111 protein-coding genes and 2 pseudogenes (1 of these 113 cut by a window edge) are annotated in these 113907 nt (G+C 68.0%); 46 read left to right on the forward strand and 67 right to left on the reverse strand.

Annotated features, from left to right (window positions below):
- Nucleotides 1-223 carry the 5' portion of a helix-turn-helix domain-containing protein gene (locus AB0F43_RS04365; protein ID WP_360473014.1) on the reverse strand. Its footprint begins 116 nt before the window's first position, so only the first 223 of its 339 coding nucleotides appear in the window; its start codon is at nt 221-223; its stop codon lies off the left edge, out of view.
- A 67-nt stretch (nt 224-290) separates the two neighbouring features.
- On the opposite strand from AB0F43_RS04365, the gene AB0F43_RS04370 reads away from it, so the two are divergent.
- Complete coding sequence (locus AB0F43_RS04370; RefSeq protein ID WP_360470455.1) at nt 291-776, forward strand: nuclear transport factor 2 family protein; 486 nt, start codon at nt 291-293, stop codon at nt 774-776.
- On the opposite strand, the gene AB0F43_RS04375 is transcribed toward AB0F43_RS04370, so the two are convergent.
- A complete protein-coding gene (locus AB0F43_RS04375; RefSeq protein ID WP_360470457.1) occupies nt 766-990 on the reverse strand; it encodes a F0F1 ATP synthase subunit C in 225 nt (74 codons plus the stop codon). The two genes, AB0F43_RS04370 and AB0F43_RS04375, sit on opposite strands and share 11 nt — an antisense overlap.
- A gap of 78 nt (nt 991-1068) precedes the next feature.
- Between AB0F43_RS04375 and AB0F43_RS04380 the strand changes: the two genes are divergently transcribed.
- Nucleotides 1069-1644 carry a TetR/AcrR family transcriptional regulator gene (locus AB0F43_RS04380; RefSeq protein ID WP_360470460.1) on the forward strand — a complete coding sequence of 192 codons (576 nt, stop codon included), beginning with the start codon at nt 1069-1071 and terminating at the stop codon, nt 1642-1644.
- On the opposite strand, the gene AB0F43_RS04385 is transcribed toward AB0F43_RS04380, so the two are convergent.
- From AB0F43_RS04385 to AB0F43_RS04405, 5 genes are all read right to left on the reverse strand, one after another.
- Entirely contained in the window at nt 1612-2328 is a 717-nt protein-coding gene (locus tag AB0F43_RS04385; RefSeq protein WP_360470461.1) for a 16S rRNA (uracil(1498)-N(3))-methyltransferase, read from the reverse strand. The genes AB0F43_RS04380 and AB0F43_RS04385 overlap by 33 nt on opposite strands.
- A gap of 10 nt (nt 2329-2338) precedes the next feature.
- Entirely contained in the window at nt 2339-3478 is a 1140-nt protein-coding gene (dnaJ, locus tag AB0F43_RS04390) for a molecular chaperone DnaJ (RefSeq protein ID WP_360470464.1), read from the reverse strand.
- A gap of 24 nt (nt 3479-3502) precedes the next feature.
- Nucleotides 3503-4525 carry a heat-inducible transcriptional repressor HrcA gene (hrcA, locus tag AB0F43_RS04395; protein ID WP_360470466.1) on the reverse strand — a complete coding sequence of 341 codons (1023 nt, stop codon included), beginning with the start codon at nt 4523-4525 and terminating at the stop codon, nt 3503-3505.
- A 118-nt stretch (nt 4526-4643) separates the two neighbouring features.
- Nucleotides 4644-5735 carry a Gfo/Idh/MocA family oxidoreductase gene (locus AB0F43_RS04400; protein ID WP_360470468.1) on the reverse strand — a complete coding sequence of 364 codons (1092 nt, stop codon included), beginning with the start codon at nt 5733-5735 and terminating at the stop codon, nt 4644-4646.
- Entirely contained in the window at nt 5732-6373 is a 642-nt protein-coding gene (locus tag AB0F43_RS04405; RefSeq protein ID WP_360470471.1) for a ThuA domain-containing protein, read from the reverse strand. Before AB0F43_RS04405 ends, AB0F43_RS04400 begins: the two co-directional genes overlap by 4 nt.
- A 140-nt stretch (nt 6374-6513) precedes the next feature.
- Between AB0F43_RS04405 and AB0F43_RS04410 the strand changes: the two genes are divergently transcribed.
- Together AB0F43_RS04410 and AB0F43_RS04415 are read left to right on the forward strand one after the other, a co-directional pair.
- A complete protein-coding gene (locus AB0F43_RS04410; protein WP_360470474.1) occupies nt 6514-6855 on the forward strand; it encodes an EF-Tu/IF-2/RF-3 family GTPase in 342 nt (113 codons plus the stop codon).
- 90 nt (nt 6856-6945) lie between these two features.
- The gene (locus tag AB0F43_RS04415) at nt 6946-7725 is read left to right on the forward strand and encodes an MBL fold metallo-hydrolase (protein WP_360470476.1); all 780 of its coding nucleotides are present in this window, start codon (nt 6946-6948) and stop codon (nt 7723-7725) included.
- On the opposite strand, the gene AB0F43_RS04420 is transcribed toward AB0F43_RS04415, so the two are convergent.
- Together AB0F43_RS04420 and AB0F43_RS04425 are read right to left on the reverse strand one after the other, a co-directional pair.
- On the reverse strand, nt 7714-8391 hold the full coding sequence (locus AB0F43_RS04420) for a response regulator transcription factor (RefSeq protein ID WP_360470479.1): 678 nt from the start codon (nt 8389-8391) through the stop codon (nt 7714-7716). The genes AB0F43_RS04415 and AB0F43_RS04420 overlap by 12 nt on opposite strands.
- Nucleotides 8388-9524, reverse strand: a complete 1137-nt coding sequence (locus AB0F43_RS04425; RefSeq protein ID WP_360470482.1) for a sensor histidine kinase — start codon at nt 9522-9524, stop codon at nt 8388-8390. Before AB0F43_RS04425 ends, AB0F43_RS04420 begins: the two co-directional genes overlap by 4 nt.
- A gap of 162 nt (nt 9525-9686) precedes the next feature.
- Here AB0F43_RS04425 and AB0F43_RS04430 point away from each other — a divergent pair, with 162 nt between their 5' ends.
- The 4 genes from AB0F43_RS04430 to AB0F43_RS04445 all read left to right on the forward strand — a co-directional run bounded on the left by AB0F43_RS04430 (nt 9687) and on the right by AB0F43_RS04445 (nt 14619).
- Nucleotides 9687-10844: a lipase gene (locus AB0F43_RS04430; RefSeq protein WP_360470485.1), complete on the forward strand. Its 1158-nt coding sequence runs from the start codon at nt 9687-9689 to the stop codon at nt 10842-10844.
- Between the two features lie 146 nt (nt 10845-10990).
- Nucleotides 10991-11905 carry an ABC transporter ATP-binding protein gene (locus AB0F43_RS04435; RefSeq protein WP_360470488.1) on the forward strand — a complete coding sequence of 305 codons (915 nt, stop codon included), beginning with the start codon at nt 10991-10993 and terminating at the stop codon, nt 11903-11905.
- Entirely contained in the window at nt 11902-12948 is a 1047-nt protein-coding gene (locus AB0F43_RS04440) for an ABC transporter permease subunit (RefSeq protein WP_360470491.1), read from the forward strand. The genes AB0F43_RS04435 and AB0F43_RS04440 overlap by 4 nt, the downstream gene beginning before the upstream one ends.
- Before the next feature lie 138 nt (nt 12949-13086).
- A complete protein-coding gene (locus AB0F43_RS04445) occupies nt 13087-14619 on the forward strand; it encodes an NCS1 family nucleobase:cation symporter-1 (RefSeq protein WP_360470493.1) in 1533 nt (510 codons plus the stop codon).
- Here the strand turns inward: AB0F43_RS04445 and AB0F43_RS04450 are convergent.
- From AB0F43_RS04450 to AB0F43_RS04460, 3 genes are read right to left on the reverse strand one after another with little or no spacing between them, the layout of a single operon-like run.
- Nucleotides 14616-15884, reverse strand: coding sequence for a sigma-70 family RNA polymerase sigma factor (locus tag AB0F43_RS04450; protein WP_360470496.1), 1269 nt, complete (start codon nt 15882-15884; stop codon nt 14616-14618). The genes AB0F43_RS04445 and AB0F43_RS04450 overlap by 4 nt on opposite strands.
- Before the next feature lie 16 nt (nt 15885-15900).
- On the reverse strand, nt 15901-16272 hold the full coding sequence (locus tag AB0F43_RS04455; protein WP_360470499.1) for a YciI family protein: 372 nt from the start codon (nt 16270-16272) through the stop codon (nt 15901-15903).
- 41 nt (nt 16273-16313) lie between these two features.
- Nucleotides 16314-16976, reverse strand: coding sequence for a DUF998 domain-containing protein (locus tag AB0F43_RS04460; protein WP_360470501.1), 663 nt, complete (start codon nt 16974-16976; stop codon nt 16314-16316).
- A gap of 195 nt (nt 16977-17171) precedes the next feature.
- Between AB0F43_RS04460 and AB0F43_RS04465 the strand changes: the two genes are divergently transcribed.
- Entirely contained in the window at nt 17172-17654 is a 483-nt protein-coding gene (locus AB0F43_RS04465) for a hypothetical protein (protein WP_360470503.1), read from the forward strand.
- Between the two features lie 104 nt (nt 17655-17758).
- On the forward strand, nt 17759-18583 hold the full coding sequence (locus tag AB0F43_RS04470; protein ID WP_360470506.1) for a DUF3097 domain-containing protein: 825 nt from the start codon (nt 17759-17761) through the stop codon (nt 18581-18583).
- On the opposite strand, the gene AB0F43_RS04475 is transcribed toward AB0F43_RS04470, so the two are convergent.
- Nucleotides 18558-21137 carry a DUF3376 domain-containing protein gene (locus tag AB0F43_RS04475; RefSeq protein WP_360470509.1) on the reverse strand — a complete coding sequence of 860 codons (2580 nt, stop codon included), beginning with the start codon at nt 21135-21137 and terminating at the stop codon, nt 18558-18560. The genes AB0F43_RS04470 and AB0F43_RS04475 overlap by 26 nt on opposite strands.
- A gap of 138 nt (nt 21138-21275) precedes the next feature.
- On the opposite strand from AB0F43_RS04475, the gene AB0F43_RS04480 reads away from it, so the two are divergent.
- Nucleotides 21276-21890 (forward strand): hypothetical protein, encoded by a 615-nt coding sequence (locus AB0F43_RS04480; RefSeq protein ID WP_360470512.1) that lies wholly within the window; start codon nt 21276-21278, stop codon nt 21888-21890.
- A 3-nt stretch (nt 21891-21893) separates the two neighbouring features.
- Nucleotides 21894-22730, forward strand: a complete 837-nt coding sequence (locus AB0F43_RS04485; RefSeq protein ID WP_360470514.1) for a hypothetical protein — start codon at nt 21894-21896, stop codon at nt 22728-22730.
- Nucleotides 22731-22748: 18 nt separating this feature from the next.
- On the opposite strand, the gene AB0F43_RS04490 is transcribed toward AB0F43_RS04485, so the two are convergent.
- From AB0F43_RS04490 to hemW, 3 genes are all read right to left on the reverse strand, one after another.
- On the reverse strand, nt 22749-23756 hold the full coding sequence (locus AB0F43_RS04490) for a LacI family DNA-binding transcriptional regulator (protein WP_360470517.1): 1008 nt from the start codon (nt 23754-23756) through the stop codon (nt 22749-22751).
- 59 nt (nt 23757-23815) lie between these two features.
- Nucleotides 23816-25135, reverse strand: a complete 1320-nt coding sequence (locus tag AB0F43_RS04495) for an extracellular solute-binding protein (RefSeq protein WP_360470519.1) — start codon at nt 25133-25135, stop codon at nt 23816-23818.
- A 478-nt stretch (nt 25136-25613) separates the two neighbouring features.
- Nucleotides 25614-26819 carry a radical SAM family heme chaperone HemW gene (gene hemW / locus AB0F43_RS04500; RefSeq protein WP_360470522.1) on the reverse strand — a complete coding sequence of 402 codons (1206 nt, stop codon included), beginning with the start codon at nt 26817-26819 and terminating at the stop codon, nt 25614-25616.
- Nucleotides 26820-26948: 129 nt separating this feature from the next.
- Here hemW and AB0F43_RS04505 point away from each other — a divergent pair, with 129 nt between their 5' ends.
- Nucleotides 26949-27851 (forward strand): DUF929 family protein, encoded by a 903-nt coding sequence (locus AB0F43_RS04505; protein WP_360470524.1) that lies wholly within the window; start codon nt 26949-26951, stop codon nt 27849-27851.
- Nucleotides 27852-27854: 3 nt separating this feature from the next.
- The gene (locus tag AB0F43_RS04510; RefSeq protein WP_360470527.1) at nt 27855-28361 is read left to right on the forward strand and encodes a vitamin K epoxide reductase family protein; all 507 of its coding nucleotides are present in this window, start codon (nt 27855-27857) and stop codon (nt 28359-28361) included.
- A gap of 22 nt (nt 28362-28383) precedes the next feature.
- Here AB0F43_RS04510 and AB0F43_RS04515 read toward each other — a convergent pair whose 3' ends face one another.
- From AB0F43_RS04515 to AB0F43_RS04525, 3 genes are read right to left on the reverse strand one after another with little or no spacing between them, the layout of a single operon-like run.
- Nucleotides 28384-29169: an ABC-2 family transporter protein gene (locus AB0F43_RS04515; protein WP_360470530.1), complete on the reverse strand. Its 786-nt coding sequence runs from the start codon at nt 29167-29169 to the stop codon at nt 28384-28386.
- Entirely contained in the window at nt 29166-29981 is an 816-nt protein-coding gene (locus tag AB0F43_RS04520) for an ABC-2 family transporter protein (RefSeq protein WP_360470533.1), read from the reverse strand. Before AB0F43_RS04520 ends, AB0F43_RS04515 begins: the two co-directional genes overlap by 4 nt.
- Nucleotides 29981-30958, reverse strand: coding sequence for an ATP-binding cassette domain-containing protein (locus tag AB0F43_RS04525; protein WP_360470535.1), 978 nt, complete (start codon nt 30956-30958; stop codon nt 29981-29983). The genes AB0F43_RS04520 and AB0F43_RS04525 overlap by 1 nt, the downstream gene beginning before the upstream one ends.
- A gap of 97 nt (nt 30959-31055) precedes the next feature.
- Between AB0F43_RS04525 and AB0F43_RS04530 the strand changes: the two genes are divergently transcribed.
- The gene (locus tag AB0F43_RS04530; RefSeq protein WP_360470537.1) at nt 31056-31994 is read left to right on the forward strand and encodes a YafY family protein; all 939 of its coding nucleotides are present in this window, start codon (nt 31056-31058) and stop codon (nt 31992-31994) included.
- Here AB0F43_RS04530 and AB0F43_RS04535 read toward each other — a convergent pair.
- Together AB0F43_RS04535 and AB0F43_RS04540 are read right to left on the reverse strand one after the other, a co-directional pair.
- Nucleotides 31969-32871, reverse strand: a complete 903-nt coding sequence (locus AB0F43_RS04535; protein ID WP_360470540.1) for an LD-carboxypeptidase — start codon at nt 32869-32871, stop codon at nt 31969-31971. The two genes, AB0F43_RS04530 and AB0F43_RS04535, sit on opposite strands and share 26 nt — an antisense overlap.
- A gap of 120 nt (nt 32872-32991) precedes the next feature.
- The gene (locus AB0F43_RS04540) at nt 32992-33216 is read right to left on the reverse strand and encodes a helix-turn-helix domain-containing protein (RefSeq protein ID WP_360470543.1); all 225 of its coding nucleotides are present in this window, start codon (nt 33214-33216) and stop codon (nt 32992-32994) included.
- 27 nt (nt 33217-33243) lie between these two features.
- On the opposite strand from AB0F43_RS04540, the gene AB0F43_RS04545 reads away from it, so the two are divergent.
- Nucleotides 33244-33522, forward strand: a complete 279-nt coding sequence (locus AB0F43_RS04545; RefSeq protein ID WP_360470546.1) for a nuclear transport factor 2 family protein — start codon at nt 33244-33246, stop codon at nt 33520-33522.
- 78 nt (nt 33523-33600) lie between these two features.
- Entirely contained in the window at nt 33601-33864 is a 264-nt protein-coding gene (locus AB0F43_RS04550) for a SelT/SelW/SelH family protein (RefSeq protein WP_360470548.1), read from the forward strand.
- A 19-nt stretch (nt 33865-33883) separates the two neighbouring features.
- On the opposite strand, the gene AB0F43_RS04555 is transcribed toward AB0F43_RS04550, so the two are convergent.
- The 9 genes from AB0F43_RS04555 to AB0F43_RS04595 all read right to left on the reverse strand — a co-directional run bounded on the left by AB0F43_RS04555 (nt 33884) and on the right by AB0F43_RS04595 (nt 43508).
- Nucleotides 33884-34483, reverse strand: a complete 600-nt coding sequence (locus tag AB0F43_RS04555; protein WP_360470551.1) for a helix-turn-helix domain-containing protein — start codon at nt 34481-34483, stop codon at nt 33884-33886.
- Nucleotides 34480-35430 (reverse strand): GTP-binding protein LepA, encoded by a 951-nt coding sequence (locus AB0F43_RS04560; RefSeq protein ID WP_360470553.1) that lies wholly within the window; start codon nt 35428-35430, stop codon nt 34480-34482. The genes AB0F43_RS04555 and AB0F43_RS04560 overlap by 4 nt, the downstream gene beginning before the upstream one ends.
- A 220-nt stretch (nt 35431-35650) precedes the next feature.
- A complete protein-coding gene (locus AB0F43_RS04565; RefSeq protein WP_360470556.1) occupies nt 35651-38194 on the reverse strand; it encodes a DUF4153 domain-containing protein in 2544 nt (847 codons plus the stop codon).
- Complete coding sequence (locus AB0F43_RS04570) at nt 38191-38889, reverse strand: response regulator transcription factor (RefSeq protein WP_360470559.1); 699 nt, start codon at nt 38887-38889, stop codon at nt 38191-38193. Before AB0F43_RS04570 ends, AB0F43_RS04565 begins: the two co-directional genes overlap by 4 nt.
- A gap of 357 nt (nt 38890-39246) precedes the next feature.
- Nucleotides 39247-41082 (reverse strand): long-chain fatty acid--CoA ligase, encoded by a 1836-nt coding sequence (locus AB0F43_RS04575; RefSeq protein ID WP_360470562.1) that lies wholly within the window; start codon nt 41080-41082, stop codon nt 39247-39249.
- Between the two features lie 261 nt (nt 41083-41343).
- Complete coding sequence (locus AB0F43_RS04580; protein WP_360470565.1) at nt 41344-41931, reverse strand: class I SAM-dependent methyltransferase; 588 nt, start codon at nt 41929-41931, stop codon at nt 41344-41346.
- Between the two features lie 57 nt (nt 41932-41988).
- Nucleotides 41989-43023: an aspartate-semialdehyde dehydrogenase gene (locus AB0F43_RS04585; protein WP_360470567.1), complete on the reverse strand. Its 1035-nt coding sequence runs from the start codon at nt 43021-43023 to the stop codon at nt 41989-41991.
- A 95-nt stretch (nt 43024-43118) separates the two neighbouring features.
- The gene (locus tag AB0F43_RS04590) at nt 43119-43304 is read right to left on the reverse strand and encodes a tautomerase family protein (protein ID WP_360470570.1); all 186 of its coding nucleotides are present in this window, start codon (nt 43302-43304) and stop codon (nt 43119-43121) included.
- Between the two features lie 51 nt (nt 43305-43355).
- Nucleotides 43356-43508 carry a hypothetical protein gene (locus tag AB0F43_RS04595; RefSeq protein ID WP_360470572.1) on the reverse strand — a complete coding sequence of 51 codons (153 nt, stop codon included), beginning with the start codon at nt 43506-43508 and terminating at the stop codon, nt 43356-43358.
- A gap of 37 nt (nt 43509-43545) precedes the next feature.
- On the opposite strand from AB0F43_RS04595, the pseudogene AB0F43_RS04600 reads away from it, so the two are divergent.
- The 3 genes and pseudogenes from AB0F43_RS04600 to AB0F43_RS04610 form a co-directional block, all read left to right on the forward strand.
- A pseudogene (locus AB0F43_RS04600) lies at nt 43546-43710 on the forward strand (5-dehydro-4-deoxy-D-glucuronate isomerase); the annotation flags it as partial.
- A pseudogene (locus AB0F43_RS04605) lies at nt 43707-44463 on the forward strand (SDR family oxidoreductase). The pseudogenes AB0F43_RS04600 and AB0F43_RS04605, both read left to right, overlap by 4 nt.
- 19 nt (nt 44464-44482) lie before the next feature.
- Nucleotides 44483-45238: an IclR family transcriptional regulator gene (locus AB0F43_RS04610; RefSeq protein ID WP_360470573.1), complete on the forward strand. Its 756-nt coding sequence runs from the start codon at nt 44483-44485 to the stop codon at nt 45236-45238.
- Here the strand turns inward: AB0F43_RS04610 and AB0F43_RS04615 are convergent.
- Genes AB0F43_RS04615 through lepA form a run of 4 tightly spaced genes read right to left on the reverse strand, consistent with a single transcriptional unit; the run spans nt 45217 to nt 49922 of the window.
- The gene (locus tag AB0F43_RS04615) at nt 45217-46440 is read right to left on the reverse strand and encodes an MFS transporter (protein WP_360470576.1); all 1224 of its coding nucleotides are present in this window, start codon (nt 46438-46440) and stop codon (nt 45217-45219) included. The two genes, AB0F43_RS04610 and AB0F43_RS04615, sit on opposite strands and share 22 nt — an antisense overlap.
- On the reverse strand, nt 46437-47063 hold the full coding sequence (locus AB0F43_RS04620; protein ID WP_360470578.1) for an MOSC domain-containing protein: 627 nt from the start codon (nt 47061-47063) through the stop codon (nt 46437-46439). The genes AB0F43_RS04615 and AB0F43_RS04620 overlap by 4 nt, the downstream gene beginning before the upstream one ends.
- Nucleotides 47064-47107: 44 nt before the next feature.
- The gene (locus tag AB0F43_RS04625) at nt 47108-48019 is read right to left on the reverse strand and encodes an aminoglycoside phosphotransferase family protein (protein WP_360470581.1); all 912 of its coding nucleotides are present in this window, start codon (nt 48017-48019) and stop codon (nt 47108-47110) included.
- A 16-nt stretch (nt 48020-48035) separates the two neighbouring features.
- Nucleotides 48036-49922 carry a translation elongation factor 4 gene (gene lepA, locus AB0F43_RS04630; RefSeq protein ID WP_360470584.1) on the reverse strand — a complete coding sequence of 629 codons (1887 nt, stop codon included), beginning with the start codon at nt 49920-49922 and terminating at the stop codon, nt 48036-48038.
- A gap of 126 nt (nt 49923-50048) precedes the next feature.
- On the opposite strand from lepA, the gene AB0F43_RS04635 reads away from it, so the two are divergent.
- From AB0F43_RS04635 to AB0F43_RS04645, 3 genes are all read left to right on the forward strand, one after another.
- The gene (locus AB0F43_RS04635; protein ID WP_360470587.1) at nt 50049-50948 is read left to right on the forward strand and encodes a hypothetical protein; all 900 of its coding nucleotides are present in this window, start codon (nt 50049-50051) and stop codon (nt 50946-50948) included.
- A gap of 209 nt (nt 50949-51157) precedes the next feature.
- Nucleotides 51158-51685: a SigE family RNA polymerase sigma factor gene (locus tag AB0F43_RS04640; protein ID WP_360470590.1), complete on the forward strand. Its 528-nt coding sequence runs from the start codon at nt 51158-51160 to the stop codon at nt 51683-51685.
- Nucleotides 51682-52815, forward strand: coding sequence for a hypothetical protein (locus tag AB0F43_RS04645; RefSeq protein WP_360470591.1), 1134 nt, complete (start codon nt 51682-51684; stop codon nt 52813-52815). The genes AB0F43_RS04640 and AB0F43_RS04645 overlap by 4 nt, the downstream gene beginning before the upstream one ends.
- Before the next feature lie 51 nt (nt 52816-52866).
- On the opposite strand, the gene AB0F43_RS04650 is transcribed toward AB0F43_RS04645, so the two are convergent.
- The gene (locus AB0F43_RS04650; protein WP_360470594.1) at nt 52867-55863 is read right to left on the reverse strand and encodes a S8 family serine peptidase; all 2997 of its coding nucleotides are present in this window, start codon (nt 55861-55863) and stop codon (nt 52867-52869) included.
- A 178-nt stretch (nt 55864-56041) separates the two neighbouring features.
- Here AB0F43_RS04650 and AB0F43_RS04655 point away from each other — a divergent pair, with 178 nt between their 5' ends.
- Entirely contained in the window at nt 56042-56494 is a 453-nt protein-coding gene (locus AB0F43_RS04655; protein WP_360470597.1) for an SRPBCC family protein, read from the forward strand.
- 147 nt (nt 56495-56641) lie between these two features.
- Nucleotides 56642-56902 (forward strand): 30S ribosomal protein S20, encoded by a 261-nt coding sequence (gene rpsT / locus AB0F43_RS04660; RefSeq protein ID WP_360470599.1) that lies wholly within the window; start codon nt 56642-56644, stop codon nt 56900-56902.
- A gap of 172 nt (nt 56903-57074) precedes the next feature.
- Here rpsT and holA read toward each other — a convergent pair whose 3' ends face one another.
- The 4 genes from holA to AB0F43_RS04680 form a co-directional block, all read right to left on the reverse strand.
- Nucleotides 57075-58058, reverse strand: coding sequence for a DNA polymerase III subunit delta (holA, locus tag AB0F43_RS04665; RefSeq protein ID WP_360470602.1), 984 nt, complete (start codon nt 58056-58058; stop codon nt 57075-57077).
- A 112-nt stretch (nt 58059-58170) separates the two neighbouring features.
- On the reverse strand, nt 58171-60576 hold the full coding sequence (locus tag AB0F43_RS04670; protein WP_360470605.1) for a ComEC/Rec2 family competence protein: 2406 nt from the start codon (nt 60574-60576) through the stop codon (nt 58171-58173).
- On the reverse strand, nt 60563-61426 hold the full coding sequence (locus AB0F43_RS04675; protein WP_360470609.1) for a ComEA family DNA-binding protein: 864 nt from the start codon (nt 61424-61426) through the stop codon (nt 60563-60565). The genes AB0F43_RS04670 and AB0F43_RS04675 overlap by 14 nt, the downstream gene beginning before the upstream one ends.
- Before the next feature lie 75 nt (nt 61427-61501).
- Nucleotides 61502-62344 carry a DegV family protein gene (locus tag AB0F43_RS04680; protein ID WP_360470611.1) on the reverse strand — a complete coding sequence of 281 codons (843 nt, stop codon included), beginning with the start codon at nt 62342-62344 and terminating at the stop codon, nt 61502-61504.
- Nucleotides 62345-62397: 53 nt separating this feature from the next.
- Between AB0F43_RS04680 and AB0F43_RS04685 the strand changes: the two genes are divergently transcribed.
- Complete coding sequence (locus AB0F43_RS04685) at nt 62398-62949, forward strand: pyridoxamine 5'-phosphate oxidase family protein (protein WP_360470613.1); 552 nt, start codon at nt 62398-62400, stop codon at nt 62947-62949.
- A gap of 779 nt (nt 62950-63728) precedes the next feature.
- Here AB0F43_RS04685 and AB0F43_RS04690 read toward each other — a convergent pair.
- The 9 genes from AB0F43_RS04690 to AB0F43_RS04730 all read right to left on the reverse strand — a co-directional run bounded on the left by AB0F43_RS04690 (nt 63729) and on the right by AB0F43_RS04730 (nt 74863).
- Complete coding sequence (locus tag AB0F43_RS04690; protein ID WP_360470616.1) at nt 63729-66293, reverse strand: helix-turn-helix domain-containing protein; 2565 nt, start codon at nt 66291-66293, stop codon at nt 63729-63731.
- Nucleotides 66294-66426: 133 nt separating this feature from the next.
- On the reverse strand, nt 66427-66669 hold the full coding sequence (locus AB0F43_RS04695; RefSeq protein ID WP_360470618.1) for a hypothetical protein: 243 nt from the start codon (nt 66667-66669) through the stop codon (nt 66427-66429).
- Between the two features lie 101 nt (nt 66670-66770).
- The gene (locus AB0F43_RS04700) at nt 66771-67190 is read right to left on the reverse strand and encodes a YjbQ family protein (protein WP_360470621.1); all 420 of its coding nucleotides are present in this window, start codon (nt 67188-67190) and stop codon (nt 66771-66773) included.
- Between the two features lie 72 nt (nt 67191-67262).
- A complete protein-coding gene (gene leuS / locus AB0F43_RS04705) occupies nt 67263-69755 on the reverse strand; it encodes a leucine--tRNA ligase (RefSeq protein ID WP_360470623.1) in 2493 nt (830 codons plus the stop codon).
- A gap of 220 nt (nt 69756-69975) precedes the next feature.
- Entirely contained in the window at nt 69976-70836 is an 861-nt protein-coding gene (locus AB0F43_RS04710) for a trypsin-like serine protease (protein ID WP_360470626.1), read from the reverse strand.
- 157 nt (nt 70837-70993) lie between these two features.
- A complete protein-coding gene (locus tag AB0F43_RS04715) occupies nt 70994-71911 on the reverse strand; it encodes an AraC family transcriptional regulator (protein WP_360470629.1) in 918 nt (305 codons plus the stop codon).
- Nucleotides 71908-72687: a phytanoyl-CoA dioxygenase family protein gene (locus AB0F43_RS04720; RefSeq protein WP_360470631.1), complete on the reverse strand. Its 780-nt coding sequence runs from the start codon at nt 72685-72687 to the stop codon at nt 71908-71910. Before AB0F43_RS04720 ends, AB0F43_RS04715 begins: the two co-directional genes overlap by 4 nt.
- Nucleotides 72688-72900: 213 nt before the next feature.
- A complete protein-coding gene (locus AB0F43_RS04725) occupies nt 72901-73164 on the reverse strand; it encodes a hypothetical protein (RefSeq protein ID WP_360470634.1) in 264 nt (87 codons plus the stop codon).
- Between the two features lie 19 nt (nt 73165-73183).
- Entirely contained in the window at nt 73184-74863 is a 1680-nt protein-coding gene (locus AB0F43_RS04730) for a sodium:solute symporter family protein (protein ID WP_360470636.1), read from the reverse strand.
- A gap of 157 nt (nt 74864-75020) precedes the next feature.
- Here AB0F43_RS04730 and AB0F43_RS04735 point away from each other — a divergent pair, with 157 nt between their 5' ends.
- A complete protein-coding gene (locus tag AB0F43_RS04735; protein ID WP_360470639.1) occupies nt 75021-76148 on the forward strand; it encodes a histidine kinase in 1128 nt (375 codons plus the stop codon).
- A complete protein-coding gene (locus AB0F43_RS04740) occupies nt 76141-76779 on the forward strand; it encodes a response regulator transcription factor (RefSeq protein ID WP_360470641.1) in 639 nt (212 codons plus the stop codon). The genes AB0F43_RS04735 and AB0F43_RS04740 overlap by 8 nt, the downstream gene beginning before the upstream one ends.
- A gap of 54 nt (nt 76780-76833) precedes the next feature.
- On the opposite strand, the gene AB0F43_RS04745 is transcribed toward AB0F43_RS04740, so the two are convergent.
- On the reverse strand, nt 76834-77829 hold the full coding sequence (locus AB0F43_RS04745; protein ID WP_360470644.1) for an endonuclease/exonuclease/phosphatase family protein: 996 nt from the start codon (nt 77827-77829) through the stop codon (nt 76834-76836).
- 107 nt (nt 77830-77936) lie between these two features.
- Between AB0F43_RS04745 and AB0F43_RS04750 the strand changes: the two genes are divergently transcribed.
- Nucleotides 77937-78593 carry a hypothetical protein gene (locus AB0F43_RS04750; RefSeq protein ID WP_360470646.1) on the forward strand — a complete coding sequence of 219 codons (657 nt, stop codon included), beginning with the start codon at nt 77937-77939 and terminating at the stop codon, nt 78591-78593.
- A 155-nt stretch (nt 78594-78748) separates the two neighbouring features.
- Here the strand turns inward: AB0F43_RS04750 and AB0F43_RS04755 are convergent, their stop codons facing one another.
- The 6 genes from AB0F43_RS04755 to AB0F43_RS04780 form a co-directional block, all read right to left on the reverse strand.
- Nucleotides 78749-79762 carry an iron-siderophore ABC transporter substrate-binding protein gene (locus tag AB0F43_RS04755; RefSeq protein ID WP_360470649.1) on the reverse strand — a complete coding sequence of 338 codons (1014 nt, stop codon included), beginning with the start codon at nt 79760-79762 and terminating at the stop codon, nt 78749-78751.
- 125 nt (nt 79763-79887) lie between these two features.
- Entirely contained in the window at nt 79888-82167 is a 2280-nt protein-coding gene (locus AB0F43_RS04760; RefSeq protein ID WP_360470651.1) for a glycoside hydrolase family 95 protein, read from the reverse strand.
- Nucleotides 82168-82171: 4 nt separating this feature from the next.
- Complete coding sequence (locus AB0F43_RS04765; RefSeq protein ID WP_360470654.1) at nt 82172-83833, reverse strand: ABC transporter substrate-binding protein; 1662 nt, start codon at nt 83831-83833, stop codon at nt 82172-82174.
- A 20-nt stretch (nt 83834-83853) separates the two neighbouring features.
- Complete coding sequence (locus AB0F43_RS04770) at nt 83854-84777, reverse strand: carbohydrate ABC transporter permease (protein WP_360470656.1); 924 nt, start codon at nt 84775-84777, stop codon at nt 83854-83856.
- A complete protein-coding gene (locus AB0F43_RS04775; protein WP_360470659.1) occupies nt 84774-85769 on the reverse strand; it encodes an ABC transporter permease subunit in 996 nt (331 codons plus the stop codon). The genes AB0F43_RS04770 and AB0F43_RS04775 overlap by 4 nt, the downstream gene beginning before the upstream one ends.
- Before the next feature lie 489 nt (nt 85770-86258).
- A complete protein-coding gene (locus AB0F43_RS04780) occupies nt 86259-86996 on the reverse strand; it encodes an SDR family oxidoreductase (RefSeq protein WP_360470661.1) in 738 nt (245 codons plus the stop codon).
- Nucleotides 86997-87327: 331 nt separating this feature from the next.
- Between AB0F43_RS04780 and AB0F43_RS04785 the strand changes: the two genes are divergently transcribed.
- A complete protein-coding gene (locus AB0F43_RS04785) occupies nt 87328-88590 on the forward strand; it encodes an MFS transporter (RefSeq protein ID WP_360470663.1) in 1263 nt (420 codons plus the stop codon).
- A gap of 17 nt (nt 88591-88607) precedes the next feature.
- On the opposite strand, the gene AB0F43_RS04790 is transcribed toward AB0F43_RS04785, so the two are convergent.
- On the reverse strand, nt 88608-89705 hold the full coding sequence (locus AB0F43_RS04790; protein ID WP_360470665.1) for a TerC/Alx family metal homeostasis membrane protein: 1098 nt from the start codon (nt 89703-89705) through the stop codon (nt 88608-88610).
- A 447-nt stretch (nt 89706-90152) separates the two neighbouring features.
- On the opposite strand from AB0F43_RS04790, the gene AB0F43_RS04795 reads away from it, so the two are divergent.
- The 5 genes from AB0F43_RS04795 to AB0F43_RS04815 all read left to right on the forward strand — a co-directional run bounded on the left by AB0F43_RS04795 (nt 90153) and on the right by AB0F43_RS04815 (nt 92881).
- Complete coding sequence (locus AB0F43_RS04795) at nt 90153-90386, forward strand: hypothetical protein (protein ID WP_360470667.1); 234 nt, start codon at nt 90153-90155, stop codon at nt 90384-90386.
- Nucleotides 90387-90399: 13 nt separating this feature from the next.
- On the forward strand, nt 90400-91002 hold the full coding sequence (locus AB0F43_RS04800) for a cell wall protein (protein ID WP_360470669.1): 603 nt from the start codon (nt 90400-90402) through the stop codon (nt 91000-91002).
- 13 nt (nt 91003-91015) lie between these two features.
- Nucleotides 91016-91849: a MauE/DoxX family redox-associated membrane protein gene (locus AB0F43_RS04805; protein WP_360470672.1), complete on the forward strand. Its 834-nt coding sequence runs from the start codon at nt 91016-91018 to the stop codon at nt 91847-91849.
- A gap of 82 nt (nt 91850-91931) precedes the next feature.
- The gene (locus AB0F43_RS04810) at nt 91932-92279 is read left to right on the forward strand and encodes a helix-turn-helix domain-containing protein (RefSeq protein ID WP_360470675.1); all 348 of its coding nucleotides are present in this window, start codon (nt 91932-91934) and stop codon (nt 92277-92279) included.
- Nucleotides 92279-92881 (forward strand): mobile mystery protein B, encoded by a 603-nt coding sequence (locus AB0F43_RS04815; protein WP_360470677.1) that lies wholly within the window; start codon nt 92279-92281, stop codon nt 92879-92881. Before AB0F43_RS04810 ends, AB0F43_RS04815 begins: the two co-directional genes overlap by 1 nt.
- A 6-nt stretch (nt 92882-92887) precedes the next feature.
- Here AB0F43_RS04815 and AB0F43_RS04820 read toward each other — a convergent pair whose 3' ends face one another.
- Nucleotides 92888-93409 (reverse strand): NUDIX hydrolase, encoded by a 522-nt coding sequence (locus AB0F43_RS04820; RefSeq protein ID WP_360470680.1) that lies wholly within the window; start codon nt 93407-93409, stop codon nt 92888-92890.
- A gap of 79 nt (nt 93410-93488) precedes the next feature.
- Between AB0F43_RS04820 and AB0F43_RS04825 the strand changes: the two genes are divergently transcribed.
- The 4 genes from AB0F43_RS04825 to AB0F43_RS04840 all read left to right on the forward strand — a co-directional run bounded on the left by AB0F43_RS04825 (nt 93489) and on the right by AB0F43_RS04840 (nt 96784).
- Complete coding sequence (locus AB0F43_RS04825) at nt 93489-94394, forward strand: metal ABC transporter substrate-binding protein (RefSeq protein WP_360470683.1); 906 nt, start codon at nt 93489-93491, stop codon at nt 94392-94394.
- Between the two features lie 118 nt (nt 94395-94512).
- The gene (locus AB0F43_RS04830) at nt 94513-95253 is read left to right on the forward strand and encodes a metal ABC transporter ATP-binding protein (protein WP_360470685.1); all 741 of its coding nucleotides are present in this window, start codon (nt 94513-94515) and stop codon (nt 95251-95253) included.
- Nucleotides 95250-96119, forward strand: a complete 870-nt coding sequence (locus AB0F43_RS04835) for a metal ABC transporter permease (protein WP_360470688.1) — start codon at nt 95250-95252, stop codon at nt 96117-96119. Before AB0F43_RS04830 ends, AB0F43_RS04835 begins: the two co-directional genes overlap by 4 nt.
- Nucleotides 96116-96784, forward strand: coding sequence for a metal-dependent transcriptional regulator (locus AB0F43_RS04840; RefSeq protein ID WP_360470690.1), 669 nt, complete (start codon nt 96116-96118; stop codon nt 96782-96784). The genes AB0F43_RS04835 and AB0F43_RS04840 overlap by 4 nt, the downstream gene beginning before the upstream one ends.
- A 17-nt stretch (nt 96785-96801) precedes the next feature.
- Here the strand turns inward: AB0F43_RS04840 and AB0F43_RS04845 are convergent, their stop codons facing one another.
- Nucleotides 96802-96999: a hypothetical protein gene (locus AB0F43_RS04845; protein WP_360470693.1), complete on the reverse strand. Its 198-nt coding sequence runs from the start codon at nt 96997-96999 to the stop codon at nt 96802-96804.
- On the reverse strand, nt 96992-97537 hold the full coding sequence (locus AB0F43_RS04850; RefSeq protein WP_360470695.1) for a GNAT family N-acetyltransferase: 546 nt from the start codon (nt 97535-97537) through the stop codon (nt 96992-96994). The genes AB0F43_RS04845 and AB0F43_RS04850 overlap by 8 nt, the downstream gene beginning before the upstream one ends.
- 216 nt (nt 97538-97753) lie before the next feature.
- Between AB0F43_RS04850 and AB0F43_RS04855 the strand changes: the two genes are divergently transcribed.
- The 4 genes from AB0F43_RS04855 (at nt 97754) to AB0F43_RS04870 (ending at nt 103344) form a co-directional block, all read left to right on the forward strand.
- Nucleotides 97754-100015: a PQQ-dependent sugar dehydrogenase gene (locus AB0F43_RS04855; RefSeq protein ID WP_360470698.1), complete on the forward strand. Its 2262-nt coding sequence runs from the start codon at nt 97754-97756 to the stop codon at nt 100013-100015.
- 87 nt (nt 100016-100102) lie between these two features.
- Nucleotides 100103-100558: a DUF1801 domain-containing protein gene (locus AB0F43_RS04860; RefSeq protein WP_360470701.1), complete on the forward strand. Its 456-nt coding sequence runs from the start codon at nt 100103-100105 to the stop codon at nt 100556-100558.
- A 248-nt stretch (nt 100559-100806) separates the two neighbouring features.
- Nucleotides 100807-101613 (forward strand): class I SAM-dependent methyltransferase, encoded by an 807-nt coding sequence (locus tag AB0F43_RS04865; RefSeq protein WP_360473016.1) that lies wholly within the window; start codon nt 100807-100809, stop codon nt 101611-101613.
- Nucleotides 101614-102372: 759 nt separating this feature from the next.
- Nucleotides 102373-103344, forward strand: a complete 972-nt coding sequence (locus tag AB0F43_RS04870) for a glycoside hydrolase family 43 protein (RefSeq protein WP_360470704.1) — start codon at nt 102373-102375, stop codon at nt 103342-103344.
- Nucleotides 103345-103706: 362 nt separating this feature from the next.
- Here the strand turns inward: AB0F43_RS04870 and AB0F43_RS04875 are convergent, their stop codons facing one another.
- The 5 genes from AB0F43_RS04875 to AB0F43_RS04895 form a co-directional block, all read right to left on the reverse strand.
- Entirely contained in the window at nt 103707-104063 is a 357-nt protein-coding gene (locus AB0F43_RS04875) for a YciI family protein (protein WP_360470706.1), read from the reverse strand.
- Between the two features lie 413 nt (nt 104064-104476).
- Nucleotides 104477-105259, reverse strand: coding sequence for a GNAT family N-acetyltransferase (locus AB0F43_RS04880; protein WP_360470709.1), 783 nt, complete (start codon nt 105257-105259; stop codon nt 104477-104479).
- A gap of 465 nt (nt 105260-105724) precedes the next feature.
- A complete protein-coding gene (locus AB0F43_RS04885; RefSeq protein WP_360470712.1) occupies nt 105725-106498 on the reverse strand; it encodes an SDR family NAD(P)-dependent oxidoreductase in 774 nt (257 codons plus the stop codon).
- 68 nt (nt 106499-106566) lie between these two features.
- Nucleotides 106567-106911, reverse strand: coding sequence for a hypothetical protein (locus AB0F43_RS04890; RefSeq protein WP_360470714.1), 345 nt, complete (start codon nt 106909-106911; stop codon nt 106567-106569).
- 425 nt (nt 106912-107336) lie between these two features.
- Complete coding sequence (locus tag AB0F43_RS04895) at nt 107337-107915, reverse strand: dihydrofolate reductase family protein (protein WP_360470717.1); 579 nt, start codon at nt 107913-107915, stop codon at nt 107337-107339.
- Nucleotides 107916-108189: 274 nt separating this feature from the next.
- Between AB0F43_RS04895 and AB0F43_RS04900 the strand changes: the two genes are divergently transcribed.
- Nucleotides 108190-108411, forward strand: a complete 222-nt coding sequence (locus AB0F43_RS04900; RefSeq protein WP_360470720.1) for a tyrosine-type recombinase/integrase — start codon at nt 108190-108192, stop codon at nt 108409-108411.
- Here the strand turns inward: AB0F43_RS04900 and AB0F43_RS04905 are convergent.
- Nucleotides 108369-109127, reverse strand: coding sequence for an MBL fold metallo-hydrolase (locus tag AB0F43_RS04905; RefSeq protein WP_360470723.1), 759 nt, complete (start codon nt 109125-109127; stop codon nt 108369-108371). The genes AB0F43_RS04900 and AB0F43_RS04905 overlap by 43 nt on opposite strands.
- Before the next feature lie 372 nt (nt 109128-109499).
- On the opposite strand from AB0F43_RS04905, the gene AB0F43_RS04910 reads away from it, so the two are divergent.
- Together AB0F43_RS04910 and AB0F43_RS04915 are read left to right on the forward strand one after the other, a co-directional pair.
- Nucleotides 109500-110786: an alpha/beta hydrolase gene (locus AB0F43_RS04910; protein ID WP_360470726.1), complete on the forward strand. Its 1287-nt coding sequence runs from the start codon at nt 109500-109502 to the stop codon at nt 110784-110786.
- 378 nt (nt 110787-111164) lie between these two features.
- Complete coding sequence (locus AB0F43_RS04915; protein WP_360470729.1) at nt 111165-111419, forward strand: BBE domain-containing protein; 255 nt, start codon at nt 111165-111167, stop codon at nt 111417-111419.
- A 25-nt stretch (nt 111420-111444) separates the two neighbouring features.
- Here the strand turns inward: AB0F43_RS04915 and AB0F43_RS04920 are convergent, their stop codons facing one another.
- Nucleotides 111445-112002 carry a hypothetical protein gene (locus tag AB0F43_RS04920; RefSeq protein WP_360470732.1) on the reverse strand — a complete coding sequence of 186 codons (558 nt, stop codon included), beginning with the start codon at nt 112000-112002 and terminating at the stop codon, nt 111445-111447.
- 981 nt (nt 112003-112983) lie between these two features.
- A complete protein-coding gene (locus AB0F43_RS04925; RefSeq protein WP_360470734.1) occupies nt 112984-113739 on the reverse strand; it encodes a class I SAM-dependent methyltransferase in 756 nt (251 codons plus the stop codon).
- Nucleotides 113740-113907 lie beyond the last annotated feature (168 nt).

The following is a 113907-nucleotide window of genomic DNA, read 5'->3' on the forward strand; positions in this document are numbered from 1 at the left end:
CCGCTCGCAGCACGGCGAAGTGGTGGCTCCGGGTCGCCTTGGTCACCGGGAGGTCGAAGGTGCCGCAGGCCCGGCTCCAGTCGTCGTGCGTGGCGAGATCGCGCAGGATGGTCCGCCGCACTGGGTCGGCCAGCGCCTCCAGTGCCGTCTGCAGCGGCACGTCGGCAGGGGCGACGTGGCTGAGTGAGCGAGCCCGGGCGCTCCCCTCACCGGCTGACACCATCACTGTTCGATCCTCGTCGTACACTAGTGTTCGGTTGTCATCGAACAGTCTAGCGAAGGGCACGACCATGATCGAACTGGTCGACTACAGCTTCGGGCCGGGTGCGCGCAACCGGCTGACCGAGTCGAAGGAGCCGGGCAGGGCAGGCGCACTGGCGGCGTTGGAGACGTTCTACTACGCGCTGAACAACGGCGATCTCGACGCACTGACCGCGGTGTGGGCCGATCACGGACTCGTGCAGCTGAACAACCCGATCGGCGGGATCCTCCGGTCCCGCGATGCCGTGCGCGGGTTGTATCAACGGGTGTTCGCCGGCACCTTGAACGTCCAGGTCACCTTCGGCGACGCGGCGACTTACTGGCAGACCGACTCCGTCACGTTCGCCGGCCGGGAAACCGGGAGCTACCGGCACCCGCGGCTCGGTGAGCAGCCGCTGCACATCCGGACCACCCGGATCCTCGCGTACGACGGCGCATGGTCGCAGGTGCATCACCACGGCAGCATCGACGACCCGGAAGCCTTGGCCGCCTATCAGGGGGCGATCAGGTCCTGAACACGAAGGACAGGGCGATCCCGATGACGGCGAGAACCTCGACCACGCCGAAGCCGATCCAGGCGATGGACATCAACGACTCGCGCGCCTCGGGCTGCCGGGCGGTGCCGTTGATGACGGCCATGAACATCAGGCCGACGCCGACACCGGAGCCGATCGCGGCCAGTCCGTAGGCGAGCACGGCCAGGTTGCCGGCGGTCTGCAGAGCGAGCATCGGTGGATCCTTTCGATCGATGTATACGCTTGTATATGACAATCGTATACGACGAACGTCTACGCTAGGATCCGGGGCGTGGGCAACCGGGACAAGCTGCTGGCGAGCGCGAAACAGCTGATCGCCGAGAAGGGGTACGGCGAGATCACCGCGCGCGATCTGGTCACTGCCTCGCAGACGAACCTGGCGTCGATCGGGTATCACTTCGGCTCGAAGGACGCGCTGCTGACCGAGGCGGTGCTGGACTCGTTCGGCGACTGGGGTGACGACGTCACCAGCACGATCGGGACGATCACCGCGACGGATCCGGTCGAGCGGCTGGCCGCCGTACTGGATGCGCTGGCGACGGCGTTCGAGCGGGATCGGTCGACGACGATCGCGAGTGTCGAGGCGTTCGCGCGGTCGCCGCGGTCACCCGAGGTACGGGAGCGGCTGGCCGCGCTCTACGCCGAGTTCCGCAGTCAGGTGGCCGCGGTCATCCTGGGCGCCGAGCAGAACGGCGACGAGCGGCATGTCGGCTCGCTCGGCCTCGCGTTGATCGACGGGGTGGCGCTGCAGTGGCTGGTCGACCCGGAGCAGGCGCCGTCCGGCGCGGACATCGCGACTGCGCTGCGGGCGCTGTCAGCTCCAGCGGGAGCGGGCGAGGAGGGCTGACGCGGCGGCGACGCCGGCGGTGGAGGTGCGCAGGACGGTGTCGCCGAGGCGGACCGGATCGACGGCGAAGGTGGTCAGCTCGGCCGGCGAGATGCCGCCTTCGGGGCCGATCACGATCACGATGTCGCCCTCGGCGGGCACCTCCAGACCCGCGAGCGGCGTCTTGGCTTCTTCGTGCAGCACGACGGGGAGCGCAGCGTCGGCCACCAGTTCGGCGACCTCGGCGGTGGTCGCGATCGGGGCGACCTCGGCGAACCAGCTCCGGCGGGACTGCTTGCTGGCCTCGAAGGCCCACGCCTGCCATTTCGCCAGCGTCTTCGCGGACCGCTCCGGGTTGCTGCGGAACTGACTCCGCTCCGCGTTCCAGGGCACGATCACGTCGGCGCCGACCTCGGTCAGCATCTCCACCGCCAGCTCGGCCCGCTCCCCCTTCGGCAACGCCTGGACGGCGACCAGCCGCGGATTACTCGCCGCCACCGTCCCCCGGTTGTCGACAGCAACAGTCACGCCGGTCTTCGACGCAGCCGTCACCGCGCCCTCGGCCCACGAACCCCGCCCGTCGGTCAGCCGGATCCGCTCGCCGGGCGTAATCCGCCGTACGACCGCCGCATGCCGGCCCTCGGCGCCATCAAGCACCAGCTCCGAACCGCCGAGCTCAGGCAGGTAGAAGACCGCGAGTCCCATCGCCGCGCAGTCAGTGCGCGCCGAAGGCGTCTCGGAGGCGGCCGAAGACGCTCTTGTGGGTGGCTTGGACCTGGCCCTGGGGGCGTTCCTCGCCTCGGATGCCGGCCAGCTGCCTGAGCAGGTCGGCCTGCGTGTCGTCCAGCTTGGTCGGGGTCTCGACGATCACCTGGACGATCAGGTCACCACGCCCCGCGTGCCGCAGCCGCGGGACACCACGCGCCGTCAGCGTCATCGCCGCACCGGACTGCGTGCCCGGCCGGATCTCCAGCGGCATGGTCTCGCCCTCGAGCGTCGGCAGGTCGATCGTCGTACCGAGCGCCGCCGCCGTCATCGGCAGGGTGACCGTGCAGTGCAGGTCGTCGCCGTTGCGGGTGAAGATGTCGTGCGGCTCGACCTCGATCTCGACGTACAGGTCGCCGGCCGGGCCACCGCCGGGGCCGACCTCACCCTGGCCGGACAGCTGGACCCGGGTGCCGGTGTCGACGCCGCCGGGGATCTTCACGGTGACGGTACGGCGGGAGCGGACCCGGCCGTCGCCGGAGCACTCGACGCACGGGTTCGGGATGATCGTGCCGAAGCCGCGGCAGTTCGGGCACGGCCGCATCGTCCGCACCTCGCCGAGGAACGAACGCTGGGTGTGGGTGACCTCGCCGCGGCCATGGCAGATGTCGCAGGTGACCGGCTCCGAGCCGGCCGCCGCACCGGAACCCGAACAGGTCGGACACAGTACGGCGGTGTCGACCTTCAGCTCCCGGGTCGTCCCGAAGGCCGCCTCGGCCAGGTCGATCCGCAACGGGATCAGCGCGTCCTGCCCGCGTCTGGTCCGCGGCCGCGGCCCGCGGGTGGCCCCGCCGGTCTGGCCGAAGAAGGCGTCCATGATGTCGGTGAAGGTGAAGGCCTGCCCGAACCCGCCAGGCCCGGCTCCCGCGCCGGTGGCGAACGGGTCACCGCCGAGATCGTGCAGCTGCCGCTTCTGCGGGTCGCTCAGCACCTGGAAGGCGCGGCCGATCTCCTGGAACTTGTGGTGCGCGTCCTCGGAGTCGTTCACGTCCGGGTGGTACTGACGGGCCAGCTTCCGGTACGCCTTCTTGATCTCGTCCGGTGTCGCGTCACGGCTGACGCCCAGGACGGCGTAGTAATCGGTGCTCATACTCCAGACCAGGGGTTGGTGGTGTCAGGAATCAGCCAGGATCTGGCTGACGTAGCGCGCGACGGCCCGTACGGCGCCCATCGTGCTCGGATAGTCCATATGGGTCGGGCCGACGATGCCGAGCGTGGCCAGCGCCTCCGACTTGGACCCGTACCCGGTCGCGACCACCGAGGTGGTGGCCAGTTCCTCGTACGGGTTCTCGTGCCCGATGCGGACCGTCAGGGTCTGCGGGTTGGTCGCTTCGCCGAGCAGCTTGAGCAGGATGACGTGCTCCTCGAGCGCCTCCAGCACCGGCTTCACGTTGCGCTCGAAGTCGTCGCCGTACCGGGTCAGGTTGGCCGCGCCGCCGACCGCGATCCGCTGCTCGCCGACCTCGTCGGTGAACGCCTCCAGCAACGTCGTCACGATCGCCGCCACCAGCTGGCGGTCGGCGGGCGCGAACGTCTCGGGGACGGCGGCCAGCGACGTGGCCGCCTCGGTCAGCCGCTGCCCGGCCAGCGCGGTGTTCAGCCGGGACCGCAGGTCGGCGATCAGTTGCTCATCGACGTCGTGCGGCGGCTCCACGATCCGCTGCTCGACCCGACCGGCGCTGGTGATCAGCACGAGCAGCAGTCGCCGCGGGGTCATCGTGACCACCTCGACGTGCCGCACGTGCGACCGGTTCAGCGACGGGTACTGCACGATCGCGACCTGGCGGGTGATCTGGGCGAGCAGCCGGACAGTACGGCGGACGACGTCGTCCAGGTCGACCGCGCCGGCCAGGAAGGAGGTGATCGCCTTCTTCTCGGCCGGGGACAGCGTCTTGACCGTGCTGAGTTTGTCCACGAACAGCCGGTACCCCGCATCGGTCGGGATCCGGCCGGCGCTGGTGTGCGGCTGGGTGATGTACCCCTCCTCCTCCAGCGCGGCCATGTCGTTGCGGACGGTCGCCGGCGACACCCCGAGGTTGTGCCGGTCCACCAGCGTCTTGGAACCGACCGGCTCGTGAGTCGCCACGTAGTCCTCGACGATGGCGCGGAGAACATCCAGCTTGCGTTCGTCCAGCACGCGCACCACCCTCTCTCCGGCGTCGACCACTTGGCACTCAGCTCATTCGAGTGCCAGTCTACCGAGCCGTAGTAGCCGCCAGTGCCAGATCACGGCGTGGGACGGATCTCACGCGGTCTCAGGCGAGGTCGGGAGACGCCCCCAACGGTACGGCGGCGGGCCGGTCGACCGTACTCGCCACGTCCACCGGCTGGTCCTGGGCGGCCGCCTCCAGCACGGACTCGAGTACGTCGAGCACGTGGTAAGCGAGCGCGCCGTCGGCCCGGTGCGGCTCGCCCGACCGGATCGCGCGGGCCATGTCCGCAACGCCGACACCTCGGCCGGCTCCGGCGTACCCGCCGGCTACGGGGAGTTCGATCCAGTCACGGTTCGTGGCCGTCGCGATCTCGACCTTGCCGTCGAAGCCGTTCGGGTCCGGCACCGACAGGCTGCCCTCGGTCCCGTGCACCTCGATCCGCGGCAGCCGGGCGGCCCACACGTCGAACGACATCAGCAGTGTGGTCAGCGCACCCGACTCGTGCTCCAGTACGCCGGTCACATGCGTCGGCACCACGACCGGGAAGGTCTCACCGGCTCGTGGACCCGTGTGGATCTTCCGCTGCTGCTGCGACTGACCTGCGCGTGCGGTGACTCGCCGTACCGGACCAAGAAGGGTGACCAGGCTCGTCACGTAGTACGGGCCCATGTCGAGGACCGGACCGCCGCCGGGCTGGTAGTAGAACTCAGGCGCCGGGTGCCACAGCTCGTGGCCGGGCGTCACGAAGGACGCGGTCGCTGCGGTCGGTACGCCGATGTCGCCGCGGTCGATGGCGGCACGGGCGGTCTGGGTGCCGGTGCCGAGCACGGTGTCGGGCGCGCAGCCGATGCGCAGGTTGTTGGCGGCTGCGTACTTCAGCAGTGGCTCGGCCTCGGCGCGGTCCACGGCCAGCGGCTTCTCGCCGTACACATGCTTGCCCGCCTCCATCGCCGCCTGATGCACCGCCGCGTGCGCGGCCGGGATGGTCAGGTTGAGCACGATGTCGACGTCGTCCGCGGCATAGAGGTCGTCCGACGACAGGGCGCGGATGCCTGGGTTCTTGTCGGCGATCGCCTGGGCTCGGGTGACGTCGAGGTCGGCGACCGCGGCCACCTCGACACCGGGCAGCTTGGCCAGGTGGTCGAGGTAGGTGCCGGAGATGACCCCGGTGCCGACAATCCCGACTCGCGTCACTTGCTCGCCCACAGCAGCCCCCGCTCGATGATGGTCCGGACCTCCGGTACTTCCAGGTCGTCCAGTTTGTGACCGACGGTGCAGACGAAGACCTTGCCCTCACCCCAGGTGCGGGTCCAGACGGCCGGCATCACGGCGCCCTCGATCCACGGGTAGTCCGGGTGCGAGCGGAACGTCGTGGTGGCGAGCACGGTGTTCGTCGGGTCGTAGTGGACGTAGTACTGCTCGGTGTGCACGTCGAAGTGGGTGATGCCCTCGACGATCGGATGCTCGGCGACGACGTCGACCCGGTAGTCGGTGAAGCCGTGCGGGTGCGAGATGAACTGGCCGCCGACGATGAAGTTGTAGTCGGCACTGTTGCGGAACGCGTCGGCGATGCCGCCGTGCCAACCGGCCAGGCCGGTGCCCCGCCGGATCGCCGCGTCCAGGCCCTTGAGGTGCTCGTCGGGGATCTCGCTCATGGTGACGCATTGCAGCACCAGGTCGGTGCCGTCCAGGTCGAGGTAGCTCTCGGTCGTGTCGGAGACGGTGACCTCGTAGCCGTTCTCGCGCAGGAACGGGATGAACATGTCGGTCGCCTCGACCGGCGAGTGGCCTTCCCAACCGCCGCGGACCACCAGTGCACGTCGTGTCGTCAAAACGTCCGCCCTTCGAAAGTTTTCGGTGCCGAGCCGGAAAGCTTGCGGAACCGCCAACGCGACACTAAGCGTCCCCCGACCGGCCTTCAAGTGCGATTCCGTCCCGTGGATAGGGCTTCCCTGTCGCTAGGGTCGGATGTATGGGCTGGAAGTTCTGGAAGCGGGAGAGCGAGCCGCCGGTGCCGGGGCGGCGGCCGCAGGACAACGTGCCGCCGGGTGCGTTCGAGCTGACCGTCGAGGACGTGTTCTCGATCACCGGGCGCGGCACGATCGTCACCGGCCGGGTGATCGCGGGCACCATCGCGGTCGGCGACCAGGTGCTGCTCAGCCGCGCCGGTACGCCGCTGCTGCAGACCGAGGTGACCGGTATCGAGATGTTCCGCAAGACCGTCAAGATCGCGAACGCCGGCGACAACGTCGGCCTGCTGCTCCGCGACGTCGAGCGGGACCAGGTCGTCAGGGGCGACGTACTCAGCAAGTAGTGTCGCGGTCATGAACGAGCGGAGCGAGTTCATCATCAAGCACAGTGCCTTTTGTGTCTCATCCGCGCCCGGAGCGAAGCGAGGACGTGGATGAGCACGTGGACCGAGATCGGGGATCGGTGCTGGGTTCGCCGGTACGACGAATGGGACCTCAACGTCGGCCTGGTCGCCGGTAGTGACGGTGCGGTCGTGATCGACACTCGCGCGACGGCCGAGCAGGGTTCCGAGTTGCTCACCCACATCCGCGAGCTGACCGACGTACCCGTCCGGTGGGTGGTGAACACGCACGCCCACTTCGACCATGTGGTCGGCAACAGCGTCTTCACCGACGCCACGATCTACCTGCACGAGAACGCCGCCGCCGAGGAAGACCTGGCCGGTACGACGTTCTCGGTCGCGAAGGTGATCGATCTGGGCGACCGCCGGGTCGAGCTGCTGCACCTCGGCAACGCACACACCTCCGGCGACACGGTGGTCGTCGTACCGGATGCGGACGTGTTCTTCGTCGGCGACCTGGTCGAGGAGTCCGCTCCCCCGTCGTACGGCGAGGACTCGTTCCCGCTCGAATGGCCGGACACGATCGACCGCGTGATCGGCATGCTGTCGGACACCGCCAAGGTCGTCCCGGGGCACGGCGCCGTCGTCGACGCGGAGTTCGTCCGCGACCAGGCCGGCGACATCGGCACGGTCGCCAACACCATCTCCGGCCTGCACCACGCCGGCACGTCCTTGGCCGACGCCCTGCAACACACCGAAGACTGGCCCTGGCCACTCGAACAGCTGCAGGACGCCATCAAACGCGGTTACGGAGCGCTTGGCGCTCCCCGCAGACCCACCCTGCCGCTGCTCGGGCCAGGCTCATCCGCCTGAGGGCTTGACGACGCGGTTTTCCCACGCCCAGGCGGCGATCGCGACTCGGTTGCGTACCCCGAGCTTCGTCTGGATCCCGGACACGTGACTCTTGACCGTGCTCAGCGAGATGAACAGCTCGGCAGCGATCTCCTGGTTGGTGAGGCCTCTGGCGATGGTCCGGACGACCTCGAGCTCCCGTTCGGACAGCGGCCGCGCTGGCATACCGACGGTCGGCGCCTGCTGGGCCTCGGTCAGCTGGCGCAGCAGCCGCAGCGTGACCGACGGTGAGACCAGGGCATCTCCGACACTCGCGGCACGGACGGCTTCGGCGAGCAGGGTCGGGCCGGCGTCCTTCAGAATGAAGCCGACCGCGCCACCGCGCAGCGCGCCGTAGACGTACTCGTCGAGGTCGAAGGTGGTGACCACGACGACCCGAAGCGGGTCGGCGACACCGGGACCGGCGAGGGCGCGGGTGACTTCGATGCCGTCGAGGCGGGGCATTCGGATGTCGACCAGGCACACGTCCGGGCGTAGCCGGCGGGCCAGCTCGATTGCTTCGACGCCGTCCGCGGCCTCCGCGACCACGTCGATGTCGGGCTGGTCGGACAGGACGAGCCGCAGGCCGCTGCGGACCATCGCTTGGTCGTCGGCCAGGAGGACGCTGATCGTCTTCGGGATGGTCATCGCATCTCCCGGTCAGGAAGGGGCAAGGTGGCGTGCACTGCCCACCCGGCGCCGGAGCGAGGGCTGGCGCGCAGTGTGCCACCAAGGGCCTCGACGCGTTCACGCATGCCGACCAGGCCGTACCCACCGCGGCGATGGTGCCGGGCCGGTGCCGGCGGGGCGTCGTCGACCACCTCGACCGTGATGGCGCGCCGGTCCTGGCTGACGTCGACGGTGACCGAACTGGCGTGGGCGGCGTGCCGGGCGACGTTGGTCAGCGACTCCTGGACGATCCGGTAGACCGTGCTCGTCACCTCGGGCGGCCAGACGGGTTCGCCGTCGGGCAACCGCAGGCGCACCGGAGGCCCGGTGAAGCGTGACACCAGCTCGCTGAGTTGTTCGGGGCCGGGTGTTGCGGGGGCGCCATCGTCGGTGTCGCGCAGCAGGCCGACGACCCGGCGCATCGCCGCCAGCGCGCCGGAGCTGGCTGTCTCGATGCCGATCAGGGATTCGTCCAATTGATCCGGGTCCTTGCGCTGGACGATCCGGGCGGCCTGGGCGTGGAGCACGATGCCGGTGATGTGGTGGGCAACGATGTCGTGCAGTTCTCTTGCCAGTTCAAGGCGCTCGTCGCGGCGTACCTGCTCGGCGACAGTACGGCGGCGCACGTCGAGCGACCGCAGCCACAGCCCGAGCGCGACGGCAGTGAGCCATCCCGCGCTGTTCATCCCCGCGGCAGTGACCCCGGCAACGAACCACGCGCCGACGGCCACGGCGAGTCCGCCGGTCGCGATGCCGATGGCCCATCGGACCGAGAGTGTTCTGATCGCGGAACCGACGAGGACGGCCAGTGCCAGGGCCATCGCAGGGCTGGGCTCGGAGGGAAGATCGGCGACCCAGGCGATCGGGATCGCGCCCGCCGCAACGGCCAGGCCCACGACCGCAGCCCACGCACGATGCCGACACGTCAACGCCAGCACGCACACAGCCGCTCCGACAGCACAGCCGAACACCCAATAGGTGCCGCCCCACGTGCCCCCGATCGCAAACGCAGTAGTCGCAAGCGCCGCAGCGAACACCACGCCAAGACCGGCGTCGACCGCGCCGCTGGTCAATCGGTCGCCGATGTTCACGCCGCGGCTCATGCTGTGCATGCGGATCAGGCTAGGTGTCGCGGTCAACACGGCGTACCGGTCAAAAGTACGGTTGCGCACGGCAAGGACCCTTCTTCAGTCCGATGCTCGGCACCGGGCAGGGCTCACAGGCTTGGCGTCATGCCATCTCAAGATGCTCAACCGACCATGCACCAACGTAGGGTGCGAGTCCTGCGTCGCTGCCTGGCTGCGGTCGCCGGACTGCTCGCCGTCGCGGTCGCCGTCCCCAGCGGATCCGCGACCGCGGCGGATGTCGCCGTACCGCCGGACGCGCCGAGCGGTACGCCGTACCTGCCCGAACCGACCGGTCCACATCCGGTCGGCACCCAATCCCTTTACCTGAAAGACGTTTCCCGCCCCGATCCCTGGGTCCCCTCGGCGAAGGCGAGAGAGCTGATGGTCTCGCTGTGGTATCCGGCGAGATCACCGGGTGCACGGCGTGCGCAGTACATGACGCCCAAGGAGTCGGAACTGCTCCTGACCAGCGCGGGGATCACCGACGTACCGCCCGACGTACTCAGCCGGACCCGGACCAGCGCCTACACCGACGTAGCACCGGCGGGTCGCAGGCACTCGCTGCCACTCGTGGTGCTGTCCCCCGGCTTCACCTGGCCCCGCAGCTCGCTCACCGCCCTCGCCGAGGAACTGGCGAGCCGTGGATACCTTGTGGCGGGGATCGACCACACCTATGAGAACTTCGCCACGACCTTTCCCGACGGACGCGTCGTCACCTGCGCCGCGTGCGAGCTGGAGGATGTGGACGACTTCGGCAAGGTCGCTGTGGAGAGCCGGGCACGCGACGTCTCCTTCGTGCTCGACGAGCTGACCGCTGCACGTCCGCGGTGGAAGGGCGGCGCGTTGATCGATCCGACCCGGATCGCGATGGCAGGCATGTCCCTCGGCGGCGCGAGCGTCGGCGAGACCATGCTGACCGACCCGAGGGTGCGGGCCGGGATCAACCTCGACGGCAGTCTGTTCAAGGACTTGTCCGGGAGCGGACTGTCGCGCCCGTACCTGATCCTCGGCACCGAAGCTCCCGACGAGACCTGGGACCGCAACTGGCCGCTCCTGACCGGGTGGAAGCGGTGGCTCGCAGTGGCCGGGTCGGTACATCCGTCCTTCACCGACTACGACACGCTGACCCAACAGCTCGGCCTGGACTTCGGCAGCAAGCTCCCCGGAACTCGCTCTGTCGAGATCGCTCGGGCGTACGTCGATGCCTTCTTCGACCTGCATCTGCGCGGCAAACAGCAACCCCTGCTGAACAAACCGTCAGCGCGATACCCCGAGGTCATGTTCTGCCCACCGGCCTGCCAGTAAGACCTTGATCGCTGCGGCCCGCCTCCTCGAACCCCGAGGAGGCGGGCCGTCCGGCTTCGGCGAACCGGCCGGAAGTACGACGGAACCCGCAGGAACCGGGCATCGGACCGATGCCCGGGCACTCGACCAGCTCGAAGGATTGGCCCATGCCACACGAACACTCCCATCCGGTGCTGAAAGCCGAGAACCTGACCAAGCGGTACGGCAAGCGCACAGCCCTGACTGACTGCTCTCTGAACGTTCCGCGCGGCCGGGTCATCGGTCTGGTCGGTCCGAACGGGGCCGGCAAGTCCACCCTGCTGCAGCTGGCCTGCGGCTTGATCGCGCCGACGTCAGGCACGCTCAGCGTGCTCGGGTCCAGTCCTGCCGCGGACGCGGACCATCTGGCCAGGGTCGGCTTCGTCGCCCAGGACACGCCGGTGTACGCAACGCTGACCGTCGCCGATCACCTCCGCATGGGCGCCCGGCTCAATCCGTCATGGGACGCGGGCCTGGCGAACCGGCGGATCACGCAGGTCGGTCTCGACCCCGCTCAGAAGGCCGGCCGGCTCTCCGGCGGCCAGCGCGCCCAGCTCGCCCTGACCATCGCGGCCGCCAAACGGCCGGAGCTGCTGATCTTCGACGAGCCGGCCGCCGCGCTCGATCCGCTGGCTCGCAAGGGGTTCATGGAGAACCTGATGACCTTCGTCGCCGAGCTCGGTGCCAGTGCCGTGCTGTCCTCCCACATCCTCGCCGACGTCGAACGCGTCTGCGACTACCTGATCGTGCTGTGCAGCTCCCGCATCCAGGTCGCCGGCGACGTCGACCACCTGCTCGCCACACACCACCGCGTGGTGACACGCGGCGGGCTCGACCGGCTTCCGCCGGGAGTCGAGGTCATCTCGGTGGAGCACACCAATCTGCACAGCAGCATGGTGGTGCGGGCGAATGGTCCGCTTCCCCAGGCCCCCTGGACGGTCGAGGGCCTCCAGCTCGAGGAACTGGTTCTGGCCTACCTGACCCGCGCGGCCGGTGAATCCGCCGCCCGCGCCGCGACGACGGACGGGGAGGTTGTCCGATGATCTGGCTGAGTTGGCGGCAGTTCCGTGCTCAGGCGGTGACCGGCACGGCGGGCCTGGTCGTGATCGGGACCTTCCTGGTCATCCTCGGCATGAGAATCCGGGACGCGTACGACGGTTACCTCGCGCGGTGTCAGACCCAGGGCAACTGCGCGGACGCGATGGGCCAGTTCGTCGCCGAGTACAGCAATCTGCTGCTCTTCCTCGACGCGGCCTTCATTCTCGTCCCCGGACTGCTCGGCATGTTCTGGGGCGCGCCTCTGATCGCTCGGGAACTCGAGGCCGGCACCCACCGGCTGGTGTGGAACCAGAGCGTCCCCCGGCGCCGGTGGCTGGTGGTCAAGCTCCTGTTCGTCGGACTGGCCGGCATGACCGCAGCCGGGATCGTCAGCCTGCTGCTGACCTGGGCAGCCGGTCCGGTCGACCGGGTGGCGGGCGACCGGTTCACCGCCCTGGCATTCGGCGCGCGCGACGTCGTACCTGTTGCCTATGCGGCCTTCGCCGTCGTGGCCGGAGCGGTTACCGGCTTACTGGTCCGCCGTACGCTGCCGGCCGCAGCCCTCACCCTTTTCGTTTTCATCGCGATCCAGATCGCGGTGCCGAACCTGGTCCGCCCGCACCTGATGCCGCAGGAGACCACGTCGAGAGCAATGACCGCCGAGGCGATCAACGAGCTGCGCAGCCTGGGCGGCCTGCGGGACCGCCCCAGTATCGGAGGGTTCACCGTCCCCAACGCCTGGGTCACCGGCACCAGCGAGCTGCTCACCGCCGACGGCCGGCCACTCGACATCAAGAAGTTCAACGCCTGCATCGGGATCGGGGCCCCCACGAAGTCCGCCCCATCCAGCGATCCGCAGGGGGAAGGCACCGGGAGGTTCGGCGCGGCCGCGCAGTGCCTGGGCAAGCTCGATCTCCACGTCACGGCGTCCTACCAGCCGAACCACCGTTACTGGCCGTTCCAATGGATCGAGTCGGCCGTCTACCTGGCGCTGAGCGCTCTACTCGGGTTGCTCGGCCTGTGGCGAATCCACCGCCGTCTCACCTAGAGGTGAACGACGCGGAGAGGCCGGCCACGAGACGCAGGCCTCTCCGGTCGTTTGGTAATTGTCCGTTGACATGACGTCACCCCAGAGCGCAACTTGTTCCGAAGCGTTCGTCCTCGACCGGATGGGGTGATGGGACCGATGGCCATTGAGCAGACCGTGCATCCCGACGGGCGGGTCGAGCTGACCGATCCGGCGGCGGTCGCGAACAGCCCGTACGGGAACGCCGAACTCGCGCCGACCCGGCTGCCCGAGCGGCACTGGACGACGTACAACTACGCGGCGCTGTGGATGGGGATGGCGCACAACATCCCCAGCTACCTGCTCGCGGCGGGCCTGGTCGCGCTCGGGATGAACTGGCTGCAGGCGTTCATCACCATCACCCTCGGGAACCTGATCGTCCTCGTCCCGCTGCTGCTGAACAGCCACGCGGGAACGAAGTACGGCATCCCGTTCCCGGTCTTCGCGCGGGCCTTCTACGGCGTCCGCGGCGCGAACTTCCCGGCGTTGCTGCGGGCCTTCATCGCCTGCGGCTGGTTCGGAATCCAGACCTGGATCGGCGGCCAGGCGATCTACGTCATCGTCGGCGAGCTGGCCGGGGACAGCTGGACGAACGCGTCCGCGATCGGCGGGCACGCGTGGACGCTGTGGCTCAGCTTCGCGTTCTTCTGGGCGATCCAGATGGTCCTGATCTGGCGCGGTATCGAAGGACTGCGCCGGTTCGAGAACTGGGCGGCGCCGCTGGTCACGGTCGCGTTCCTGGCGCTGATGATCGCGATCCTGGTCAAGGCCGGCGGCCTCGGCCCGATCCTGGACCAGCCGTCGAAACTCGGCTGGGACGCCGACTTCTGGAAGATCTTCGCGCCGTCCCTGATGGGGATGATCGCGTTCTGGGCGACCCTGTCGCTGAACATGCCGGACTTCACCCGGTTCGGGAAGGGCCAGCGCCAGCAGGTCTGGGGCCAGATCATCGGCCTGCCGACCACGATGTCGTTCATCGCGCTGGTCTCGATCATCACCACGTCCGGCACCGTGCTGCTGTACGGCGAGGCGATCTGGGACCCGGTCGAGCTCACCCGCCGGTTCGAGAACCCGGTGGTCGTGACGATCGGCCTGGTGATGGCGATCCTGGCGACGATGTCGTGCAACGTGGCCGCGAACGTGGTCAGTCCGTCGTACGACTTCGCCAACGCTGTCCCCCGCTGGCTGAACTTCCGCACCGCGGGCCTGCTCACCGGTGTGGTCGGCATCGTCATCCAGCCGTGGCGGCTGATCTCCGACCCGTCGATCTACATCTTCGTCTGGCTGTCCTTCTACGGCGGTCTGCTCGCGTCGGTGGCGGGTGTGCTGATCGCGGGCTACTGGCTGATCGACCGCACCCACCTGTTCCTGGCCGACCTCTACCTGCCGGGCGGCCGGTACTGGTACGCCGCCGGCTGGAACTGGCGCGCCGTCGTCGCCACCCTGTTCGGCTCCGTGCTCGCGGTCGGCGGCGCCTACTCCAACCCCGGCGCCGGCCCGTTCCCCGCGGACGGCCTGATCCCCGTCCTCAAACCCCTCTACGACTACTCCTGGGCAGTCGGCCTGGCCGCGGGCCTACTCGCCTACCTCGCCCTGACCATCACCGCACCGTCCCGCCAGTCGACCGCCAGCCGCGCCGCCCCGACGTTCTAGCTCCCGTCGGTGGCAGCGGAGTCGTCGAGTCGGGCGCGGCGGAGAAGGTAGGTTTTCTCGACCTCGTTGTCCGTGAGGGCCGCGGCCGACAGGTAGGCGGCCCGGGCCGCGGCGAGATCACCAAGTGATTCCAGCAGGTGGGCCCGGACCGCTTGTTCGCGGTGTCTGGTGAGCGCGTTCTCGGAGAACTTGTGGGTTCGTTCCAGCTCGTCGAGGAGCGCGAGACCGCGTCGTGGTCCGCAGGCCTTCGCGACCGCCACGACCCTGCTGAGGCTGATGGGGGCCGTAGGCAACAGTCGTTCGAGCCAGAGGTAGAGGGCGGCGATCTGCGGCCAGTCCGTTTCGTCCGCCGCCCGCGCCTGGGCGTGCACCGCGGCGATCGCGGCCTGCAACTGGTAAGGGCCGACCGGCCCGGTCTGCCAGACGGACTCGATCAGGGCGACGCCTTCGTCGATCAGTCGACGGTCCCACCGGGACCGGTCCTGCTCCTCGAGCGGAACGAGCTCATGTCCGTCCTGGGCCCGGGCCGTACGCCGGGAATGGGTGAGGAGCATCAGCGACAGCAGGCCGGCGATCTCGGCATCGCCGGACCGCAGGTGGTGCAGCATCCGGGTGAGCCGGATCGCCTCCTCGGTCAGCTCCACCCGTTCGAGCCGATCGCCGCTGCTGGCCGTGTAACCCTCGTTGAAGATGAGGTAGAGGATCTTCATGACCGCGTCGACGCGATCCGGAAGGTCTTCCGGGCTGGGTGGCTCGAACCGGGCGCCCGACTGTTTGAGGCGTTGTTTGGCCCGGCTGATCCGGGTACCCATGGCCGCTTCGGACGCCCCGTACGCATGAGCGATCTCGGCTGTCGTCAGTCCCCCGACCGCGCGCAGCGTGAGGGCGACCTGAGAGGTTGGGCTCAGGGCTGGGTGACAGCAGAGCAGGAGCAGCAGGAGGCTGTCGTCGTGGTCGACGACGTCCGGCGCCGGGGCCGACGCATCCAGTACGGCGGGGTCCGCCAGCCCGGCCTCCTGCTCGCGGCGCCGGGCGGCCTGCTCCGAGCGGACCATGTCGATCATCCGGCGATAGGCGACCCGGATCAGCCAACTGCGCGGCTCCACCGGGATCCCTTCGGCCGGCCAGCGCCGGCTGGCCACCAGCAGCGCCTCCTGGACCGCGTCCTCGGCGATGTCGAAGCGGCTGAACTTCCGCACCAGCGCACCGAGAACCTGCGGCGCCTCGGCGCGCAGCAGGTCCTCGATGGTGTCGGTCGTTCCCATGATCCTGGTCCGGCGGTCAGGCGGCGAAGTCGTCACCCATGATGGGCCGGATCTCCACCGGCTCACCGAGAATCTCCACGATCCGGCTGACGATGTCCACGGCCCGGTCCAGGCTGACGCAGTCGATGATGGCGAAACTGGCCAGCACCTCCTTCAGCTCGGCGAACGGGCCGTCGGTCGCCACCACGCCGGCATCCGTCTTCCGCACGGTCGTGGTCATCACCGGATGCCCGAGGCCCTCGCTGGTGACAAACTCCCCGGTCTCGCGGAGCTCGGCCTCGAACTGCTGGTACGTCGCGAACGCGGCCAGCGCCTCCTCCGACGCGGAATCGGCGGTCTCCGCATCCCAGCTGTCGGCGGGGGTGTAACCCAGCAGGATGAACTTCATGATCGCTCCTTCGAACTCAGTGGCAACGGTGTGGGATCGAGTCAGGCCAGGCGGCGGAGCCGGAGTGCGTGCACGGTGGTCCAGGTGAAGGCGACGACGCCGTTGAACGCGATCTGAAGACTCGCTTCGGTGGATGACATAGGCAGCAGGAGAATGATTGCGACCACGAGGTTGCCGACGGCAGGGACGATAGCGCGGCGGCGGACCGATCGGACCACCAGAACGATGCAGGCCCCCGCGAGAGCGGTGAAGGCCGTCGCCGCCGCGGCCGAGTGAACGATGCTGTGCCAAGACATCCCGACGGCGGGGCCCTCCGGCGTTCCGGCCGGGAAGCCGTACTCCGGATCCATCACGAAGAGTCCCGCCAGGACCAGGCCGGCACCGAAAATCCCGGTGAACAGCGGGACCAGGCGGCGTCCGGTGCCGTCGCGGACCAGGCGGCGGCGCGCAACGGCCAAGGCGATCACCCCGGCGCCGGCCACGACGAAGGTCGCCATCTGGATCCACCCGAGGTCGCCCGTGGACAGTTGGCTGATCGGATGCACCCGCAGTTCGAAGCCGTCCCGAGTGAGCATCTGAGCGATCACGGAAGTGAAGAAGAAGGGACCGGCCAGTGCGGCGGCCGTCAGGAGCCGGCGGGTCGACGGGCGTTCGACGTACGACGTGCCGGCCGAACGGTGAGCGGGAGTGGCGAGTGAAGTCATCTTGTCCTCCTCAGGACGATTGGGCGTGAACACCGCTACCTCGGTCACCGGGTCGCGGCTTTGACACCACAGCCGTGTGATGTAGATCACAGGTATTCGGTGTGCGCGATCCTGTGGAAATCCGCACCGCGGCTCCGAGGTGTCGGTGATCGCGGCCCAGCGCGGGCCGCACCATCACCGAGAAGGAGCACTGAGATGAACCACGAGACGGACACCACGCAGGCGACCGAGAACGAGGCCAACGGCTACGACCTGGCCGAGCGGCCGGAGCCGAGCCCTGCGCTCCGCGCCCTCGATCCGCTCGTCGGCACCTGGACGGTGACCGGAGGGGCGGAGGGAACCGTCCGCTACGAATGGATGGAGGGCGGCTACTTCCTCTTGCAGCATGTCGAGCTCAGCCAGTTCGGGCAGCAGATCAAAGGCCTGGAGGTCATCGGCAACCTCCGCCCGTTCGGCGAACCCGTCGGTGCGGACGTCGTCTCCCGCTTCTACGACACCACGGGCAACACCTTCGACTACGTGTACGAACTCGACGGCGGCACGCTGACGATCTGGGCCGGCGCGAAGGGCAGTCCTGCCTACTACCGCGGCACCTTCAGCGCCGACAACCGAACGGTCACCGGCGAGTGGACCTACCCCGGCGGGGGCGGCTACGCATCGACGATGACCCGTTGCTGACGCGATCCGAGCCGGGGCGGCCTGCCCGCCCCGGCCGGTCACGGCCTCGACTGTCGGGTGTGTGGTTGAGCGGTCAGAGGCCGGTGACGACATACGGTTGTGCGGTGGCTGATCGGTATGGGAACGACGTGCTGGCCGGGGACTGGCGGAAGCCCAAGAACGGGCGGACCGTCGAGGTCGAACTGGAGAAGGGGATGGTCGTCGAGGAGCCGAGTTCGGGCTTCGTCGGCGCGGTGGTCCGGTGGGAGCACGGTGTGGTCGACCTCGAGGACCGGTTCGGCAAGATCAAGACCTATCCACTCGGGCCTGGGTTCTGGCTGGATGGCAAGCCGGTCAGCCTGAAGGCGCCGAAGAAGGCGGGGCCGGCCAAGAAGACGCGTACGGCGTCCGGCTCGGTGGCGGTGGACAACGTCCGGGCGAAGGTGGCCCGGGCCAGCCGGATCTACGTCGAAGGACGGCACGACGCCGAACTGGTGGAGAAGGTGTGGGGTGACGACCTGCGCATCGAGGGCGTCGTGGTCGAGTATCTCGAAGGTGTCGACGACCTGCCCGGGATCGTCAACCGGTTCCAGCCCGGTCCGGGCCGCCGGCTCGGCGTACTCGTGGACCACCTGGTCGAAGGCTCCAAGGAGTCCAAGATCGCCGCGCAGGTGACGAACAAGCACGTGCTGGTGGTCGGTCACCCGTTCATCGACATCTGGGCGGCGGTCAAGCCGTCCTCGGTCGGGATAAAGGCCTGGCCGAAGATCCCGCACGGACAGGACTGGAAGAAGGGTGTGCTGCAGACCTTCGGCTGGCCCGCGACCGACCAGGCCGACGTGGCCGCGGCCTGGAAGCACATCCTGTCGAAGGTGACCAGCTTCGCCGACCTCGAACCGGCACTGCTGGGCCGGGTCGAGGAGCTCATCGATTTCGTGACTCTCGACTGATCTCCGGGATGCGCTTCGCGATCCAGGCCTGGATGTGGTCGCGGACGCGTCCGGCGTACCAACTGACCACTCCGAGCGCCGTACCGGCGGCCAGGATCAGACCGGCGAGCAAGGCCGCGATGATCCGTACGGCGGCCACGTCGACGACACCGGCGACGACGAGCAGGACGACGCTCAGCCCGATGGCCGCCAACGGCAACCACTGCTGGAAGATCAGCGGCTGCTTGGCCGGCGTCAGCTTCGGGCTCCGGATCAGCCGCTCCCACAGGGCGGTCCGGGCCGGCTCGGTGAACCATCGCGCGGCGCGCAGCAGCCAGGATTCCGGCTGATGCTTCCGGTCGGCCACGGCCTTGATCCACTCGCCCGGCTGCTTGCCGAGCGCAACCGAGATCTGGACCATCCGATCGGCCAGGCCCTTCGTCGTGGCCCGCCCCTCGGCCGACTGGTTCAGCTCGTCGCGCATCGTGGTCAGCGCGGACAGCACGTTCGCGTCGTTGAAGTCGTCGGCCAGCCGCTGCACCCGCTCGGCGACCTTCTCGACCTTCCAGTCCTCCGCCAGCAGCACCTGCCGCTGCGTCTCGCGGATCCAGTCCGGATCGGCGCCGAGCATGGCGCCGAGGTGCGCGACACAGTGCAGCCGGCCCATCAGCCAGTCCCACCGCCGCCAGTCCGCCGCGCCGAACGCACCGAAGTGCCCGACCTGCGTCCCGTAGAGGATCCGGTCCTTGAGCGCGTTGGCGATCGACCCTTCCTGCAGATCGTCCAGCAGCGTCAGCGGGATGTCCGGCCCGAGCCGGAGGAACCGGAACGGCGCACTGCGCTGCTGCGGCGTCCGCGCCGACGTGCACCGCGACACGATCTCCACCTCGAGCGCGGTCTCGACCAGCTCGTGGCCGACGGCCGCGATCAGCTCGGCGAACGCGTCCCCGAGCGCACGCTGCACCTGCAGGTCCTCGAACATCTCGCTCAGGGCAACCGCGACCGTCTCGGCGCCACCAGACACGCCCAGCTCCAGCTCGGCCTTGGCCAGCCGGCCCGACAAGGCATCCCGCACCGCCTGCGTCTTCTGCAGGCAGTCGCTGGACGCCTGCAGCCGACGCTCCAACTCCTCTCGCTGTGGCAGTGCGGCGCTGGCGAGCTTCGTCCGCAGCGAGCGGAGCACCAGTCGTACGACGCGTTCCGCCGCGCCGGTCCCCCACGGCCAGCTCGGGTTGCCCTCGGCATCGTTGCACAAGGGAGCCATCGAGCCGTCCGGATCCGGGACCCAGGGATGCTCCGTCGCGAGGATCTCGTCGACATCCGCCTCCGACAGGGCGGTCGCGGCGTCGAGCACGGTGGTCTGTTCCTGGCTCGCGATCGTCACCGCCTCCCACACCTCACCGGCGGCCCGGCCGCGCGAGTACGTCGGCTGCAACGCCTTGGCCGCGTCCCGCAGCCGGTCCCGCTCGACTGGTTGTTCGATGCAACGATCGAACAGCCGCTGGGTGTCGGACCAGGACGCGTCCGCCTCCAGCAGCAGCCGCTCGAGTTGCTCGACGTCGGACCGGAAGTCCACCTCGCGCGGGAACTGCACGGCCGACAACGCGGCCTTTCGCCAGCTCGGCGCGTCGGTTCCGGCCACTTCGGTCGACGCATGGCCGACTCCCGCGGACGGGACGACGTACAGCACGTAGCGGCTCGCGCGACCCGCCACCGGCCGACGGGCGACCACGTCGAGCACCGGCCCGAACGGCGCGTTGTCGAGGACGCCGCCGTCCACCAGCCAGGCGCCGGGGTCGGCGATCGTCGGCTGCAGCCGGGGCGGTGAACCGGCCAGCTTGGGCGTCTCCTGAACCGGTGCGAACGCGGCCGGGAACGACGCGGACGCGCGGGCGGCGAGGGCGAGCAGCTTGGTGTTCGCCAGCTCGTTGTTCTCCGCAACCGAGAAGGTCCGGGTGCGGCCGTCGTACGTCGCGGTCTCCTCGCTGGTGAAGCGGAACAGATAGCGGTGGTCCGGCACCACGAAGCACTGACCGGCCGCGTCCGTCGCCTCGAACTGCTGGATGCCCAGCCCGGAGGCGGTGACGAACAGCGTGACCGGTTCCTGGGCGGTCGAATCGCCGGCTTCCGCGACCCCCTTGATCAGCGTGTCGAGCTCCTTCAGGAAGTAGTCGCCGTCCAGCACCGAGCTCGGTTTGTCGACCGAGGGCACCAGCTTCCCGACCTCGAGCGAGCCGAGCCCGACCCACTTCTGCCGCAGCCACGGCCCGTCCTCGCCGTCCGGGTCGAGGGTCGAGCCGTTCGAGATCGCTGTCGCCAGCAACGATCCGTTCAGCCCGCCGGCACTCGTCCCGGCGATCACGTCGACCACCACCCGGCGCCGTTCCTGGCCGCGATGGCACAGGTCGCGCCAACGCTCGGCGAGCACCTCGTCGTACGGCTGCGACGGCGGTGTCCCCGCCGGGCCGGACGCCCGCCGGATCAGATCCAGCTCGTGCGTCACCCCACCCATCCACACTGCCAGACTGACCCCGCCGTTCAGCACCAGCGCGATCCGCACTTCATGATCGGTCATCCATCCCCCTCTTTGTGTCAGGGATACCAAATGGTGACGAGCAATGACAGTGGTCGCAGCAGAGAGTGAACGAAAGGGTTCCACTAACCGTTGTGGCGGGCACCACCCAGCGTCATTCTGTAGCTGGGGGTGGTCGTCATGCTTCGGAGACTCGTGACGGTCGTAGCGATCGCCGCACTGCTGGCGGGCTGCGACGACACGCCCGACGGCGGGGGTACGCCGTCACTCGCGCCGACGACAGCATCCGAGACGACCGGGGAGCCGTCGCCGGAGCCGACCACACAGGAGACGACCCAGACCGAGGTGGACAAGCCGTCGATCTCGATCGCCAACGCACCGATCGGCGGCGACGTCGAGGAGGACGGCGTCGAGCAGTGCGCCGAGGTCAACTGGCTGGGCAAGAGCCCGATCCCCGACGGTACGACGATCAGCCTCGGCCCGGCCGAGCTGAGTCGCAGCGGGGTCTTCGAGTTCTACCAAGGCGCCTGTCCGGGCGATGTCCGGGCCTGCACGGACGTCAAGTGGCACAGCGGCGACTTCAAGCCGTGCTACGTCGGCGTCCGGCAAGTGGCCCACAGCACCGAAAGCGTCTCCCTCGTCATCCCGGTCGAGGCGACGTGCGAGACCGAAGCGGACTGCCAAAACCTGGCCAAGGGCTTCGGCGACAGCCAGATCGACTTCGACCCGATCCCCCTCGAGACGCCCACGACCGAACCGCCCACCGAGCCCACCGAGACGCCGTCGGACGGCTGACGGATGGCCGACGAACAGTCCCAGATCGAGCGCTGGGGGAGCTTCGCGACGAAGTTCCTCCCGCCGATCACGCTGATCAGCGCTCTGCTGTTCTACTTCGGCTACGTCTCCGCGCGTTCGCAGTACGAGTACTTCGGTATCGACGTCGACACGATCGGCCTCAGCACGCAGGAGTACGTGATGCGCAGTCCGCAGCCGCTGCTCGTCCCGCTGCTGGTCATCACCTTGCTCGCGGTCGCGGGTCTGCTCCTGCACAACGCCCTCCATCCGACCGACACCGGCGTACGGCGAGCCACCCGGGCGACCGTCGTACTCCTGCTGATCGGTGTGGTCGGCCTGCTCGCCTTTCCGCTGATCGGGCAAGTGCCGTACTACGCCCTGCTCGTACCCGCCGTGATCGGCCTGGCCGCGGCCACGCTCGCGTACCTCACCTACCTGCGGAGCAAGCTGAATCCGCAGCTCGGCGGGCAGCGGACCCTGATCGCGCTGCTCGCGGCCGTCACCGTCACCTGTGCCTTCTGGGCGACCGCGACGACGGCGCAGTACTCCGGTCGCGGTCTGGCCAAGTCAGATGCGGAGAACCTGGACAAGTTCCCGGTCGTCATCCTCGACACCAAGGAGAAACTGGCGCTGCGGTCGCCCGGACTCGAGGAGACCGCCTTGCGGCCGGGCCAGGGCCAGACCTTCAACTACCGCTACCGCGGCCTCCGGCTGCTCGTCGTCGGCGAGAACCGCCTCTTCCTGGTCCCCCAGCAGTGGAATGCCTCGAACACGACCGTCGTCGTACCGCTGGACAGCTCGATCCGGGTCCAGTTCCAGTTCCAGAACGATCCACCGTGAGTCCCGCGGGCCGAGGCGTCAGGCGCTGTCGCGGATGATCAGTTCGGTGCCGTAGATCTCGGGGCTGGTGAGGGTGGCTCCGCCGATCTTGGCGAGCAGGATCTCGGCCAGGCGAGCGCCGAGTTTCTCGACCGGCTGGCGGATCGTGGTCAGTTTCGGAGTCGTAGTCGTCGCCATCACCGAGTCGTCGAAACCGACCACCGCGACGTCCTCCGGGACCCGGCGGCCGCGCTGGGACAGGACGCGCAGCGCCGTCGTCGCCATCAGGTCGTTCGCCACGAACAACGCGTCCAGGTCGGGGAACTCGTCGAGCAGCCGCAGCGCGGCCTGCTCACCGCCGTCGGCCGTGAAGTCGCCGAAGGCAACGGCTTCGGTCAGCCCGGCCTCCTTCATCACGTCCTGGTAACCGGTCAGCCGGTCCAGCCCGGCGGTCATGTCCAGCGGTCCGGCGATCGTCCCGATCTTGCGACGTCCGATCGACAGCAGGTACTCCACCGCCGTACGCGCGCCGGCGACGTTGTCGACGTCCACACTCGCCACCGGTACGTCGACGCCGAGCGGCCGGGCGCTGAACACGATCGGCAACGGCAACTGCGCCAGCTCCTGGAGCACGTTGCCGCGGCCGTGGTGGCTGACGACGATCGCGCCGTCGACGTGACCGCCGCGCAGGTACCGCAGCAGGCGCTGGTCGTCACCTTCGGCGGGCTCGATCAGCAGCACGAGCTGCGACGAGGTCGGCGCGAGCGTCAGGCTCACACCACGCAGGATGCCGGCGAAGAACGGATCGGAGAACACCCGGCTGTCCGGCTCCGGTACGACGATCGCCACCGAGTCGGTCCGTCGCGTCACCAGCGCTCGCGCGGCCCGGTTGGGTACATAACCGAGCTGGCCGATCGCACGCTCGACCGCGGCCACCGTGTCCGGCAGCACCTTGGGCGATCCGTTCACGACCCGCGACACCGTGGCCCGGGAGACTCCCGCGAGGGCGGCGACCTGCTCCAATGTCGGAGAACCATAGTCCTTCATCGGTCCTCCTCTGGACGACTGAATGACCTTCACACCGTAGTACGTTCCCGGCCGATCGCTCAGCCCTTCTTTCTTGTGTTGGCTGCTTTGTCGGCCAGGTCGAGCGCTTGCTTCCAGGCCGCGTCCGGTGCCTGCTTGCCCTCGTCGACCCGGGCCAGCGCGGCGCTGAAGACCTGGTTGATCTCGCCCTCGCGTGGGCCCTTGTGCTGCTTGAGGAAGACGTTCTTGGCCCGGTTGATGAAGATCTCCCCGACCGGCGCGTTGTTGAAGTACGCGTTCACCTGGTTCTTCACCTGCTCGTCGTCGTACGCGTCGAGGGTGGACGGGAACGAGCCGACCTTCTTGAACACCTTGACCTGCTGCTCGGGCGCGGTCAGCCAGGCGGCCAGCCGGGCCGCTTCCTCCGGCTGCGGCGACTGCTTCGGCACGGTGAGGTACGAGCCGCCCCAGTTGCCACCGCCACCGGGGAACACGTCGGCGACGTCCCACTTCCCCTTGCCGTAGCCGCCCGCGTTGTCCTGGATGACGCCGAGCATCCAGCCGGGGCACGCCATCGTCGCGAACGCGTCGGTACGGAACGCCTTGTTCCAGGCCTCGCTCCAGGCCGGCAGCTTGGCGGACAGGCCGTCCGCGCTGCCCTGGGCGATCTGGTTCCAGGTCCGCTTCAGCAGTGGGTTCTCCGCGCCGAGATAGCGGTCCTGGTTGGAGTAGTACGCCTGGATCAACTGGTTGCGCATCGCCTCCCAGGTGAGCACCGCGGAGTCGTACCAGGCCGAGCCCGGCACCTTCTGCTTGAACTTCCGCCCGGTGGCGAAGTACGACGGCCAGTCCGGGAACAGCTTGGCGACCTGAGCCCGGTCGGTCGGCAGCCCGGCCTTGGCGAACAGGTCACGGCGGTAGCAGATCGCCTCCGGCCCGATGTCGGTGCCGTAGCCGATGATCTTGCCGTCCGGGGTGGTCGCGCCGGACACCTTCCAGTCCAGCCAGCGGTCCTTCAGGTCGTCGGCGCCGTACTCACGCAGGTCGACGAACTGGTCCGCCTTGGCCAGGTAGTTGTAGATCCAGGTGACCTCCATCGCCTCGATGTCGGCCAGCCCGGAGCCGGCGGCCAGGTTGGTGTCCAGGTTCTTCACGTGGGCGTCGACGGTGGGGGACTTGCGGGCGACGATCTTGATGTTCGGGTGCAGCGCCTCGTACTCGCGGTACAGGTCGTCGTACCCGAACTCGTTGAAGGTGGCGATGGTCAGCTCGATCCTCGGCTTGTCCTGTTCGTTGCCGGAGGCATCGGATTCGCCGGGGGCAGCGCAGGCGGAGGCGAGCAGGAGCGCACCACAGACGAGGAGGGCCGCGAGAGGGCGGCAGCCGGCACTGGGCCGCATGGAAAAGCTCCCTGGAACTGGACGGAGTTGAGAGCGCTTTCGGATCGCGAAAGTGTGCTGAGTGTCGAGCGTCCCAACCTGTTATGTCAAGCACCACATCGTCACGCTGAGACACGAGGACGACCAGGTCAGTACATAACAGCCGCTGTGCTCACGGAACGAACCACGCCGATCACCCATTGCAGTAATACCTGCGAGTTTGCTGTGTTCACCGCCTGCTGAAGGTCGCGCCGCGGGACCCGCCGACGGTGATGTCGAGGACGATGCGCTTACCCAGCGCAACCACCGTCACCGTCTCGTCCGCGCTCAGCAGGCGGTCTACCCAACGTCGACAATCAAACGCAGGGTCTGGACAGTCCGGGGGTGTTCGCGAGCACGGTCATGCCGGGTCCGCGGCCCGCCGCGCCGTCCGCCAAGTGCTTGCCCCAGGCAACGGGAAGTTCGTCCGTGATCACTTTTGGTCACGACTTGTCCTGACTTACGGCAGCAGATCACGGACCACAGCGTCGGCGAGGAGCCGACCGCGATCGGTGAGGACGAGGCGATCCTGCTGCCGGGTGACGAGGTCACGCATGCCGGCGGCCGCGGCTCGGCCTTCGTCGTCGAGGACGTCGAGCGGGAGACCGGCCGCCAGGCGGATCTCGAGCAGGACGCGTTCGACCCGGCGGGTCTCGGCGTCGAGGGTCTCGCGCGCGTGCGCCGGACTCACGCCGGCGTCGAGGCGTTCGGCGTACGCGCTGGGATGCTTGACGTTCCACCAGCGGACGCCGCCGACGTGACTGTGCGCGCCCGGGCCGATCCCCCACCACGTGTCGCCGCGCCAGTAGAGCTCGTTGTGCCGGCACCGCGCATCCTCGTTGCGGGCCCAGTTGGACACCTCGTACCAGGTCAGCCCCTGCGCGGAGAGCATCTCGTCCGCCAGCAGGTACTTGTCCGCGAGGTCGTCGTCGTCCGGCATCGGCAGCTCACCGCGGCGGATCCGGCGGGCGAGCTGGGTGCCGTCCTCGACGATCAACGCGTACGCGCTGACGTGATCGGGATCGGCCGACAGCGCCGACTCCAGCGAAGCCCGCCAGTCGTCGAGCGACTCCCCCGGCGTGCCGTAGATCAGGTCCAGGTTCACGTGCTCGAACCCGGCGGCCGTGGCCTCCTTCACCGCCTGCAACGCCCGCCCCGGCGTGTGCTGCCGATCGAGGATCTTCAGCACCTGCGACGACGCGCTCTGCATCCCGAAGCTGACCCGCGTGAACCCTACCTCGAGCAGCTGCTCGAGGTAGCGCGGATCCACCGACTCCGGATTGGCTTCGGTGGTCACCTCCGCATCGGCCGCCAGGCCGAACTCGTCCCGTACGGCGGCCAGCATCCGGCCAAGGTCCTTCGCCGGCAGCAAAGTCGGCGTACCGCCCCCGAAGAAGACCGTGTCGACCGGCCGATCCAGCCCGGCGAGCGCCCGCCGGGCCAGGTGCACCTCCCGGATCGCCGTCTCCGCGTACGACGCCTGCGACGCACCGCCGCCGAGCTCCTTCGCGGTGTAGGTGTTGAAGTCGCAATACCCGCACCGCGACGCGCAGAACGGGACGTGCAGGTAGAACCCGAGCGGCCTCGTCCCCGCTTCCCGCACGGCGGACTCCGGCAGCGCCCCATCCCGGGGCGCAACCTCCCCCTCGGGCAGTGTCGACGGCACCCACCCATCCTACGGACCCCACCCCATTGGCCGGGTCGATCGCCTCAGGTGATCCATTGGCGGCCAATGGAACTTGCGGCTGGGGTTGGGAGTTGAGGTTCTGGGGGTGTTTTCGGAGAGGACCTCGAGATGAGCAGGCGGGTCGAGGAGAAGGCTCAGGCGCGGCAGAAGGTGGCGGAGCTTCGGGCCGCGCGGTTGCGGGCTGAACGGCGCAAGCGCCTCCTGATCGCACTAGGCGCCGTCGCGATCGTCGTCGTCGTGGTCGGCGGGCTCATCGTCGTACGGCTCACCGGCGGCGGCAAGCAAACCACCGCCACCCCCTCCGGCACCGCCGATACCGCGATCGTCTCCGCGCTCGCCGCCGTACCGGCAACGACGTTCGACCAGGTCGGATCCGACGGCGTCCAGGGTGGACCCGCGGCGATCACCGCTCCGGCACTGACCGCGAACGGCAAGCCGAAGGTGCTCTACATCGGCGCGGAGTACTGCCCGTTCTGCGCGGCGGAGCGCTGGCCGGTCGCCGTGGCGCTGTCACGGTTCGGATCCTTCAGCAACCTTGGTACGACGCACTCCGCGAGCGACGACGTGTACCCGAACACACCCACGCTGTCCTTCCACGGAGCGACGTACACCAGCCAGTACCTCGCGTTCACGGGCGTAGAGACGACCACCAACCAGAAGGTCAACGGCCAGTACGCTCCACTAGACACCCCGACCGCGGCCGATCAGCAGACCTTCGACACGTACAACCAGCCGCCGTACGTGCAGAGCGGTGGGTCGATCCCGTTCATCGACCTCGGCGGCAAGTTCGTCTCGTCCGGTGCAACGTACAGCCCCGCGATCCTGGCCGGGAGAACCCAGGCCGACATCGCGAACGCCCTGAAGGACCCGTCCAGCCCGATCTCGCGTGCCGTCGATGCCTCCGCCAACGGCTACACGGCCGCGCTGTGCCAGGTCACCGGCAACCAACCCGGCAACGTCTGCACAAGCCCTGCAGTCACCGCGGCGGCCGGCAAGCTCGGTAGGAGCTGAACCGTGAGAGTTCCCGCCGCCCCGAGACCGCTGGGCTGGATCCCGTGGACCACGCTAGTGCTGTCGATCGCCGGCCTCGCGGTCGCGACGTATCTCACCTACGAACACTTCACCACCTCGACCACCCTCGCCTGCCCCGACACCGGCGTCGTCAACTGCGTCAAAGTCACCACCAGCGAGTACTCCCACCTCCTAGGCATCCCCGTCGCCCTCCTCGGCCTGGCCTTCTTCGCCGCGATGACGGTTCTCTCCATCCCTCCGCTCTGGCGCACCCCCTCCCCCTGGCCCGCCCGGCTCCGCCTGACCGCCGTCACAGTCGGCGTCGCCTTCATCAGCTACCTGATCTGGGCCGAACTCTTCCGCATCAACGCCCTCTGCCTCTGGTGCACAGTCATCCACGCCCTGACCCTCGTCCTCTTCACCCTCGTTGTACTCCACCAGGCCCTGTACGACGCGAAGGCGACAGCACGCGCCCTTCGGGTGGGGGACGCGACGGAGGAGCGGGCGTAGCGGTGTGTGGGTAGACATCACCTCATGAGGTGGCGCCGGTGTAGCGGCGTAGGCCGAGTCGCCAGCAGGCGACGGCGAGAAGGCAGGCGACCGCGGCGCCGGCCATGGTCGACGTCAGAACCACCAGGCTTGGCCCATGGAGGAGCGTGGTGGTCGGGATGGTGGCGATGAGTGTGAGTGGGAAAACGTAGGTGACCACCAGGCGGAGGGGGCGGCGGTAGATATCCGTGGGGTAGCGAGCTAGTTGCCATGCCGAGCCGTAGAAGACGTCGAGTTGCAGGCGGGGCGCCCAGAAGGCGAGGCATGCGAGCAGTACTCCCATCGCCCAGGTCACTGCGAGCGCGGCTGCGAGTGTCAGGATCCAGGCCAGGATCGCGGCCGGCGCTGGTGTTTGCTCGTGGTCGCTCACTCCGAGTGCGATGACGACGAGTCCGAGGACGAACTGGATGAGGGCCAACGGAGTAGACCTTGCCAGGCTGGCGAGGTAGAGGGTTGGCGCCGGCTGCAGCAGAAAGGTGTCGAGCCTGCCTTTGCGGATGCCGTTGTCCGGGAACCAGGAGAGGTTGGGGTCGATGAAGGCGTTCTTCAGGCTGCTGAGCAGCTGAAAGGTGCCGATCAGGACGTAGGTCTCGGCCTCGGTCCAGCCCGCCAGCGAGTCGGTCCGCGCGTACACGACGAACACGGTGGCCAGGCTCGCGAAGAGACCGATGACCGACAGCAGGATGTCGAACAGCAGGTTGATCCGGAAGGTCAGTGTGGCTTGCGCCGACCGGCTGAATCCGGCCGCGAAGAGTCGGAGAAGTTTCATGCTCCGACCACCGTGTACCGGCGCATTCCGGCGCGCCACAGCAGGACGGCGGCCGTGATGAAGGCTGTGATCCACGCGGCCTGGTAAGCGAGTCCGGTGAGTACGGGGGCCGGACCGTGCACGCGGCCCGCGGCGACGTCGGCCGGGAGCCCAAGCATCCCGTAGAACGGCAGGATCTGACCGATGTCGCGTACCGGTCCGGGGAGGAACGCGAGGGGTGCGACGGTCCCGCCGAGGAGGGAGTTCAGGGTCCATCCGAACCCCACGATCGAATGCACCCGTTCAGTCCAGAAGGCGGTCAGGGACAGCATGAAGACCCAGCAGAAGCTGAGCGTGGCACCCAGCACGAAGACCGGAAGCGCCGACAGGACCGCGGTCCAGCTCAACGAAACTCCGAAGGCGACCCCGGTCAGCAACGCGATGGGGAGCCCCATCACCGTCAGCCACATCCGGATGGCGATGTTTGTCCCGATCGTGGTGACGACCACCGGGTGCGGCCGCAGCAGGTCGTGGCTGATCGTTCCGTCGTAGATCTTTTCGGAGAAGGTGAACTGCTCGAACGATTCCGTCATCACCGTGACCAGCAGCAGTGCCACGTAGTACGTCGCGACGTAGGAGTCAGCCGGATACACCGCCGACCAGACGAACATGCCGATGAGCGGCCCGAGTACCGCCTGGACGACGAGCGTGAGGAGGAACCACCAACTGCCGGACCACTCGAGCACCTCCATCCGGATCCGCAGTGCGATCAACAGCAGCAGGCGTCCGGGGCGGAACGCGGGAGGGTCGTACGGCACGGCGGGAGCGGTCATCAGACACCCTCCCGGTACGCGCGGTCGATGACGACCTCGAGCGGAGCCTCTTCGACGGAGAGATCCGCGACCTCGAGTTCGGTGAGCAGCCTGGCGGTGGTCCGGGCGACGTCCTCGCGAGGCACCCGCAGGACCCAGGTTCCGTTCGAGTTCTCGATGACCTCGCCTGCCTGGCGGAGTCGTTCCTCGTCGGCGTTCGGCGCGGTCAGGCGGAGGAGCTTGTACGGCGAGAGCCTCGCCGCGAGCTGGTCGAGTTGTCCGTCGTACTGCACCTTGCCCTTGTCGATCAGGACGAGCCGCGGGCAGAGCGAGGCGACATCGGCCATGTAGTGACTGGTCAGCAGCACGGTGGCGCCGGTCTGCTCGGCGTACTCGGCGACGAAACGACGCATCGTGGCCGCGCCCGAGACATCCAGGCCGAGTGTCGGTTCGTCGAGGAACAACACCTCCGGCCGGTACAGCATTGACAGAGCCAGGCCGGCGCGCATCTTTTCGCCCAGGCTCAAGGCCCTCAACTGACGCTGCAGCAGCTCCTCGAGCTCGAGCAGGCCGGTGAGCTCATCGAGGTTCCGCCGGTACTCGGCCGTCGGAACCTCGTAGAGCAACTGCTGGTACCGCAGGGTGTCGAGCACGGTGAGCTCCTGGGATCCGCCCACCGGCTGGCTGCCGCGAATGAACGCGATCCGGCGGAGGAAGTCGGATCGGCGCTGCCACGGGGAGTAGCCCAGCACCCGAACGTGGCCCGAGCCCGCGTGCAGCAGCCCGGAGAGGATCTTCATCGTCGTCGTCTTGCCCGCCCCGTTGGGACCGATGAAGCCGACAACCTCACCGGCGTCGAGGGTGAAGGAGGCGTTCTGTACGGCGGGAACCTCCCGGTAACGCCGGTTGAAGACCGAGCTCAGCGTTTCCTTCCACCCGGAACCCCGGATCGGCGCCCGGTAGGTCATACACAGGTCTTCCACCACAACTGCGGTCACCAGAACTTCTCCCACCAAGTCGATTGAGCAGACAACGGGTTGACCGTAGGAAGAAAAGACGCCAGGTGATGGCTTATTTTTCTGACATAGTCGAACTGTGCGTGCTGAACGGCTTCTCCGGCTTCTGCTGCGGCTGCAGACCCGCGGGCAGTCGACCGTCCACGAGCTCGCGCAGTACTTGGAGGTCTCACCGCGCACGGTCCAGCGTGATCTCGACGCGCTCAGCCTGGCCGGCGTGCCCGTGTACTCGGTTCGCGGCCGGGGCGGCGGGTGGGCGCTGCTGCCCGGCTACCGGACCCGGCTCACCGGGCTCGCGCCGGCCGAGGTGATGTCGGTGTTCGTCGGCGCGACTGCGCACGTGCTCGCCGATCTCGGCATGGATGCCTCGAGCGACCAGGCGATGACGAAGCTGATCGCGGCGCTGCCCGAGAGTGCGCGCCGCGATGCGGAGTACGCCCGCCAGCGGCTGCTGATCGATCACGCCGGCTGGGACGACCGCCGGGAGGCGCCGCGCTGGCTGGACCTCTGCCGGCAGGCGATCTGGGAGGAGCGGCGAATCTCGATCACCTATCGGGATCCGGGCGAGCCGTTCGACGTCGAACCCCTCGGTCTGGTCGCCAAGAGCCGGACCTGGTACTTGATCGCCCGCCGACCGGATGGAGCGTTCCGCACCTATCGCCTGAGCCGGGTGACGTCGGCGGCCGTGACCGACCAGCCCTTTTCGCGGCCGGCCCGTTTCGACTTGTCCGCGTACTGGGCCGAGGCGCAGCAGCAGTTCCGGGCGACGCGGCCGTCGTACCCGATCGTGCTTCGCGTGCGCGACCGCGCCGTACTCCGCTTCCGGCCGACCGCGCCGCCGGTGCCCGACACGGACGGCTGGTTCATCGTGCACACCGACCTCGAGAACCCCAACGAGGCGTGCGCCGCCGTCCTCGCCCAAGCCGGCGACGCGAACGTCCTCGCCCCGCAGGAACTCGCGGACATGGTCGAGCGCGCGGCCGGGGAGATCCTCAGGTCACAGCGGGCGCGACGGTGAGGATGCCTGTGGCGGGGTCGATGGTCGCGACGGTGCCTAGTGGGACGGTCGCCGACTGAGGGCCGTGGCCGATCGGGAGACCACCCAGGACGGGTACGGCGAGTAGGTCGAGGCGGTCGCGCAGCACGTCCAGCACGGACCAGCCGTTCACGCGCGCATCCTCGAAACCGTTGAACCGGCCGACCGCAACCCCGCGCAGGTCGTCCAGCAAGCCGGACTTGACCAGTTGGGTCAGTTGACGATCGATCATCCCGAGCCCGGTACCGATGGTGTCCTCGATCAGCAGGATGCCGCCGTCGAGGCTGGACAGCTCGCCGCCGACCGCGTGCGCGATCGTGTTGAGATTGCCGCCCATCAGGAAGCCGGTCGCCGGACCGCCGGCGGTCAGCGCCGCGGTCGGTTCCTTCGGGTCCTGGCGTACGACGACCTCCTCAGCCGTCATCAACGCCGCCCGGAGGCCGCCACCCGCCTCGTCGTTGAACGGCCCGTGGATCCCGGCCAGCCGGCATTCCTTCCACAACGACAGGTGTACGGCGGTGATGTCACTGAACCCGACCAGCGGCTTCGGATCCCGGCGTACGGCGTCGAAGTCGAGCTGATCGCTGATCCGGTACGCACCCTTGCCACCCCTGGTCGCGAAGACGGCCCGAACCCCGGGGTCGCGGAAGGCGTCATTCAGATCGGCGAGACGATCCTCGTCTGTCCCGGCCAGATACCCCACGCTGTCGAACACGTGCCGGCCGAGCTCCACCCGCAGGCCCCACCCGGCGAGCAGCTCGACTCCCCGCGCCACGAACTCCCGCTCGGGAGTACTGGCCGGAGACACGACACGAACCCGATCACCAGGCTGCAGCCGGGGCGGAATCAACACAGTCATGGCGAAACTCTGGCATCCCCCACAGACAATCCCCGCCCGCCCGGCCAGCGAACCAAACACCCGACCGCCTACCGGGGCGGGCGCGGTTCAGAGCGGGTGCGGTTCACGGGCCGCTGTGGTTCAGGGGCGGCTGTCGTAGGCCTCGCGGGCCGCGAGGACTTCTTCGATGTGTTGTTCGGCCCAGGTGCCGAGGGCTTGGAGTGGGGCATGCAGGGTGCGGCCCAGGGCGGTGAGCTCGTACTCGACCCTGGGCGGCATCTCGGCGTACACGTGCCGCTCGACCAGCCCGTCCCGCTCCAGATCACGCAGCGTCTCGGTGAGCACCTTGCCGCTGATCCCTTCCACCGCACCCCGCCGAAGCGTACTGGGCCGGTGTCGGCGAAGGACTTCGGGACGGTGGCCGGTCTGATGGCCGACGACATCGTGTGGCATCAGCCGGGGGCGAATCGCTTCTCGGGCACGCATCAGGGCCGCGCCGCTGTCGATCAGTTGCTCGGGGCAATGATGACGGTCAGTGCGGGCACGCGTCGACGTACTGCTGAGCCACTGAAATCGCCGAGTCCATTGCCATCTCCTTCAGATGTTGTGTTCAGGGCTCAATGCTCACCATTGGTAACCATGCACCTCAACGTAACTAACGATCCCGAGTGACCCACTTCACACAACTGCTCGGGCGAAGCGGGCTACCCAGCCGGCGGCGATACTTGTCTGCGTGACGAGAGAGCCGCGTTGGAAGTCGAGCACTGCACCCAGTGCCGGTGGTTGTTGCGGGCGGCATGGACCGCGCAGGAACTGCTGACCACCTTCACCACCGAGCTCGGCGAGGTCGCGCTCATCCCCGGGACCGGAGGGATCTTCGAGGTCCGCCTGGACGGCGAAACCCTCTGGTCCCGCAAAGCCCACAACGGCTTCCCCGACATCGCCCCCCTCAAGCAACTGGTCCGCGACCGCATAGCCCCCGACCGCAACTTCGGCCACTCCGACCACCGCTGACCGAACTCGGTCTGACAGCTCAGGCCGAGTTTCGTGCTGTCCGGGGCCCGGGTGAGGTGAGCATGTCCGCGACCAGGTCGATCATCGCCGCGTGCCGCTTCGCCGCGGACTCGGTCTGTCCGAGCACCACGATGTCGAGGAACACCCGGCTGACGACGAGCTCCGCGGCGGTCCGCACCCGGGCCGGATCGGCGAGGTCGTCGGCGCCACTCAGTACGTCGGCAACCGTCGCGGCCGCCTCGGCGAACAGCTCGGCGGCCCGGGTGGCGATCTCGGGACATGCCTGCGCTTCCCGGAAGACGATGATCCGGGCCGCGCGGTTGTGTTCCAGTTCGCCGGCCATGGCGCTGACGACGGCGCGCAGCCGCCCCCGCACCGATCGGCCCCGCGAGGCCGACCGCAGCACCGCACTCGGCGTCGGTCGCTCGTTCACGATCGCGAGCAGCAGATCCAGCTTGGTGGCGAAGTGGTAGAACACCAGGCCGGACGGTACGCCGGCCTCGTGGGCGATCCGCGCTGTCGACGTCGCGTCGTACCCGTGCTCGGCGAACAGCCGCTCGGCGGTCTCGATGATGTGCTGACGCTTCGTGCTGCGCGCCGTGTCAGCGTGCGCGGTCATGGTTCGCTCCGTTCGGCAGGCCGGTGATCCCCCTTCAGGTCCGCGGCTGCCTCGGCGGCACGCCGTAAGGCCTTGAAGACATAGTCTGGCACTCGTAGACCTCGCCGGTGGGCCCACAGCAGTTCATGCTCGACCCGTCCGACCTGGCGGGCGTAGTGCTGCAGGTGCGCCTCGTCGCCGGTGCTTGTGACCAGCGCGCGCATCACCTCCCCGAACTCCACCAACTGCTGGTCACTGCTGACCCCGACCGGGCCGAAGGTCCGCTTCCGCAACGTGCGAACCAGCCACCGCTGCCAGGAGCCCAACTGCGTCCAGAGCTGACGAGCGGCGATCTGGTAGTAGGCGAAATGGCCCGGCTCCTGCCGTTTGATCGGCGCGACCAGGGTGGCGGCGACGGCCCGTTCGCCCAGCTCGACGAGCCCGGCGTGAAGCTTGTTGTAGGCAAGCACCGCCGACCGTTCGGTGGCCACGCCGGTCAGGTAGTAGAGCATCCGGCTCACGTCCTGTACGCCGCGCACCCGGCCGAGGGCACCGAGCAACTTGAGCTTGAAGGACACGTCGCTCAGGTTGGGTTCGGCAGGTTCGAGACCGGCCAGCACCTGTAGCCGGTCCAGGATCAGCCCGTGATGCGTCTCCTGCGGGAGCCAGACGTCGGCGTAGAACCGCCGGTCGACCTCTGGCGGATCGGGCAGCAGGATGTTGAGCTCGAGCACATTCCGCTCGACCTCCAGCTCGACCCGCGACATGTACGACAGCACCGACCCGAACCGCTCCACGAGCCGGCCTGGATCGTTCATCGTGTAGTCGACACTGTCGAGCGGGATCGGCGGATGCTCCTCCCCCAGCCGATCGACATGGTCGGCCAGCCTCGACTCCTCCCGCCGGCGTCGTACCCGACGAGACCCCTGCACACCCGCCAGCGCCATCACGGCACCTCGCTCCCCCATCGAAAGGGATGTCCTGTTGATCCCGCAACGATCGTAACAAAGTGACTGACTGATCAGTCAGTCAATCTCTGTGACGTCGCCAACACACAGTCCCGGCCGATGATGCGGGCACCGGGCACGTGGCTCAATGCCCCGACGTCGGGTCGCGCCTGGTGAGTGGTCGACGAGGTTGCGCGGGCTCGGAGCGGTGGCGGTCAGTTGCTGTGGGCAACTGTTGGGGCTAGCGGGTCGGGTTGCTTGGGCAGGTGGTGGGCGGGGTGGTGGGGTGGGACCGGATCAGGGGGTTTGCGTTGTGGCGGCCTAGGTTCCATTCGAGCCAGTCGTCGGTGGTGGGCTTCCGTCCGGTGAGTGCGCAGCCGACCACGTCGTCCGGCAGGGTGGCCAGCACTGGTACGGCGTCGTCGGAGAGGCCTTGGAGGTGGACCCAGTCGACCTTGCCGGTCTCGGTGTAGCGGTCGATGTTGTGCTGGGCGATCCAGGCGTCCGGATTGATCGCCGCGAGCCCGAGCAGGAGGCTGGCGCCGCTGAGCAGCGCGGCCCGCGGCAACCAGCCTGCTCTCATCGTCACGCCGGCCACCATCACTCCGATCACGAGCAGCCCCAGCCAGCCCTCGAAGACGTCCACGAGTAGGCGAAGCTCGGTGAACCCATATGCCTCCTGGTAGACGTGCATCCGGTAGAGAGCGGACGCGACCACGACCAAGGTCAGCAGACAGAGCAGGCCGAGCGACGCGCGCAACCAGGTCAGGTCCGCGGCCGTGGAACGCGGCGCCTTGCGTGCGGCGACCCACACCACCAGCAGGGTGAGCGCGGTCGCCACCGTGAGCTGACCGAAGCCCTGGTGGACGTACTCCGCGTACGTCAGGCCGGTAATGCGCTCGAGGTACTGGTGCCCACCGAAGTTCGCAGTGGCCTGCGCTGCCAGGAAGACCAGAAAGACAGCATCCACAAGCAGCACCGGCACAAGCCACTCATACCGACGAGCGACCGGCCGCACCGGGCCACCACCGGTCTCGACCTTCGGCGGATTCAGCCCGAGGTACGTCGCCGCAAGCACGACACCACCAACGGCCACGGTGACGAATGCACGCAGTACGAACGAGTCAAGCTCCAGATCAGGAACGACCGCGCCCGCCCACTCAGCGAAGACCGCATCGGCCGAAGCGAACAACAGTCCGAAGACAAGGACCGCCAACAACGACCACAGGACCGTCCGCAGCGCTGCCGCGCTCGTCCGCAGACCTCTGACGCCCTGCGCGGAGCGACCCAGCCACGGAAGTCCGCGCAACCCGGCAAGGGGCCAAGCCATGCCAGCCAGCACGAAGGCAGGCAGTGTACGGCCGTTCACCAGCCCGGCCATACACACAGCACCACCCGCCAGCAGGCACAACACCACGATCCACTCCGCATCCCGGACCACGGATGTCGCGGCCAGCAACACACACAGGGCAGCACAGGCCAGGGTGAAGCGGGACCGGCGGTTGACGCTGAAGCCGAGGATCACTCCCCCGGCGGCCAGCAGTACGACGAACGTGCCGAGACCGAGATCGCGAAACGGCAGGACGATGCCGGCCAACACGCCGACCCCCAAGCAGTACAGGACCGCACGTACGTTGCCGGGCACGCCGGCCTCAGGCCAGAACCTGCCGAACAGCATGTCCATCCCCGACTCCGGCGCACGCGCGACAGCGGGTGCGGGAGTGTCGACCGGCTTCGTCATGACTGGCTCCTGTGCCTTCCTGGTGACATGGGTGTGTTGCCTCGGTTCACGCGGTAGGTCGACGCGGACCCGGGCACCGGTGCTGCCCGGCGCGGGATCGACGAAGTGGATGCTGCCGCCGTGGAGATCGGTCACCCAGCGAGCGATCGCGAGCCCGAGACCGGTGCCGCCACCACCGTCCGCCTCCGTCAATGTCCCGAACCGTTCGAAGACGCGGTCCCGATCGGCGAGAGGAACGCCTGGCCCCTCATCGGCGACCTCCAGCCGCCACCCCGCTTCCGTCACCTGGACGGTGATCCGTACGACGCCACCGACAGGACTGTGCCGGGCGGCGTTGTCGAGCAGGTTGGCGATCAACTGATGGAGCCGCGCCGGGTCCGCCGGGACAGTCAACTCGGGCGGCGTGACACGTACGTCGTACCGGACCTGACGACCGACCACCTGCGCTTCGGCCACGGCGCGCTCCAGCAACTCCGCGACCGCTACCTCCTTGGTCGACAACCGGACCTCGCCGGCATCCACGCGGGCCAGATCGAGCAGGTCGTTGGCGAGGGTCGAGAGTCGCTCTGCCTGGTCGAGCGCCGTCCGGAGGGCCACGGGGTCCGGCTCGGCGACTCCGTCGACCAAGTTCTCGAGTACGGCGCACAAGGCCGCGAGCGGCGTACGAAGCTCATGACTCACGTTCGCCACCAGTTCACGGCGCTGGCGGTCGACGGCAGCCAAGTCCTCGGCCATCCGGTTGAAGGCCCGGGCCAGCTCTCCCACCTCGTCACTCGAACTCGCGGTGACTCGACCGGAGTAGTCGCCGCGCGCCATCTTGCGGGCCGCAGCGGTCATCTCGCGCAGGGGCGAGGTCATGCCCACCGCCAGCAACTGGGTCACGCCGAGCGCCAGAGCCACGGTGACCGGGATGCTGAGCCAGGCAGGCACGTTGGCGACCGCGCCGACGGCCGCGACGATCGAGGCCAGGGTGACGCTGACCGCGACGAGCAGCCCGAGCTTGACCTTGACCGACGTGACCTGGTCCAGCAGCGGGCTGCTCATGTGGCACCGCCGGACTCGAGGGCGTAGCCGACGCCGTGCACCGTTCGCACCCGGTCCGCGCCGATCTTGGCTCGCAGCGCCTTCACGTGACTGTCGACCGTACGGGTCCCCGACGCACCCGGCCAGCCCCAGACTTCGGCGTACAGGTTCTCCCGGGTCAAGACCTTGCCCGGCTTGGCGGCCAGACAGAGCAGCAGGTCGAACTCGGTCGGCGTCAGATGGACCTCGGCGCCGGCGACCCAGGCCCGGCGCGCGGCCGCGTCGATCCGCAGGTCACCCACCTCGGTGGCCGGCCGATTCGCCAGCTCGGCGGCCCGGTCGACCCGCCGAAGCAGGGCTGCCACCCGAGCCACCAGCTCCCGCATCCGGAACGGCTTGGTGAGGTAGTCGTCGGCGCCGACGCCGAGCCCGACCAGGATGTCCGCCTCGTCGTCACGGGCGGTCAGCATCAGCACCGGAACCGGCCGCTCGGCCTGGATCCGCCGACACACCTCGTGGCCGTCGTACCCGGGAAGCATCACGTCCAGCAGGACCAGGTCTGGCGCGGTCGCGGCGAACTGCGCCACCGCACTCGGTCCGTCCCAGGCCTGGACGACGTCGTACCCCGACCCGCGCAACCGGTCGGTCACCGCCTGGTTGATCACCGGCTCGTCCTCGACCACGAGGATCCTGCGGGCTGCTCCATCGACTGCCACGGTTCGAGCGTAGGAGCCGAGCTGGTCAGGAGTACGGGACGACTCGTGAAGGTTTTGTGCAGGTCTGTCAACCACCCCGGCCCCCGGCGGCGCGCCTGCGCGTGGAGACGAGGGGCGGAGGTGTACGCCGCCTGGGGAGCGACCGGTCAACCGGGCCTGAACCAAGCATCGGGGGCCGTGAACAGGAAATAACGTGTTCACGGCCGCGAGGGCGTGTCCATGGCCCCGACGGTTGGCGGAGAAGTCGGGAATTGGGAAGCCGACCGTCGGCGGGAAACCGACGGTCGGCGCTCCGTGGCAACGATGGACCGGCAGAGCACGGCGGCGGAGGAGCCGCGCGTGGACGGGTAGAAGCTGTTAGTCGTACATCTTGTCGAGCAGGTCGGCGTACTGGGTTTCTACGTGTTTGCGTTTGAGTTTGAGGCTGGGGGTCATCTCGCCGGATTCGACGGTGAGGTCGCGGTCGAGGATGGTGAACTTCTTGATGGTTTCCCAGCGGTTCAGGCCGGCGTTGAGCTCGTCGATGTACCCCTGGACCATCGCGCGGGCCGGGTCGGAGCTGACGATCTCGGCGTACGACTTGCCGGCCAGGCCGTTCGCGGCGGCCCAGCCCTGGATCGCTTCCGGGTCCAGGGTGACCAGCGCGCTGACGAAGTTGCGCTTGTTGCCGTGCACAACGAATTGGCCGACGTACGGGCAGATCATCTTGAACCGGCCCTCGATCACCTGCGGGGCGACGTACTTGCCGCCGGAGGTCTTGAAGAGGTCCTTCTTCCGGTCGGTGATGAAGAGGAACTCGTCCTGGAAGTGGCCGATGTCGCCGGTGTGGAACCAGCCGTCGGCGTCGATCACCTCGGCGGTCTGCTCGGGCTGGTTGTGGTAGCCACTCATCACGCCCGGGCCCTTGATGAGGATCTCGCCGTCCTCGGCGATCTTCGCCTCGGTGCCGGGGAAGATCGGGCCGACGCTGCCGAGCCGGTACTGCCCGGGGCGGTTCAGTGACGAGCCGGCCGCGGTCTCGGACAGGCCGTAGCCCTCCAGGATCAGCAGGCCGGCCGCGTGGAACCACTCGGCCAGCTTCTTGTCGAGGGCCGCGGAGCCGGAGACGAAGAACCGGATCCGCCCGCCGAACCTGGCCCGGATCTTGGACAGGACCAGCTTGTCGGCGAGCGCGTACTGGGCGCCCAGCGCACCACCCGGCTCACGACCCTGCTGACGCAGGGCGGAGACCTTGGCGCCAACCCCGAAGGCCCAGTGGAACAGCTTGGCCTTGATCCCGCCCTCGGCCTCCATCATGGTGACGATCCGGGCGTGCGCCTTCTCGAAGATCCGCGGCGCCGCGGCCATGAAGGTGGGCTGGACGACGGCCGCGTTCTCGACGATCTTGTCGATCCGGCCGTCGATCGCGGTGGCGAACCCGATCTGGAACTGTACGGCGAGCAGCACCTGACCGAAGACATGTGACAGCGGCAGCCAGAGGAACTGCAGGTCGTCCGGGCTGAGCACCCGGATCTCCTCCACGGCGGCGCCCTCGTACGTCCAGACCGAGTGTGGCAGCCGGACGCCCTTCGGCCGGCCGGTGGTGCCGGAGGTGTAGATCAGCGTGCACAGGTGATCAGGCTGGATCTGGGCAAGCCGCTCGTCCACGCACGACGGGTGCTCTTTCAGGTACGACGCGCCGAGCTCGTCCAACGCTGACAACGACAGGACCCACGAGGCGTCCTCCGCCGAGGGTTCGCCGTCGATCAGGACGACCTTCTGCAGCGAGGGCGTCTCGGACCGGTGCTCACGCAGCTTGTCCAGCTGGGTCGCGTCCTCGGCGAACACAACCTGTACGTCGGCGTCCGCCACGATGAACGCGACGTCGGTGGCCATCGTGGTCGGGTAGATCGTGGTCGTCGCGGCGGCCGCGAGTACGGCGGCCAAATAGCACTCGACCCACTCCATCCGGGTGCTCGACGCGACCGCGACGCGCTGCTCGGGCTGAACGCCGAGGGCGACCAGGCCGGCAGCCCGGCGGCGCGCCAGTTCGTCGAGCTCCCGCCAGCTGGCGGATTTCCACTCGTCCCCTGACGGGTAGCGGAAGGCCTCGCGCGACGGGGTCGCGGCGACCCGGTCGAGGAACATCATGGCCATGTTCTCTTTGCGATTGCTGAGCAGCGCGAGCTGGCCCTCATCGGCGACTGGCTTCATCTCTGGCCTCCATCGGGGGTCAAGTAACCGGAGGGTAATGGCAAGTGGGCACGGCTGACTATGCCCCTCGCTCGCAGGCCCCCACCTTCTCCATCACGTTTCCGCAACGCGCACCTACGGCCAGTGGTCTCTGTCTCACTGTCAGTTCTACCCCTCGGCCCGGGCGCGCCGTCAACCGCCGCGCCGAAGCTACTCCAGCGTACGTCGGACCACGTCCGCGTCGGGGGTCCATCGCCTGGAGGATGTCCAGTGCCTCGGGACTCAGAAAGGTTTCCGCACCACGAGGCGCTGGATGGTCTTTCCCGAGCTTGCGCTGGTGACTTCCTCGTCGAGAAGACACTCGGCATCACCGAGCGCGTCCTTGACCACCGCGGCATCGACCGCCGCATAGAGCCGGCCGGCGTCGTCACGCTGATCCGTTGCTGACACGCGCCAGGTCAGGTAGAGCACACCGCCCGGCGTCAGGATGTCGACCAGACGTCGTACGGCGGCCGGGACCGTCGCGGGCTCGAGATGCATGAGGACCGTCTCGCACAGCACGTTGACGAAGCTTCCCGCTGCGACATCGTCGAGCGAAGGCAACGCCGCCGGACGGAACTCGACCTCCGGATGCCGGCGTTCAGCCTCCGCGCGCAGACCATCGGACGGCTCGAATCCGACCGTCGGGAAACCGTTCGCGGTCAGCCAGGCCGCGTCGCGTCCGCTGCCGCAGCCCACGTCCGCGGTCGGCCCGGAGGTGAAGTACCTGCGGACGAGCTCCTGGAGGTCCGTGCCGGCGGGCTGGGTCTCCCAGTCCTCGGCGTACTCGACGGCGCCGCTGTCATAGGCCTGCATGGTCCCGGTATCCATGCAGGCATCGTGCTGCACCTACTCTCTCGATGTCAACCTTCTTGACATCGAGATAAGTCAGCGCTGGGCGAGGAGTTCTGCGATCTGCACCGCGTTGAGGGCGGCGCCCTTGCGGAGGTTGTCGTTGGAGATGAAGAGGGCGAGGCCGCGGTTGTCCGGGACCGACTGGTCCTGGCGGATGCGACCGACGTACGACGGGTCCTGACCGGCTGCGAGCAGCGGCGTCGGGAGGTCGGCCAAGGCGACACCCGGAGCGTCGGCGAGCAGCTCGGTCGCGCGCTCCGGCGTGATCGGCGCGGCGAACTCGGCGTGGATGCTCAACGAGTGACCGGTGAAGACCGGGACCCGGACACAGGTACCGGCGACGGGCAGGTCCGGGAGGTGCAGGATCTTGCGGCTCTCGTTCCGCAGCTTCTGCTCCTCGTCGGTCTCACCGGTGCCGTCGGCAACGATCGAGCCGGCCAGCGGGAGCACGTTGAACGCGATCGGCCCGGCGTACACCTTCGGCTCGGGCAGCGCGACACCGTCAGTACCGCGGGCCAGCCGGCCACCGGTCTCGACCAGGGCGCGAGCCTGATCCTCGAGCTCGCTGACACCCGCGCCGCCGGACCCTGACACGGCCTGGTACGTCGCGGCGATCAACCGGGTGAGGGTCGCCTCGCGGTGCAGCGGAGCGAGTACCGGCATCGCGGCCATGGTGGTGCAGTTCGGGTTGGCGACGATGCCCTTCGGCAGATTCTCGAGGTCGCCGGGGTTCACCTCGGAGACGACCAAGGGTACGTCGGGATCCATCCGCCAGGCCGACGAGTTGTCGACCACCACGGCCCCCGCGGCGGCCACCTTCGGCGCGAACTCCCTGGACGCCGTCTTCCCGTTCGAGAACAGGGCCAGGTCGAGCCCGGTGAAGTCAGCGGTGGCGGAGTCCTCGACGACGATCTCGGTGTCGCCGAACGGGAGCTTCGTCCCGGCCGAGCGCGCGGACGCGAAGTACCGGATCTCGCCCACCGGGAACTTCCGCTCGACGAGCAGCTCCCGCATGACGCTACCGACCTGACCTGTGGCTCCGAACACTCCTACTCGCATGCTGTGCACCCTAATAGCTCAGCCCTCGCGGAGCCGCCGAGTTTCAGCATGCGGCGGCCTGGCCTCGCTGGGGCGGAAGAGAGGCCAGGCCGCGGTCCAGCCCGTCAGGCGTCGGCAACCAGGACGCCGCCGTTGGCCACGTCGGTGGTCTCGATCTCGGTGAAGACGATGCGGACGGACTCGCGTTTGGCGTTCAGGATCGAGATCGCGGACTCGGTCACGGCGGCGACGAACTCGCGGCGCTGGTCGAGGGTGCGGCCGGACAGGAGCTCGACGGTGATGTTCGGCATAGAAGTCACTCCAGGTCAGTAGTTCTGTGTCACGGGACAGTGTTCCAGGAATCAGCCGACCGCGGCCGCCCGTCTCGCCGCGACCTCGTCGGTCTCGTCGGGGTCGCTGTTCAGCGAGTTGACCAGCTCGTCGACCTCCGGGCGGCGTTCCGGCAGGAGCAGGCCGAGACCGACGTACACCAGCAAGGAAGTTGCCAAGGGCAACGCGACGACCAGGGTGGTGTCGGTGGACTCGACACCCCACTTGACGATCGCCCAGACCACCGACCGGCAGGCCGTGATCTCGCCGAGCTGGTCGATCCACTCCGGCGCGGGCACCTCGTCGTACAGCTTCGTCTGGGCGATGGCCGGCGAGAACCAGGCGTTCACCGACATGGACGGCGTCGACGTACGGGACCTGCGGTGACGGCTGACCAGTTCAGCCTGCGCGGACGTACGGCGCTCGTCACCGGAGCCCGGCGGGGTATCGGCGCGGCGATCGCGGCCGGGTACGCCGCAGCCGGCGCCGAACTGATCCTGATGGCCCGGGACGCCGCACTCGAAGACACCCTCGAGGCGATCAAGCAGAGCGGCGGCGAGGCAACCATGGTCGTCGCCGACTTCGCCGACCCGGCCGCGGTCGAGGCGACGGCCATCGAACTGGCCCGGTCGAGACGAATCGACATCCTGGTCAACAACGCCGGCACGATCCGGCGCGCGCCGGCGGCCGAGACCACGACCGCCGACTGGCAGCACGTGATCGACGTGAACCTCAACTCCACCTGGGCGGTCACCCGGCCGATCGGCGCGGCGATGGTCGAGCGGGGCTCCGGTGCGGTCGTCACGATCGCCTCGCTGCTGAGTTTCCAGGGCGGGATCAATTCCGGCCTACACTGCGAGCAAGCACGCGGTCGCGGGGCTGACCCGGGCGCTGGCCAACGAATGGGGTCCGGCCGGAGTCCGGGTGAACGCGATCGCGCCCGGATACATCAGCACCGACAACACCACCGACCTGCGCGCGGACCCCCGTCGCGAAGCGGCCATCCGGGAACGCATCCCGGCCGGCTGCTGGGGGCGGCCGGCCGACGTGGTCGGCGCCGCGGTCTTCCTGGCCTCGGCGGCGGCCGGGTACGTGAACGGTCACGTGCTTGCGGTCGACGGTGGCTGGCTGGCCAGATAGAAGTGGCAGGATGACCGACATGAGTTCGCCCTCGGCCATCGACAAGACGCTGATGGTGCTGGACGCCGTCCTGGAACACTCGCGGTTCACCGACGTCGTCAACGCGACCGGTCTGGCCAAGTCGACCGTGCACCGGATCATGGCGTCCCTGGTCGAGCACGAGTTCGTCGCGCAGGCCGAGGACGGTTCGTACCACCCGGGCCCGAAGGCGCTGCGGCTGGCCGGTCACGCACTCACCAATGTCGACCTCGTCACGGTCGCTCGCCCGGTGCTCGCCGACCTGGTCGCTCAGACCAGGTGCACTGTGCATGTCGGTCTGCTGAACGGCGACGAGGCGATCTACGTCGCCCGACTCGACGGCCCGAAGCCGTACCGGATGCCATCACGCGTGGGCAAGGCCTTCTGGCTGCACTGCACCGGCATCGGCAAGGCACTGCTCGCGGAGAAGGACGACGAGGCGCTCGACGCTCACATCACCCGAACGGGTCTGCCGGCTCGCACGCCGCTGACGCATACAACCGCGGCCGCGTTGAAGGCCGATCTGGCCCAGGTACGGGCCCGCGGGTACGCGCTGGACGACGAGGAGAACGAGCCGGGCATCCGCTGCGTCGCCGCCGTCATCCACGACCACACCGGCGCCGCGATCGCCGCTGTCAGCATCTCCACGCTGTCCCTGGAGCAGTCGATCGCACAGGTCGCCCTGATGGCACCCGCCGCGATCGAGGCCGCCCGCAAGATCTCCGCGGCATTGGGCTACCGCGAACCCACCAACTGACCGAGTTGGGTACGACGGGCCGCGGCCCAGCGGACGACGGGGACGAACAGCGCCCCGATCACCGCGAACCAGACGCCGAGGATGATCCAGCCCGGGACGCCGAGGCCCAGTGGGAGGAGGGCGAGGACGGTCGGCGCGACCATCGTGCTGACGGACATGCTGGTGTTCCAGACGCCTTGGTACTGGCCCTGCGCGTGGTCGGCGGCGAGGTCGAAGCCGAGGAGGAACGAGCCCGACGACTGCAGCAACTCCCCCAACACCTGTACCAGAGCGCCGACCGCCAGCAACGCGACCGCGACTATCGCATCACCAGCCGATGCGGACGCGAACAACACCATCGATGCCATCAGCAACAGCCCGGCGGTCCTGGTCGCCCGTGCCGCCGTCGTCGGATCGGCCACACCTCGGGATGAGCGCACCTGGAAGAGCGCGACGACCATGGTGTTGATGATCATCACCAACGCGACCGTCCAGCGCGGCGCATCGGTGTGATCGACCACCCACAGCGGGATCGCGACGTCCAGTACGGCGTAGTGGATCGACATCCCCGCGTTGAGTGCGGCCACCGCGAGGTACCCGCGATCGCGCAGCGCGACCCACACCGGTCCCTCGTCGGTCCTCGGCTGCGGCGCGACCCGTGGGATGGCCAGTACGACGCATGCAGCGACGACACTCAGTACGGCGTCCAGCACGAACATCGCGCGGTACGCCGTACTGGTGTCGAAGTGCAAGGCGAACGCACCGATCCCGGCGCCGGCCATGATGCCGATGTTGGTGACCGCCCGCAGATAGGCACGAGCCGCGACCCGATCCGCCCCTTGGGTGATCGCGGCGATCAACGCTGCCCGCACGGCGCCCGCGCCCCGGTCGATCACGGTGAGCACGATGGAGACGACGAGGAACTGCCAGAACGTCTGCACGAGCAGGTAAAGCAGACTCACGCCGCAGATCATGAGGCTGAGTACGACGAACAACGTGCGCGGACCACGTCGGTCGGCCAGATGTCCCATCGGCACCGCCGACAACAGACCGAACAGCCCTGCGACAGTGAGCCCAAGGCCGACCTGCGCGATGCTGAGCCCGATGATCCGGTTGAAGTACAGCACGCTGACCGTCATCAGCAGCCCGCTGCCAACCCGGCTCAGCAGGGTGGCGAGAGCGAGCGGCCGCAGTGGACCAGGTGCCGGCAGCAGGCCCCTCACGAGCGGGCGGCGACGCGGTGAGCCAGGGCGGTCATCTCGTCAGCGAGATCGACGCCGGAGTTGAGCATCTGGCGCATCCGGGCCGGGTCCGGGGCGCCGAAGATCTCGCCGACGGTGACCTCGTGGGCGGGGCGATGGACGATCTCGATCGGGTCGCCGGCGGCGACTGCGCCGGTCTTGAGCACCTTCAGGTAGGCGCCCGGCCGGCCCTCGCGGTGGAAGCGCTTGATCCAGCCGTCGAGCTGCATCCGGTGCTGGAACGTGACACACGGCGTCCGCGGATACCGGACGATCACCTCGACCTCCGGACCGATCCGCCAGACCTCACCGATCAGCGCACCGGTGATGTCGAGCCCCTCGGTGCGCAGGTTCTCACCGAACAACCCAGCCGGGATATCCCGATCGAGGTCGGCCGCCCACCACCGTGCGTCCTCCTCGGCGTACGCGTAGAGCGCCTTGTCCGGACCCCCGTGGTTCTTGGTGTCACACACCGAGTCGCCGGCCAGCCCCAACTCGCCGACCCCCACCCGCCCCGGCTGTGGACGCTTGTCGATGGCGGTGAGTCCGGTCTCCTTGGGACCCGGGATCAGATCTTCCACCACATTCACCGTCAGCAGCCGCATGTCCCTATCATCGGTTGATTCGGGCCACGGCACTACTGAGTTTTTCAGTCCTGGATGGCCTTCACGATCGCGATGTTTCGGGTCAGCCAGTCCTGCGGCAGGGACTCGTCGGTGCCGGCGTCGTCCAGCGTCCACAAGACGTTCAGCATCTGCCGGACGATCACCCAGTCGCGGGCGCGCTCCTCGTCCAGCCCGGCGGCGTCGATCGCGGCGTAGAACCGCTGCCGGACCGCGAACCGAAGGTCGCCGGAGGCAACGACCTCGTCCCAGCGGTTCCAGATCAGCGGCGCGACCTCGTAGTGCGGGTCGCCGGACAGCGGCTTGGGATCGATCACCAGCCAGGGTTCGCGGACGCCGGCGAGCACGTTGAAGTAGTGCAGGTCGGTGTGGATCAGCCTGCCGTCACACGCCGGGTCGGTGCTGAAGTCCTCGGCGAGCGCGATCGCCTGCTCGACGTAGCGATGCGGGACCGGTGCCGACGCGGGCAGCTGCCGGAACCGCTCGACCCATCGCTTCAGCTCGCCGGACAGTGTTCGGTACTGCGGACCGGCCGGGACGTGCAGTCGTTTGTAGGCTGCGCCGACGATCTCGCACGCCTCGATCGCGTCGATCGTGGTCAGGTCGCGCGGCTCCAACCGCTCCAGCAGCAAGGCGAACCGGCGCGGATCCGCGCGCAGCAGCTGGACCGCGCCGTTCCCACCCCAGTCGCGGAGCGCGAGGTGCTCGGTCTCCGCCTCCCAGTGCGGGAACTGCACCTTGAGCACGGCCGGCTGCCCGTCCGCCGTCGTCACCGGCACGACCAAGGCGCAGTTGCCGTACGACGTCGTACCGTCGACCGTCAGACTCCACTCGTCGACGAGTTCCCGGGTCAGCCGCGGCAACCGGTCCAGCCAGTCCGCCCAGTCCTGACCCCGCGACGCGACGACCAGGAAGTCCGCTGGGATCTCGACCGGCACTACTCCTCGGCCCTCACTACTTCTTGGCTTTTTCCGACGTTTCCGTCGTACGGAGCGCGGCGATGAAGGCTTCCTGCGGGACCTCGACCCGGCCGACCATCTTCATCCGCTTCTTGCCTTCCTTCTGCTTCTCCAGCAGCTTGCGCTTGCGGGTGATGTCACCGCCGTAGCACTTGGCCAGCACGTCCTTGCGGATCGCGCGAATCGACTCGCGGGCGATGATGCGGGACCCGATCGCGGCCTGGATCGGCACCTCGAACTGCTGCCTGGGGATCAGCTCCTTCAGCTTGCCGGCCAGCGCGACGCCGTACGAGTAGGCGTTGTCGCGGTGCACGATCGCCGAGAACGCGTCGACCTGCTCGCCCTGCAGCAGGATGTCCACCTTGACCAGCGCCGCGGCCTGCTCACCGGTCGGCTCGTAGTCGAGCGAGGCGTAGCCCTTCGTCTTGGACTTCAGCTGATCGAAGAAGTCGAAGACGATCTCGGCCAGCGGCAGCGTGTAGCGGAGCTCGACCCGGTCCTCGGACAGGTACTCCATGCCCTGCAGGTTGCCCCGCTTGGCCTGGCACAGCTCCATGATCACGCCGATGAAGTCCTTCGGGCTCAGGATCGTCGCCTTCACCACCGGCTCGTAGATCTCGGCGATCTTGCCTTCCGGGAACTCACTCGGGTTGGTGACGACATACTCCTTGCCGTCCTCCATCTCGACCCGGTAGACGACGTTCGGCGCGGTCGAGATCAGGTCAAGGTCGAACTCACGCTCGAGCCGCTCCCGGACGATCTCCATGTGCAGCAGGCCGAGGAAGCCGCAGCGGAACCCGAACCCGAGCGCACCCGAGGTCTCCGGCTCGTACTGCAGGGCCGCGTCGTTCAGCTGCAGCCTCTCCAGCGCGTCACGAAGCGTCGGGTAGTCGTCACCGTCGATCGGGAACAACCCGGAGTACACCATCGGCTGAGGATGCTTGTAGCCGCCGAGCGGCTCGGTCGCGCCGCGCACGGCCGCGGTGACGGTGTCGCCGACCCGGGACTGGCGGACGTCCTTCACCCCGGTGATCAGGTAGCCGACCTCGCCGACCCCGATACTCGGCGACTTCATCGGCTCCGGCGAGATCACTCCGACCTCGAGCATCTCGTGCACCGCGCCGGTCGACATCATCTTGATCCGGTCCCGATGGGTCAGCTCGCCGTCGACCACCCGGACGTAGGTGACCACGCCGCGGTAGGTGTCGTAGACCGAGTCGAAGATCAGCGCCCGCGGCGGTGCGTCCTTGACACCCTTCGGCGGCTCGACCTGCGCGACGATCTCGCTCAGCAGCTCCTCGACGCCTTCACCCGTCTTCGCCGACACCTTCAGTACGTCGGACGCGTCGCAGCCGATGATGTGCGCGAGCTCGGCGGCGTACTTCTCCGGCTGGGCGCTGGGCAGGTCGATCTTGTTCAGCACCGGGATGATGTGCAGGTCCGCGTTCAGCGCCAGGTAGAGGTTCGCCAGCGTCTGCGCCTCGATCCCCTGCGCCGCGTCGACCAGCAGCACCGCACCCTCACACGCCTCCAGCGACCGCGACACCTCGTAGGTGAAGTCGACGTGACCGGGCGTGTCGATCATGTTCAGGATGTACGTCGTACCGTCCGGGGCGAGCAGACCGCCCGGGGAGTCGGGCTTCGGCGCGAACGGCAGCCGGACCGCCTGCGACTTGATCGTGATGCCGCGTTCCCGCTCGATGTCCATCCGGTCGAGGTACTGGGCCCGCATCGAGCGGTCGTCGACCACCCCGGTGATCTGCAGCATCCGGTCGGCCAGCGTCGACTTGCCGTGGTCGATGTGGGCGATGATGCAGAAGTTCCGGATCAGCGACGGGTCGGTACGACCCGGCTGCGGCACGGTCGTGGGGCCAACGGGCACGGAGGGGATCCAGTTCGTCTCGGTCTTTGCGGTTCTTGCTGGTCAACCGGTCAATCATCCCATGCGGGGCCAACGGAACTGAAAATCCCGGGCGGCCCGGGCGCTGGGGACCTACCGTTGGGACGCATGGCGCATGCTGCTGGGGTCCGGTTGCCCTTCGAGGAGGTGCCCGCTCGGGTGCGGGCGTGGGCGGAACGTGCGCTGGGGTCGGTGATCGTCTCCGCCGCGACCCAGCAGGGCGGCTTCTCCCCCGGCGTCGCCGCCCGCGTGGTGACCGCCTCCGGCCGCCGCGCCTTCGTCAAGGCCGTCGGTACGTCGCTCAACCCGGACACTCCCACGTTGTTCCGCAACGAGATCGCCGCCATGCGGGGCGGCGGGCAACTCCCCCAGACCCCTGTCTTGTACGACGTCTACGACGACGGCGACTGGGTCGTCCTCCTCCTCGAGGACATCGAAGGGCGGTTGCCGCCCCACCCGTGGCTCCACGAGGAGGCCGTACGCGTGCTGGACGCTCTTGCCGAGCTGACCGCCGCGCTCGACCCGTCGCCGTGGCCGACCGCGCCGGTCGCCGCAGTCCGGAGTCAGTCCTTTCTGAGCCGGTGGGACAACGTGATCGCCGACGGGCTCGACGTACCGGAGTGGGTGGCGGGCCGTGAGGAGGAGATGGCTCAGCTGGCCCGGACCGGGCTGGACGCGTTGGCCGCGGGTAAGGCTCTGGCGCACTGGGATCTGCGCGCCGACAACGTCATCCTGACCGAGGACCGCGTGGTGTTCATCGACTGGGCGCACGCGGCGCTGGCGCCGGCTTGGGCGGACAGGGTGATCCTGCAGGCGGACATGCGCGAGTCGGTGACGCTGCCCGAGCTGCCGGACGATGTGGGCATCACCGGCTTCCTGGCCGCCATCGCGGGCGGTCTGTGGTGGGGCGCGGCTCAGCCCGACCCACCCGGCCTACCGACGATCCGCGCCTGGCAGCGCCGGCACGCACTCATCCACCTCGATTGGGTGCGCGAACGGCTGACATAGCCGCCGGGCAACCCGGGGTGCCGACGTACCGGGCAACCGGGTTTCTGTGCGTGGCTCGGGGGCGGTGTGTCATCCACCCCAGCCGGGCTACACCTCCCGCGGAGCCACACCGACTCTTCCCCCAAAAACCATCCAGACGCGACGAACCCAATCCCACCGGGATGCAGCGTTCTGGGAGGATACGCGTCTCTGGGGGTGTGACGAATCCAATGGTGAGCATCAGCGGCCCGCACCGGGCTCTGGCGCCGGACGACGCGCGGACAGCCGTGTCGGAGCTATACCAGCGGCACTGGGCCGGACTGGTCCGCCTGGCCGTGCTGGTGATGGACGACCGGCAAGCGGCGGAAGACGTCGTACAGGAGGCCTTCGCCGACCTGTACCGGCACTGGCCGCTGCGGGACTCCGGCAAGGCGCTGGGGTATCTGCGCACAGCCGTCCTCAACCGCAGCCGCTCGGTCCTGCGCCGCCGCAAGGTCGCCCGGCTCCACACCCCACCCCACGAGGCGCCGAACGTGTCCGCCGAGAGCTCGGCCGTACTCGGCGAAGACCGCTTGCAGGTTCGGCAGGCGCTGCGTGCCCTTCCCACCCGGACCCGTGCGGTCCTCGTACTGCGCTACTACTTCGACCTCCCGTTCGCCGAGATCGCCGAGAACCTCGGGATCAGCGAATCCACCGCCCGGTCCACCTCCTCGCGCGGGATCGCGACCCTGACCGACAGGCTGAAGGAACTCCGATGAACGACACCGAGACCCGCCTGCGCGACTACCTGCAGGCCACCGCCGCCACCGTCCCCGACAACGCCCCTGGCCTCGACCTCGAGACGGACGGCCCCGCCCACCGCCGTCGCTGGCCCGTGATCCTCGCCGCCGCGGCCATCGCCGCAGTCCTCGTGCTCGCAGCGTCGTTCCTGACCCGCCTCTCACCCACCCAGCCCGACCCCGCCGGCCCACCTGGACCGGTGTCGGGCGAGGCTCCGCGGATTCCGTACACGGTGACGGAGAACCGCGTGACCACGCTGCACGACGGCGAGCAGCAGGTCCGCGTCAAATTCCGGTCGGATGGCTACTTCCGCGGCCGGGTAGGCGGTGGCTGGCTGGCGCTCGAGATGCCGGAAAACCGGATCACGCAGGCCGGCATTCTCCTGCCGAACGGCTCCTTCCGGCCGATCGGCCCGCCTCGCGGGACGGGGCCGGTGCCATCACCTGACGGCAGCAAGGTCGTGCTGGTGGCTCGCCGGGCCGACCAGAAGGGCCGTCTCGTGGTCATCGACGTGCGGACCGGCCGGGAGCTTGCGAGCACCCCGGTGCAGGCGAGAGTGCCGCTCGTGATGGGCTGGAACAAGGCCGGCATCTGGATGAGGCACGACGAGACGAACAAACCCCAACTGCTCGTCTGGCAGCCAGGATCGGGCCAGCCGCAGCCCGTCTCCGCGCCCGCCTTCGACGGTGCGTTGGCGGTCCCTGGCGCCGCCGACAACGTCGTCCTGTCGACCAGGGCCGGTCAGAACCGCTGTCTGAAGGCCGGGATGCTGCGTGGAACGAACGTCGAGGTCCAGCGGGAGTACTGCGACCAGGGCGTAGCGCAGCTGTACCCGGTGCTGTCGCCCGACGGTCGGACCATGATCCACAGCCTGCAGAAGGTCGCGATCGACGTCGGCACCGGGAAGGTGACCAAGCTCCAACTGCCGGATCAGATGCTGGACTGGCCGGAGCCGGTCTTCGAGGACGCGACGCACCTGCTGGCGCTCACCCAACCCGAGGACGGCATAGGACAAATCCCCCGGGAGCTCTACCGCTGTGACGTCGCCACGGGTGCGTGCACGCTGCTGGTGAAGGACGCAGCCAACATCACCTTGCAGCAGCCCTGACATGGTGCGAGGGCGGCCGCCCGACTGGCGGCCGCCCTCGGTTGTGTGTTGCTACGCGTCCACTCGGACGACGGTCGAGCCGGAGCCGTCGGCGCCGTCGGTGTACTGCAGGCGACCCAGGTACCGGGTGCCGGCGGTCAGGCCGGTCCACGAGGCTGTCACGTTCGTCTGACCAGCTGCCTGGACCGACTGGGTCGCCGGGGTGACAGTGAGGTTGCCCTCGGCGTTGAGCAGCTCCCAGTGGTTGAGCTTCACCGCCTGGCCGTTGGCTCCGGCGAACAGGTCGACGTACACGTCGTACGACCCTCCAGCCGGTGCCGGGAGGTTGACCTCCTCCTCGGCGGATCCACCCGCGCTGCTGCCCAGCAGAGTCGTCGTACCGCTCCGGTAGACGAAGACGTCGAGATCCGTGCCCGCTGGGTAGTCCGCGTCGAACGTCGAGAACCGGGCGTGCTTCGTGCCGGCCGGGACGTTCACGGTGAACTTCGCGACGTGGTCGTTGGCCGCCGGGTTCGTGGTCGGGAACGAGACGCCACCCGGGCTCTTCAGCGCGGCCTCAGCCACCGTCGCAGCCGTCAGACCGACCGCGCTGGTGTTGAGTGTGCCGGAGTACCCGGCCGTGATCGGCACCTGTACGGATCCCGCGGTGCCGGTCCCCTTGACCTCCACCGGTGCCTTGACCGTCAGCGGCTTGATGGCCACCGTGCTGGTCACCGCGTGCTCGCTGGACTTCCAGGTCAGCTTGCCGAACGAGTACTGCTCCAGCGGCGCGCCGGTGTTCTCGATGGTGACCTTGTACGTCGCCGTACGGCCGGGCAGCGTGATCAGGATCCGCGGCGAGACGGTCACCTTGAAGCCCTTCAGCCCCTCGACCGTCGGGAAGTAGATCTCCGGCAGCTTGCCGACGTTGCGGACGGTCCGGGTGACGGTCTGCTTACCGGCCAGGTCGCCGACCGCGATCGTCGGGTAGTTCAGGTCGCTCGGGTCGATCTTGCCGTTCGCGCACAGCTCGTGGGTCGCGGGGACCTGACCGGAGCCGCAGACGAACTTGGTCCAGTCCTCGTACGACGAGTCGTAGACCAGGCCCGGGTCCATCGCGTTCTTGGGCTGCACCAGGCCGGCGCCGTACCCGAACGGGGTGGCCGGCGAGCCGGAGTCGTTCTGGATCGGCTTGCCACTGGTGTCCTTGTCGGTACCGGTGGTGAGCAGCGCGGACTTGATCGCCATCGGGGACCAGTTCGGGTACTTGCTCTTCAGCACGGCGGCGGCACCGGCGATGTGCGGCGCGGCCATCGACGTACCACTCATGAACGCGTACTCGCCACCAGCCGCGCTGAACGCGGTCGTCGCGGCCAGGACATTGGTGCCCGGGGCCATCACGTCGGGCTTCAGCAGGTCGCCGTTACCGGCCAGGGACGGACCGCGGCTGGACGAACTGGCGACCTTCGGCGCGGTCACGCGGACCGGCGTACCGGCGCTGATCGCGGCGGTCGGGTTCGCGGTGCCGCCGACGTAGGCCTTGATCGCGGGCGCGGCGACGTGGTCGAGGTGCACGCTCGGGACCGAGTGCAGGTCCGAGTCCAGGGTGCCCGGGGTGATGTTGACCAGGATCATGCCGACACCGCCGGCGTTCTTGACCTGCAGGCTCTTGTCGACCCGGGCGTTCCCGCCGCGGTCGCAGACCACGATCTTGCCGGTGACCTTGGCCGGGTCGAGGGTGCCCGGCATACACAGAACGAGGTTGGCCGGGTTCGCGCCGGCGAGACCGGCGTCCTTGGCCAGGACGACCGGAGAGCTCGGGACGCCGGAACCGATACCGGCGCCGGTGTAGGACGTGCCGTCGCCGAGCGTCACCGTCGTCTGCACGTCACGGTCATGGGTGCCGTTGGCAACCGTCGTCACCCACGGGTAGTTCTTGCCGACCGTGCTGACACCTGGACCGGTGTTGCCGGCACTGGTGGCGACGAACACGCCCGCCCGGGCCGCCCGCAGGAAGGCGAGGCCGGTGGCGTTCACGAAGGTCGAGCCGGAGCCGGAGATCGAGTAGTTCAGTACGTCAACGCCGTCGGCGACCGCGGCGTCGATACCGGCCACGATGTCCGCGTCGGTACCGCTGCCGCCACCGCTCTGGTCGACGGCCCACAGCACCTTGTAGATCGCCAGCCGGGCGTGCGGGGCGATACCGGAGCCCTTGCCGTAGTCGCGGCCCATGACGCTCATCTCGACGCCGTGGTTGCCGCCCGCCGTGCTGGCCGTGTGGGTGCCGTGGCCGCCGTAGTCACGCGGCGACTTGAACTCCTCCGGGATCGGCCGGGTGCCGATGCCCTTGTCGAAGTACCGGGCGCCGATCACCTTGTTGTTGCAGGCAACGGGCGCCTCCTCGCCGGTCTGGCAGGTGCCCTTCCACTTCTTCGCGACCAGCGCGTCCGACTGCTTCGTGGTCTTGATCGGCGCGAAGCTGGCCCGCTCCGGGACGTAGCCGGAGTCGAGTACGCCGATGATGACGCCGTCGCCGGCCTTGTCGATACCGCCGGCCTGCTGCCAGGCGCCACCCTTGCCGGACAGCCCGAGGAACCGCGGCGTGTCGACGGTGTCCGCGTGCGCCAGCTCGCTCGGCTCGACGCTCTTCACACCGGACGACTTGGCCAGCTTGACGGCTTCGTCGTACGACATCTGCGCGGAGAAACCGGCGTACGTGTAGCTGTAGTCGTACAGCTTCTTCACGCCGGGCGCCTGGGCGAGGACGTCCTGGCGCTCGCGTGCGAGGTGCTGGACGTAGCCGACGACCTGGCTGGCGGTCTTGACCAGCTTGGCTCCGGGCACGACGCGGGTGGCCGGCAGGCCGGCGATGTCGCCGCCGTACTCGGCCACCGGGGCGTCGTCGAGCTGGACGATGTAGGCGCCGGTCGACGACTCCTTGACCTCCGGCGTCCGCTGCGCTTGCGGCTCCTCGGCCTGCAGTGCGTCGGCGGCACGCGCCGCGAACGGAAGACCCGCCAGCGACGCGACAAGCGCGGTGGCGACAATGATCGGGGTACGGCGGGGCACGGAGTTCCTCCAGGGCTTGGACGGCGCGATGGTGGAGCTTGGTCTCGCAGCTTGAACCGGTGACAACCACCCGCACACACCCCCTGCGGTCTTGTCACGCGGGCCCGAGTATGCCGGTGCCGACGACCGATGTCACGCTCAGCAGACCCCGTGTCAGCCCACATCAAGGGAAACCCCTATGCCCCACCTGAGTGAGTCCGTCACCGTGTCAGCCCCGGCCCTGGCGGTCTACGACCTGGTCAGCAACCTGCCCCGGATGGGTGAGTGGAGCCCGGAGTGCACCCGGGTGACCTGGTCCTCGCGTACGCCGGGTCCCGCGACCGGAGCACGCTTCGTGGGGCACAACCGGGTGGGGGCGGTCCGCTGGTTCACGTTCGGCCGGGTGGTGGACGCCGTACCGGGGCAGGTCTTCGCGTTCGAGATCCGCTTCGGCCCGATCCCGGTCTCCCTCTGGTCGTACACCTTCAAGCCGGTTGACTCCGGGTGCGAGGTCACCGAATCCTGGATCGATCACCGGCCGTCGGTTCTCCGGCTGTTGTTCCGCCCTCTCTTCGGCGACCGGACCCGGCGGAACGTGGACGGGATCCACACCACGCTCAGGCGGCTGAAATCCGCCGCCGAGGCTGGTTGACCTGGGTGCCTGGCCGCACGGCGTCGGTTTGGAGATGGGTGCGGCTTGTTGGTAATCTGACTGTTCGCGCCCCCACGGGTGGTAATCAGCCGTGTGCGCGACACCTTTCCTGTACTGACCGCATACACCTGATCGAGGCTCTGCTCCGTGGCGAACATCAAGTCCCAGATCAAGCGCAACCGCCAGAACGAGGCTGCGCGACTTCGCAACAAGTCGGTGAAGTCGACCCTCAAGACGGCTGTTCGCCGCTTCCGCGAGGCCGCCGAGGCCGGCGACGTCGCGAAGGCGCAGGAGAACGCCCGCGTGGCCGGCCGCCTGCTCGACAAGGCCGCCAGCAAGGGCGTCATCCACGCCAACCAGGCCGCCAACCGGAAGTCGTCCATCTTCAAGAAGGCTGCTTCCCTCTAAGACAACGCCAAACGATCGGCCGCCCTCGGGCAGGCCGATCGTTTTTGCGTACCCAAACCCAGCTGGCCGCCCCCGCCCAGCTGGGTTTTCGTCTGCCTCGGGCCGGATCTTCTGACGTCGGCCTGCGGCCGGGGGGTTGAGGCGTACGGCGTACTTGCTCGGCGGCGCTTGCTCAGCGGCGGCCGTGGGCTCGGCTGACGGTGATGACCATCCGTTCGAGGGCGTAGCCGGCGTCGCCGGAGGCGCCCTTCACGTCGGCGTCGGCCTGGGCGACTGCCTTGATCGCGGTTGCCAGGCCCCCGGGCGTCCAGCCGCGGGACTGCTGCTTCAGCTGCTTCAGCTTCCACGGCGGTACGCCGACCTCGCGAGCCAGATCGGCCTCCCGCAGGCCGCTCGGCGCGCTCGAGTACTTCGCGAGCCCGCGCAGCCCACCTGCCATCGCGCTGGTCACGAGTACGGGCGCCACTCCGCAGTCCAGCGCCCAGCGCAACTGCTCCAGGGCCGGCTCCGTCCGTCCCGCGATCGCCGCGTCCGCGACCGCGAAACTCGTCACCTCCGCGCGTCCGCCGAAGTACCGACCGATCAACTCGGCCGTGACCGGCTGGCCCCCCGAGTCCGACACCAGCTGCGAACACGCCCCCGACAGCGCGCGCAGGTCATGCCCAACCGCGTCGACCAGCGCCGACGCCGCCCGCTCGTCCACGCTCCCGCCGTGCAACCGGATCTCGCCCGCCACGAACTGCGGCAACTCCCACGTCTTGGGCGCGGTCGCGACGACCTCGTTGACGGATGCCTTCCGCAACTTGTCGAGAACGGCCTTGCCCTTCTGCCCGCCCGAATGCACCAGCACGGCCAGTACGTCCTCCGACGGCGCGCCGGCGTACTCGATCAAGTGCGGTGCCATCTCGGACGGCAGGTTCTCCAGCGCGCGCAGCACGAGCACCCGCTCACTCGCGAACAACGAAGGTCCGGTCAACTCCGCGAAATCCCCGACATCCAGCGTCGCCGCGTCGACCTCGGTCACCTCGACCTCGGCACTCCCCTTCGACACCGCCGCGATCGCCGACCGCACCGCCCGATCCGCCAAGAACGACTCGGCCCCGGTCACCAGCAGCACATCGCCCAACTTCGGCGCAGAACCCCTACGAGCAGCCACCCCGCCACCCTCCCACACCCCACCGACAACCCACCCCCAACCCCGGCGCACGGCTCCCGGCGGCCAAGCCGAGAGCACCGTCCCAGCCGAGGCCGTCATCTTCACGGTCGCTTCAACGTGACGATGCTTGGTGGGTGGTCGTGAGGGTCAACTGATTGTCGGGGTTGGTGATGGTGAGCGAGCCGTTAATGAGGGTCGTGACGGTCCGGGTGGATTGGTGTGAGAGCAGGGTGAGGGTTCTGGGGGCGGGGTGGCCGTAGTCGTTGTCGCGGCCGGCGGAGATGAGGGCCAACCGGGGGTTGGTGGCGGCGATGAAGGCGGGATCTTGTTGGGCCGAGCCGTGATGCGGGACCTTGAGGATGTCGGCACGGAGGTCCACGCCGGTGGCGAGGATCGCGCGTTGGGATTCAGGTTCCAGGTCACCGGTGAGGAGGATCCGCAGGCCGGAGAGCTCGACCATCATGGTGATGCTCGCGTTGTTCTCCGGGGATCCCTCGTCGGTGGATGTTGCGGAGGACGTGCCGGGCGGCGGCAACCCGGGAACGCGGGCCGGCCACAGCGTGGTCCAACTGAGCGACCCGACCACGCGCTTCTCCTGGTACGTCACCGTGCGCACGCTGGTGCCGTGATGCGACGCGAGGTCGACGACCCGCTCGTGCTCGGCGCGCGGCGAGAAGTACGGCGTCACCTCGATCTCGTCCACCCGCCGACCCTTGAGTACGCCGGCCAGTCCGCCGACATGATCAGCGTGGAAGTGGCTGAGCACGAGGACGGGGATGTACTCGACCCCAAGATCCCGCAGACACCGATCCATCGCGGCCGGATCAGGACCCGTGTCGACGACAACGGCCGCATCGTCGCCTGCTCGCAGTACCAAGCCATCTCCTTGCCCTACATCACACATCACGAAGAGCCAGTCGTCGGGCGGCCAGCCGATTCGACCAACGGGACGCAGTACGACGACTGCCAGCACAACCACCGCGAGCACCATCGCGATCGGGCGAGCCAAGATGCGATGCAGCCCGAACACGAGCACGACGCAGAGCACGGTCAGTACGGCGACCCCGACCGCGGTCGCCGGCCAAGCGTTCGCGGCGCCGGGAAGATCCGCACCTTCGCGAGCGATCAGGATGATCCAGCGAGCCGGCCAACCCGCAGCCCAGCCGACCAGCTGCGCCACCTCCGTGCTCACCAGGGCCACACCGGCCGCGGTGAACCCGAGGATCGTCGCGGGACCGACCGCCGGTCCCGCGAGCAGATTGGCGCCGACGGCAACCAACGACACCTCACCGGACAGCCACGCCACGACCGGAGTACACGCGAGCTGAGCGGCCAGCGGACAGGAGATCGCGTCGGCGAGCCACCTCGGCAACCACTTGGCGAGGGCGTCCCGCCACCCAGGGGCGAGCAGCACGATGCCTGCGGTCGCGAGCACGGACAACGCGAACCCGGCGGACCTCGCGAGCGACGTGTCGAGGAGAAGCAAGCCGATGACCGCGAACGACAGACTGCGTACGGCGCGGCGGCTCCCTCCACCGCTCGTCATCGCCGCCAGCGCGATCAGCCCCATCGCGGCCGCACGCAGGACGCTCGGCTGAGGTCTGGCCAGGATCACGAACACGACAACCGTCATCAGACCGATGGCCGTCAGACCCCGAGCGCGTACGCCGACCAGCCGCGCCACCGGGAGTACGAACGCCAGCAACAGAGTCAGGTTGGTACCAGACACCGCGGACAGGTGAGTCAGACCGGTCGTCTGAAAGTCCTCGGTGAGATCGGCGGGCAGCCCGGATTCGTCACCCATGACCAGCGCGGGCACGAGGCCACGTACGTCGTCGGATTGGTCGGCGACCGATTCACGGAGACCGGCGCGCACCTGCTCGGCCGCGCGCAACCACCACGGTGGTTCGTCAACGATTCGGGGAGCCGAGCGGATCGAGAGCATCGCGGCGACATCGGATCCGCGTTCGACCGCCTCGAGCCGACCGCTCGCGTCGACCCGCTGCCCGTACCGGACCTGTTGCCACTGCGTCGGCCCGATCACGAACACCGGCGTACGCACCCGGGTCACTGTCCCCCGCGCACGCACCTCCTCGATCGTCGCTTTCACCACCACGTACGGCGGCCGCCGGGTGCCCGGACTTCGTCGGACCGACGGATCGCCGTCGACTTTCAGCCTCACGCCGACAGTCGCGCTCTCGGCTGCCAGCCCGGTCACCGGCCCGGCGCGCAGACTCTCCGCCTGTAGCCCCGCCGCCACGCCCATCCCGGCGACCACGACCAATACCCCGACCGCAGCCCACCCGACCTGCGCTCGAGCGGAGCCGCGCACAAATAGAGCAAGCGCGCAGGCGAGGGCGAGCGCGACGGCTCCCGTGAGGATGCCGACGACCGGGCGGTGAGCGACCAGGAGAACCGCGGCCAGCCAACCCGCGGCAGCCGGTACCAGCAGTCGTGCGTCGAGTGGCTCGCGGTTCTCCGGGGTCTGCTCGCTGGTGGCTGAGTCAGACGCGGACATGGGGTTTGAGGGAGTCGAACTTCTTGGGACCTACGCCGGGGACCTCCTGGAGTTGATCGATGGTGGTGAAGGGACCGTTCTGGGTCCGATAGTCGAGGATGCGCTGGGCCAGGACCGGACCGACGCCGGGGAGCGCGTCGAGTTGGCCGAGCGTTGCCGTGTTGAGGTTGACGGGCGACCCGGCGGGTGCGGTGGATGGGTTGGGCGTGGTGCCTGGTGCTGTAGGTGTCGTGCCGGGTGGCGCGGGTTGGCCGACGAGGATCTGCTCGCCGTCGGTGACCTGGCGGGCGAGGTTGAGGGTGGTGAGGTCGACGCCCGGGAGCGGACCACCGGCGAGGGTGAGTACGTCGGCGACGCGGGATCCGGCGGGCGCGCGGACCAGGCCGGGACGGCGTACCTTGCCCGCGACGTGGACGACCACGGTCCCCGTCGCCGGACCTGGGGTGCCCGGTGATGGTTGACCTCCTGCGCCAGGCGAAGGTGGGACGCCGCTCGAAGGGCAGGGCTGGCCGCTGGGGCACGGCTGGGTGACGGGCGCGCCGGACGTGAGGGTGGTAGGTGGGCGCGCGTCGGGGAGGGTCTCGGGACGGGCTCGGAAAACCGACCACGCAGCCCAAGCCAGGCCGATGGCCAGTACGGCGGCCAGGACCACGACGTGGCGTGGTGACAGGGTCCAGCGGGCACCACGTAGTCGCTCGGTTTCGGGGATCCATCCACCTCGCACCTCCTCATCACGCTCCTCCAGTTCTCCGTCGGTTCCGTCGTGCCGAGCCGCGCCGGCGGCAAGACGTGCCAGCGCACGCTCCCGCGCACCCGGGTCGGGCGCGGCGGCACGGCGGAAGACCTTCACGCCAGAGAACGTACGAGTCTGCCGACCCGTCGGAGAGAGAAGTTCGGAGGCTGTGGAAAACCCGGGGGCTGGATGTCAGCGGGGGGCTATGACGACGGCGAGGAGGCCGGGGCCTACGTGGGCGCCTATGACGGCGCCTACTTCGCGGAGGACGATGTCGTTCGCCTGGGGTAGGCGGTCGGCCAGACCGTCGGCGAGGGTCTGAGCTTTTTCGAGGTTGTCGAGGTGGTGGACGGCGACCTCGACGGGGCCGGAGCCGGCGCGCTGGACGGCGATGTCGGCCAGGCGGGCGATGGCGCGGCTCGACGTGCGGACCTTCTCCAAGGGAACGATCCGTCCGCTGCTGATCGTCAGCAGCGGTTTGACGGCGAGCGCCGTACCGAGGAGGGCCTGGGCGGCGCCGATGCGGCCGCCGCGGCGGAGGTACTCGAGCGTGTCGACGTAGAAGTACGCCGAGATCGACGCCATCCGGACGCGGGCGGCGGCCTCGACGGCGGCCTGGTCCTCCCCCGCGGCGGCAGCTGCAGCCGCGGCCAGGACCGGGAAGCCGAGGCCCATCGCGATGGAGCGGGAGTCGATCACCCGGACCGGGATCGGCGACTCCTTCGCCCCGATCATGGCGGCCTCGACCGTGCCCGACATGTCGCCGGACAGGTGGATCGACACGATCGACTCGGCTCCGGCCGCGGCGCAGGCGGCGTACGTGTCGGCGAAGGTCTGTGGCGCCGGGCGGCTGGTCGAGACCGGCGTGAACGTCTTGAGCGCCTCCGCGACCGTGTCGGCCGAGGTGGCGCCGTCGTCGTACGACGTGCCGCCGATGACGACCTGCACGGGTACGACGGTCAGCGGGAGGCGCAGGACCTCGTGCGTGGACAGACCGGCCGTCGAGTCGGTGACGACGTGCACGCGGGCTGACATGAAGCGAGGTTACCGGACGGTTTTTGTCGGCGCGCGGTGTCAGACTCCGAAAGATGAGGGAGACAGCAGCGGAAGTCACCGAACTGCAGCAGCTCCTCGACGCCGCGTACCAGCGCTCGACGGAGCACCTGCGCAGCATCATCACGGGTCCTCGCCGGCTGGACGCCGAGGCGCTGGTGCGGGTTCTGACCGGCATGCGCACGATCAACCTGGCCACCGTGACCGCGCGGGGCGAGCCGCGGATCAGCGCGGTCGACGGGCACTTCCTGCATGCGCGGTGGGTGTTCAGCACGGCCGGTTCGGCGGCGAAGGCGCGGCATCTGAGGGCCCGGCCCGCGGCCAGCATCTCGTACGTCGACGGCGAACGGATCGGCGTGTTCAGCCACGGCAACGTGGAGTTCCTGACGCCGGAGCACCCGGATTTCGCGGAGATCGAGGCACACCTGACGAAGCACTACGGAAGCTCGCCGTCCAGCTGGGGTGAAGACATCGTGTACTTCCGGCTCCAGCCGTCCTGGATGGTCGGGTACGGCGACCGGGCGGCGCTGCTGGCCGAGGTGGAGAAGGCGGAAGCGGCGAAGAAGGCGAAGCACCGGAGGAAGTAGACCCGGAAAGCCAGCGAGGTGAAGGCCACCCCTCCGGAGCCTTCACCTCGCCCAGCTGACTTCCCCTGTGAGTCAGCTCTTCACTTCACCGCGCCGGCTTCCCCTGTGAGCCGGCGCGTCACCTCACTGCACCGGCTTCCCTGAGCCGACGCTTCACCTCATCGCACCGGCTTCCCCTGTGCGCCGGTGCTTCACCCCATCGCACCGGCTTCCCCTGTGCGCCGGTGCTTCCTGCCGTGCTGACTCCCCCTGGTTGTCAGCCGAGTTCAGTCCTCGCCGAGCTACTCCCCGTGCCGGTCCCGCGAAAGACCGGTCTGACCGCGAGCTCGTCGAGGTCCCGGGAGGCCCCAGCAGCTGACCTCGCCGGCGGATGACCAAACCCACCGGCTTCCCCGTGTCAGCCGGGCCGGCACTCGTCCCCTGTGTCGTGTGCCCGGTCCAGTGCTGGGACCCCTCCCCGGGTGTGGTGCCCTGACGGCGCACGGCACCCGGTTCAGGCAGGACAGATCCACACGAGGCAGCACTCCGGAGCTCTCGACAGCCGATCGGCGCCCCCACCGTCCGACCGCCGGATGCCCTCCGCGTCGCCTCCCCAAGCTGGTCGGCAATCCAGCGCAGCACCATGGCCTCATCACGGTTCACCGCCCATTCCCTGCCTGTACCTGGCGTCGGTCTCTGCTTCGTGGAACCTGTCCTACGGCTGTCATTCTTTGGCCGGCAGGCATGTCAGGACGAGGCAGAACGACCGGCAGTTCACCGGCAGCTTCGGCGGATGTGCGTCAGGAAAGGTCGGACAGTACGTCGTTCGCCAGCCGCAGTACGGCGGCCGCGGGGTCGGGCTCGGGCCACCCGTCGGCCATCGACGCGCTCTCGCACGACTCCTGCAGCACCGCCCACGCGGTTGGCAGCATTGGCGGGTCCATGGACCGCTGCCACGCCAGCAACTGACCACACAGGGCATCACCGGCAGCGGACTTCCCCAGCCGGTGCAGCACGGCCACAGCCTCAGGGAGCACTTCGAGCAGGTAGACGACCCGTCCCTCAGCCAGGAGCCGGCTGACCGCGTCCCGGATACAGAGCCTGGCTTGCTCCACGTCACCGGCGTGGCGGGCGAGCCGCGACCGGTAGAGCATTACCAGGTAGTCGAAGTACCCCCGGTGCCCCCGGATGTCGGCGTCCGCCTCGTCGAGCAGCGCTTGGGCCTCGTCGTACCGGCCCTCGTGGTACTCGACCATCGCCATGCAGCCGGCCACCTTGGTGCGCTCCGGGTCGTCGGAGGCTTGACTGTCCCGGGCAAGCGAAGCCCAGCGCCGCGCCTCGGAGAGGTTGCCCAGCTCGAGCTCCACCCGGCTGAGTGCCATGTAGGCGATCTCGTCCGGGTAGACGCCCGGATTGACCAGCGCGGCCTCCCAGGCGAGCAGTAACTCCTTGGCTTCGGGCAGACGGCCCCAACGCAGCAGAGCGAGGCCACAGGTGGCCTGGACGGTTGCGGACCGCTGCACGTCGCCGTGCTTGCGTGCGTCCTCCACCAGCCGTGGAATCTCCGCCAGGCTCTGTGTGTCGAGCAGGTGCGAGCCGGACGACACCCAGCCGCCTCGCGCGACCAGACCCATCTCCGTCTCACCCGGAATGAGCTGACGCGCCTGACCGTAGTACCGGCGGGCTCCACGGACGTCACCGGTCAGGCTGGACAACCGCCCGGCGATCGCGAGCAACCTGCCGCTGACTTCCTCGTCCGGGACGTTCTCCGCGCACACCGTCGCCCACCGGATGCCACTCTCGGCCACACTCGCCTGGTACTGCCACGCGATCCGGAAGCCCAGCACGATCCGCGCGGCCACGTCCCACTGCCCCAGCTCGGCAGCACGTTCCAGAGCCACCTCGAACACCGCTGAGTTCGCATGTGCCGCCCGATAGCGCCGATCCCGGTCCGGCGACGACCATGCACCTTCGAGGCCTTGCACGTACGTCGAGCACCACGCAACCGTCCGGTCCCGGAACTCGGTCAGGTCCTCACCCTGCGAGGACAGACCGGCGTACGCGTGCTCCCGGATCGTCTCCAGCAGCTTGTAGCGAGCGCCGTACAACTGCTCGAACTCGTGCACCGGCTGCAGCAGCGACTTGTCCACCAGCTCGGCCAGCAGCATCGATACGTCGGCCGCGTCGATCGGCTCGCCCGTGCACACGCCCGCCACCGCGTCCAGCGTGAACGGCGAACCGAGCACCGACGCCCGGTAGAGCAGCTGCCGCGCCGCGTCCGAGAGTGCGTCGACACTCCACGCGATCGTGTCGGCCAGCGTGCGCTGATGCGGCGCGCCGAACCGCCGCGGCCCTGACAGCAGCCGGAACCGGTCGTCCAGCGCGGCCAGGATCATCTCCACCGAGAGCGAGCCGGCCCGCGCGGCCGCGAGCTCCAGAGCGAGCGGCAACCCGTCCAGCCGACGGCACAGCCGGGCCACGGTCGGCGCGTTCTCCTCGGTCAGGACGAAGCCCGGCCGGACCCGGGCCACGCGCCGGCAGAACATCTCCACCGCCGGGCTGGCGGCGATCTCGGCGAAGTCCTTGTCGTTCGCCGGTACGCCGAGCACCGCCACCCGCCGGACCACCTCGTCGGGCAGGCCCAGCGGGATCCGCGACGTCACCAGTACGCCGATGCCCGGGAAGTTGCGGACCATCCGGTTCGCGACCGTCGCCACTCCGTCGAGCACGTGCTCGGCATTGTCCTCGACGATGACCAGGTCCCCCGGCCGGCGACCGGACAGTACGTCGTCCAGGTCCGACGTACCGGGTGCTGTGCCGAAGGCGTCCAGGATGGCCGACGGTACGGCGGCGTCGCGCTGAACGGTCGTGAGGTCGACGACCACCACGGTGGTGTCCGCACCGGAGAACCGGTCGGCCGCGGCCAGTGCGAGCTCGGTCTTGCCGACACCACCCGGGCCTACGAGCGTGACAAGCCTGTTCTGCCGGAGCAGTGACTCCAGCTCGAGCAGCTCCTGCTCGCGGCCGACCAAGCCGTCGGGAATGGGCCTGGTGCCGCGCCAGCGCAGCCCGGTCGGTGCGGGAGCGGCCACCGAGATGACTGGCCGCACGGCCGTCCCATGCCCAGCGGCGGCGAGGAAGCTGCTGGCTTCGCTGTCCTGCAGGCCGAGTGCCTTGCCGAGGAGCCGAACGGAGTCCTTCCGGGGGCGAGCCACCCGGCCGGCTTCCAACTCGCGGATGGTGCGCACGCTGAGCCCGGCCCGGTCAGCCAGCTCCTCCTGCGAGAGCCCCGCGTGGACCCTCAGGTCGAGCAAGAGGTCGGCGAAACCCCGCCGTCCGTCAGCTCGGCCATCCGTGTCCGACAAGCCCGTCACCCCTCTTAGGCCTCGCGTTCCCGTCACAACATAGCGTGACTCGCGCGTCCGCGGCGGACCTGCCCGGCGGGGGTGAGCTCCGGTTCAGGTCACCCAAACGGTTGACGAAGGCAACGAATTTGATTCAGGCTGAAATCACCGAAGGCGCAGAAATGCTGGTTTCAAGCCCCCGCCGAACCGAAACCGATTCATTTTCACCGGTGTAGAGAGAAAGCACGGCGGCCCAGTCCTCCAGGCGCGCGCTCGTGTCGGCGCGGCCGGTGTCCGCGTTCAGCAGGCTCCCGTCACAAATACCGCGGGTGGCGCGGATCAGGAGTTCGGCGCCAAGCTCCGCCCACTGGGCCCGAAGTGCGTCAAGCGCTGCCATGCGGGCAATTCAAGCGGAATTGTGTTTCGCATGCGTAACGCAACTCGCAACATCACGATAAGTCACAAGAATTCCGGAACGCCTTGTTACCGGGTGGTCCGTTAACCGGGCAGCCAGGAAAGCCGGACCTGCCGGCGCGGATTGTCGACGTTGGTGTCGACCAGGCAGATCGACTGCCAGGTGCCGAGCATCATCCGGCCGTCGAGCACCGGAATGGACGCGTACGGCGGGATGAGCGCGGGCAGCACGTGGTCGCGGCCATGCCCCGGTGTTCCGTGCCGGTGGCGCCAGCCGAAGTCACGCGGCAGGAACTCCTCCAGCACCGCCAGGAGGTCCGTGTCACTGCCGGCGCCGGTCTCCAGGATCGCGATCCCGGCCGTGGCGTGTGGCACGAACACGTGCAGCAGTCCGTCACCCTGGGCCTGGTGGGCCTCGGTGTCGACGAACTGCTCGCACCTGCTCGTCAGGTCGAAGACGACCTCGCTACCGCCGGTCTCGACATCGATCAGCTCAGAACGCATCCGAGCAGCCTAGCCCGTGTCTGGTAGTCCCGCGCCGTCGCGCACCAGGCAGGGGACTACCAGACTCGCGTTCTAGGCCGGGACGATGTTGACCAGCTTCGGCGCCCGGACGATGACCTTGCGGACACCGCGCCCGTCCAGGGCCTTCTGAACGGTCTCGGAGGCCAGCGCCAGTTGCTCCAGGTCGGCGTCGCTGATGTCCGGGGACACCTCCAGCCGGTCCTTCACCTTGCCGGCGATCTGGACCACGCAGGTGACCGAGTCCTGAACCAGCAGCGCCGGGTCGACCTTCGGCCAGCCGGCCTTGGCGACGGTCGGCTCGTGGCCCAGCGTCTCCCACATGTCCTCGGCCGTGTACGGCGCGACCAGGCTCAGCAGGACCGCCACCGTCTCGGCCGCCTCACGCACGGCCGGGTCAGCCGCACCCGGGCCGGCGTCGATCGCCTTGCGGGTCGCGTTCACCAGCTCCATGATCCGGGCGACCATCACGTTGAACCGGAACGAGTCGATCAGCTCGGCCGCTTCCGCCACCGTCCGGTGGGTGACCTTGCGCAGCTCGACGTCACCGGTCGAGGGGTCCGAGCCCAGCGGGGCCTCGACCGATCCCGCCAGCCGCCAGGCCCGTTGCAGGAACTTCAGCGAGCCACCCGGCGACATGTCGGCCCAGTCGATGTCCTCCGCCGGCGGGCCGGCGAACACCATGGTCAGCCGGACCGCGTCGACGCCGTACTCGTCGAGCTGCTCGCCCAGGTTGACGCCGTTGCCCAGCGACTTGCTCATCGACTTGCCCTGGTTGATGACCTGACCCTGGTTCAGCAGCCGGGTGAACGGCTCGACCGCGGTCAGCAGGCCCATGTCGTGCAGCGCCTTGACGAAGAAGCGCGCGTACAGCAGGTGCAGTACGGCGTGCTCCTTGCCGCCGACGTACTGGTACACGGGCATCCAGCGCTCGGCCGCCTGCGGGTCGAACGGGCCCTCGGTGTAGTCCGGCGACAGGTAGCGCAGGAAGTACCAGGACGAGTCGACGAAGGTGTCCATCGTGTCGGTGTCCCGCTCGGCTTTGCCGCCGCACTTCGGGCAGTCGACCTCGACCCACTCGCGGGCGGCCGCCAGCGGCGACACACCCTTCGGCGCCAGGTCGGCACCGCGCAGGTCGGGCAGCTCCATCGGCAGCTGCTCGTCCGGGACCGGCACCTCACCACAGGTCGGGCAGTGGATGATCGGGATCGGGCAGCCCCAGTACCGCTGCCGGCTCAGCAGCCAGTCGCGCAGCCGATAGTTGATCGTCCGCTCGCCCAGGCCCTTGCTCTCCAGCCAGTCGCTGATCCGCGCCTTGGCCTCGTCGACACCCAGCCCGTTCAGGCTGATCTCGTCGTTCGCGCTGTTGATGGCCGGGCCCTCGCCCGTGTACGCCTTGCCCTCGAAGTCGTCGGCCGGCTGCACGGTCCGCACGATCGGCAGGCCGAACTTCTCCGCGAACTCCCAGTCGCGGGTGTCCTGACCGGGCACCGCCATGATCGCGCCGGTGCCGTAGTCGGCCAGCACGTAGTCGGCCGCCCAGATCGGGATCCGCTCACCGGTCACCGGGTTGATCGCGTACGAGCCCAGGAAGACACCGGTCTTCTCCCGCTCGGTGCTCAGCCGCTCGATCTCGGTGGTGGCCTTGACCGCGGCCAGGTACTCGTCGAAGGCGGACTGCTGCTCCGCAGTGACCAGCTCGGCAGCCAGCTTCGAGTCCGGCGCGACCACCATGAAGGTGGCGCCGAACAGCGTGTCCGGCCGGGTGGTGAAGACCCGGATGGGCTCGTCGCGACCCTCCACCTGGAAGTCCGCGAACGCGCCCTCGGACCGGCCGATCCAGTTGCGCTGCATCAGCAGGATCTCTTCCGGCCACTGCAGCAGTTCCATGTCGTCCAGCAGCCGTTGCGCGTACTCGGTGGTCTTGAAGTACCACTGGGTCAGCTCGCGCTTGGTGACCTCGAACCCGCACCGCTCACACCGGCCCTGCACCACCTGCTCGTTGGCCAGCACGGTCTGGTCGTTCGGGCACCAGTTCACGTACGACGCCTTGCGGTAGGCCAGCCCGCGCTCGTAGAACCGCAGGAACAGCCACTGCGTCCACCGGTAGTACTCCGGGTCGGACGTGTGCAGCCGGCGGGACCAGTCGAAGCTCAGGCCGTAGCGCCGGATCGACTCCGCCTGGGTCTCGATGTTGCCGTAGGTGTACGTCGCGGGGTGCTCGTTGCGCTTGATCGCGGCGTTCTCGGCCGGCAGCCCGAACGAGTCCCAGCCGACCGGGTTCAGCACGTCGTACCCCTGCTGGAACCAGTAGCGGGCCAGCAGGTCGTGCAGTGCGAACACCTCGGCGTGACCCATGTGCAGGTCGCCGGACGGGTAGGAGAACATCGTGAGCGCGTAGCGACGCTCCGCCGAGCCGTCGTCACGCGTCTTGAACGGGTCCAGCTTCTCCCACACCGGCCGCCACTTGGCCTGCATGGCGTTGAAGTCGTAGCCACCCCGGTCGATCGGGCCATCAACCGACACGGTGTCCACCTGCTCGCTCACGGTCCTACTCCTGCTTCGTGGTTGTTGAGCCTAAATCTGCCAGACGGCGTACCTGGAAATGAAAAAGCCCCTCACACAGGAGGGGATGCCGCACTGACCGGCGCTCAAGCGCCTGGATGCCAGTACGGCTAACTAAGGAGCAGGCTCACTCGCATGGAGTCAGGATAGCACCGGTGCCGCGGCCTACTGAGACGGTCGCGGCACCGGTTGCTGTCAGCCGTCAGCCGATCGGTACGCCGAACGTCTTCAGCCAGTCCTGGACGACCTTGATGTCGATCCGCTGCAGGCCGTCGAGGTAGCGGCAGTTCTGCGTGTAGCCGTAGCTGGTCACGGTCACCACGTAGCCGCCGTGGTACGTCGGACCGCCGGAGTCACCGAAGCAGGTGCCACCGGTGCCGCGGTTGTCGTGCTCGTTGCCGTTCACCTGCAGGATCTGCGGGGTGAGCTTCTGCCCCGGCTCCTGGGCCACGCGACGCAGCAGCGGGTACGACATCGGGGTCGGCTTCTGCGGGCCGGAGTCCGCCTTGCGGACCTCGGTGCCGTAGCCGACCGAGGTGAACAGCGTGCTGTTCAGCTTCGGCTGCTGGTACGCGTTCAGGTAGTTGACCGGCGCGATCTTGGCCGGTGCGATGTTCGTGACCGGCCGGTCGAGCACGATCACGCCGACGTCGTTCCAGTTGTCGAGGTCGGTGAAGTCCGAGTACTGCGGGTGCGAGGCTGCCACCCCCGACTTGTAGCCGGCCTTCTCCAGCTCGGCCTGGGTGTAGCCCTTCGACGGGTCGGCTGCGACCGGGAACGGCGACGGGGGCTGCTCGGCGATCACCGAGTCGAAGGTCACCAGCGTCTTGCCGAGGGTGCCCTTGGTGCAGTGCGCCGCGGTCACCAGCACTGTCGGCGAGACCAGGGTCGCCGTGCAGCGGAAGCGCCCGTCCGGCATGTAGAAGAGGATCACGCCAACGTTCGGGTGACCGTTTCCATCCGGCTCACCGCCGGTGATCGCAGACGCAGGGACCAGGGACGTAGCCGCGAGGCCGAGCGCCAGTGCGATGACGCCGGCGATGCGGCCGAGTCGACTCCTCATATATCTCCTCCAGGGGTACGGCGGAATGCCTGGGTGCATTTGAACAGTGACGGACTGCGCTGTCCAGGTGTCACTTCACTACGCTGAGTGATCGGTCGATCGGCCAAGGCTACTTCGCGAGGCGGGCAGAGAGTCACCGGGGCAGACCGGTGCGTGGCTAGTGTGCGGGCAAAGCCGTGCCGTTCTCAATGAACTCGGTGCCGCCGGTGCGGCGGTGTTGGCCTGGGGTTCGGCCGTAGTGGCGGCGAAAGGCGGTGGAGAAGGGGCGTACGTCGGAGTAGCCGCAGGCGCGAGCCACCTCGGTGACGGTCAGGGAGGGGTCCAGGAGGCGTTGTGCGGCTAGCTCGAGGCGTAGGCGGCGCAGGGTGGACATGATCGACGCACCGGTCTGTTGGTGGAACAGGCGCTCGGCGTGGCGCTCGGAGAGGTGTGCGACGGCGGCGACGTCCCGGACCGTGATCGGGCGGGACAGGTTGTCCCGGAGGTGCCGCTGCATGGCTTCGACCACCAGCGGGCCGCGGTCACGTCGTACGGGCTCCACTGCCAGGTCCTCGTCGAGTGCGAAGGCTCGGGCGGTTTCCATGACCAGGGTGGAGCCGAGAGCCGACAAAGCGGCGCTGTAACCGGACACCGGTGCTGCTGCTTCAGCGGCCAGCGCTGTGATGAGGGCAGGGAGTGAGCCTGTCCGGTGCGACATCACTGGTCCATCGGCTCTGGTGAGACCTGACCACCAGCCGGATCCATCTGATCCCGGGCGGAAGGTAAAGCCCCAGAAGGCGATGCCCAGCGGCTCCGACCGGCTTGACTCGATCTCGTGGACGTCACCCGGCCGGGCGATGAACACCGAGCCGGGCACAACGTCGTACTGCACAGAGCCCGAGTTGAAGCGACCACAGCCGGAGTACGCCAGGCAGACCTCGTGGAACGAGTGGCTGTGCCAGTAGTTGCGCCAGTACTCCGGCTGGTAGTGCCCCCAGCTCAGGAAGTCCGCACGGAATCCGTCGACCTCGCAATACTCCAGCAGCCCTGCGAGATCGACGAAACGGTCCGCCGATGCAACGGACTCCAACGTCAAGAAGCACTCCTGCCGGTCGGGTCGACTCCGCGCAGCATCATGCCCTGCCCGAGCGAGTGGTCGTGGGTCTTCACCGTTGGCGGGTCCGCCGGGTCGCGGTACTGGATCAGCCAGGTGGTCCGGGCCTCGTCACTCACGTTCACCCCGGACCCGTGCACGGTCAGGTACGTGAAGAACAGTACGTCGCCCGCCTCGGCCGGCTGCGGTGTCGCCGACTCGAACGGTACGTCGGGCAAGTGGAACGAGCCCTCCGGGTCGTGCTCGCGCGGCCCGTCCTTGTGGCTGCCAGGAATCACCCGCACACACCCCTTCTCCACAGGTGCGTCGTCGAAGTGGAAGATGGCCGCGCCGACCCGGTGGTACTTGTGCGGGAAGAACGGGTAATCCTGGTGCAGCGGGAACGGCGACCCGTTCTCCGGCGGCTTCACGAACAGCTTGGTGTGGTGCAGCTGCACGCCCTCCACCCCCATCACCGCGGCGGCCACGTCAGTGAACCGCGGGTCCACCATGAGCCGGGAGAAGGCGGCGTCGTAGAACTGCGCGTCGTGCAGATGCTGCAGCTTCGTCGGTGCGTCGGTCATGTCGCGGGCGGCCGCCCAGGTGGGGTCGTCGGCCCGGTGCAGCAACGCCAGCAGATCGTGGCTGCGCTGCCGGTAGTAGGCCGCTTCCTCCTTGCTGAGCAGGCCTTTCACCAGCACGAAACCGTCCTCGGTGTACTGCCGGGCCAGCGTCGACAGGTCCGCGCCGCTCGACGTGCCGCCCGAAGTGATCGTCATCTCGAAGTCCTCCTGATCGGGTACTCCGAGAGTAGGAAAATCGGCGCCCGGGCGGCAGGACCACTCCGGACGCCGATGTTCGCCAAACGGACATGATCACAGGCCGAGCTGCCCGAGGCGGACGCTGATCCGCGGACTTGAGCACGGATCATGCGTCCTCCGTGGTGGGACCAGTTTGGTTACTGGTCTCACAACGAGCCGCACGGGCCGCGGTTACTCCTGCGTATCGTCTGCCACCGGTACGACGATCGGCCGCAGCCGGGCCCAGAGCACGAACAGGGCGCCGAACACCAGCATCGCGAGACCGCCCCACAGGTTGATGTTGATACCGGCCGCCTTGTCCACCTCCTGCGGGTCCGCGATGATGCCGAGGATCGTCAGCACCACGCCGTAGATCGCGAGCAGCGTCGCGATCACCACCCGGATGTCGAACGCCCCGGCCTTCTTCTTCTGCCGGCCCGCGGTCTGGTCTGCCATGTCGAAAGCTCCTTCCGGCTCAGCCGAAGACGATGTTGAGGACGGCGACAAGCCCCAGCGAGATGCCGGCCAGCAGCACCGGCTTGCGATACCAGCCGCCGTCACCGTGCTGCACCGACTCGGTCAGGTGTTCCTTCGGCGTCAGCGAGTAGACCAGGCCGACCAGCTCGGTGTCCCGCTTGGGTGTCGTCACCAGACTGACGATCACGCTGACCAGGATGTCCACCACGAAGGCGGCGCCGGCGCCGACGAAGCTGGCGCCCTGACCGGGCAGGTCGATGACGCCGTTCTCGGACAGGATGAACACCAGTACGGCGGTCGCCGTACCGGTGACCAGGCCGACCCAGCCGGCCGTCGCGGTCATCCGCTTCCAGAACATACCGAGGATGAAGGTGGCGAACAGCGGCGCGTTGAAGAACGAGAACAGCTGCTGCAGGTAGTCCATCAGGTTGCTGTAGCCGGACGCGATCGCCGCGGTGCCGACGGCGATCAGCGTGCCGAGGACGGTGACCCAGCGGCCGGTGCGCAGGTAGAACTCGTCCGGCCGGTCCTTGATCACGTACCGCTCGATCAGGTCGTACGACATCACCGTGTTGAAGGAGCTGAGATTGGCCGCCATACCGGCCATGAACGAGGCGAGCAGACCGGTGATGGCCAGGCCGAGCATGCCGTTCGGCAGCAGGTCGCGCATCAGGATCAGCAGCGCGTCGTTGTAGTCCACGTCGCCGCTGCCGGTGGCCTTGAACTGGGCCAGCTCGGGCGCGACCACGGCCGCGATCATGCCCGGGATGATGACGATGAACGGGACGAACATCTTCGGGAACGACCCGATGATCGGCGTCCGCCGGGCCGCCGACATGTTCTTCGACGCCATCGCCCGCTGCACCTCGACGAAGTTCGTCGTCCAGTAGCCGAAGGACAGCACGAACCCGAGACCGAAGACCAGGCCGATGACGGACAGGAAGTTGTCGGTGAAGCCACTGAGCGCGTTGCCCGGCCAGGCGCTCAACTGCTCGCTGCCGCCGGGCGAGGCGCTCACCTTGTCGACCAGGCCCTGCCAGCCGCCGACCTTGTGCAGGCCGACGATGGTCAGCGGCAGCAGCGCGGCGACGATCACGAAGAACTGCAGCACCTCGTTGTAGATCGCCGCGGACAGGCCGCCGAGGGTGATGTAGCTGAGCACGATCAGCGCGGCGACGATCACCGACACCCAGATCGGCCAGCCGAGCAGGACGTTGACGATGGTGGCCAGCAGGAACAGGTTCACCCCGGCGATCAGCACCTGGGCGACGGCGAAGCTGATCGCGTTCACCAGGTGCGCGGGTTTGCCGAACCGGCGCAGCATGAACTCGGGCACGCTGCGGACCTTGGAGCCGTAGTAGAACGGCATCATCACGACGCCGAGGAACAGCATCGCCGGGATCGCACCGATCCAGAAGTAGTGCACGGTCGGCATGCCGTACTCCGCGCCGTTCGCGGACATGCCCATGATCTCGATCGCGCCCAGGTTCGCCGAGATGAACGCCAGGCCGGTCACCCAGGCCGGCAGCGACCGGCCGGACAGGAAGAAGTCCAGGCTGCTGGAGACCGCGCGTTTGGCCAGGTACCCGATGCCGAGCACGAAGGCGAAGTACAAGGCGATGATGAGATAGTCGACCGCTGTGGCGTCGAGCCTCAGGATGGAGTCTTGCGCAAGCATCGGCCCTCCGAATCGTCCGTATGACGCATCGTGGTGTTACCGGTGAGGAACGTTACTCCTGACCGTCGGCACCATCACGCCGACCCGCGTCTCCACCCGGATCTCCACCCCTGGACGGTCCGCGGCCGCGCCGGCCGCTGCGTAGGGTGCCGGTGTGATGGCGCGAAAGTCGGCCCTGCACGGGGAGAGCGGCTGGCTCGGCCGTGCGCTGACCTCGGGTGTCGCGATCGCCGTGCTCACGACCGCCCGCCCGGCCGAGTCCTGGGCCTGGTTGGTCCTCGGTGGCGGCCTGGCCGTGTTCCTGGTCGGCACCGCCCTGATGACGGCCCGCCCGTACGTCGCTCTCGCCCTGCTGACGGCCGTCGCGATGAGCAACGCCCTCATCGCCGGGTTGCCGGACTCGAATGCCCTCGTGCTGGTCCTGGTCGCGCTCGCCGACATCGCCGTGATGCCGTTCGCCCGGACCGGCTTCGTCCGCGGCAACCGGCCGATCCTTGCCGCCGGCATCGGTGTGGCGACGGCGTTCGCGGCGTCGGCCTGGTGGTTCGACCGACCGGAGAGCTGGTATTTCAGCCAGCTGCTCTGGGCTGCGGTCCTGACCGCGTTCGGGCTGAACCGACGGCAGTACGAGGTCCAGGTCCGGCAGACCGAGCAACTCCTGGAACAGACCCGCCGAGCGCAGAGCGAGCACGCCAGAGCGGCAGCGCTCGAGGAACGCGGGCGGATCGCACGGGATCTGCACGACGTGCTCGCGCACTCGCTCGGCGCGCTCAGCGTGCAGCTCGAACTGGCTGAGGCACTGCTGGACGAGCGTGGTGACAAAGCCGCCGCTTTGCAGCACATCCGGCGTTCGCGGCGGCTCGCCGTACAAGGGCTGAGTGAGGCGCGGAATGCGGTGGTGGCACTGCGGGCCGACGAGGTGCCCGACCTGCCGGAGGCGCTCGCGGCGCTCGCCGGACAGCACGAAGCGGATCACGGTGTCGCGGTCCGGCTGAGGGTGGAGGGTACGGCGGCCCCGCTCGACTCGGGAGTGACGGTCGCGCTACTCAATGCCGCCCGGGAGGCCTTGACAAACGCGGCCCGGCACGCTCCCGGTCAGCGCATCAGGGTCGAGCTGTCGTATCAGAACGGCGTACGGCTGGCGGTACGGAACAAAGGTGTGACGGCCGGGGAAGGGTTCGGGCTGGCGGGGATGCGGGAGCGGCTGGCCCTGGTGGGTGGGACGTCGACAGCAGGTCCGGACGGGGACGATTGGCTCGTGGTCGCGGACGTGCCGGATGAGTGACGTGATCCGGGTCGTGGTGGCCGACGACCAGCAGGTGGTGCGCGAGGGACTGGTCGCACTCCTGGGCCTGCTCGACGGTATCGAGGTGACCGGCGCGGCCGGTAACGGCGTCGAAGCGGTCGATCTAGTTGCTCAGGGCAACGTCGACGTGGTGCTGATGGATCTCAAGATGCCGGTCCTGGACGGGGTCCAGGCGACGGCCCGGATCACCGCCGACTTCCCGGGTGTCGCCGTACTGGTGCTCACCACGTACGCCGACGACGACTCGATCGCGAGCGCGTTGCGGGCCGGGGCGCGGGGTTATCTCACCAAGGATGCGGGCCGGGCCGAGATCGGTGCCGCACTCCGGTCGACGGCGGCCGGCCAGTCCACCTTCGACCCCGAGGTGTCCCGCCGGCTGATCGCCGGGCTGCGGCCGCGCCGGGGCAAGGACACCGACGGGTTGACCGCGCGGGAGACCGAGGTCCTGCGGTTGATCGCGCGCGGACTGAGCAATCCGGAGATCGCCGAGCAGCTCTACATCAGCGAGGCGACGGTGAAGACGCACATCAACAACGCCTTCGCCAAGATCGGCGCCCGGCACCGCGCCGAGGCCGTCCGCTACGCGTATCGCCAAGGGATCGCGGACTGACCCGTTACGTCCGAAGAACTGGCGAGACCTCCCGCCAGTTCTTCGGTCGTAACGTCAGATTCGTAGCTCGGCCACGACCGGGCGGTGGTCGCTGCCGGTCGAGCTCATCACCCACGCCTTCGTCGGGGTGACGCCGCGCACCATGATGTGATCGATCCGCGCCATCGGGAACTCGGCCGGCCAGGTGAACCCGAACCCGTACCCCGCCGCGCCCTGGGCCGAGCGCAGTCCGGCGGTCAGCGGGGCCAGGCTGCGGTCGTTCGCCGTACCGTTGAAGTCGCCCATCACGATCACCCCCGCCCGCTTCTCGTTCGCGATCTGACGGCCGAGGGCCTTGATCGTGTCGTTGCGCTGATCGGAGGTGAAGCCGCTGGCGCCGATCCGGACGGAGGCCAGGTGTGCGACGTACACCGCCACCTTGCCCTGCGGCGTACTGACCTCCGCACGCAGTGCCCGGGTCCACTTGAAGCCGACGTCGACCGACTCGCTCTGCGCCACCGGGAACTTCGACCACAGCGCCACCGTGTCGCGGGAGACGACGTACGGATACTCCGCGGCGAAGGCGGACTTGTAGATCTTCAGGTCCGCGGCGGTGATCTCCTCGAGCGCCATCACGTCGGCGTTCGCCGCGAGCAGATCCTGCGCCGTCCGCCGCGGATCGGGGTTGGCCGCGTCGACGTTGTGCGACAGGACCCGCAGGTCGTAGGCGCCGCCGCCCTTGCCCGGGACCAGGAGGTTCCCGAACATCAGGCCCCACACCACCGCGGGGAGCAGCAATGCGACTCCGGCCGTGGCGGAACGCCGTACGACCGCCGCCAGGGCGAGGACCGGTACGGCGAGACCGACCCAGGGCAGGAAGGTGTCGAGCAGGCTGCCCAGGTTGCCGATCGAGTTGGGCACCCAGCGGTGGAAGAGCAGTGGCAGGGCGGACAACACCGCAAGGACGGCGATCACCCAGCCGCGGCGCCACATGCTGCTCTTCCGGCGCCGCCGGTCTGCGGGGCGCGTCGGCGGCTTCCGGTTGGCGACGGCGGTCTGGCGGTCCGGCATGATGCGATTGTTGCGGACACACGGGCTGGACCAAAGTCCGTGTCCGCGAAGGCAGCGCCATTTCATCCCTACGGACGACCGGTTCGGACCGAAATGATTAGCGCTGCGTGAGGGTGCTGGTGCGTACGGCGGATGCGCCGGACAATGCCGGTATGCCGCCCGAGCAGGCCGCCGAGCCGTTCGTCGTCAAGCGCCGGGGTCTGGGCACGACCAAGACGGCGCTGTACTTCGGCACACTGCTGTTCGGACTGATGGTCCTGCTCACCGTGGTGATGGTGGTGGTCCAGCTGCTCAAGGGCGGGTCCGTGCGGGAGCCGCTCGAAACCGTCTGGCTGTCCTGGGGTGGGATGCCGCTGATCTTCGCGGTCGGGCTGCCGGTGCTGCTCCTGGTCGGTGTCGTGACGGCGTTCGAGGAGTCGCGCGAGGCCGACGACGAGGACGTGCTGCTGACGATCGACGAGACCGGGATCTACCTCGGTGGTGAGCAACCGCGAACGATCCCGTGGCCGGCGGTCCGCGGTGTCTGCCGGATCGAGCGCCACGACGTGAACCCCGAGGGCGAGTCGTGGGACCCGTACCTCGTCGTACTCCTGCACGACGACGACTCACTCCCCCGCAACTCCAAGGCCTGGGGCCCGTCCTGCCCTTGGCCCGGCACCTTCGAGCTCCTCGGCCGCGAACTCCCGTACGACGACCTCGCCGCAGCCGTCACCCGATACGCACCCCACGTCCAGGTCACCGACCGCGGCCGCGTCCCCGACTAGCCCTTCGACCCAAGGAGCTCCTCCAGGTTGCTCCCACCCCGCCCCGGAGCGAAGCGGAGGGGCGGGCGCAGCTCAGCTCAGGCTCCAGGCCGAGGAGTTTCGGTTTCTCCCACCCCGCCCCGGAGCGAAGCGGAGGGGCGGGGTGGTTCTTGTCGTCAGCCTTTGGGGCCGAGGAGCTTCTCCAAGTCGGAGAGCACGTCCATGGCGCCGAGCGGGCCGAGGCCGAGGAACCAGACCTCGTCGTCGACGCGGGCGACCTGGCCGTTCTTCACCGCCCGCAGTGCCTTCCAGAGGTTGCCGTTGACAACGGTGTTCTCGGCGGTGGTCTCCGGCTTGCCGTAGCTGGAGTAGAAGACCCAGTCGCCGGCGGCCTGCGAGATGTTCTCCTGCGACACCTCGACCGCGAGGTCCTGGACGTCCTGGATCTTCGGCCGGGGCAGCCCGATGTCCTTCAGGATCACGCCGATGAACGACAGGTTGCCGTACAGCCGGATCTCCCCTGGCCGGAACCGGACCAGCGAGATCGTCGGCGAGCCCTGCACCTTCGACTTCACCTCGTCGGCGCGCTTCTGGTAATCGTTCAGGATCCCGGTGGCCTTGTCCTCCGCGCCGACCGAGTCCGCGACCAGCAGGAAGTTCTCCTTCCACGGGAACCCGGGCCGGATGCTCATCACCGTCGGCGCGATCGCGCTGAGCTGGTCGTACAGGTCGTTGGCGCGCAGCTTGCTACCCAGGATCAGGTCCGGCTTCAGCGCCGCGATCGCCTCCAGGTTCAGCTCACTGATCCCGCCGACGGTCTTGATCCCCTGCGCCTTGTCCGCCAGGTACGACGGAACACCCGCCTGCCCCGCGGTCGTCGCCATCCCGACCGGCGTGATGCCGAGCGCCAGTACGTCGTCGAGCTCACCGCTGTCCAGGACGACGACCCGCTCCGGTTTCTTCTCCAGCTTGGTCTCACCGAGCGCGTGCTTCACCGTCCGCGGGAACGCCCCGGGCTGCGCGTCCGACCCCAGCTTGGCGGTCTCCTCGTCAGCCGTCTTGAACAGCCGACCACCGGTCGCCACCTCGGTGTCGCCAGGCCCGCTGTCCGCGCTCTTGGTGTCCCCACCCCCACACCCCGACAACACCAGCAACGCAGCCACGACAACCATCCCAAGGCGGTTCCTCATAGCCCCTGACCCTATAACAACTTTGGTAAGGCAGCCCTAACCAGGTTGCCCTGCCAGCCAGCCTTGAGAAGCCACCAACCACTTTCGGGGCCCGAAAATGGCTGGTGGCTTCTCAAGGTGGATGGCTATCGCGAGAGCAGGTCGATGCGCTTGCCGGGGGTGAGGGTGATGGTGCGGGTTTCGCCGGCCAACGCGACTCGGTGGCGGCCGGGGTGTGTCGCCTCGACGGTCGCGGTCGTGGGCTTGCCGTTGCGCCAGGTGACGTCGAAGGAGAGCCCGCCGCGCGCCCGGAGGCCGCGGAACGACCCGTCCGGCCAATCGGCGGGGAGGGCCGGGAGCAGCCGGATCGTGTCCGTGTGACTCTGGATCAGGAGCTCCGGGATGCACCCGGTCATGCCGAAGTTGGCGTCGATCTGGAAGATGTCGCCGTCACGGTGCAGCAGGTTGTCCGAGACCAGCCGGCTCAGGTAGTCGCGGATCACGGCGGACGCCTTCTCCGGCTCGAACAGTCGCGCCCACAGCGCCACCAGCCAAGCGCTCGTCCAGCCGCCCGGTGACCCACCCGCAGTCCTGAGGTCGAGCGAAGCACGAGCGGCCGCGGCCCATTCCGGCGTACGGATGGGGTCGATCTCGGCGCCCGGGTAGAGGCCGTACAGGTGCGACTGATGGCGGTGGTCCGGCTCGGACGGTTGCCAGTCGGTCGGCCATTCGAGCAGCCGGCCGTCGTCCGCCGTACCGATCGCCGGAAGGCGTTCGCGGGCAGCGCGGGCCCGGGCAGCCAGGTCGGTGGACAGGCCCAGCGCGACCTCGGCCTCGGTCAGGTTGGCGAACAGCTCGCGGATCAGCCAGATGTCGTACGTCGAGGTGAGATCGACCGACGCCTTGTCGCCGGACGGCAGGACGAAATGATGCTCCGGCGCGGTCGACGGGATGAACTGCAACCGCCCGTCACGATCCTCGACCAGCATCGACAGGACGAACTCGGCCGCACCGGCGAGCAACGGATAGGCACGATCACGCAGGAAGTCCAGCTCGAGCTGGAACCGGTAGTGCTCCATCAGGTGCGCGGTCAGCCAGACGCCGCAGGTCGCGCACATCGCCCACACCGGGTCGTCCCCGCCCTCGCCCACCGGCCAGGTCGCACGCCAGATGTCCGCGTTGTGATGCGACACCCAGCCCGGCGCGTCGTAGAGGATCCGGGCCGTCTCCGCACCCGATTCGGCCAGGCCTTCGATCAGGTCGGTGAGCGGGTCGAAGCACTCCCCCAGGCCGGTGAGATCAGCCGGCCAGTAGTTCATCTGGGTGTTGATGTTGGTGGTCCAGTCGCTGGCCCACATCGGGCGGCGGTCCTGGTTCCAGATGCCCTGCAGGTTGGCCGCCTGCGTCCCAGGGCGGGAGGACGCCATCAACAGGTACCGGCCGAAGTGGAACATCAGCGCCACCAGGTCCGGATCGTTGCCACCGGCAGCGACCGCCTTGATCCGCTCATCCGTCGGCGCATCGATGGGCCGGCCAAGGGACAGCTCCGCGCGGTCGTACAACGCGATGTGATCGTCGAGATGACGCTCCCGAAGCCTGTCCACGGCAATCGCATCCAGCGCGGAGGTCACCGCACGCAGCGCCACCAGCGGATCTCGCCCCGGCGGCACCTTCCATCCGGCGAACGTACTTGCCGCCGACAACAACACGGTCAGGCTGTCGGCTCCGCGCACACTCACGCCCGCCGAACTCACCGTGAGGGTGCCGCCGTCGTTCACCGCCCGCAGCGCCACCCCGAACCCGATGCCGCGCCCCTTCTCGTAACGGATCGGATCCGGACTCTGCCGGTACTCGATGGTGAGCTCCGACGGAGCATGCCCGACGACACCATAGGTGCCGTCGGCAACTTCCACCCGAACCGGATGCCGGCTCTCCAAGCTCAGGTCCAGGTCGATCGCGCCCGGCCGGTCGGCCGTGATCGTCCACACCATCACCTGATCCGGGGTGGAGACGTACGTCTCCCGGCGGAACCGCACGCCGTCGACCGTGCAGTCGACGGCGGCGGTTCCCGTGCGGAGGTCCAGGCTCCGCCGGTAGTCCTGTGGTTCCCCGGACGCCCGGATCAGCAGGTCGGCGAGCGGTTGGTACGACTCGACCAGCGGACCCTGGAGTGCCCGGGTCCGTTCCGTCGCCGCCAGCTGATCACCCTCGTCCAGCAACAGCCGCCGTACGTCGGCCAACACCTGCGGACCGTCCGACACGGTCAGCGTGCGTGGACCGTCACCCGACCAGACATCGTCGAGGTTGAGCGCGATCCGCTCCTCGCCGATCCGGCCGAACACCTTGGCACCAAGATGACCGTTGCCCAGCGGCAACGCCTCGAACCAGTCGGCGGCGGCTGTGGTGAACCACAGTTCGTGGGCCATTGGGTTACTTACTCCCCGCCTTGTACTTGTCGTAGGCCTGCTGCTGGATCTCGAGGTACCTGGTCATACCGGTGCTGTCGAGGCCCTTCACGTACGCGTCCCACTCGGTGTCGATGTTCTTCGACCCGGTGATGAAGGCCAGCTGGTTCTGGTTGACGTAGTTGTTCAGGTTCGTCTGCAGGGTGGCCAGCTCGCCGCTCAGGCTCGGGTCCGGCCAGACCGACGTCTGCGGGAACCACTGCGACTTGTCCTCGTGACCCTCGTACAGCTTGGTCGCCTGGAACAGCCGCCGCTCGAGGCCCGCGCCGGTGTAGATGTCGGCCGGCACGACCTGTGCGTTCCGGTAGGCCAGCGTGTTGTTGTACTGCCCCAGCGCACCCCAGTTGATGTTCTTCGGCGCGTCCTGCTTCGGCTTGTAGAGCGGCTTGACCTTGTCGTCGAGCGCGATGTCACCCGGGCCGGGCTTGGTCCAGCCGACACCCTCCGGACCCATGTTGGTGATCATCTGGCCCTCGTCGGTGTAGATGTAGTCCAGCATCTTGATCGCCGCGACCTGGGCCTCCTTGCTGGCCTTGTTGGTCAGCATGAAGGTGTAACCGGTGGAGGTCGGATAGTTCAGGCCGGTGTAGCTCTTGCCCTCCGGACCGGTCAGGGGCGGCACCGCGTCGTACTGCTTGTCCCGGCCGTCCTTGGAGTCGAGCTGGACGAAGATGCCCGGCCACAGCACCGGCACCGAGCCGAGGACGACGGCCTTCGGGTTGTTGCCCTGGGCCTGCAGTGCGGCGGCGTTCTGGGTGAACGCTGCCTGGTCGATCAGGCCTTCCTTGTAGAGGGAGTTGATGTACTTCAGTCCCTCCTTCCACTGCGGCGAGGTCACCGGCGTCACGACCTTGTCACCGTCGAGCGTGATCAGCGACCGGACGCCGTTGTTCGCGCCGACCGGGTCGTAGGCGAAGGCGTTCATCAGGTACGCGATCAGGCTGCTGTCCTGCACGTCGGTGGTCATCGGGATCTCGTCGGCCTTGCCGTTGCCGTTCGGGTCCTGCGTCTTGAACGCCTGGAGCACCTTGCGCAGGTCGTCGGTCGTCTTCGGCATCTGCAGCCCGAGCTTCTTCAGCCAGGCGCTGTTGATCCAGAGCTTGTCCGGGTACGTGCAGTGGTAGCAGTCCGCCCACTGCGGCAGCGCGTAGATGTGCCCGTCCGGCGCGGTCGACATCTCCTTGTACGTTTTGTTGGAGTCCAGCGCCTTCTGGATGTTCGGCGCGTTCTCCTTGATCAGGTCCTCCAGCGGGACCGCGACTCCTTGCTGGCCGAGCTTCAGCACCTCGGCCTGCGTGAACGCGTCGACCCACGGGATCAGGAAGAACAGGTCCGGGTAGTCGCCGCTGGCCAGCGCGATCTGCCGCTTCTCCTTGGCCGGGCCGGCGTCGTACGTCGTGTTCTGCCAGCGGAACTGGATCTTGAACCTGTCGCTCATGATCTTGGTGACCTGGTTGGTGTCCAGGTTCGTGTTCTGGTCGGCCGGGGTGAAGGTGTCGATGACGACCTTGCCGTCGGCCGTCGTCTCGTTCGCCGCCCCCTGCGCCGACTTGTCCGAGCTGCACGCCGCGAGGGCGAGCGTGCCGGCCACTGCCAGAGCGGCCATCTTGCTCATGGTTGAGCGCATCGCTGTGTTCCCTTTCTTGGTTAACCCTTGACCGCGCCGACCATCACGCCCTTGGTGAAGTGGCGGGCGACGAACGGGTAGATGATCAGTACGGGCAGGCTCGAGATGACGATGAGCGCGTACTTGAGGACATTGGCCAGCTGTTGCTGTTCGAGCTGCTGGGCCAGGTTCTGGGTGGTCGAGCCGCCGGTGACCGTGTTCAGGATCAGCACGTTGCGCAGCACGATCTGCAGCGGGTAGAGGCTCGGGTCCTTGAGGTAGACCAGCGCGTCGAAGTAGCTGTTCCACTGGAAGATCGCGTACATCAGCGCGATCACGGCGATGACGGGTTTCGACAGCGGCAACACGATCGACCAGAGGAACCGAAGGTCGCTCGCGCCGTCGATGGTCGCGGCCTCGTACAGCTCGTCCGGGATGGTCGAGCGGAAGAACGTCCGCGCGATGATCACCTGCCAGACCCCAATCGCGCTCGGGATCACCATCGCCCACCGGGTGTTCAGCATGCCCAGGTCCTGGACCACCAGGTACGTCGGGATCAGGCCGCCGGAGAACAACATGGTGAAGATCAGCAGGCTCATGATCACGTTGCGGCCGAAGAAGGTACGGCGGGACAGCGGATACGCGATCGCGATCGTCAGGGTGACGCTGATCAGCGTGCCGCCGGCCGCGTAGATGAACGAGTTCAGGTACCCCTGCATGATCTGCGGATCGCCGAACGCGACCTTGTACGCCTGAAGACTCGGCTCGACCGGCCACAGCAGCACCCGGCCGGCGCTCACCGCGGACGCACTGCTGAACGAGTTCGCGACGATGTAGACCAGCGGCACCGCGACCAGGATCAGCGCGATCCAGAGCATGACCTTCACACCGAACAGGAAGATCTTGTCGGTCCGCGTCTCCACGATCAGGGTGGACTCGGGCCGCTTCGACAGGGTGAGGCTCATGACCACAATCCGTTTCCGGTGATGCGCTTGGCGGCGAAGTTCACGCCGAGCAGGAGGAAGAGGTTGATCACCGAGTTGAACAGCCCGATCGCCGTCGCCATGCTGAAGTCGGCGTTCAGCAGCCCGGTCTTGTAGACGTAGGTGGCGATGATCTCGGACTGGGCCAGGTTCAGCGGGTTCTGCAGCAGGAACGCCTTCTCGAACCCGATCGACATGATGTTGCCGACGCCGAGCACCAGGATGATCACCGCGGTCGGCATGATGCCGGGCAGGTCGACGTACCAGATCCGCTGCAGCCGGGTGGCGCCGTCGATCTTGGCCGATTCGTGCAGCGCCGGGTCGATCCCGGCCAGCGCGGCCAGGTAGATCACGGCCGAGTACCCGGTGGTCTGCCAGACGTCGGACCAGACGTAGATGTGCCGGAAGTAGTCCGGGTTGCCGAGGAAGTCGACCGCCGGTACGCCGAACAGCCCGATCGCGTCGTTGACGAACCCGAGCCGCGGTGACAGCACCAGGATCGTCATCGAGACGACCACCACGGTGGAGATGAAGTACGGCGCGTAGGTGACCAGCTGGACGATCTTCTTGAACCGGCCGTTGCGGATCTCGTTCAGCGCGATGGCCAGGATGATCGGGATCGGGAAGCTGGCCAGCACCGTGTAGGCGGCCAGGATGAAGGTGTTCTTCACCAGCGTCCAGAAGACCGGGTTGGCGAAGAACAGCTCGAAGTTGCGGAACCCGACCCACTCGCTGCCCCACGGCCCCTTGACCGGGCTGTAGTTCTTGAACGCGATCACCGCGTTCGCGATCGGGATGTACTTGAAGATCACGAAGTACGCGAGCGGTACGACGACCAGCAGGTACAGCTGCCAGTGCCGGCGCAGGCTGCGGCGAGCCGCCGTCCGGCGGCTCGGCCGCCGGATCCGGGCAGGTCCTGCCGCCTCGCGCGACACCGGTTTCGGTACCGGCTCCACCTCGAGGGTTGCACTCACTCCTGGGGTCCCTTCCATCCTGCACAGGTCCGGCTGGATCAGATATCCGATAGGATGCTCAGCCGCAATTCAGAGGGGAAGACAGCATGAAGAAGGCCGTGCCGGAGTCGTTCTGAGCCCGCGACTCCAGCCTCGGCCGGATTTATTTCCTCCGTGAACTATGTCGCAGTCAACCTGCCCACAGCGGTCGCTGTCAAGACCTCGCCGGCCACACCCATCCTTGCGAGTTGAGATGGTGCGACATGGACCTGACGTGGTGGGACGAGGCGGACGGGACGCGGCTCTACCTGTTGACTGGAGGCTGGAAAGTCCTTGCCCGGCAGGAAGCACAAGCGCGTCGGCACGCAGCGAGTGACGGTAGTTCCGGTAGGTCGATGTTCGGAGTGAATCCGGAGTCGGAGCAGGATCGGGCGATGGCCGAGGCGTTGGCCTGTACGAAAGCCTCGGCTACCGCATCACCGAACGGCAGCCGAGGTATCGCAAACCGTTCTAGTCGGTGATGGCGCCGCAGGAGAGGTTGAGTACGGCGGCGGTCATCGGGCCGGCGTGGTCGGAGGCGGCGAACGCGGCGGTGTGGGCGACCTCGGCGACCCGGGGCAGCCGGCCGAGGGCGGTGCCCTTGATCAGGTGGTCCAGACCGCCTTCCTCGATCTCCCACTCCGGGTGGGTGTCGGGGGTGAAGTTGGGCCGGAGCGCGACGACGCGGACGCCGTACTTGCCGACCTCGCCCGCGAGCGCCCGGGTGAGCGTCTCGATGGACGCGCAGGCCAGGCTGAAGCCGCCCATCTCGAACTCGGCGCCGGACTCCCGGGACGCCGAGGACGACAGCATCATGATCACGCCGCCGCGCTGCTCGATCATCCGTCGGGCGACCGCGGTCGAGGTGATGAAGTTGGTCCGCGCCGCGTCCTCGACCGGCCGGACGAAATCGTCGACCGACAGCTCGACGAGTGGGACGTTCTGCTTCACCCGGACGCTCACCGCGTTGAAGACGATGTCGATCCGGCCCTCGATCGAGGCCACCTGCGCGTTCACCGCGGCATCGTCGTACGCGTCGACGACCGCGACGGATGCCGCAGTGATGTCGGCGGCGACCTTCTCGAGTTTGGACAACGTGCGGCCGGCCAGATGGACGGCGGCACCCTCGGCCGCGAACGCCCGGGCGATCGCACCGCCCATCGCGCCTCCGCCGCCGTACACGATCGCGGTCTTGTTCTCGAGCAGCATGGTGAATCCTCTCGTCGGTCCTGCTTTCTACAGGGGCGACGGAGCCAGCCGGCGATTCTCGACATGCGGCACGAAACAACCTGACCCGACCATCACGGGGGAACGGCCGGGCCAGGCACTTTCGATGGTACCTCCGATCACCACTCGCGGCCGGGTAAATCGGAGGCGGACTCGCCGGATCTTTCCTACCCTGACGGCATGCGTAGCCACTCCTAGAAAGCGCACCTCCGCCGCTCATCCGCCGGGTGGGCCGCGGCGTGCGTCACGTCAAGCGTTTGACCCACGGGTCGCGCTTCGTCATGTCCGCACACGCTTTCGGGAGCCACCCGCGATGCTTCTTCCTGCCGTCCGCTCGGCCGACCCGGCTCGGACCTACTACGCCTACAACGGCGCCTGGGCCTTCCTCGGCGCGCTGACGTTCACCCTCAGCATGGTGTACTACGTCCGCGACGCCGGCCTGAACCCACTCCAGATGGTCCTGGTCGGGACCACCCTCGAGCTCGCCTGCTTTCTGTTCGAGGTGCCGACCGGCATCGTCGCCGACCTCTACAGCCGCCGGCTGTCGGTCATCATCGGGCTCGCGTTGATCGGGGCCGGCTTCCTGCTGCAGGGGCTGGTTCCCGAGTTCCTGGCGATCCTCGCCGCCCAGGTGCTCTGGGGTCTCGGCTACACCTTCACCTCCGGCGCCGACCAGGCCTGGATCACCGACGAGATCGGCACCGAACGTGTCGGCCAGGTGTTCGTCCGCAACCAGCAGATCAGTATGGTCACGAAGATCGCCGGTACCGTCACTGCCGGCGCACTCGGCCTGATCAGCCTGCCGTTGCCGATGGTGCTGTCCGGCGCCGGGATGATCCTGGTCGCGTTGGTGCTGGCGGTGTTCATGCGCGAGGACAACTTCCACCGGACGCCGCGGGCCGAGCGGGAGACGTTCCGGCAGATGGCCGGGACCTTCAGGCACGGACTCGCGGTCGCGCGGCGGCGTCCCGTCGTACGCACCCTGGTCCTGATCAGCCTGATCTCCGGGCTGTCCAGCGAGGCGTTCGACCGGCTCTGGTCGGTGAAGATCCTGGAGTTCGACTTCCCGACGGCCTTCGGTACGTCGGACCCAGCGTTCTGGTTCACCGTCCTCGCCCTGGTCGGCACGCTGCTGTCCCTGATCACCTCGGTCACGCTGAACAAGCTCTCGCCTGAGCGGTTGAGCGCCACCCATCCGAACGGCGTACTCGCGTTGCTCGCTCTCCTGCAGGTCGCCGGCGTGATCGCCTTCGCGCTGCTGGATCACCTCTGGCTGGCGCTGACCGCGATGTGGCTGAAGACGATTGCCGGCACGCTCGCCTGGCCGGTCGAGTCGGCCTGGCTGAACCGGCACGTCGACTCCAAGTCCCGGGCGACCGTGATCTCGATGGTGTCGCAGGCCAATGCGATCGGCCAGGTCATCGGCGGCCCGCCACTCGGCGCCGTGGGCCGTACGTCGCTGCGCACGGCCCTGCTCGCCTCCGGCCTGATCCTCACACCGATCCCGGCGCTCTTCCTCCGGCTGCGCCCGGCCCGCGCGCTGTCCGGAACCAAGTCGTCACTGGGTGCCAGTTGAGTTCCCCACAAGCGGGGTCAGTCGTCGACCTCGAGGCGGCGGCGGTCGTACGAGGACTTGACCAGGCTGGCGACCGTGGTGACGAACAGGGTGCCGGCGATGAAGCCGAGGGAGGTGAGGATGCCGATGTGTGGCAGGTGGATCGCGCCGACGTCGTCGATGTGCGAACCGTGCAGCGCTTCGACGATCAGCTTCACGCCGATGAACGCGAGAATCACCGACAGGCCGACGTTCAGGTAGATGATCCGCTCCAGCAGCCCGCCGATCAGGAAGTACAGCTGGCGCAGGCCCATCAGCGCGAACGCGTTGGCGGTCAGCACGACGTACGCGTCCTGGGTGAGCCCGAAAATCGCCGGGATCGAGTCGAGCGCGAAGATCACGTTCGCCATCCCGATCGCGGCGATCACGATCACCAGTGGTGTCAGCATGCGCCGGCCGTCGACGCGAGTGGTCAGCTTGGCGCCGTCGTACTCGTGCGACAACGGCAGGATCCGGCGCATTCCCCGCAGTACGGCGTTCTCCTGGAAGTCAGTCTCGTCGTCACCCTCCAGCGCCAGCCGGACCGCGGTGTAGACCAGGAAGGCACCGAAGAGGTAGAACACCCAGCTCGCGGCCGCGATCGCCGCCGCGCCCGCCAGGATGAACACCGCTCGCAGCGCCATCGACACCACGATGCCGATGTAGAGCACCTTGTCCTGCGCCAGCCCCGGTACGGCGAACCGCGCCATGATGATGACGAACACGAACAGGTTGTCGACGCTCAGGCTGTACTCGGTGATGTACCCGGCGACGAACTCACCGCCGGTCTGGCCCGGACTGAACACGAACAACCCGACCGCGAACAGCGCCGCCAGGCCGACGTATAACAGCACCCACCGGGTCGCGTCCTTGATCGTCACCGAGTGGTCGCGCCGGGCGATCACGATCAGGTCGAACGCGACGATCGCCAGCAACCCGGCGATGGTGAGCACCCAGACGGCAGGGGGCATGACAGAGACCACGACGAACCTCCGGACGACGGCGTACAGCTTGGTCCGGAGGTCTCTTCCGCCCGGTGCCCGGGCCGGCAGCACCGGTTCGGCCGCCCAGGCCTCCCGTGATGACGACACTGCCACGTCGGGCGCACCTCACGGCCACCCGAGAGGAATACTCCCCTCCTCATTACGCCTGGAATTGTATCCAACTCCAATGGATTTCCGAGAGGCGGGTAGAGCTGCCGGCGTGGCGCGGGCGACAGAAGCGCGTGGAGCGGGCTGTGGGGTGAGCCGTGCCACCGTGGTCAAAAAGTTTCCGTTTCGGGGTTGAACTCTGTGAGATTTCCCGGGATCGCGGTACAAAGATGTCAGAAGGTCTGTCCGCCCCTAGACCTGGAGGAATCTGTCATGGCCGGAATCAACGGCGAAGTCTCGTGGTTCTGTTGCGGCAACGCATGGGGACCCTGTGCGAGCACCGGACGAGGTGCTTGCGGAACCTGTCACTCGGGCAACTTCCAGCACGCGTGGCCGAATACGTCGGACGCGTGCTACTCGATCACCCGCCCGGACCGATGCGGGATCACCGGGATGTCTCGGCGTACCTGCGGGTTCAGGCACTCCACGACCAACCTGTGCAACGGCAGGCGGGTGGTCACGTCGATCGCGGACTGCGGTCCGCAGACCGACCTGTTCTGTGGTGAGCGTGCCTGCTGCGGCGGTACGTGCGCCTCCAACCGGATCATCGACCTCACTCCGGCCGCGTTCTCCGCGATCGCGAGCCTGAGTGCCGGTCTGGTCCCCTGCACCGTCGACGTCGGCTGAGGGGGTGAGCTGGATGACCACCACGATGGACCGCCGGTCCCTGCTCACTCGCGCCGCTCTCGGCGCCACCGGCCTGGTCGCCGCCAGCGCCATGGGTTCACTCGCTCCTGAGACCGCGTTCGCCGCGGCCGCGCAGTTCCCCGACGCGGGTCAGCCGGACCCGAACTTCGCCGAGGGCCTGATCATGGGCCGGAACCGGGATCTCCTGCAGGTGCAGGGCTCCGACGGCAGGATGCACCGGATCCAGCTGACCGGCGTCACCAGCGTCTGGAAACTGCGGCCGACCACCCTGGACCAGGTCCGGGTCGGCGATGGCCTGTACGCCCGCGGCGTACTGATGCCGGACGGGATCCTCGCCGCCGAATCGGTGTGGGTGAACATCGTCAACCTCGCCGTCAAGGTCAACGCCATCGGGCGCTCTGTGCTGCAACTCGATCACCACGGCCAGAAGGTCGTCGGGCATCTGCAGCCAGGGGTCACCGCAGCCGTCTACAACGGCACTCCGGCGGTGTCGGACCTGTCGATGCTCAAGGTCGGCCGCCATGCCCGGGTGATCGGCGCCTGGCGACCCGGGACCAACGAGATCGACATCGCGACCATCTACGCGTCGAACTGACCGGGAGGCCGCGATGTTCGCATCTCAGGTGGCTGCTGCCCAGCCGCTGCTCATCGGGTTGCTGCTGCTCTGGTCGTCATACGGCAAGGTCGCCGGTCGGCACAGCGCGGAGCAGGCTCGGCGTACGGCGTTGCCTCGGTTGGTCGGCGAGACACGTGCGGCGCCGGTCTATCGCGCGGTCGGTGTCGTCGAAGCCGTGATCGCGCTGGCGTTGCTGGCACCACCGGTCTGGACCGTCGAGGCTCTCGCGGCGGTGGTGCTGGCCGTTGGCTTCACCGGATACCTGGTCCACGCCAAGATCGCGGTGCCGGAGGCGTCCTGCGGTTGCGTCGGATCGGCGGCGAAACCCGTTGGCCGACGGGCGATCGGCCGCGCGTTGTTGCTGCTGGCAACAGCTTCGGTGGCGGTCACGGCAACCACCGGATGGTGGTCGACCGACGTCGGCTCAGCGGTCTTGGTACCCGAGGCCGTCGTGTTCGTCATGCTGTCCGCCGAGCTGGATCGGTATTGGCTACTGCCGTTACGACGGCTGCGCGTGCGGATCGCGCATCCACTCAGCGGCACCGCGACAGACGGCGTACCGTTGGCCGCCACTCAGCGACGGCTGCTGCTGAGCCCGGCGTACCGGGCGGTCAACGGGCTGCTGCGATCCGATATCCACGACTACTGGGACGACGAGGACTGGCGGTTCGTGAGTTACACCGCCAGGTACGACGGCCGGCCGGCGACCGCCGTCTTCGCCGTACCGCATCACGACGCCACGCCGGAGTCCGTCCGCGTGGCCGTCGTCGACGAGACGTCGGGACAAACCCTCTACCGCCCAACCGTGCTGGCGACTACCGGCTGATGCTTTGGGACGGTACTGTCACAGGAGATACTCTGTGACAGTACCGTCACAGGAGTGGGGTTGCAGGAAGGTGTGGTGTGGCATGGCGATCCGGAAGGTGGCCGACCTCGGCGCGGCAGTTCGTGCTGAGCGACGGCGGCGCGGGCTGTCCCAGGCTGCCCTGGCCGTCCAGGCCGGCGTCTCGCGGGAGTGGCTCAGCCGCCTCGAGAACGGAGCTCCCCGCCTGGAGGCTGACAAGCTCCTCACGGTCATGGACGTGCTCGGCTTCGCCGTACTCCCGAGGGACGAACAGCCCACGCAGGCCGACATCGCGAAGGCACAGAAGGTGGCTTGGACGATGGCGTTGGAGGCGCAACCACTGACCGACGAGGGCTTCCAGCGAGTGCTTCGCAAGGTCGTCGCTCGGCGGCAAGCTCGCTCCGCCGCGTAATGCAGCTCAGTGGTCACGAGGACGGTCAAACGCCGGTCGACGCCGACGACGCGCAGTACCTGACCGCCGACTACTCCTGGATCCGGACCAGGGACGAACTGAACGATGCCGAGGCTTCGAACATCACCGACGCCCTGATCTGGCTCGAGGATGAAGACCTGGCTGCGAGCGACCTGCTCCACCAGTCCTTTCTTCGCGAGCTTCACCACCGGATGTTCGGCGAAGTGTGGAGTTGGGCAGGTCGCATCCGTACCCGTGACACCACGATCGGCGTCCCACCGGTGCAAATCCAGGAGCGGCTGCAAGCGCTGCTCGGCGACACGTTGTTCTGGATCGAGCACGGAACCTATGGCTCGTCGGAGCTCTGCGTTCGCTTCCACCATCAGCTCGTCTTCATCCACCCGTTCGTGAACGGCAACGGGAGGCACGCACGGCTGGCCGCCGGCGCGCTCGCCGACTCGCTCGGGCTCGGTCCGGATCATCTGTCCTGGGGTGCGCGCAGCGGTCAGTCTCCCAGCGAGGCTCGCCGCAGGTATCTCGACGCCCTTCGCGCCGCAGACAAGGGCGACTACACAGACCTGCTGGCGAACGCCGTCAGCTGATCCCGGTCAGCGGCCGAAGTCGGCGTACGCCGGGGTGCCGGTGGTGAGAGCCTGGTGGGCCAGGGTCAGGCGGCGGGCCAGGGACGGGCGGAGGCGGGGGCGCGCTTCGTCGAGGGTGAGGAACTCGTGGGCGCGGGCTTCGACCGGGTCGATCTTCAGCCGGTCGATCATGGGTCGGTCCAGGACGCCGCCGTCGAAGATGAAGGCGAGGGCGTCGGTCCAGACGCCGAGGGCGGGGACCCAGTCGACAACGAGCAGGTGGCCGATCTCGAGGGCGAGGCCGAGTTCTTCCTGGATCTCGCGGCAGCAGGCTTCGTACGGCGACTCGTCGTACTCGGCGATACCGCCGGGGATGTCGAGGGTGGGCTTGTAGGTCGGCTCGAGGAAGAGGATGCGGCCGGCCTCGTCGCGGATGAGGGCGCCGCCGGCCACCGTCTTGCGCGGCAGGCGGGCCGCGATCCCGGGGTTGAACTCTCGCTCCGGCTCGCCCTCGGCGAGCAGATCGCCGCGGCGGATGTCGTCGTCCACGGCTCAGCACCTTCCCAGTCGCGCCGCCGATCCGCAATCCGGCCTTGTTTTCGGTACACCGAACTCTTATGTTTTCGGTGTGCCGAAAACTCTCGCCGCCCTGTCTCTGGCCCTGGTGCTCGCGGTGTCGCCCGCGTGTTCGCCGAGCCAGGCCTCGGGCGACGACAAGCCGGTCGTGCTGACCACGTTCACCGTGCTGGCCGACATCGCGCGCAACGTCGCGGGTGACCATCTGAAGGTCGAGTCGATCACGAAGGCCGGCGCCGAGATCCACGGGTACGAGCCGACGCCGGGTGACATCCGGAAGGCCTCGGACGCCGACCTGATCCTGGACAACGGCCTCAACCTGGAGCTGTGGTTCCACCAGTTCGTCGAGTCGGTCGACGTACCGCACAAGGTCGTCTCCGACCGGATCGCGCCGATGGACATCAGCGGGGACTCGTACGCCGGCAAGCCGAATCCGCACGCCTGGATGAGCCCGAAGAACGTGCAGCTCTACGTGGACAACATGGTCGACGCGTTCGCCGAGCTCGATCCCGGAAACGCGAGCGCGTACGCCGCGAACGGCAAGGCGTACAAGGTGGAGCTGCAGAAGGTGCAGGACGAGCTCGTGGCGGAGCTGGCGGCGGTGCCGAAGAAGCAGCGCGCACTGGTCACCTGCGAGGGCGCGTTCTCCTACCTGGCCCGCGACGCCGGCCTCACCGAGAAGTACATCTGGCCGGTCAACGCCGAGCAGCAGGCGACACCCCAGCAGATCGCCTCGACGACCGAGTTCGTCAAGGCGAACGCCGTACCCGCGGTGTTCTGCGAGTCGACCGTGTCGGACAAGGCGATGCGACAGGTCGCCTCCGGCACCGGGACCGATTTCGGCGGCACCCTGTACGTCGACTCGCTGTCCGAGGCGGACGGCCCGGTCCCGACGTACCTGGACCTGATCCGGTACGACGCGGACACGATCATCCGTGGTCTGACGGGCCGCAACTGATGACGGTGCTCATTGCCGCGCTACCGCGCGGCGGGTCATGGGGCTTTCACTCCCGGCCTTCCCTCGTCACTCCAGTCGCTTCGCTCCCTCCGCTCCTCAGTCCAGGCCGGGAGGCCCCATGACAGCGATTCAGGTCGAGGACGTGGTCGCCAGGTACGGCGACGTGGTCGCACTGGACGGTGTCTCGCTGACGGTCGGGCCGGGCAAGGTGACCGGCCTGATCGGCATGAACGGGTCCGGTAAGACCACGCTGTTCAAGGCGATCATGGGCATGATCCGGCCCGATCAGGGCCGGGTGCGGCTCGACGGCATCGATCCAGCGGTGGCGCGGAAGCGGGGCCGGATCGGCTACGTCCCGCAGACCGAGGACGTGGACTGGGCGTTCCCGGTGTCGGTCCACGACGTGGTGATGATGGGCAGGTACGGGCATCAGGGGTTCACCCGCCGGCCGCGTCCGGCCGATCACGCGGCGGTCGCCGAGGCGCTGGAGCGAGTTGAGCTGACCGAGTACGCCGACCGCCAGATCGGCCGGTTGTCCGGCGGCCAGAAGAAGCGTGCGTTCGTTGCCCGCGGCATCGCTCAGGGCGCCCAGATCCTGCTACTGGACGAGCCTTTCGCCGGTGTCGACAAGCGGTCCGAGGCAACCATCGTCGGTCTGCTCAGGGAACTGGCCGCGGACGGGCGGACCGTCCTGGTGTCGACGCACGACCTGCATGCACTGCCGCAACTGGCGGACGAGGCGATCCTGTTGCTGCAACGGGTGCTGTTCCACGGCTCGGTCGAAGACGCGCTGCAGCCGGTCAATCTCGCGCGCGCGTTCGGTCTCGACGTACTCGAGCCAGAAGAAGGCGCGGCATGACTCCGCTCGACTTCCTGCTGGAGCCGCTGCAGTACGACTTCATGGTCCGTGCGCTGATCACCACGGTGTTCGCCGCTGTGGTGTGCGCGGTGCTGTCGTGCTGGCTCGTCCTGCTCGGCTGGTCGTTGATGGGTGACGCGGTGTCTCACGCCGTACTGCCCGGCGTGGTGATCGCCTACATCGTCGGGGCTCCGTTCGCGCTGGGGGCGGTGGTGTTCGGCTTCCTCGCGGTCGCGCTGATCGGCATCGTCCGCGACACCAGCAGGGTGAAGGAGGACGCCGTGATCGGGATCGTGTTCACCACACTGTTCGCGTTCGGGCTGGTGCTCGTCTCCGTCACCCCGAGTCAGACCGACCTGAACCACATCATCTTCGGGAACATTCTCGGCGTCTCGACGCCCGACCTGATCCAGATCGGCGTACTGGCCGCGGTGGCGCTCGTCGTCCTGCTGCTCAAGCGCCGTGACCTGACCCTGTACGCGTTCGACCCCATCCACGCCCACGCGATCGGCCTGTCCCCGCGCCGGCTGGGCGCGCTGCTCCTCGGCATGCTGGCGCTCACCGCGGTGGTGGCGCTGCAAGTGGTCGGCGTGATCCTCGTGGTGGCGATGCTGATCATCCCGGGCGCGACGGCGTACCTGCTCACCGATCGGTCCGGCCGGATGTTGCTGATCGCACCGATCATCTCCGCCGTATGCTCGGTCGTGGGCATCTACCTCAGCTACTGGCTGGACGCCGCCTCAGGTGGGCTCGTCGTCGTGGTCCAGGGAGTCGTGTTCGCCTGCGTCTACCTGTTCAGCCCCCGCCATGGGCTGCTCGGCAGACACCTGACGACCAGTCGCCGGCGGGCGGCCGCGGTGGGATGAAGCGGAAGGACGCGATGGAATCCAGAGTCGTCGAGAACTACCTCAAGGCCGTCTTCAACGCCCGGGAGTGGTCCGACGAACCCGTGACCGTCGGCGCCCTTGCCACCCGCCTGGGCCTGTCACCGTCGTCGGTGTCCGAGTCGGTCCGCAAACTCACCGAGCGCGGGCTGCTGTCCCACGCCCGGTACGGCGCCATCGAGCTGACCGCGGAAGGACAGCGGATCGCGCTCGCCATGGTCCGCAAGCACCGGTTGATCGAGACCTTCCTGGTCGACTACCTCGGCTACACCTGGGACGAGGTGCACGAAGAGGCCGAGATCCTCGAGCACGCGGTCTCCGACACCTTCGTCGACCGCCTGGCCGGCCGCCTCGGCGAACCGGAGCACGACCCTCACGGCGACCCCATCCCCCGGGCCGACGGCACTCTCCCGGACGACGATCAGCTCCGGCTGGACACGGTCGGGATCGGCGTACGAGCACGGGTGGCCCGGGTCTCCGACAGTGATCCCGAGCTGCTCCGCCAGCTCGACCAACTCGGCATCACGATCGGCACCACGCTCACGGTCAACCGTCAGCACGACGCGACCATCGACGTCGACCACAACGGCGAGTCCGTCGCCCTGGGCCGCGCGGCCGCCTACGCGATCCGCGTCGTACCCACGTGAGGTGATCGCTGGCGTCCTCAGCTCTTGAAGCTGAGGCCTCGCGCAACAAGTTCCGCTGCGAGGATGCGGATGGCCTTGGGGCCGACGCCGTGGATTCTGAGTAGCTCGGCCGGGGTGACGGTGGTCAGGTGCTCGTAGCGGGTGTAGCCGTTGAGGGCGAGCTCGCGTGGGGCGACCTTGCCCATCCGGTGCGGGAACTCCGTCGGCTCAGGCATCGCGTCCCGCCAGGTCGCAGGTCATCCAGATCGAGTTGCCTCGTTGCGGGTCCTCGGTGACGCGGCCGCTGTCGTGGAAGCCGAGCTTCTCGAGGACGCGGAACGAGGCCGTGTTCCACTCCCGAACCGTCGCCCACAGACGCTCCCGGCCAGTCGCGGCCGCGGCCTCGACCACGGCCTTTGCTGCTTCGGTCGCATAACCGAATCCGTGAGCCCGCTTCGCCAGCTCGTACGCGATCTCGGGCTCCTCGAAGCTTGCCTGCCCGACCGTCAGTCCGCAGTACCCGATCAGGTCGCCTTCGTCCCGCCGTACGATCGGCAGCAGTCCCAAGCCCGGCACCGCGCCCAGCGGATTGTCCGTCAGCCACCTGCGAATGTCGTCGACCGTGGGCCGGCCGTTTTCGTCGATCCGGCGGACGGCACGCGGATCCCGCTCTTCCCACAAACCCCGATAGTCCTCAGCATCTGCAGGCTCCCACGTCCGCAGCTGCAACCGCTCCGTGGTCAGCTGTTTCGGAAACTCCCCATAACCCGTCACATCGCAACCCTATGCCGCGAACGCCGTCTGGGCAGGTGCGGACCGCAATCGGCTGTGCGCGTACAGCCATAGTTGTCCAAAGCCCTTACTCCGTAGGCAATGAGCGCGCAGAATGCGAAGTGGAAGGCGCGGTGGGGGGCGCGGGGGAGCAGTTCTGTGGGGGGCGACATGTGGCGTCGCGGGCGTATTGGGCGTAGGCGCAAGCTGATCAGTGCGGTGACTGCGTTGTTGCTGAGCGCAACCTTGATCACGCAGGTCGGACCGGGCCCGGCGGGGGCGTCGACGTTGCCCACCGGCTTCCGCGACACCGTCGTACTGAGTGGGCTGACGAACCCGACCGTGCTGCAGTTCGCGGCAGACGGCCGGATTTTCGTCGGTCAGAAGAACGGCGTGATCAAGGTCTTCCAGAGCCTGGCCGACACCGCTCCGATCACGGTCGCCGACCTCAGGACCCAGGTCAACGACTACTGGGACCGCGGCCTGCTCGGCCTTGCGCTCCCACCCAACTTCCCCGCGAACCCCTACGTTTACGTGCTTTACGCGTACGACGCTCCGATCGGTGGCACCGCGCCGACGTGGAACGACGCCTGCCCGACCCCGCCCGGCCCGACCACCGACGGCTGCCTGGTGTCGGCGCGCCTGTCGCGTCTGCAGGTCAGCGGCAACGTGATGACCGGCAGCGAACAGGTGCTCATCAACGACTGGTGCCAGCAGTACCCGAGCCACTCGGTCGGCACGCTCCTGTTCGGACGTGACGGCTACCTGTACGTCAGCGGCGGCGACGGCGCGAGCTTCAACAACGTCGACTACGGCCAGTACGGCGCCAACTACCCCGGCGGCAAGGCCAATCCCTGTGGCGATCCGCCCGGCGCGGTAGGCACTCCACTGAGCCCGCCCAACGCCGAGGGCGGCGCGTTGCGGAGCCAGAGCGTCCGCCGTACCGACGGTCCGGCCACCCTCGACGGCGCGATTCTGCGCATCGACCCGGCGACCGGGGCCGGCGTACCCGGCAACCCCTTCTTCTCTTCGACGGACGCGAACGCACGGCGCATCGTGTCGTACGGTCTGCGTAACCCGTTCCGCATGACTCAACGCCCCGGCACCGACGAGCTGTGGGTCGGCGATGTCGGGTGGAACGTCTGGGAAGAGATCAACCGTGTGGTGTCGCCGACGACTCCGGCGAACTTCGGCTGGCCGTGCTACGAGGGATCGTCACCACAGAGTGGCTATCAGGGTGCCGGTCTCGCCCAGTGCTCGTCCCTGTACTCGACGCCCGGTTCGGTGACCGCGCCGTACTACGCGTACAGCCACAGCGCATGCGTGGTGAGTTATGCCGGTTGCCGCACGGGCGGTTCGTCGATTACCGGGATCGCCTTCTATCAGGGCGGTTCGTATCCAGCGGAGTACAACGGTGCGCTGTTCTTCGCCGACCACAGCCGCAACGAGATCTGGGCGATGCTCCCGGGCACGAACGGTTTGCCCGACCCGGCTCGGCGGCAATCGTTCGTCGGCGTCGACTCCTCCGGCGGGGCCGCCGGGCATCCCGTCGACCTGAAGACCGGCCCGGGCGGTGATCTGTTCTACGTCGACATGGAGAACGGTTCCGTCCACCGCATCACCTTCACGGCCGCGAACCAGCCGCCGACCGCCTCGTTCACGGCCAACCCGGCCAGCGGGCCCGTCCCACTGACCGTCAGCTTCAACGGCACGACGTCATCCGACCCCGAGGGCAGGGCGCTGACCTACTCCTGGGACCTCAACGGCGACGGCACGTACGGCGATGCGACCGGGGCCACCACGTCGTACACCTACACCGCGGCGGGCGTCTATCACCCGAGTCTCCGCGTGACCGACGACCAGGGTGCGAGTGACACGGCGTCCGCGACTGTCACGGCCGGCAACACCGCACCGACCCCGATCATCGACTCCCCCGCGTCGACGCTGACCTGGAAGGTCGGCGACACGATCCCGTTCGCCGGTCGCGCAACCGACGTACAGGACGGGACATTGCCGGCGTCAGCGTTGAACTGGTCGCTGCTCCTGCACCACTGCATCACACCGTCCGATTGCCATGCCCACACGCTCCAGACCTTCAACGGTGTCGCCAGCGGATCCTTCACCACCCCGGACCATGCCTACCCCGCCTGGCTTGAACTCCGACTCACCGCGACCGACTCCGGCGGCCTGTCCTCCACCACCAGCCGCAGGCTGGATCCGAGGACCGTCGTCCTGACGTTCAAGACGAACCCCGGCGGCCTCACCCTCACCAACATGGTCGTCAACGAGGCACCGCGCTCCACACCCTTCACCGTGACCGCCATCGTGGGCGCCGCCAACTCCGTCAGCGCCCCGTCCCCACAGAGCTTCAACAAGGCCACCTACTACTTCGTCTCCTGGTCCGACGGAGGTCCCCAGAGCCACACCATCACAGCTCCTGCGGTGAACACCACCTACACAGCCACCTACCGCAAACGCTGAATCGATCAGTTTTCGAGAAGCGACCGCCGCAGGCCGCTCCATAGCATCTGGAGTGTTCCCAACGGACCACGCAGACAGGACAAGCTCATGGCGAAGACGACCACCACCTCCAAGGCGGCCGAGAAGTCGTACGACGGTTTCACCGAGGAGGAGCGCGGCGCGATGAAGGAACGCGCTCGCGAGCTCAAGGCGACCTCACGCGGCGCCAAGAAGGACGAAGAGGCCGCCGTACTGGAGAAGATCGCCGAACTTCCGGAGCACGAGCGCGCCATGGCCGAGCGAATCCACGAGATCATCAAGGCCAACGCCCCCGAGCTGAAGCCGAAGCTCTGGTACGGGATGCCCGCCTACTACAAGGACGGCAAGAACCTCTGCTTCTTCCAGAGCGCCGACAAGTTCAAGTCCCGCTACGCCACCTTCGGCTTCAACGACCCGGCCAACCTCGACGACGGCGCCATGTGGCCCACCGCCTACGCCCTCACCAAGCTGACCCCCACCGTAGAAAAGCAACTCGCCACCCTCATCCAAAAAGCCGTGAGCTGATAGGGGCCTGTCAGATGCCTCTCTGCCGCGTCTTCGTAGGCTCCCCCGCTACCGCTGTACAGGAGGTGCTGGATGGTGATGGGGAGCATACGAAGCCGTGGCGACCAGGCTGACCGCACGTCGCGGGACAACGTGACGATTGCTCAGTACGCCGACTCGGCCGAGGTGTCGAGCTACGTCGCGTCGCACGACGGCTGGGGCCGACAGCACGTTACTTCCGGTCGCGGCTGTACCTGGTTGACCAGGTTCTGCGCGCGTGTCCTGGCGGCGACTTGCTCGATGTCGGCTGCGGCCCCGGCATGCAGGTGAGACAACTGCTCGACACGCGCGGCGGTGACTTCCGGATCACTGCCTGCGACCGGTCGCCGGCCATGATGCATGCTGTGGCGCACCGGGTGGGAGAGTCCGCCAAAACTCGCCTCGCGGTGGCAAGCATCGAGGACCTGCCCTTCCAGGACAAAGCATTCGTCCTGGGCATGGGGGTGCTGGAGTATGTGGACGCACGTCGTGCCCTGCGGGAGATCACCCGGGTGGTCCGCGACGACGGACTCGTGGTGGTGACGATGCTGAATCCGCTGAGTCCGTACCGGATCGTCGACTGGATCGCCTACCGGCCCGCCCTGCGGATGCTGGGCCGCGTGGAAGGTCTGCTCGGGGTTCCCGAGGGACGACGACATGCAGCCGCGAAGTCAGGCGTTCGTGCGCTCCCTGTGTCCCGGCTGCGCCACTTGATGCGCCGCGGCGGACTGCGACCGGAAAGTCTCGTGTACTACGACGTGACGCCACTCCTCCCCCCGGTTCGACCGGGTGCTCAGGCGATGGGCCACACGGTGGCGCAGGCATCCCGAGACGACGGTGGCGAAGGGTATCCGCGGCCGATTCGGAACCGTCTACCTCGTCACGGCCCGACGAGCAGGCTGAGATCCGCAGACCCGACTGATCCCTTGCTCGGCCCTTCGCCTCCCAGCGTGCCTCCGGCGAGCGAGGAGCGTCGTGGATGTGAACGACGCCCCTCGCCATCCGGGTGTTATGGAATTCCGGGTGTTATGGAATGAGGTGGAGGAGAAGGGCGATGGTGCCGAGCGTCTGCAAGAGCAGTGTTGTGCCGGCGTGCATTCCGATCGATACCCGCAGATCCTTCGCCCGCCAGACGAGCCAGATCCCCGGAAGCATGAACACCAGCCTGGAGAGAAACACCCAGGGCGACCAGAGGTGGTACAGCGAGAACAGTGCCGAGTTGGCTTGAGGATTCGAACCCTGACACGCGGTCAGCCTAAAGACGCCCGTCCCTGCCGCGTCCACTTCGCAGATACAGGCGCCACAAGACAGTCAAGGGCACCGCCAGCACAATGACGATGCCGGTCCCTGCCAACCACCGAATCCAGGCGGCTACCGCAGCATCGCCGGCAACGGCGAGGAGCGCCCAACCACGATCGCGACGCCGCCCACCACGAGGTACCAGGGACCGTCACGCCAATCCCCCGAGCTGAACATGGCGTTCATGGTGGCATCCCCGAGCCAGACGCCGCGGCTGCTAGCGGCGTCGCCGCTATCGAACTGTTGTACCCGGCACGCGTCCGATTGATGGGTCTGGGGCCTGTGCGTCAAGCATCGCCGCTGGGGCGGGGACAACAGGTGAGATGTATCTGCCATGGTGGTTGGTGATCGTCTACGGTCATCGTGGCCACGCCGAAGGGCTCGCCCGGGTGTGGACTCAATCCGGCCGAAGCCCCACGTTGAACTTGGCAGGGGGTCGAGCTCGACCCACGCGGCAGGCCGTTTCGTCGTACGATCCAGAAGGATGACTCAGCCCAATGAGATCCACCGGAGTGACACCGCATCAGCCCGAGTACGTCGGCTACCTGTATGCGCACTTCAAGCGCGAATCGGTCGACGGTGAGCAGATCCACTTCGCCTTGAGCGACGGTAACGACCCGCTGCACTTCGACGACCTCAACGGCGGCAAGCCGGTCTTGTCCTCCACGTTGGGCGAGTGCGGCGTCCGCGATCCGCATATCGTCCGTTCCCCGGAGGGCGACCGGTTCTTTCTGGTCGCGACCGACCTGCGCCTGTACGCCAACCACGACTGGGACCGGCACCAGCGCCGAGGCAGCCGCTCGATCATGGTCTGGGAGTCAGCGGATCTGGCGCACTGGGACGAGGGGCGACTCGTCGAGGTCGCACCGCCCGAGGCCGGCAACACCTGGGCCCCGGAGGCGGTCTGGGATCCCGAGCAGGGTGCCTACCTCGTGCACTGGTCGTCGACGCTCTACGACAACGCCGAACACGACGGGGACAGCTACAACCGGATCATGTGTGCGACCACCCGCGACTTCCGCGAGTTCTCCGAGCCGCGGGTGTGGATCGATCGAGGATGGCAGACGATCGATGCCACGGTGATCGACCATGAGGGCGTGTACTACCGCTTCCTGAAGGACGAACGCGGCCGCGGCGGCGACGCGCCGTTCGGCAAGTCGATCTTCTCCGAAACCTCGACCTCGCTGACCGCCGTCGACTGGAAGCCGCTGGCCGAGGGCATCGGCCTGGGCGCGATCAGCCAGGGCGAGGGCCCGCTGGTGTACAAGTCGAACACCGAGAACAAGTGGTACCTGTGGATCGACGAGTTCACCTCCCAACGCCGCTACGTCCCCTTCGAGACGACCGACCTCGCCGCCGGCGAATGGATCCCCTCCACGGACCACCGCCTCCCACAAGACCCCTGCCACGGCGTCGTCCTACCGGTAACCGCCAACGAGTACGAGCGCCTCAGCACCGCCTGGACGTGAGCTGCAGAGTCGCTAACCGAGCGTTTGCTGCGGAGCGCGCCGAGGACTCCAGGCCTTAGGCGATTTCGTCGGACCTTATGTGTTCGGCTTCTGGAGCAACGACCTAATCGACTACGGCGGGCGGGCTCAAGCGGTTGACGACTAAGTGTCAGCGGGCGAGCGGTCCTCCTCCCCCGAACCGGCGGATGACGGCCCACCACCCGGGCCCAGTGGGCCCGGGCGCTTGCCTCATATGCCTCGCTCACTCGAGCCGGAAGGGCCGCGCCTCGACCTTGCCCTGGCACGACCTGGAGGCATGGGTCAGGGCCTCGTCGTACGAGGCGGGGCCGTGCACGGACAGCAGATACTGCCTCGACGCGATCTCATTCGATCTCCGGGTCGTACATGAACTTGCGGACGTCTTGCGCACAGCGGCAGGCGACCGCGATCTTTGCGGCCCACTCCAAGGCGGCCTCCCGGGTGGGCACGTCGACGATCACCACGCCGCCGATGAGCTCCTTGCTCTCCGGGTACGGGCCGTCGGTGACCATCCCGTCGGTGGCCACCGCGCCGTGCTCCACGTCGCCGTCGTCGTAGCTCAGCCCGCCGCCGAAGACGAACACGCCGGCGTCCTTGGCCTCCTGGCACACTGCGTGGGCGGCCTTGCCCACCTCGGGGAAGTCCTCCTCGGGGATGTGGTCCATCGCGCCCTTCTCGAACGAGATCAGGTACTTCGGCATCTCATCACTCCTTGTCCGACGGCCTCCCTCCGGCCGCCTATCACCCCTGCTACGAACGCCTCGCTCCGGATCCGACAGACTGCCGCAGAAATTCTCACGATCCGTCGATCCATGGGGCCCGATGCCGGACTCCGCATCCAATCCACTGGCATCCTCCCCTGATCCATAGCATCGATGACCAGCGGGTTGTCTCGACGGAACCGCTCGCCTCCCACCAGCTTGGCCGCTGGCACCGTGACTGGCAGGGAAGCGGTCAGGGCTTCGAATTCCCTAAGATCCACCAGCGATAACCGCAGGTCAGGACGGCATCTCGGCCTCCTGACGACATCTCCCTGTGAGAGAGGCGGCATGCCCTCAGCCGCCGATGGCCAGATGACCGCATCCAGAGGCGCGCTTGAGCCTCCGCCGCCCGATCACCTCAACGGGAGCCGATAACAGCGCTCCTGGCCATACGAGATGAACCCGAGGCGCCGCAGGATCGGAGAGCTCGTGGAAACGCGGCCCTGGGTGAACGCCATCGTGGCACCGTGCTCGGCGGCGTACGTCATACGAGCGGCGACCAGGGCACGATAGACACCGCGGCCGCGGTACGCCTCCAACACTGCGCCGCCCCACAGCCGGGCCACGCCGTCGACTAGCTCGATGCCCGCGAGCGCGACCGGAGCGCCGTCGAGGTAGGCGACGAGGGCCCCTCCGGTCCCCGCCGCGACCGTCTCGCGGTCGGCCGCCGCCCGTTTGGCGAGTTCGTCGTCGGAGGCCCTGTTCCCGCCGAAGGCCGAGACCCCGACGGTGTTGGCGTCGCGGGCGACCTCCGGCGTGGTCCGCCACCGCACCTCTAGCCCAGGAAGATCGGGCGCCTCGACGTCGGCAGGCAATGCCAAAGCGAGTACGTCGCAGGTGTCGACCAACTGGGCGCCACGCCCCAGCAGAGCCTCGTCGAAGCCGTCCGGCGCGCTGAGCTTCGCATAGACGAACGCCTCCGGTAGTCCGAACCCGGTGGCCCGCGCGACGACGTCCTCCAGCACGGCCTCGGCCGGCCGGGTAGACCGCACCCACGACACCTGCAACGGGTCAGTGAAAGGCTCCGGGAACCGCACCAGCCGGTACTCCGCGGTCTCCACCACCTCCGAGCCCTCAGGCGTCAACACCCACGCGTCGTTGGCCGCCGCAACCGTCGCCAGATCCAGCTCACCCATGCGGCGGAGGCTACCGCAGCGCCGGCCCACGCCCACCGGCACGCAGGATCCCGCCATCCGGTGGACTCTCTTAGTCACTCAGATCACGAAAGAAGGCCGATTCCTCTCTGGGAAACCGGCCGCTGAGCTGCGGTGAGCTTAGGGGATCCGAACACCCTGACCTCTTCCATGTCATGGGCCGGGGTTGCATTGAGCTCGGCGTCGTTCGGGGATCCTCAATAGCTACAGGAGTTCGAGCCCGTCGGATGCTACGCGTTCCATCCCGTCCGTGGGCGTTGATCCGCGCTCCGGTCTCCCATTCTTCTCCCAGCCGGACCGCGCAGGGGTTGACCGTGTCTGCCTCGTCCGCTCGACAGAACTGCCGCCGCAGAACCGTCGTGGGCACCGCGTGCGAGGCCCGACGTACAGAGCTGCCGAGGTCCAGCCGATGGCATCGCCGCTCGCGGCGCCGCTTGCCGAAGAGTTTCAGTTGGCGGTGTACCCGCCGTCGACTGCGAGCACCGACCCCGTGACGTAGCTCGCGGCGGGCGACGCCAGGAACGCGTACGGAGCAGCGATCTCGTCGACCGTCGCGCGACGTCCCAGCGGAGTGAAGGTATTGATCCGCGCGTCCGACGCGGGGTCGTCGTGGGCGACAACGCCGGCCATGACGTTGGCTACGTACCCCGGAGCGACCGCGTTGACGCGGATGCCCGCCGGTGCCCATTCGGAGGCAAGTGTCCGAACGAGCTGGTTGATACCACCCTTGCTCGCTGCATAGGGAGCAAGAGTGGGAACGCCTACTGAGCCGGCTATGGACGACGTCATCGTGACTGAGCCGACCTGGCCGTGCTCCATCCAGTACCGTGCGGCCGCCTGCGCCGGCAGGAAGGCGCCACGGAGGTTTACTGCGAGGACCCGGTCCCAGTCCTCCGGCGTGTAGTCCACAGCCGGCTTGATGATGTCGATGCCCGCGTTGCACACCACATGGCTCAGGTGCCCGAAGGTCTGCACTGCCGCGTCGACGAGCGCCTCGGCCGTGGCCGGAAGGGTGACATCTCCCGGCGCCGGTGCGATCCGTGCGTCGCCAACCGCTGCTCGCAGCGTGTCGACGGCCTCGAGCGTCTCCGCCTCGTCGAACCCGTTCACAACTACGCACGCGCCTTGGCTCGCCAGCGTTCGCGCGATCGCCAGCCCGATTCCGCGGCTCGAACCCGTCACCACGGCCACCACGTCGGAGAGGTCGAAGAGGTCGCTCACGTGCGCAATCCTGCCACCTCAGACGGTGAACACCTGGCTCGGCCTGCGGCAGTTGCGCGACAGCCGCATTAGGCGCGCTCTGTCTCCAAGCGGCGCAACACCTCTGCGACCTGCTGAGCCTGGGCTGTGAGTGCCTTGCGCATCGCGTGGCCCTTATGGGCGACGTTGGGTCCGAAGTCCCACCGCCCGGTCCCTGTCTCCAACAGTGTGCTGACTGACTCCTCACCGCCAAAAGCAAGGTCGAGCGTGACCTCAACACGAGCGCCGGTCGACACGTATGCAACCCGAAGGCTTCGAGGTCGCCGATCGTGCGCCGGCACGTCCACTCGCATCGCCGTGAAACCAGCCTCGTCAACGAGGAACCGGAACCGGTCAGCGACCTCAGCCGCGAAGGTCTTCTCACGGAAGTCCACGACGGACATGTTGCCTGAAGAACACCGCGCGGAATGCGCACATGCCGCATGTAGTAAGGCGGGGTAATGTCGAGATCCGGTCGGCCCTGACGATTGCGAGGCGTGAGCGCGAGTAATGTCCGACCCGATGTCCGCCCTCCATTCGAATGATCCAGACTTCCGTGTGTGTCAGATCAGCTTCGAGACTCTGGTTGAACTGCAACGGCAAGCGGAGCGACGAAGCTGGGCAACTGGCTGGAGTTCCGAAGACGCACTCCGACCGCGACCCCGACGTACGGGCAGCGCTTGTCCAGATCTTCACCCTCGCCCTGGGCGGGATATCGCTGAAATCGAAGAACTAGGTGTGCGCGGACATGCCGCGAGCCGCGCGGTCATGCGGATGAGCGTGCTCTAGCTGGGTGGGTACCTCTGTGCTCGAAGGGCGCCTAGCGGACCACGCGATAGTCGACGAGAAGGTGGCCGCTAGCTGAGGCAGTGCTCCGGATCGTCTCGAGCCGCACGGGCGGCAACCCGTCCAACAGTCGTTGGCCGCTCCCGACGATCGTCGGCGCGATGACGAGCCTGAGCTCGTCGACGACGTCGGCAGCAAGCAGCGTCCGAGTGACCGAAATGCTGCCGTGGATGCCGATATCGCCTCCCGGCCGACCCTTCAGGTGCCGCACGAAATCGACCAGCCCGCCGTCGATCACGCGCGAGTTGCTCCACTCGCGTTCGAGCGGCGTCGAGGTTGCGACGTACTTGGGAGCGGCGTTGATGAAGGAGGCGAAAGGCTCGATCTCGCTGCCTGGCCAGAACGCAGCCCATTCGTCGTAACTGCGGCGGCCGAGAATGACCGCGTCCTGGGTTTCAATGAGATTGGCGCCGTTGGCATCCGTTTCGTCGTCCCAAGCGGTGATGAACCGGTCGGGAGCCTCGGCCACTCCATCGAGAGACAAGAAGTAACCGGCGACGACCTTGCGCGGGGTCTTCTTCTCCACGGTGTCGGGGTGTTCCTGGAACGACATGGTGGGTCTCCTTCGAAGATGTCGGGAGTGGTTGATGCTCAACCCTACGTCGAACGTGGTACGTACATTTCGACACCGAAGCCGAGGAAACGTCTCGCGGGCGTTCAGGCCGACATGGTGGCAGGCCCACGTTGCCGAACGCACTCTCGTCCGCACGGTGGCTCTAGTCAGGCGGTTGACGCGGCTGCGACACCCGCACACTGCGGCGCCTGTCCCGACGTTTTACGACGTTGCCGTATTGCCTCGCCGAAGAGACAGGTACAAGCTGCCGCGGATGCACCCGCACATGCTCAGGCACACCTACGCCACCACGATGCTCGACACTGGTGTTGACCTGCGCGACGTACAGACATCGCCGCCTGCCACGCCGACCCCTCGAACCACCATGCGCTACGACCGCGCCCGCAACAACCTCGACCACCATGGCGACCATGAGCGCGATGACGCCGAAGTTCAGCCGGATGAGCGTCGGGCCTGCTCAAGGTTCGACTGGTGAGGGCCGGAGAGCCAGTCTTGACTCAGACGCGCGTCGGCCGGTTCCTCTCCTCGCCGCAGCGCGTCGATGTAGGCATGGTCGGCGGCAAGGCGGGCCGCCACCTCGGGACCCTCGGCAACGGCCCCGTGGCCGGGGACCAGGACATCGGCGTGCCGGGCAGCCTCACCGAGGCGGTCGAGTGCCGTCTCATAGGCGCGCACCTGATCGGGGCGGCGAGGGTCGAGGAGTGGGATCAGGACGTCGGAGAGCATGTCGCCGGCGAGCAGGACGCCACGGTCCGCGAGGAGGACCGCGGCGTGGCCGATGGCGTGCGCCTGATGCTCGACGATCTCGCCCGGCACGTCTCCCCCGTCCGCGGGCAGCGGGGTGAGAAGCCCGATCAGCTCGAGAGGGATGCCCGACGCGCTCTCCGCCGCCATCGCCTGCGCCCGCTCTCGGGCTTCACTGGCGGCCTGGGCGCAGCCGGGGGTGGCGTAGCGCGGCACGTCGCCGAACCGGGAATGCCACAGCAGGTGGTCCCAGTGGGGATGGGTGGAGAACCCGGCGACCACCGGAATGCCGAGCCGGTCCACGTCATCGGCGAGCTGGTTCAGATCGGAACCGTCGATGCCGGGATCGACCAGGATCAACCCACCCTCCCCGCGCACCACGATGGCATTGCTCCAGACCCACTCGCTCTGCCGGACCCAAACGCCGTCGGCCACCTGATTCAGCATCTGCTCACTGTGTCAGGGGCCTCCGTCCGGCGCGAGTTGCGACGCCGTTCGGGTCCAGATTCGGGACCTGCGGGCGTCTCCCGAAACGCACTCACATGCCGAGATCCGCGCGCTCATGCCGATGAGCGGATGTATGGCGGAAGTCGGATCTCGCTCCGCTTCAGGGGGTGTATGTCGGTGCGGAAGGCGTAGTGTCGAAATCGCGGCACGTGCAACGAGTGCAGATGGCTGTCCTCGCGCGACGCCATTGGCATCGATTCGAGCTCCATTGTGACCATCCCCCCGCGCTCCGTGCCCACTGCCAGCCCCGATGATGGATCAGGCCGTCCGTCACCCTCTGCCTCGGAACCAAGGGGGCAGATCGGTTGGATCGTGGCCGGGTCGTTGACGGCCGGGCTCGTCGCCGCGCTACTCCTGGTCGCCGCCCCGTTCGTTCCGGCAGAGGAAGACGCCATCGCCGGCGCGGTCCTGTGTGGATTCGCGCTGGGGTGGGCGATGTTGGCCGTGCTCTCGGTGCGGTTGACCGACCAACCTCAGGCGTGGGCTGCGGTTCCTGCCTTGTTCATGGGGCTGGGCGGTCTTCTGCTCGTTGTGTTCGGCTCCTCGGTGGACGGGGTGCTCAGTTGGGTGTGGCCCCCGGCCTTGCTGGCGCTTGTTGTCTGGATGGCCGTGCAGGCCCATCGGCAACTGCGGAGCCGGAGCCGACGCTGGCTGCTCTATCCGGTGATCGGGATACTGGCCGTGGCCGCGGTGGGCGGCGGGTACGAGACGGTGAGCGCAGCCACCGATGCAGAGCCTTCGATGCCCGGACGGTCGATCGACGTCGGTGGACATTCTCTGCACCTCCACTGCACCGGCACGGGCAGCCCCACCGTCGTGTTGCAACCCGGGGCTGGCGAGATGTCCTCGAACATGGGCTGGATCGCGCCCAGGGTCGCCGCCGACACCCGTGTCTGCGTCTACGACCGCCCGGGTCGCGGGTGGAGCGAAGCAGTCAGCACCCCCCAGGACGCCTCCCAGATCGCCTCCGACCTCCATACCCTGCTGCAACGCGGGAACGTCCCGGGTCCCTACGTGCTGGCTGGTCATTCCTTCGGTGGCCTCTACGTGCTCACCTACGCTGCCCGCTACCCGAACGAGGTTGCTGGGATGGTGCTCGTGGACACCACCGCACCGCGCGAGACGCCGCCTGCCGCAAGCTCCGACGATCCGAGCAGCTACGACCTCTTGGGACGGGTCTCCATCCTGATCTCCACCTCGGCTCGACTCGGACTGACCCGCCTATACGCGCCGATCGAGGTCGGCGGTCTGCCGCCGAAGTCCAGAGACGAAGTACGCGCCAGTATCACCAGGGGCAGCAACTTCCGCAGCACCATCGACGAGTATGTCCAGGCGAACTCCTCCATGGCCGAAGCAGGATCGTTCACGGACTTCGGTGACAAGCCGTTGGTGGTGCTGACAGCTGGCAGCGGAAGTGACGCCGCCGATATTGCCGCGCATGAGCGGCTCGCCGCCATGTCGACCAACAGCGTGCACCGAGTCGTCGACGGCGCTTCCCATTCAGAGCTCGTCTGGGACGAGAAGGACTCGACCGCGACCAGTCAGGCAATCGTCGGCGTGCTCTCAGCGATCCGGAACGCAACGCCACTGACCAGGTAGCCCAAACGAGTACCGGCGAGGCTCGTACCTCACCCCAAGCTGGCTCCTTGACGGCGCTGGCCTCAAGCACATACGCATCGACATTCGTGTGCCGACGCTCGGTCATGGCGCCGTCCAACAAACGCACAAAGGGACCGAAACCACAACGTCCGCTCATGCCGCTGATCGCGCGGTCATGCCGAATTCAGGAAGTTCCTCAGAAGGCTCGATCGTCCCCCGGGCAGCGGCCAGAAGAGTGAGCCCGTCCGATACCGCCGAGACCTTCCATTTCCACACCTCGGACAACGCCCGGATGACGCGCCGACAGAGGAGCGGTTCGGCCCGGAGTCGGCCAGTCGGCAATGCTGCGTTGCAGCGGCGAAATGGCGGTCTAGACCGATGTCTGCGCGGCCGGTTAGTTGCCCGGACGCGGATGGGTACGGCGAAGCCGTCGAATGGGCTCGCTCATCCGCGGCCGCGCTCGGCCGGGACGCGGCGTCGTACGTGAACTTCACCGGTGAGACGAACGAGGACATCGTCCGAGCGTCGTACTCGACGGCGACCTACGCCCGGCTCGTTGCCGTGAAGAACACCTACGACCCCACCAACCTCTTCGACCTCAACCAAAACATCCAACCAACCACGCGCCACTAGTAGTTGAGCTTGAAGCCCTGGGACGTCACAGCACCTCCCAGGGCCCCGGTGGGACGATTTGGATCACGATTCGTTTGTCGTCGAGGGCCTCGATCAAGGTTTGAGTCTCGTCGTCGCCCTCGCCGATCAGAACCTCGACGCGGTTCTCGGAAGTGGACCATCCACCGGCGATCTGACGACCCGGGGCGACCGAAAAGAAGATGTGGTCCGCGAGGTCCAGCAGCTCTTGCCGGGAGTAGGCGACCGACTGGAATTCGACCGTGAGATCCTCCTGGAACTCGACCGTGAACTCCTCGGCTTCCGCCAGTACCTCCTCCTTCAAGCGCTCCACTTCAGGTGACGTGCCGTCCACCGCTGCGACGAGGCGCACCGTCACGACGCGCGACTCGTGGTTCCACGAGAGGCCGCCATCAGGTATCGGACCTCGCTCCACGATCTCTCTGATCTTGTCGATCCGTTCTTGTACGTCGGCCTCGCCCGTGATGTCGAGCAGCACCGGATCCTCGTTCGGCGGGATGCCCTTGATCCGGGCAACCTCGTAGCGACCCGGGTACGGCGCGAAGTTGGGATCGTCCGTAGTCATCGGGAACCCCTTACTGGCCGAGACCCGCGTCGCGGGCCCGGGCCACAGCTTCGGCGCGGCCGGCGACGTGGAGTTGCTGAAGACGTTGGACACATGGTTGCGCACGGTCTTGTCGCTGACACCAAGTTCGGACTGGTGGTGGCGGCCGCGAGTCGTGCGCCGAGTTACGCGAGTACGGCGTACGGCCCGTCGACCACCCGCCGCACCACCTGAATACCACGCGGCTGTCCCGTTGTCAGACGGGCCGATGGGACCCGTTGTAGCTGAACGAAGGCAGCGGGGCAGGCATGTACCGGCTCCGTCGACCGCTTCGTGGCAGCACCTGCGCGCGCAGAATGAGATGCGTGAGCTGCCCGAGAACCCGACTCCGGGAGGTGGTCGAACCATGGAGAAAGGCGAGATCCCCGACGCCTCGGCAAAAGCCTATCCAGACGCGGGGTGGCCACCGACGCGGCCAACAGTGCCAGGCCAATCGCGCGCAGGGCGAGCAGCTCGACGTGCTCAAGCCGTGGTAGCAACCAAGAACGCATGGCTCGCGATCTCGCGGCTCACGATCCCCGGTACTGCACTCCAATCACCCCACGCCCTAGTCTTCAGGAAAGCATGCTGGCAGCGGCAGATACAGAGCCGCGGGTGTAGGCGAGGGCGCGCATCGAGCTCGACTGTCATGGACCAGTGCCGATCATCGGTGGGGCTCATGCGTGGTGATCAAATGTGAGGCGCTGGACTCGATGAACTTGCGAATAGGTCGTTAGCCCCGCGTTACCCGATGGAGGACAGCAACGCCGTGCCGGCTGTGCTCCGCCGACAGATCCGTAACACAGTGGTCCGTCAGCTGATGTGCGGCAGGCCCGGGGCCTTGGGGCTATCTGGGGCCGGCCAACGCGCTCATCTGCCGCCGACAGTGCGCTCAACTGCCGATGACCGTGCGCGACGGTGGCGGTGGCTACCTGGCCTGACGTGAGGACGCATGCCGGCGCCCTACTCCTTGGTCGCCACCACCATGTACCCCTCAGCCTCCGGGTCGAACGTGCTCTTCTCGACCCGTAGTCCGAGGCGGTTCAACTCAGATCCGAGTTCGTCGTATCGGTATGGCCAGCACGACAACAGTTCCGAGCGGACAAGGACCGACCTATCCGCCGTGACTTGCGCGACAGCAATCTCGATGTGGTGCTCCTGCTCCCAGTGCGGCGCAATCTCCCAGCGATAGATGACGAGAGCATCGCGGCCATTCCGGCGGACCAGGTGGTCACGGATGTCCAACCGGGAGCCGCCAGCGCGCACGAGTTCCCAAGTGCGGGAGGTGAGAACCAAGCGTCCCTCAGGGCGCAGCAGCCGCGACATAGATTCCAGCGCAACAAACCTGCCTCTCGCCCCCTCGGCATGATGCAGCGAGTTGCCGACGCAGAACACCATGTCGAAGCTGGCAACGTCGAAATGGTCGGTCAACTCATGCCAGTCAGCTCGAACCGTCCGCAAAGATGCGCCGTATTCCTCAGCCAACTCCTCAGTCCGACGAACCATCGCTGCGCTGGCGTCGGTCGCGACAACCTGCATGCCAAGACCGGAGAGACCAACCGCCAGCTGCCCAGTCCCGCATGAGCAATCGAGGACGCGGGCGTTTGACGGAAGGAGACGGATGACGTCATCGAACGCAGCGGCGAACTCGGCGGGCGTCAACTTCGCGTCCGAGATAAGCCACTCGTACACCTCGGCAAGCGCGTCATAGCCCGTCACAACGACTACCTCCGTCAACGGCAGACCCAATGTGGCACACCAGTACATCAGTGGAGCAAGTCAGTCACCACCGCTTTCCCGTGGAGTAACCGTCCCCATGCCGCTGTCGGCGCGGGACGCCTGACGTCCCGTTGTCTGATCACCCGCGGCACGCGGCTTGGGCTCGGA

Origin of the sequence: Kribbella sp. NPDC023972 (assembly GCF_040639075.1) — a bacterium.
Classification (GTDB): domain Bacteria; phylum Actinomycetota; class Actinomycetes; order Propionibacteriales; family Kribbellaceae; genus Kribbella.

Bases quoted from the DNA above. Each gene is read 5' to 3' on its own strand.
- AB0F43_RS04370 (WP_360470455.1), top strand. From the start codon at position 291: ATGATCGAACTGGTCGACTACAGCTTCGGGCCGGGTGCGCGCAACCGG.
- AB0F43_RS04375 (WP_360470457.1), bottom strand. From the start codon at position 990: ATGCTCGCTCTGCAGACCGCCGGCAACCTGGCCGTGCTCGCCTACGGA.
- AB0F43_RS04385 (WP_360470461.1), bottom strand. From the start codon at position 2,328: ATGGGACTCGCGGTCTTCTACCTGCCTGAGCTCGGCGGTTCGGAGCTG.
- dnaJ (WP_360470464.1), bottom strand. From the start codon at position 3,478: ATGAGCACCGATTACTACGCCGTCCTGGGCGTCAGCCGTGACGCGACA.
- AB0F43_RS04410 (WP_360470474.1), top strand. From the start codon at position 6,514: ATGGGCTGGAAGTTCTGGAAGCGGGAGAGCGAGCCGCCGGTGCCGGGG.
- AB0F43_RS04415 (WP_360470476.1), top strand. From the start codon at position 6,946: ATGAGCACGTGGACCGAGATCGGGGATCGGTGCTGGGTTCGCCGGTAC.
- AB0F43_RS04420 (WP_360470479.1), bottom strand. From the start codon at position 8,391: ATGACCATCCCGAAGACGATCAGCGTCCTCCTGGCCGACGACCAAGCG.
- AB0F43_RS04425 (WP_360470482.1), bottom strand. From the start codon at position 9,524: ATGCACAGCATGAGCCGCGGCGTGAACATCGGCGACCGATTGACCAGC.
- AB0F43_RS04435 (WP_360470488.1), top strand. From the start codon at position 10,991: ATGCCACACGAACACTCCCATCCGGTGCTGAAAGCCGAGAACCTGACC.
- AB0F43_RS04440 (WP_360470491.1), top strand. From the start codon at position 11,902: ATGATCTGGCTGAGTTGGCGGCAGTTCCGTGCTCAGGCGGTGACCGGC.
- AB0F43_RS04445 (WP_360470493.1), top strand. From the start codon at position 13,087: ATGGCCATTGAGCAGACCGTGCATCCCGACGGGCGGGTCGAGCTGACC.
- AB0F43_RS04450 (WP_360470496.1), bottom strand. From the start codon at position 15,884: ATGGGAACGACCGACACCATCGAGGACCTGCTGCGCGCCGAGGCGCCG.
- AB0F43_RS04455 (WP_360470499.1), bottom strand. From the start codon at position 16,272: ATGAAGTTCATCCTGCTGGGTTACACCCCCGCCGACAGCTGGGATGCG.
- AB0F43_RS04460 (WP_360470501.1), bottom strand. From the start codon at position 16,976: ATGACTTCACTCGCCACTCCCGCTCACCGTTCGGCCGGCACGTCGTAC.
- AB0F43_RS04465 (WP_360470503.1), top strand. From the start codon at position 17,172: ATGAACCACGAGACGGACACCACGCAGGCGACCGAGAACGAGGCCAAC.
- AB0F43_RS04475 (WP_360470509.1), bottom strand. From the start codon at position 21,137: ATGACCGATCATGAAGTGCGGATCGCGCTGGTGCTGAACGGCGGGGTC.
- AB0F43_RS04480 (WP_360470512.1), top strand. From the start codon at position 21,276: ATGCTTCGGAGACTCGTGACGGTCGTAGCGATCGCCGCACTGCTGGCG.
- AB0F43_RS04485 (WP_360470514.1), top strand. From the start codon at position 21,894: ATGGCCGACGAACAGTCCCAGATCGAGCGCTGGGGGAGCTTCGCGACG.
- AB0F43_RS04490 (WP_360470517.1), bottom strand. From the start codon at position 23,756: ATGAAGGACTATGGTTCTCCGACATTGGAGCAGGTCGCCGCCCTCGCG.
- AB0F43_RS04495 (WP_360470519.1), bottom strand. From the start codon at position 25,135: ATGCGGCCCAGTGCCGGCTGCCGCCCTCTCGCGGCCCTCCTCGTCTGT.
- AB0F43_RS04505 (WP_360470524.1), top strand. From the start codon at position 26,949: ATGAGCAGGCGGGTCGAGGAGAAGGCTCAGGCGCGGCAGAAGGTGGCG.
- AB0F43_RS04515 (WP_360470530.1), bottom strand. From the start codon at position 29,169: ATGAAACTTCTCCGACTCTTCGCGGCCGGATTCAGCCGGTCGGCGCAA.
- AB0F43_RS04520 (WP_360470533.1), bottom strand. From the start codon at position 29,981: ATGACCGCTCCCGCCGTGCCGTACGACCCTCCCGCGTTCCGCCCCGGA.
- AB0F43_RS04535 (WP_360470540.1), bottom strand. From the start codon at position 32,871: ATGACTGTGTTGATTCCGCCCCGGCTGCAGCCTGGTGATCGGGTTCGT.
- AB0F43_RS04555 (WP_360470551.1), bottom strand. From the start codon at position 34,483: ATGACCGCGCACGCTGACACGGCGCGCAGCACGAAGCGTCAGCACATC.
- AB0F43_RS04560 (WP_360470553.1), bottom strand. From the start codon at position 35,430: ATGGGGGAGCGAGGTGCCGTGATGGCGCTGGCGGGTGTGCAGGGGTCT.
- AB0F43_RS04565 (WP_360470556.1), bottom strand. From the start codon at position 38,194: ATGAGCAGCCCGCTGCTGGACCAGGTCACGTCGGTCAAGGTCAAGCTC.
- AB0F43_RS04575 (WP_360470562.1), bottom strand. From the start codon at position 41,082: ATGAAGCCAGTCGCCGATGAGGGCCAGCTCGCGCTGCTCAGCAATCGC.
- AB0F43_RS04580 (WP_360470565.1), bottom strand. From the start codon at position 41,931: ATGGATACCGGGACCATGCAGGCCTATGACAGCGGCGCCGTCGAGTAC.
- AB0F43_RS04590 (WP_360470570.1), bottom strand. From the start codon at position 43,304: ATGCCGAACATCACCGTCGAGCTCCTGTCCGGCCGCACCCTCGACCAG.
- AB0F43_RS04610 (WP_360470573.1), top strand. From the start codon at position 44,483: ATGAGTTCGCCCTCGGCCATCGACAAGACGCTGATGGTGCTGGACGCC.
- AB0F43_RS04620 (WP_360470578.1), bottom strand. From the start codon at position 47,063: ATGCGGCTGCTGACGGTGAATGTGGTGGAAGATCTGATCCCGGGTCCC.
- AB0F43_RS04635 (WP_360470587.1), top strand. From the start codon at position 50,049: ATGGCGCATGCTGCTGGGGTCCGGTTGCCCTTCGAGGAGGTGCCCGCT.
- AB0F43_RS04640 (WP_360470590.1), top strand. From the start codon at position 51,158: ATGGTGAGCATCAGCGGCCCGCACCGGGCTCTGGCGCCGGACGACGCG.
- AB0F43_RS04645 (WP_360470591.1), top strand. From the start codon at position 51,682: ATGAACGACACCGAGACCCGCCTGCGCGACTACCTGCAGGCCACCGCC.
- AB0F43_RS04655 (WP_360470597.1), top strand. From the start codon at position 56,042: ATGCCCCACCTGAGTGAGTCCGTCACCGTGTCAGCCCCGGCCCTGGCG.
- AB0F43_RS04670 (WP_360470605.1), bottom strand. From the start codon at position 60,576: ATGTCCGCGTCTGACTCAGCCACCAGCGAGCAGACCCCGGAGAACCGC.
- AB0F43_RS04680 (WP_360470611.1), bottom strand. From the start codon at position 62,344: ATGTCAGCCCGCGTGCACGTCGTCACCGACTCGACGGCCGGTCTGTCC.
- AB0F43_RS04685 (WP_360470613.1), top strand. From the start codon at position 62,398: ATGAGGGAGACAGCAGCGGAAGTCACCGAACTGCAGCAGCTCCTCGAC.
- AB0F43_RS04695 (WP_360470618.1), bottom strand. From the start codon at position 66,669: ATGGCAGCGCTTGACGCACTTCGGGCCCAGTGGGCGGAGCTTGGCGCC.
- AB0F43_RS04700 (WP_360470621.1), bottom strand. From the start codon at position 67,190: ATGCGTTCTGAGCTGATCGATGTCGAGACCGGCGGTAGCGAGGTCGTC.
- AB0F43_RS04710 (WP_360470626.1), bottom strand. From the start codon at position 70,836: ATGAGGAGTCGACTCGGCCGCATCGCCGGCGTCATCGCACTGGCGCTC.
- AB0F43_RS04720 (WP_360470631.1), bottom strand. From the start codon at position 72,687: ATGACGATCACTTCGGGCGGCACGTCGAGCGGCGCGGACCTGTCGACG.
- AB0F43_RS04725 (WP_360470634.1), bottom strand. From the start codon at position 73,164: ATGGCAGACCAGACCGCGGGCCGGCAGAAGAAGAAGGCCGGGGCGTTC.
- AB0F43_RS04730 (WP_360470636.1), bottom strand. From the start codon at position 74,863: ATGCTTGCGCAAGACTCCATCCTGAGGCTCGACGCCACAGCGGTCGAC.
- AB0F43_RS04735 (WP_360470639.1), top strand. From the start codon at position 75,021: ATGGCGCGAAAGTCGGCCCTGCACGGGGAGAGCGGCTGGCTCGGCCGT.
- AB0F43_RS04740 (WP_360470641.1), top strand. From the start codon at position 76,141: ATGAGTGACGTGATCCGGGTCGTGGTGGCCGACGACCAGCAGGTGGTG.
- AB0F43_RS04745 (WP_360470644.1), bottom strand. From the start codon at position 77,829: ATGCCGGACCGCCAGACCGCCGTCGCCAACCGGAAGCCGCCGACGCGC.
- AB0F43_RS04755 (WP_360470649.1), bottom strand. From the start codon at position 79,762: ATGAGGAACCGCCTTGGGATGGTTGTCGTGGCTGCGTTGCTGGTGTTG.
- AB0F43_RS04760 (WP_360470651.1), bottom strand. From the start codon at position 82,167: ATGGCCCACGAACTGTGGTTCACCACAGCCGCCGCCGACTGGTTCGAG.
- AB0F43_RS04765 (WP_360470654.1), bottom strand. From the start codon at position 83,833: ATGCGCTCAACCATGAGCAAGATGGCCGCTCTGGCAGTGGCCGGCACG.
- AB0F43_RS04770 (WP_360470656.1), bottom strand. From the start codon at position 84,777: ATGAGCCTCACCCTGTCGAAGCGGCCCGAGTCCACCCTGATCGTGGAG.
- AB0F43_RS04780 (WP_360470661.1), bottom strand. From the start codon at position 86,996: ATGCTGCTCGAGAACAAGACCGCGATCGTGTACGGCGGCGGAGGCGCG.
- AB0F43_RS04785 (WP_360470663.1), top strand. From the start codon at position 87,328: ATGCTTCTTCCTGCCGTCCGCTCGGCCGACCCGGCTCGGACCTACTAC.
- AB0F43_RS04795 (WP_360470667.1), top strand. From the start codon at position 90,153: ATGTCTCGGCGTACCTGCGGGTTCAGGCACTCCACGACCAACCTGTGC.
- AB0F43_RS04800 (WP_360470669.1), top strand. From the start codon at position 90,400: ATGACCACCACGATGGACCGCCGGTCCCTGCTCACTCGCGCCGCTCTC.
- AB0F43_RS04805 (WP_360470672.1), top strand. From the start codon at position 91,016: ATGTTCGCATCTCAGGTGGCTGCTGCCCAGCCGCTGCTCATCGGGTTG.
- AB0F43_RS04810 (WP_360470675.1), top strand. From the start codon at position 91,932: ATGGCGATCCGGAAGGTGGCCGACCTCGGCGCGGCAGTTCGTGCTGAG.
- AB0F43_RS04815 (WP_360470677.1), top strand. From the start codon at position 92,279: ATGCAGCTCAGTGGTCACGAGGACGGTCAAACGCCGGTCGACGCCGAC.
- AB0F43_RS04830 (WP_360470685.1), top strand. From the start codon at position 94,513: ATGACAGCGATTCAGGTCGAGGACGTGGTCGCCAGGTACGGCGACGTG.
- AB0F43_RS04835 (WP_360470688.1), top strand. From the start codon at position 95,250: ATGACTCCGCTCGACTTCCTGCTGGAGCCGCTGCAGTACGACTTCATG.
- AB0F43_RS04840 (WP_360470690.1), top strand. From the start codon at position 96,116: ATGAAGCGGAAGGACGCGATGGAATCCAGAGTCGTCGAGAACTACCTC.
- AB0F43_RS04845 (WP_360470693.1), bottom strand. From the start codon at position 96,999: ATGCCTGAGCCGACGGAGTTCCCGCACCGGATGGGCAAGGTCGCCCCA.
- AB0F43_RS04860 (WP_360470701.1), top strand. From the start codon at position 100,103: ATGGCGAAGACGACCACCACCTCCAAGGCGGCCGAGAAGTCGTACGAC.
- AB0F43_RS04870 (WP_360470704.1), top strand. From the start codon at position 102,373: ATGAGATCCACCGGAGTGACACCGCATCAGCCCGAGTACGTCGGCTAC.
- AB0F43_RS04875 (WP_360470706.1), bottom strand. From the start codon at position 104,063: ATGCCGAAGTACCTGATCTCGTTCGAGAAGGGCGCGATGGACCACATC.
- AB0F43_RS04880 (WP_360470709.1), bottom strand. From the start codon at position 105,259: ATGGGTGAGCTGGATCTGGCGACGGTTGCGGCGGCCAACGACGCGTGG.
- AB0F43_RS04895 (WP_360470717.1), bottom strand. From the start codon at position 107,915: ATGTCGTTCCAGGAACACCCCGACACCGTGGAGAAGAAGACCCCGCGC.
- AB0F43_RS04900 (WP_360470720.1), top strand. From the start codon at position 108,190: ATGCACCCGCACATGCTCAGGCACACCTACGCCACCACGATGCTCGAC.
- AB0F43_RS04905 (WP_360470723.1), bottom strand. From the start codon at position 109,127: ATGCTGAATCAGGTGGCCGACGGCGTTTGGGTCCGGCAGAGCGAGTGG.
- AB0F43_RS04915 (WP_360470729.1), top strand. From the start codon at position 111,165: ATGTCTGCGCGGCCGGTTAGTTGCCCGGACGCGGATGGGTACGGCGAA.
- AB0F43_RS04920 (WP_360470732.1), bottom strand. From the start codon at position 112,002: ATGACTACGGACGATCCCAACTTCGCGCCGTACCCGGGTCGCTACGAG.